78 protein-coding genes and 3 pseudogenes (2 of these 81 cut by a window edge) are annotated in these 115343 nt (G+C 72.1%); 33 read left to right on the top strand and 48 right to left on the bottom strand.

All coding sequences use genetic code 11. The features are described 5' to 3' along the window. Nucleotides 1–687: the 3' portion of a CapA family protein gene (locus tag WMF11_RS25975; RefSeq protein ID WP_437972615.1), read on the top strand. It extends 471 nt beyond the left edge of the window; 687 of the gene's 1158 nt are visible here — the last part of the coding sequence; its start codon lies beyond the left edge, outside the window; it ends in the stop codon at nucleotides 685–687. A 36-nt stretch (nucleotides 688–723) separates the two neighbouring features. On the opposite strand, the gene WMF11_RS25970 is transcribed toward WMF11_RS25975, so the two are convergent. Further along, nucleotides 724–2079, bottom strand: a complete 1356-nt coding sequence (locus WMF11_RS25970; protein WP_437972614.1) for a phosphoribosyltransferase family protein — start codon at nucleotides 2077–2079, stop codon at nucleotides 724–726. Between the two features lie 60 nt (nucleotides 2080–2139). Next, nucleotides 2140–2595, bottom strand: coding sequence for a CBS domain-containing protein (locus WMF11_RS25965; protein ID WP_437972613.1), 456 nt, complete (start codon nucleotides 2593–2595; stop codon nucleotides 2140–2142). 255 nt (nucleotides 2596–2850) lie between these two features. On the opposite strand from WMF11_RS25965, the gene WMF11_RS25960 reads away from it, so the two are divergent. The 3 genes from WMF11_RS25960 to WMF11_RS25950 all read left to right on the top strand — a co-directional run bounded on the left by WMF11_RS25960 (nucleotide 2851) and on the right by WMF11_RS25950 (nucleotide 7235). Further along, nucleotides 2851–3810 carry a ribose-phosphate diphosphokinase gene (locus WMF11_RS25960; protein ID WP_437972612.1) on the top strand — a complete coding sequence of 320 codons (960 nt, stop codon included), beginning with the start codon at nucleotides 2851–2853 and terminating at the stop codon, nucleotides 3808–3810. Between the two features lie 136 nt (nucleotides 3811–3946). Next, nucleotides 3947–4945, top strand: coding sequence for a pyruvate dehydrogenase (acetyl-transferring) E1 component subunit alpha (gene pdhA, locus WMF11_RS25955; protein WP_437972611.1), 999 nt, complete (start codon nucleotides 3947–3949; stop codon nucleotides 4943–4945). A 46-nt stretch (nucleotides 4946–4991) separates the two neighbouring features. After that, on the top strand, nucleotides 4992–7235 hold the full coding sequence (locus tag WMF11_RS25950) for an HAD-IC family P-type ATPase (protein ID WP_437972610.1): 2244 nt from the start codon (nucleotides 4992–4994) through the stop codon (nucleotides 7233–7235). Nucleotides 7236–7349: 114 nt separating this feature from the next. On the opposite strand, the gene WMF11_RS25945 is transcribed toward WMF11_RS25950, so the two are convergent. After that, nucleotides 7350–8573 (bottom strand): type II toxin-antitoxin system HipA family toxin, encoded by a 1224-nt coding sequence (locus WMF11_RS25945; protein WP_437972609.1) that lies wholly within the window; start codon nucleotides 8571–8573, stop codon nucleotides 7350–7352. Continuing rightward, nucleotides 8573–10174, bottom strand: a complete 1602-nt coding sequence (locus WMF11_RS25940; protein ID WP_437901968.1) for a DUF262 domain-containing protein — start codon at nucleotides 10172–10174, stop codon at nucleotides 8573–8575. The genes WMF11_RS25945 and WMF11_RS25940 overlap by 1 nt, the downstream gene beginning before the upstream one ends. A gap of 389 nt (nucleotides 10175–10563) precedes the next feature. On the opposite strand from WMF11_RS25940, the gene WMF11_RS25935 reads away from it, so the two are divergent. Genes WMF11_RS25935 through WMF11_RS25925 form a run of 3 tightly spaced genes read left to right on the top strand, consistent with a single transcriptional unit; the run spans nucleotide 10564 to nucleotide 13000 of the window. Next, nucleotides 10564–11550 carry an alpha-ketoacid dehydrogenase subunit beta gene (locus WMF11_RS25935; RefSeq protein WP_437972608.1) on the top strand — a complete coding sequence of 329 codons (987 nt, stop codon included), beginning with the start codon at nucleotides 10564–10566 and terminating at the stop codon, nucleotides 11548–11550. Further along, complete coding sequence (locus tag WMF11_RS25930; RefSeq protein WP_437901966.1) at nucleotides 11543–12739, top strand: dihydrolipoamide acetyltransferase family protein; 1197 nt, start codon at nucleotides 11543–11545, stop codon at nucleotides 12737–12739. Before WMF11_RS25935 ends, WMF11_RS25930 begins: the two co-directional genes overlap by 8 nt. A gap of 3 nt (nucleotides 12740–12742) precedes the next feature. Then, nucleotides 12743–13000 (top strand): acyl carrier protein, encoded by a 258-nt coding sequence (locus tag WMF11_RS25925; protein ID WP_437972607.1) that lies wholly within the window; start codon nucleotides 12743–12745, stop codon nucleotides 12998–13000. A 2-nt stretch (nucleotides 13001–13002) separates the two neighbouring features. Here the strand turns inward: WMF11_RS25925 and WMF11_RS25920 are convergent, their stop codons facing one another. From WMF11_RS25920 to atpB, 9 genes and pseudogenes are all read right to left on the bottom strand, one after another. Continuing rightward, nucleotides 13003–13335: an AtpZ/AtpI family protein gene (locus WMF11_RS25920; protein ID WP_437979348.1), complete on the bottom strand. Its 333-nt coding sequence runs from the start codon at nucleotides 13333–13335 to the stop codon at nucleotides 13003–13005. Continuing rightward, complete coding sequence (locus WMF11_RS25915) at nucleotides 13332–13721, bottom strand: F0F1 ATP synthase subunit epsilon (protein WP_437911024.1); 390 nt, start codon at nucleotides 13719–13721, stop codon at nucleotides 13332–13334. The genes WMF11_RS25920 and WMF11_RS25915 overlap by 4 nt, the downstream gene beginning before the upstream one ends. Beyond that, nucleotides 13654–15178 (bottom strand): annotated as a pseudogene (gene atpD, locus WMF11_RS25910) (F0F1 ATP synthase subunit beta); the annotation flags it as partial. The gene WMF11_RS25915 and the pseudogene atpD, both read right to left, overlap by 68 nt. Before the next feature lie 2 nt (nucleotides 15179–15180). After that, nucleotides 15181–16056: a F0F1 ATP synthase subunit gamma gene (locus tag WMF11_RS25905; RefSeq protein ID WP_437972606.1), complete on the bottom strand. Its 876-nt coding sequence runs from the start codon at nucleotides 16054–16056 to the stop codon at nucleotides 15181–15183. Next, nucleotides 16043–17119, bottom strand: a complete 1077-nt coding sequence (locus tag WMF11_RS25900; protein ID WP_437972605.1) for a F0F1 ATP synthase subunit alpha — start codon at nucleotides 17117–17119, stop codon at nucleotides 16043–16045. Before WMF11_RS25900 ends, WMF11_RS25905 begins: the two co-directional genes overlap by 14 nt. Before the next feature lie 271 nt (nucleotides 17120–17390). Then, nucleotides 17391–17612: pseudogene (locus WMF11_RS25895) on the bottom strand (F0F1 ATP synthase subunit alpha); the annotation flags it as partial. Further along, nucleotides 17599–18351, bottom strand: coding sequence for a F0F1 ATP synthase subunit B (gene atpF, locus WMF11_RS25890; RefSeq protein WP_437901962.1), 753 nt, complete (start codon nucleotides 18349–18351; stop codon nucleotides 17599–17601). The gene atpF and the pseudogene WMF11_RS25895, both read right to left, overlap by 14 nt. Nucleotides 18352–18354: 3 nt before the next feature. Then, complete coding sequence (locus WMF11_RS25885) at nucleotides 18355–18597, bottom strand: F0F1 ATP synthase subunit C (RefSeq protein WP_437594783.1); 243 nt, start codon at nucleotides 18595–18597, stop codon at nucleotides 18355–18357. Then, a complete protein-coding gene (gene atpB, locus WMF11_RS25880) occupies nucleotides 18594–19139 on the bottom strand; it encodes a F0F1 ATP synthase subunit A (protein WP_437972604.1) in 546 nt (181 codons plus the stop codon). The genes WMF11_RS25885 and atpB overlap by 4 nt, the downstream gene beginning before the upstream one ends. A 352-nt stretch (nucleotides 19140–19491) precedes the next feature. Here atpB and acsA point away from each other — a divergent pair, with 352 nt between their 5' ends. Together acsA and WMF11_RS25870 are read left to right on the top strand one after the other, a co-directional pair. Next, nucleotides 19492–21279, top strand: coding sequence for an acetate--CoA ligase (acsA, locus tag WMF11_RS25875; RefSeq protein ID WP_437979347.1), 1788 nt, complete (start codon nucleotides 19492–19494; stop codon nucleotides 21277–21279). A gap of 239 nt (nucleotides 21280–21518) precedes the next feature. After that, nucleotides 21519–22427, top strand: a complete 909-nt coding sequence (locus WMF11_RS25870; protein ID WP_437901959.1) for a PLP-dependent cysteine synthase family protein — start codon at nucleotides 21519–21521, stop codon at nucleotides 22425–22427. A gap of 188 nt (nucleotides 22428–22615) precedes the next feature. Here WMF11_RS25870 and WMF11_RS25865 read toward each other — a convergent pair. From WMF11_RS25865 to WMF11_RS25845, 5 genes and pseudogenes are all read right to left on the bottom strand, one after another. After that, a pseudogene (locus tag WMF11_RS25865) lies at nucleotides 22616–23746 on the bottom strand (ferredoxin reductase family protein); the annotation flags it as partial. A gap of 146 nt (nucleotides 23747–23892) precedes the next feature. After that, on the bottom strand, nucleotides 23893–24210 hold the full coding sequence (locus WMF11_RS25860; RefSeq protein ID WP_437901958.1) for a hypothetical protein: 318 nt from the start codon (nucleotides 24208–24210) through the stop codon (nucleotides 23893–23895). 221 nt (nucleotides 24211–24431) lie between these two features. Beyond that, nucleotides 24432–25775, bottom strand: coding sequence for a multicopper oxidase domain-containing protein (locus WMF11_RS25855; protein ID WP_437972603.1), 1344 nt, complete (start codon nucleotides 25773–25775; stop codon nucleotides 24432–24434). 298 nt (nucleotides 25776–26073) lie between these two features. After that, nucleotides 26074–26229 carry a hypothetical protein gene (locus WMF11_RS25850; RefSeq protein WP_437972602.1) on the bottom strand — a complete coding sequence of 52 codons (156 nt, stop codon included), beginning with the start codon at nucleotides 26227–26229 and terminating at the stop codon, nucleotides 26074–26076. Nucleotides 26230–26421: 192 nt separating this feature from the next. Further along, complete coding sequence (locus WMF11_RS25845; protein WP_437901956.1) at nucleotides 26422–26901, bottom strand: DsrE family protein; 480 nt, start codon at nucleotides 26899–26901, stop codon at nucleotides 26422–26424. Nucleotides 26902–27204: 303 nt separating this feature from the next. Between WMF11_RS25845 and WMF11_RS25840 the strand changes: the two genes are divergently transcribed. Continuing rightward, nucleotides 27205–27885: a phosphoribosyltransferase gene (locus WMF11_RS25840; RefSeq protein WP_437972601.1), complete on the top strand. Its 681-nt coding sequence runs from the start codon at nucleotides 27205–27207 to the stop codon at nucleotides 27883–27885. Here WMF11_RS25840 and WMF11_RS25835 read toward each other — a convergent pair. Then, nucleotides 27786–30200 (bottom strand): heavy metal translocating P-type ATPase, encoded by a 2415-nt coding sequence (locus tag WMF11_RS25835; protein WP_437972600.1) that lies wholly within the window; start codon nucleotides 30198–30200, stop codon nucleotides 27786–27788. The two genes, WMF11_RS25840 and WMF11_RS25835, sit on opposite strands and share 100 nt — an antisense overlap. A 176-nt stretch (nucleotides 30201–30376) precedes the next feature. On the opposite strand from WMF11_RS25835, the gene WMF11_RS25830 reads away from it, so the two are divergent. From WMF11_RS25830 to WMF11_RS25815, 4 genes are all read left to right on the top strand, one after another. Further along, nucleotides 30377–31591, top strand: a complete 1215-nt coding sequence (locus WMF11_RS25830; protein ID WP_437972599.1) for an NrdH-redoxin — start codon at nucleotides 30377–30379, stop codon at nucleotides 31589–31591. Between the two features lie 178 nt (nucleotides 31592–31769). Further along, nucleotides 31770–33119, top strand: a complete 1350-nt coding sequence (locus WMF11_RS25825; RefSeq protein ID WP_437901952.1) for a hypothetical protein — start codon at nucleotides 31770–31772, stop codon at nucleotides 33117–33119. Next, on the top strand, nucleotides 33106–34806 hold the full coding sequence (locus tag WMF11_RS25820; protein ID WP_437972598.1) for a tetratricopeptide repeat protein: 1701 nt from the start codon (nucleotides 33106–33108) through the stop codon (nucleotides 34804–34806). Before WMF11_RS25825 ends, WMF11_RS25820 begins: the two co-directional genes overlap by 14 nt. A 472-nt stretch (nucleotides 34807–35278) precedes the next feature. Beyond that, nucleotides 35279–35869 (top strand): Uma2 family endonuclease, encoded by a 591-nt coding sequence (locus WMF11_RS25815; protein ID WP_437972597.1) that lies wholly within the window; start codon nucleotides 35279–35281, stop codon nucleotides 35867–35869. Between the two features lie 73 nt (nucleotides 35870–35942). Here WMF11_RS25815 and WMF11_RS25810 read toward each other — a convergent pair whose 3' ends face one another. Beyond that, the gene (locus WMF11_RS25810) at nucleotides 35943–37049 is read right to left on the bottom strand and encodes a serine/threonine-protein kinase (protein ID WP_437972596.1); all 1107 of its coding nucleotides are present in this window, start codon (nucleotides 37047–37049) and stop codon (nucleotides 35943–35945) included. Nucleotides 37050–37543: 494 nt separating this feature from the next. Here WMF11_RS25810 and WMF11_RS25805 point away from each other — a divergent pair, with 494 nt between their 5' ends. Beyond that, on the top strand, nucleotides 37544–41134 hold the full coding sequence (locus WMF11_RS25805) for an SNF2-related protein (protein ID WP_437972595.1): 3591 nt from the start codon (nucleotides 37544–37546) through the stop codon (nucleotides 41132–41134). Nucleotides 41135–41359: 225 nt separating this feature from the next. Here WMF11_RS25805 and WMF11_RS25800 read toward each other — a convergent pair whose 3' ends face one another. Both WMF11_RS25800 and WMF11_RS25795 read right to left on the bottom strand, forming a co-directional pair. After that, a complete protein-coding gene (locus tag WMF11_RS25800; RefSeq protein WP_437972594.1) occupies nucleotides 41360–41953 on the bottom strand; it encodes a Uma2 family endonuclease in 594 nt (197 codons plus the stop codon). Nucleotides 41954–42044: 91 nt separating this feature from the next. Continuing rightward, a complete protein-coding gene (locus WMF11_RS25795; protein WP_437910938.1) occupies nucleotides 42045–43475 on the bottom strand; it encodes an MATE family efflux transporter in 1431 nt (476 codons plus the stop codon). A 179-nt stretch (nucleotides 43476–43654) separates the two neighbouring features. On the opposite strand from WMF11_RS25795, the gene WMF11_RS25790 reads away from it, so the two are divergent. The 4 genes from WMF11_RS25790 to WMF11_RS25775 all read left to right on the top strand — a co-directional run bounded on the left by WMF11_RS25790 (nucleotide 43655) and on the right by WMF11_RS25775 (nucleotide 60859). Further along, nucleotides 43655–44548, top strand: coding sequence for a hypothetical protein (locus tag WMF11_RS25790; protein ID WP_437972593.1), 894 nt, complete (start codon nucleotides 43655–43657; stop codon nucleotides 44546–44548). A 1072-nt stretch (nucleotides 44549–45620) separates the two neighbouring features. After that, nucleotides 45621–50609, top strand: coding sequence for an nSTAND1 domain-containing NTPase (locus WMF11_RS25785; RefSeq protein ID WP_437972592.1), 4989 nt, complete (start codon nucleotides 45621–45623; stop codon nucleotides 50607–50609). Between the two features lie 25 nt (nucleotides 50610–50634). Then, nucleotides 50635–55758, top strand: coding sequence for an nSTAND1 domain-containing NTPase (locus WMF11_RS25780; protein WP_437979273.1), 5124 nt, complete (start codon nucleotides 50635–50637; stop codon nucleotides 55756–55758). A 508-nt stretch (nucleotides 55759–56266) separates the two neighbouring features. Continuing rightward, nucleotides 56267–60859, top strand: coding sequence for an nSTAND1 domain-containing NTPase (locus tag WMF11_RS25775; RefSeq protein ID WP_437979346.1), 4593 nt, complete (start codon nucleotides 56267–56269; stop codon nucleotides 60857–60859). A gap of 25 nt (nucleotides 60860–60884) precedes the next feature. Here the strand turns inward: WMF11_RS25775 and WMF11_RS25770 are convergent, their stop codons facing one another. Beyond that, a complete protein-coding gene (locus WMF11_RS25770; RefSeq protein WP_437910934.1) occupies nucleotides 60885–62144 on the bottom strand; it encodes an MFS transporter in 1260 nt (419 codons plus the stop codon). 242 nt (nucleotides 62145–62386) lie between these two features. Between WMF11_RS25770 and WMF11_RS25765 the strand changes: the two genes are divergently transcribed. Together WMF11_RS25765 and WMF11_RS25760 are read left to right on the top strand one after the other, a co-directional pair. After that, nucleotides 62387–64789: a hypothetical protein gene (locus WMF11_RS25765; RefSeq protein ID WP_437979272.1), complete on the top strand. Its 2403-nt coding sequence runs from the start codon at nucleotides 62387–62389 to the stop codon at nucleotides 64787–64789. Nucleotides 64790–64836: 47 nt separating this feature from the next. Then, complete coding sequence (locus tag WMF11_RS25760) at nucleotides 64837–67056, top strand: hybrid sensor histidine kinase/response regulator (RefSeq protein ID WP_437979345.1); 2220 nt, start codon at nucleotides 64837–64839, stop codon at nucleotides 67054–67056. A gap of 37 nt (nucleotides 67057–67093) precedes the next feature. On the opposite strand, the gene WMF11_RS25755 is transcribed toward WMF11_RS25760, so the two are convergent. The 3 genes from WMF11_RS25755 to hisS are packed head-to-tail and all read right to left on the bottom strand — an operon-like array spanning nucleotide 67094 to nucleotide 70769. Then, nucleotides 67094–67705: a COMM domain-containing protein gene (locus tag WMF11_RS25755; RefSeq protein ID WP_437540583.1), complete on the bottom strand. Its 612-nt coding sequence runs from the start codon at nucleotides 67703–67705 to the stop codon at nucleotides 67094–67096. Then, nucleotides 67702–69486, bottom strand: coding sequence for a hypothetical protein (locus tag WMF11_RS25750; RefSeq protein WP_437979271.1), 1785 nt, complete (start codon nucleotides 69484–69486; stop codon nucleotides 67702–67704). Before WMF11_RS25750 ends, WMF11_RS25755 begins: the two co-directional genes overlap by 4 nt. Beyond that, a complete protein-coding gene (hisS, locus tag WMF11_RS25745) occupies nucleotides 69483–70769 on the bottom strand; it encodes a histidine--tRNA ligase (RefSeq protein ID WP_437979270.1) in 1287 nt (428 codons plus the stop codon). Before hisS ends, WMF11_RS25750 begins: the two co-directional genes overlap by 4 nt. A gap of 114 nt (nucleotides 70770–70883) precedes the next feature. Here hisS and ruvX point away from each other — a divergent pair, with 114 nt between their 5' ends. Further along, complete coding sequence (gene ruvX / locus WMF11_RS25740) at nucleotides 70884–71306, top strand: Holliday junction resolvase RuvX (RefSeq protein WP_437540578.1); 423 nt, start codon at nucleotides 70884–70886, stop codon at nucleotides 71304–71306. Nucleotides 71307–71313: 7 nt separating this feature from the next. Here ruvX and WMF11_RS25735 read toward each other — a convergent pair whose 3' ends face one another. After that, nucleotides 71314–72882, bottom strand: coding sequence for a serine/threonine-protein kinase (locus tag WMF11_RS25735; RefSeq protein WP_437540576.1), 1569 nt, complete (start codon nucleotides 72880–72882; stop codon nucleotides 71314–71316). Between the two features lie 358 nt (nucleotides 72883–73240). Here WMF11_RS25735 and rpsO point away from each other — a divergent pair, with 358 nt between their 5' ends. The 5 genes from rpsO (at nucleotide 73241) to WMF11_RS25710 (ending at nucleotide 81095) form a co-directional block, all read left to right on the top strand. After that, complete coding sequence (gene rpsO / locus WMF11_RS25730) at nucleotides 73241–73507, top strand: 30S ribosomal protein S15 (RefSeq protein WP_272093461.1); 267 nt, start codon at nucleotides 73241–73243, stop codon at nucleotides 73505–73507. A gap of 554 nt (nucleotides 73508–74061) precedes the next feature. Then, complete coding sequence (pnp, locus tag WMF11_RS25725; protein ID WP_437555287.1) at nucleotides 74062–76335, top strand: polyribonucleotide nucleotidyltransferase; 2274 nt, start codon at nucleotides 74062–74064, stop codon at nucleotides 76333–76335. A gap of 290 nt (nucleotides 76336–76625) precedes the next feature. Next, entirely contained in the window at nucleotides 76626–78053 is a 1428-nt protein-coding gene (pyk, locus tag WMF11_RS25720) for a pyruvate kinase (RefSeq protein WP_437910927.1), read from the top strand. After that, nucleotides 78050–79969: a serine/threonine-protein kinase gene (locus tag WMF11_RS25715; RefSeq protein ID WP_437910926.1), complete on the top strand. Its 1920-nt coding sequence runs from the start codon at nucleotides 78050–78052 to the stop codon at nucleotides 79967–79969. Before pyk ends, WMF11_RS25715 begins: the two co-directional genes overlap by 4 nt. 85 nt (nucleotides 79970–80054) lie before the next feature. Next, nucleotides 80055–81095 (top strand): hypothetical protein, encoded by a 1041-nt coding sequence (locus WMF11_RS25710; RefSeq protein ID WP_437910925.1) that lies wholly within the window; start codon nucleotides 80055–80057, stop codon nucleotides 81093–81095. An 18-nt stretch (nucleotides 81096–81113) separates the two neighbouring features. Here WMF11_RS25710 and WMF11_RS25705 read toward each other — a convergent pair whose 3' ends face one another. Then, the gene (locus WMF11_RS25705) at nucleotides 81114–81872 is read right to left on the bottom strand and encodes a class I SAM-dependent methyltransferase (RefSeq protein ID WP_437910924.1); all 759 of its coding nucleotides are present in this window, start codon (nucleotides 81870–81872) and stop codon (nucleotides 81114–81116) included. A gap of 96 nt (nucleotides 81873–81968) precedes the next feature. On the opposite strand from WMF11_RS25705, the gene WMF11_RS25700 reads away from it, so the two are divergent. Beyond that, nucleotides 81969–82466 (top strand): hypothetical protein, encoded by a 498-nt coding sequence (locus WMF11_RS25700; protein ID WP_437979269.1) that lies wholly within the window; start codon nucleotides 81969–81971, stop codon nucleotides 82464–82466. A gap of 63 nt (nucleotides 82467–82529) precedes the next feature. Here WMF11_RS25700 and WMF11_RS25695 read toward each other — a convergent pair whose 3' ends face one another. Both WMF11_RS25695 and WMF11_RS25690 read right to left on the bottom strand, forming a co-directional pair. Then, entirely contained in the window at nucleotides 82530–87617 is a 5088-nt protein-coding gene (locus WMF11_RS25695) for a translocation/assembly module TamB domain-containing protein (protein WP_437979268.1), read from the bottom strand. Nucleotides 87618–87827: 210 nt separating this feature from the next. Beyond that, nucleotides 87828–89534 carry a protein kinase domain-containing protein gene (locus WMF11_RS25690; RefSeq protein WP_437910921.1) on the bottom strand — a complete coding sequence of 569 codons (1707 nt, stop codon included), beginning with the start codon at nucleotides 89532–89534 and terminating at the stop codon, nucleotides 87828–87830. Between the two features lie 350 nt (nucleotides 89535–89884). Here WMF11_RS25690 and WMF11_RS25685 point away from each other — a divergent pair, with 350 nt between their 5' ends. Next, entirely contained in the window at nucleotides 89885–91399 is a 1515-nt protein-coding gene (locus tag WMF11_RS25685) for a phytoene desaturase family protein (RefSeq protein ID WP_437979267.1), read from the top strand. Between the two features lie 202 nt (nucleotides 91400–91601). Here the strand turns inward: WMF11_RS25685 and WMF11_RS25680 are convergent, their stop codons facing one another. Next, nucleotides 91602–92855, bottom strand: a complete 1254-nt coding sequence (locus WMF11_RS25680) for a hypothetical protein (protein ID WP_437979266.1) — start codon at nucleotides 92853–92855, stop codon at nucleotides 91602–91604. A gap of 471 nt (nucleotides 92856–93326) precedes the next feature. Beyond that, entirely contained in the window at nucleotides 93327–93920 is a 594-nt protein-coding gene (locus WMF11_RS25675) for a hypothetical protein (protein ID WP_437555268.1), read from the bottom strand. A 536-nt stretch (nucleotides 93921–94456) separates the two neighbouring features. On the opposite strand from WMF11_RS25675, the gene WMF11_RS25670 reads away from it, so the two are divergent. The 3 genes from WMF11_RS25670 to WMF11_RS25660 all read left to right on the top strand — a co-directional run bounded on the left by WMF11_RS25670 (nucleotide 94457) and on the right by WMF11_RS25660 (nucleotide 96793). After that, entirely contained in the window at nucleotides 94457–94969 is a 513-nt protein-coding gene (locus WMF11_RS25670; protein WP_437979265.1) for a GNAT family N-acetyltransferase, read from the top strand. A 150-nt stretch (nucleotides 94970–95119) separates the two neighbouring features. Further along, complete coding sequence (locus WMF11_RS25665; RefSeq protein ID WP_437979264.1) at nucleotides 95120–95728, top strand: TetR family transcriptional regulator; 609 nt, start codon at nucleotides 95120–95122, stop codon at nucleotides 95726–95728. 57 nt (nucleotides 95729–95785) lie between these two features. Continuing rightward, nucleotides 95786–96793 (top strand): Rieske 2Fe-2S domain-containing protein, encoded by a 1008-nt coding sequence (locus WMF11_RS25660; RefSeq protein WP_437979263.1) that lies wholly within the window; start codon nucleotides 95786–95788, stop codon nucleotides 96791–96793. A 114-nt stretch (nucleotides 96794–96907) separates the two neighbouring features. Here the strand turns inward: WMF11_RS25660 and WMF11_RS25655 are convergent, their stop codons facing one another. From WMF11_RS25655 to WMF11_RS25585, 15 genes are all read right to left on the bottom strand, one after another. Then, on the bottom strand, nucleotides 96908–97714 hold the full coding sequence (locus tag WMF11_RS25655) for a ferritin-like domain-containing protein (RefSeq protein WP_437979262.1): 807 nt from the start codon (nucleotides 97712–97714) through the stop codon (nucleotides 96908–96910). Nucleotides 97715–97784: 70 nt separating this feature from the next. After that, a complete protein-coding gene (locus tag WMF11_RS25650) occupies nucleotides 97785–98828 on the bottom strand; it encodes a hypothetical protein (protein ID WP_437979261.1) in 1044 nt (347 codons plus the stop codon). Between the two features lie 213 nt (nucleotides 98829–99041). Continuing rightward, nucleotides 99042–99749, bottom strand: coding sequence for a hypothetical protein (locus WMF11_RS25645; RefSeq protein WP_437979260.1), 708 nt, complete (start codon nucleotides 99747–99749; stop codon nucleotides 99042–99044). Between the two features lie 235 nt (nucleotides 99750–99984). Continuing rightward, nucleotides 99985–100323 carry a cytochrome C oxidase subunit IV family protein gene (locus tag WMF11_RS25640; protein ID WP_437910914.1) on the bottom strand — a complete coding sequence of 113 codons (339 nt, stop codon included), beginning with the start codon at nucleotides 100321–100323 and terminating at the stop codon, nucleotides 99985–99987. A 15-nt stretch (nucleotides 100324–100338) separates the two neighbouring features. Beyond that, nucleotides 100339–101004, bottom strand: coding sequence for a cytochrome c oxidase subunit 3 (locus WMF11_RS25635; protein WP_437979259.1), 666 nt, complete (start codon nucleotides 101002–101004; stop codon nucleotides 100339–100341). Then, nucleotides 100979–102637 (bottom strand): cytochrome c oxidase subunit I, encoded by a 1659-nt coding sequence (locus tag WMF11_RS25630; protein ID WP_437910913.1) that lies wholly within the window; start codon nucleotides 102635–102637, stop codon nucleotides 100979–100981. Before WMF11_RS25630 ends, WMF11_RS25635 begins: the two co-directional genes overlap by 26 nt. Then, nucleotides 102634–103725, bottom strand: coding sequence for a cytochrome c oxidase subunit II (coxB, locus tag WMF11_RS25625; RefSeq protein ID WP_437979258.1), 1092 nt, complete (start codon nucleotides 103723–103725; stop codon nucleotides 102634–102636). Before coxB ends, WMF11_RS25630 begins: the two co-directional genes overlap by 4 nt. Further along, nucleotides 103722–104558, bottom strand: coding sequence for an SCO family protein (locus WMF11_RS25620; RefSeq protein ID WP_437979257.1), 837 nt, complete (start codon nucleotides 104556–104558; stop codon nucleotides 103722–103724). Before WMF11_RS25620 ends, coxB begins: the two co-directional genes overlap by 4 nt. Continuing rightward, nucleotides 104558–104950: a hypothetical protein gene (locus WMF11_RS25615; protein WP_437979256.1), complete on the bottom strand. Its 393-nt coding sequence runs from the start codon at nucleotides 104948–104950 to the stop codon at nucleotides 104558–104560. The genes WMF11_RS25620 and WMF11_RS25615 overlap by 1 nt, the downstream gene beginning before the upstream one ends. After that, nucleotides 104947–106134 carry a hypothetical protein gene (locus WMF11_RS25610; protein ID WP_437979255.1) on the bottom strand — a complete coding sequence of 396 codons (1188 nt, stop codon included), beginning with the start codon at nucleotides 106132–106134 and terminating at the stop codon, nucleotides 104947–104949. The genes WMF11_RS25615 and WMF11_RS25610 overlap by 4 nt, the downstream gene beginning before the upstream one ends. Beyond that, nucleotides 106131–106763: a c-type cytochrome gene (locus tag WMF11_RS25605; RefSeq protein WP_437979254.1), complete on the bottom strand. Its 633-nt coding sequence runs from the start codon at nucleotides 106761–106763 to the stop codon at nucleotides 106131–106133. Before WMF11_RS25605 ends, WMF11_RS25610 begins: the two co-directional genes overlap by 4 nt. After that, nucleotides 106760–107293, bottom strand: a complete 534-nt coding sequence (locus tag WMF11_RS25600; RefSeq protein WP_437910907.1) for a DUF3341 domain-containing protein — start codon at nucleotides 107291–107293, stop codon at nucleotides 106760–106762. The genes WMF11_RS25605 and WMF11_RS25600 overlap by 4 nt, the downstream gene beginning before the upstream one ends. A 1-nt stretch (nucleotide 107294) precedes the next feature. After that, nucleotides 107295–108641, bottom strand: a complete 1347-nt coding sequence (gene nrfD / locus WMF11_RS25595; protein WP_437979253.1) for an NrfD/PsrC family molybdoenzyme membrane anchor subunit — start codon at nucleotides 108639–108641, stop codon at nucleotides 107295–107297. Further along, on the bottom strand, nucleotides 108638–111667 hold the full coding sequence (locus WMF11_RS25590) for a TAT-variant-translocated molybdopterin oxidoreductase (protein ID WP_437979252.1): 3030 nt from the start codon (nucleotides 111665–111667) through the stop codon (nucleotides 108638–108640). The genes nrfD and WMF11_RS25590 overlap by 4 nt, the downstream gene beginning before the upstream one ends. A gap of 155 nt (nucleotides 111668–111822) precedes the next feature. After that, on the bottom strand, nucleotides 111823–112473 hold the full coding sequence (locus tag WMF11_RS25585; protein WP_437910904.1) for a cytochrome c3 family protein: 651 nt from the start codon (nucleotides 112471–112473) through the stop codon (nucleotides 111823–111825). Nucleotides 112474–112726: 253 nt separating this feature from the next. On the opposite strand from WMF11_RS25585, the gene WMF11_RS25580 reads away from it, so the two are divergent. After that, nucleotides 112727–114202, top strand: coding sequence for a PQQ-dependent sugar dehydrogenase (locus WMF11_RS25580; protein ID WP_437979251.1), 1476 nt, complete (start codon nucleotides 112727–112729; stop codon nucleotides 114200–114202). A gap of 95 nt (nucleotides 114203–114297) precedes the next feature. Here WMF11_RS25580 and WMF11_RS25575 read toward each other — a convergent pair whose 3' ends face one another. Beyond that, nucleotides 114298–115343, bottom strand: partial view of a hypothetical protein gene (locus WMF11_RS25575; protein ID WP_437910902.1) — the 3' portion only. 64 nt of this gene lie beyond the right edge of the window; 1046 of the gene's 1110 nt are visible here — the last part of the coding sequence; its start codon lies beyond the right edge, outside the window; the stop codon is at nucleotides 114298–114300.

The following is a 115343-nucleotide window of genomic DNA, read 5'->3' as shown; positions in this document are numbered from 1 at the left end:
GTGACGACGGCCGGCGCGGGCCGCGACCTCGATGAGGCGGCGGCGCCAGCGCTCATCGAGATCGAGGGCGAGGGCGAGGGGAGGGTCCTCATCTTCTCGCTGGGCTCGGAGACCAGCGGCATCCCGCGGCGCTGGGGCGCCTCGGTGGACCGCCCGGGCATTCACCTGGTCGATGAGTCGTCTCCCGTGGAGGTCGGTCGCGTGCTGGCCGCGGTGCGGGCGGCCAGGCGGGAGGGCGACATCGTCGTGGCCTCGATCCACTGGGGCCCCAACTGGGGGTACGAGGTCCCGGAGGAGCAGGTCACGCTCGCCCACGCCCTCGTCGACGTCGCCGGCGTCGACGTGGTTCACGGGCACTCCTCGCATCATCCGAAGGCGATCGAGGTCCACGCGGGGCGGCTGATCCTCTACGGCTGCGGCGACTTCGTGAACGACTATGAGGGCATCAGCGGACACGAGGCCTATCGAGGCGATCTGGCCATGATGTACTTTGCCACGCTGCGCGCGGGGACCGGCGAGCTCGTCGGTCTGGAGCTGGTACCGCTGCGGATGCTGAAATTTCGCCTCCACCGCGCCGCGCAAGAGGACGCGCTCTGGCTGAGGGACGTGCTGAGCCGAGAGGGCGCGCGGTTCGGGACGAGCGTCGAGCTCGGGGAGGAAGGCAGCCTGCTGCTGCGCTGGAGCTGATTCCGCGAGCACCGCGCCGCTGCTGCCCTCGTGCGGTTACGCGGTCGCCTCGAGCGCCCGGGGCGCCAGGTAGCGAACGAACCACGCGCTCGCCGCGCGCGCGACCTCTTCCAGCGTCCCTGGCTCCTCGAACAGGTGCGTCGCTCCCTCCACGATCGCGAGCTGTCGCGGTCCGCGCAGGAGCTCGAGCGCCTGCCGGTTCAACGCGAGCACCTCGGTGTCCGCGCTCCCGACGATGAGCAGCGTGGGCGCGCGGACCTGCTCGAGGTACGCGCCGGCGAGATCGGGGCGCCCGCCCCGCGACACCACGGCGTCCGCGAGATCCGGCCGCCTCGCCGCGGCGACCAGCGCGGCCGCGGCGCCGGTGCTCGCGCCGAAGTAGCCGATCCGGAGCGCGCTCGTCTCGGGTTGCTCGCGCGTGGCCAGGGCCGCGCTCATGACCCGCCCCGCGAGGAGCTCGATGTCGAACCGGAGGTGGCCAGTCCGCTCATCCACCGCCTCTTCCTCGCCGGTGAGGAGGTCGAAGAGCAATGTGGCCAGCCCGGCGCTCTGGAGCACCTCGGCGACGTACCGGTTGCGCGGGCTATGCCGGCTGCTGCCGCTCCCGTGCGCGAACAGGACGATGCTTGTCGCCCCGGCCGGGATCGTCAGGCTCCCTTGAAGGCGCGCGCCGCCGTCGAGCGCGAGCTCGACGGAGAGCTCTTCTGCCGGCTCCGGCGGGCCCGCCGGCCCCTCCTCGCCTTCCGCGCCCGCGCCGCCGCCGCGCGCCCGCTCGAGCAGCTCCACGACATCCTCGTCCGTGGTCTGGCGGAAGTCCTGGTAATATGCGCCTATCGCGAACAGGTGCGGATCCGCGTCGAGGCAGACCACCTCATCGACCTCGGGGCGCAGCGATTCGAGCGTCGTCGCCGACGCGACCGGGACCGCGAGGACGAGGCGCCTCGGTCCGCGCCGCCGGACGGCCCGGAGCGCGGCGCGCACGGTCCCGCCGGTCGCGATGCCGTCGTCGACGACGACGACGGTGCGGCCCTCGACGTCGACCGGCGGCCGGCCGCGCCGGAAGCGCCGCACGCGCGACTCGACCTCGGCGGCCTTGCGGTCCACGATCTCCGCGACCTCCTCCTGGGGGACGCCGAGCTCCGCGAGCACCTCCTCATTGAGGTACACCTCTCCGCCCTCCGAGATGGCGCCCATGCCCAGCTCTTCGTACCCCGGAGCGCCGAGCTTGCGCACCACCCAGACGTCGAGCGGCGCCTTGAGCGCCCGGGCGACCTCGTAGGCGACCGGGACGCCGCCGCGCGGGAGCCCGAGCACGACGGGCGTATCGTCGCGATAGCGACCCAGCGCGAAGGCCAGGCGGCGCCCTGCATCGACGCGATCTCGAAACAGCATGAAGCCCCTCCTCCGGTCGCGTGCTGACCGCGACGTCCTCGCCCCTGCCACGCCCGGCCCTCAGATCCTCCTCTGCGCTTCCCGCCGCTGCTGCCTCGTCACCAGCGCGCTCAGCTCGGAGAGCTCGTCCGACAGGAACTCGAGGAGATCGTCGAAGGCGATGATTCCCTGGAGCACCCCCTCGTCGTTCACCACCGGCACGCGGCGGATGCCTTCGGCGCGCATCCTGCCGAGGACGTCCAGGAGGTCCTCCTGCTCTCGCGCTGTGACCAGCGGCTCGGTCGCGACGTCCGCCACCTGGAGAGACTCCAGGTAGGGACTCGCGTTTGCCACCACGCCGACCACGATGTCGCGATCGGTGATGATGCCGGCAGGCACGGTCCTCCCGGCGGGCTCGTCGACGATGACCAGGCTGCCGACGTGATGCGCCCGCATGCGGCGGGCGGCCTCGATCACGGTCTCGGTCTTGCCGATGGTGACGACGCGCCGATTGCAGAGCTCCCCAGCAGTGGTCACGGCATTCCTCCCAGCGAACGCTCCATGGAGCCGGCGTCGGCTCCGGGAAGCCCATGCCCGAAGGGTCATGGAGGCCGGTGCGCTCCCATGACACGTGGCGAGCAAACAGATCAGGCGGAGAGGCGTGATGACGCGGAGGCGGGCGGACGTCACTGGAGAGATCAGGCCCTGGGGTTGCATCTGGAGAGCGGTCACAGCTCGAATGAGCAGCGCCATGAGCCCTCACGACACGGAAGGCGGCGCAGCGGAGCAGCCATGGAGATCTGCCTCTTTGCGGGCAACGCGAACCTCCCTCTCGCACAGGCCGTGGCGGCGCGCCTCGGTATCGGCCTGGGCCACGCCCTGGTGCGCCGCTTCGCGGACGGCGAGCTTCACGTGCAGCTACGGGAGAGCGTGCGAGGGCGGGACGTGGTTCTCCTCCAGCCGACGAGCCCACCGGTCGACGAGCACATCGCCGAGCTCCTGTTCCTCGCGGACGCGTGTCGTCGCGCAGGGGCTCCGCGCGTGACGGCCGTCGTGCCGTATTTCGGCTATGCCCGCCACGACCGCCGCGCCTCGGGCAGGGAGCCGGTAGGGGCCCGGCTCGTCGCCGATCTCTTCAGGACGGCGGGCCTCTCGCGCGTGGTGGCCGTCGACCTCCACAACGCCGCGCTCGAGGGGTTCTTCTCCATCCCGCTCGAGCACCTGAGCGCCGCGCCGCTGCTCTCGGACGCAGCGAGACCCTTCATCTCCGAGCGCAGCGTCATCGTGGCGCCGGACCTGGGCGCCGCGAAGCTCGCGGATCGCCATGCCCGGCTCCTCCGCTTGCCGGTCGCCGTCGTGCACAAGACCCGCCTCAGCGGCGAGGACGTCAGCGTCCACGCCATCACGGGCGAGGTCCGGGGACGGTCGCCCCTCCTCGTCGACGACATGATCAGCACCGGCGGGACGATCGAGGCCGCCGTGAACGCCTTGCTCGCGGCGGGCTGCGCGCCGGACATCACCGTCATCGCGACGCACGGCCTCTTCGTCGGCCCGGCGACGGCCCGGCTCTCCGCGCTCCCGGTGCGCCGTTTCCTCGTGACCGACAGCGTCGCAGCCGCCACGGGCGCGGCGATCCCCGTCGAGCTCGTCCGTCTGGACGGGCTCCTGGCCGAGGCGATCCGGCTCCTCCATGACGGCGGTTCGCTGCAGGCGCTGCTCGCGCGCGGCGAGGCCGCGGGCCCTCCGCGCTGAGCCGGCACCCGAGCAGGAGGACCCATGAGCGGCGCCGACGACGGGAAGCGCCCGCGCCGGTACGATCGTTGCCCGAGCCGAGCCCTGTCGCGGAGGTGTGCTGGATGGAGGCGCCCGTGCCGAGCAGGAGGCTGCGATGTTCGAAGGAGCCCGCGTGAGCCCGGTCGGGATCCCTGCTGCCGAGGCGCTCGCCGTGCTGCGGGCGATGCTGCTCATCCGCCGCTTCGAGGAGCGGTGCGCCGAGCTGTACACGCTTCAAAAGATCCGCGGCTTCCTCCACCTGGTCATCGGTGAGGAGGCGGTCGTTGTCGGGGCGATGCGGGCGCTCGAGGACGACGACGCCGTGGTCGCCGCCTACCGCGATCACGGCCATGCGCTGCAGCGCGGGGTCTCGCCCGCCGCGGCGATGGCCGAGATGTACGGGAAGGCGACGGGCTGCGCCCTCGGGCGCGGCGGGTCGATGCACCTGTTCTGCGCGGAGCGACGCTTCTACGGCGGCTACGCCATCGTGGGGGGCGGCCTGCCCATCGCGGTGGGGCTCGCGCTCGCCGACAAGCTCGCCGGCCGGCGGCGGGTCACGGCGGCGTTCTTCGGCGACGGCGCGACCGACGAGGGGGAGTTCCACGAGTCGCTGAACCTCGCCGCGCTCTGGAGCTTGCCGGTGCTCTTCCTCTGCGAGAACAACCAGTACGCCATGGGGACGGCGCTCGCGCGCCACGCCGCCAACCCGCGGCTCATCGACGTCCCCGCGGCTCACCACGTGCCGGCCGAGCAGGTCGACGGCATGGATGTGCTCGCCGTGGAGCAGGCCACGCGGCGCGCGGCCGCGGCCGTGAGGGACGCGGCCGGCCCCCGCTTCCTCGAGCTGCTGACGTACCGGTTCCGCGCGCACTCGATGTACGACGCCGAGAGATACCGGGACAAGAGCGAGGTGGCCGCCTGGCGGGAGCGCGACCCCATCGACCTGTTCGTCGCGCGGCTGCGCGCCGAGGGGCTGCTCGACGACGGCGCGCTCGCCCGGATCCTGGGCGAGGTCGCGGCCGAGGTCGAGGCGGCCGTGATGGCCGCGGAGGAGGCGCCGATCGAGCCGGTGGAGGACCTGACCCGCTTCGTCTACGCCCGGGAGGCGGCGTGACCGCGCCCGCGAAGTGCGGCGAGGAGAAGGCGGAGCTCGTGGGCGCATGGACGCGAACGCGCAGCGGCTCTCGGGCCTGCCCGTCGCGGCGCTGCTCGAGCGGCTCGGGACCTCACCGCGCGGGCTGACGAGCGAGGAGGCGCGGCAGCGGCTCGGGCGGTTCGGCCCCAACGAGCCCGCGGCCACCACGAGGCGAGAGGCGGCCGTCGTCCAGGTGTTGCGCCGCTTCGCGAACCCGCTCGTGAGCATCCTCCTGCTCGCCAGCGTGGTGTCGGCGCTCCTCGGCGACCTGACGAACGCGGCGGTCGTCGTGGTCATCGTGGCGCTGAGCGTCGCGGTCGAGTCGGTGCAGACGCGGCGATCCCACCGCGCGGCCGAGCGGCTCCGCGCCCAGGTCGCGCCCACCGCGACGACGCTGCGAGACCGGGTGTTCCGCGAGCTCCCGCGGCGCGAGGTCGTGCCGGGCGACGTCCTGCGGCTCGCCGCGGGCGATCTGGTCCCCGCCGATGCGCGCCTGCTCACGGCCAAGGATCTGCACGTTCACCAGGCCGCGCTCACCGGCGAGCCGCTGCCCGCCGAGAAGAGCCCCGACCCTGGGCCCTCGACCGCGAAGAGCCCGGACGAGATGACCCAGGCGGTGTTCCTCGGGTCGTCGGTGGTGAGCGGCACCGCGACCGCGGTCGTGTTCGCGACGGGCGCCGACACCGCCTTCGGCGGCATCGCCCGCGCCCTCGCGACCCGCCCTCCGCAGACCGAGTTCGAGCGGGGGATGGCGCGTTTCGGGGCGTTCATCCTCAGGCTCGTGCTCTTCCTCGTGCTCCTCGTCATCGCGTTCACCGCCGCGCTCCGGCGCGATCCGCTCGAGTCGCTCCTCTTCGCGGTGGCCCTGGCCGTGCTGCGCCACGAGCACCCCGACATCGACGGCTTCCACAAGCTCGACGAGCTGCCGTTCGACTTCGAGCGGCGCCGCGTGAGCGTGGTCGCCGAGCGCCAGGGCGAGCGGCTGCTCGTGACCAAGGGCGCGCCCGAGAGCGTCCTCGCGATCGCGACCTCGTACGAGGCCAGCGGCGAGGTGCGGCCGCTCGACGACGCCGCCCGCGCGCGGTGCGAGGCGGCGTTCCATGCGCTCGGCCAGCAGGGCTACCGGGTGCTCGCGGTCGCCTACCGCGGCGTGCCGGCCAGGCCGGCGTACCGGCGCGACGACGAGGTCGATCTCACGCTCGCGGGGCTGCTCGCGTTCGTCGATCCGCCGCTCCCCGACGCCGCCGGGATCGTGGGCGCGCTCCGTGAGGAAGGGGTCGACGTGAAGATCCTGACGGGCGACAGCGAGCTCGTCGCCGGGCACGTCTGCCGGCAGGTCGGCCTCGATCCCGGCGAGATCGTCCTCGGCGGCGCGATCGATCGCCTCGACGACCCGGCGCTCTCCCACCTCGCCGAGCGCACCCGCGTGTTCGCGCGCGTCTCGCCGGCGCAGAAGAACCGCGTCCTCCGCGCGCTCAAGGCCCGCGGTCACGTGGTCGGCTACGTCGGCGACGGCATCAACGACGCGCCGTCGCTGCACACCGCCGACGTCGGGATCTCCGTCGCCGGCGCCGTCGACGTGGCCAGGGACGCCGCGGAGATCGTGCTGCTCGACCGCAGGCTCGACGTGCTGCGCTCGGGCATCCTCGAGAGGCGGAAGGCCTTTGGCAACGTGATGAAGTACCTGCTCATGGGGACGAGCTCGAACTTCGGCAACATGTTCAGCATGGCCGGGGCCTCGGTGCTCCTCCCGTTCTTGCCGATGCTGCCCGCGCAGATCCTCCTGAACAACTTCCTCTACGATCTCGCGCAGATCACGATCCCGACGGACAACGTCGACGCGAGCTTCGTCCGGAAGCCGCGGCGGTGGGACATCGCCTTGATCCGCCGCTTCATGATGGTGATCGGGCCGATCAGCTCCCTGTACGACTTCCTCACCTTCTACGTGTTGCTCCGCGTGTTCCGCGCGCCGGCCCCGCTCTTCCGCACCGGCTGGTTCGTCGAGTCGCTGGCCACGCAGACGCTCGTGATCTTCGTGATCCGCACGATGGGCAGCTCCTTCAAGAGCTCTCCGAGCCGCGCGCTCGCGGCGACCACGCTCGGCGTCGTGGCCGTGGCCCTCGCGCTGCCGTACAGCCCCTTCGCCGGGCTGCTCGGCTTCGTGCCGCTGCCGCCCGGCTTCTTCCTGTTCCTCGCGGGCGCGACGCTGACCTACCTCGCCATCGTCGAGGCGATCAAACGCGCGCTGATGCGGCGCATCTTCGCGTGACACGGGGCCGCCGCTCGGCCGCCCGTGCCCGGACGCCGGGCCGTACCGACTTCACGAGATTCCGATCCGCCTCACTCGCATGCGGCCGGCGTCCCCCTCGCCTGGGCAGGTCGATCAGCTGGTGCGCACGAGGGGTAGCGCGTCGACGTACGCCTCCAGGCTCTTGCGATAGGGGTCCTCGAGCTCGTCCCGATGCGTTCGCAGGTCGTCTACGCAGCGCGCGAGAAATTCCCGGGCAGTCGCCACCACCTGGAGGTCAAGGCCGAAACGCGCGAGGAATTTCTCGACCCGCGTGAAATGCTCCCAGCCAATCCGGAGCGGATCGCGCTCTTTCACGAGCGGCAGCGCGAGCTGATCGGTGGGGAGATACTGGCGCACGAATACCAGATCATAGGCGGGGGCGAGCCGCGCGCCGCGTCGGTCGGGATAGACGAGCGACCAGTTCTTGAGGTGCATGTCGGTGTTGCCCGACACGATGGTGAATACCACGCGTCGCACGAACTCGAGCAGATCGTCGTGTCCGCAGAGATCACCGATGAAGCGGGCCAGCGCCTCGTAGCTCGCTCCCCCGTACTTCTGCTCGGGGAGGATGCCGCGCACCTGGGCGAAGTCCTCCTGGTGGATCCGGGTGTCGTCGCCGGCGCGGTCGTAGCGTTCGATCGCGAAAACGTACCTGTCGAGGGCAGCAAACCTGGGGTCCAGTCCCTGGATGGATGCGACCTCGATGAGCTCGTTGCGCGGGACGGCGAGCCCGCACCGGGCAGCCCATTGCATCGTCCAGTGCTCGTTCTCAGGAAGCCCAGGGTAGGTGGGCGATCCGAACTTGAGGATCCAGCGGCCCCCTCGGCCGCGAAAGGGCAGCGTGAAGCGATTGCTTGGATCGCGGACCGCCGAGAATTTGAGCTGCACCCCCGCCAGCGAGAAGCGCAATCCTCCCGGTCCGATGGAAGAAGGGGCGACGGGCGGCTCGTCAAAGGTCCGGTCGCCTTCGGTCGCCTTGGCCGACTCGGCTCCGGCGGGCCGGACGACGACGGCTCCCGGGAGGTCCTCGCCCACGACAGCCAGGGTGGAGGCCTCGTCGTCCGCAAGGTGCTGCGACGCCACGATGGCCTGCAGGGCCCCCTCCGGCAGCAGGTTTGCGAAGAACGTGGGGAGCCTGCCGAGGCGCGCGGCCTGGCGGAAGACGCGGTGGTCGCGGCGGTCCTCGAATTGCTGTCCAAGAACAGGGCGGTTTGCGTCCTCCATGTAGGCTTCCTCGAGGACGAGCGAGATGATCCGGGTCGATGGTTCGCGAACCAGCGTACCCACGCGTTGGCCATGGAGCAGGACGTCGAGCATCAGGCGTCCCCGTCCGAGAAATACGCGTCGAGCGGCGGGCGATCGCGGTCGGCCGCTCCGATCCCCGCTTGTCCTCTGAGGAACGCGCGCAGGTGCAGGAGCAAGCTGCCGGCGCGACGCCGCTGAAATTCTGCGACGTCCCCGGCGAGGAGTGCCCGGAACCCAGCAGGGTCGATCGCGTGCGTCGACAGGAGCTCGTCGCACGGATCGATTTCATGCAGGGCCTTTTGATCCATGGGGGCGTGCAACAGGAAGAGGGCGCTCGTCTTCTCCTGGCCGGGCACGGGCTCGGCGATCTGCCACGGGAACTCTGGATTGCTGATCAGCGATGGGATCGAGATCTCGGCACCTCGGTCGTCGCCGCTCAGCACCCGCGGCCCGAGCGCGAACATCGCGAGCAACTCAATGTCGACCCGAGCGGTCCCGCGCCGGAACGGCGCCAGCGACTCGGGGAGACTGTCCTCCGTCACCGCCGGAAGCAGCTTGAGGAGGGCTTGCACCGAGGCGTGCTCGTCCGCGACGATGGCTCTCCATCTGGGCCGGTCGGCCTTGTTGTCGGTGCGATGGTGCCCGGTGAGGGTGCCGCGCCAGAACCAGCGCCGGAGGAGATCACGATTGCGAGCATGAAGGGTCGGGTGTTCCGCAAAGAGCCGCGCCAAGAGCGGCAGGGGCCCTCCGTAGGGTAGGAGGTCTACGTGGGGCACGCCCGCATCGTTCGCGAGGAACTCGATCGCAGCGGCGAGGCTCTTCAAGACCCGGTCGAACAGCGCCGGAACCTGCGCCTCGGGAACGTCCCTCTCGAGAGAGCCCCCCGGTTCGCCGCCGGCGACGGCCAGGGCCGCGCGCTCCACCTGGCGTGCGTCGATGGGCCCGAACCCCATCTGTGCGAGGTCGTCGCGCACGCGGTCGATGGGGCCCCTCGCGCCGAGCACGCTCGCGTGCAGGGCCTGGAAGACCTCGTAGCTCTCGAGGGCCCTGCCGCGCCGATTGATGCGGGCGAAGATCTGCTTGAGCAACGCGTCGTTGCGCCCATCGTACGGAACGAGGTACGCAGGGACCGTGTATTCGCGGATTCGCCGCGATATCTCGTCGGCGCGGTCCGAGATCCGATCCGACATCGCCCGTTCGCGTAGCCATTTGTTGAGGGTCGACGAGCTCGATAGCGTGTGCACGGGCACCCAGTGCGGCGGAGGAGCGCGGCGCCGGGTGCCGATCTCGAAGCGCTCCGTCTCGAGATCGAAATAGATGGCACGGTAGGCACCTGAGTGATCCTCGAGGAGCGCCGTCGCCAGGGTGCTCAGGCGCTGTTGCCCGTCGACGACCCAAAGCGCGTCCGGGGTAGGGGGTACATCGATCGAATATCCGCCGAGGGTGACCCGGTCGGCCGGTGCTTCGCCGCGAGCGAGCAGGAGCGTGCCAATCGGATAGCCCGCCTGAAGGCTGTCGAAGAGCAGCCGGCGATCTTCGTCGCTCCACCGAAATCCACGCTGGAACCGCGGAATCCTCATGCGTCCGGTGCGGATCGCGTCGAGAAGCTTGGCCACGCTGAACGTCTTCGTTTCGAGCTCGATCGCGCCCGTGGCGTGGGAGGCTTGAGTCATCGGGGCGAGCATACCAGCCGCCTCGTGCGGGTGCAGGTGGGACGCGCGTACACTCCAGCAATCGATACTGGTAGCGGCTGTACCAGCTCGTGGGAAGCGCACACGGCGCGGCACGCCCATGCGCAGGTGCCCAACTCGACGGCGGCCGACGTCAGGCCGCCCCCCCATCAGGAGATCACGGCGCACCTCGCCGCTGAGCTCGCAGCGCCGAGCGGGCCAGCCCCGAGCGCCTCGGCGCCGGTACGCTCGTTGCTCGGCCGCGTCTCTCGGAGCCTGAATGTGATGAGGGGAGGCACCCGGCCAGACAAGGAACGCGCGCAGCACGGCAGGGCCCGCCCCGCCGGTCGAGGCCCTGACCCGCTTGCTCTGCGCCCGGGAGGACCCGTGACGTGAAGCGGACGGCGACCTACCGCGAGGCGGTCCGCTCCGGGCTGCGCGAGGCGCTCCGGCGCGAGCCGCGGGCCTTCCTGATGGGCGAGGACGTGGGCCGCTACGGCGGCGCCTACGCGTGCAGCGCCGGCCTGCTCGAGGAGTTCGGCCCGGAGCGGGTCCGCGACACGCCGCTCGCCGAGTCGACCTTCGTCGGCGCCGGCATCGGCGCCGCCCTCGGCGGGGCGCGCCCGATCGTCGAGGTGATGACGGTCAACTTCAGCCTGCTCGCGCTCGACCAGATCGTGAACAACGCGGCGACGCTCCGGCACATGTCCGGCGGCCAGTTCACGATCCCGCTCGTCGTGCGCATGGCCACGGGGGGCGGCCGCCAGCTCGCCGCGCAGCACTCGCACAGCCTCGAGAACTGGTACGCGCACGTGCCCGGGCTCAAGGCCCTCGCGCCCGCGACGGTGCAGGACGCGCGCGACATGCTGCTCGCCGGGCTCGACGATCCGGACCCGGTGGTCGTCTTCGAGCACCAGTACCTCTACCCCATGGAGGGCGAGCTCGACGACGAGGCGCCCCCGGCGGCTCCCTTCCGCGCGGAGGTGCGGCGCGCGGGCCGCGACGTGAGCCTGATCGCGCACGGCGGCTCGGTCCCGAAGGCGCTCGCCGCGGCCGAGCAGCTCGCGGGCCGCGGCGTCGAGGCCGAGGTGCTGGACCTCCGGTGCCTGCGGCCGCTCGACGAGGAGGCGATCCTCGCGACCGTGCGGCGGACGCACCGCGCCGTGCTCGTCGACGAGGGGTGGCGGAGCGGGAGCCTCGCCGCCGAGGTGAGCGCGCGGATCATGGAGGGCGCGTTCTACGAGCTCGACGCGCCCGTCGCGCGGGTGTGCAGCGCCGAGGTGCCGATCCCCTACGCGCGCCACCTCGAGGAGGCGGCGCTGCCGCAGGTCCCGCGCATCGTCTCCGCCGTGGAGAGGACGGTGCGGCGCGATGTCTGAGTTCCTGATGCCCTCGCTCGGCGCGGACATGGAGGCCGGGACGCTGGTGAAGTGGCGCCGCGCGGTGGGGGACCGCGTCGCGCGCGACGACGTGATCGCCGAGGTCGAGACGGAGAAAGGGCTCGTCGAGGTCGAGGTGTTCACGAGCGGCGTCATCGACCGGCTCCTCGTGGAGCCCGGGCAGAAGGTGCCCGTCGGCACGCCGATGGCCGTGATCCTCGAGGGGCGTGAGGCTGCGGCCGGCGCGCCCCCACCCGCCGCGCCTGCCGCGCCTGCCGCGCCCGCGCCGCCGTTTCCTCCCCCGGCGGTCGCCGGGGCGCCGCGCGAGGCCGCGTCGCCGCCCGCGGCCCTCGCGCAGGGGCCGCGCGTGTCTCCCCGCGCGAGGCGGCGGGCGCAGGAGCTCGGGGTCGACCTTGCGCGGGTCCAGGGGACGGGACCGGACGGCGCCGTCGAGGCCGTGGATGTCGAGCGGGCGGCGGCGGCCGGCACGAAGGAGGCGGCGGCCGATGCCATGACCAAGGAGGCGTCGGCCCGCATGCGCCGGGCGATCGCGGCGGCGATGGCCCGATCGAAGCGCGAGGCGCCGCACTTCTACCTCGGTACGACCATCGACCTCCGCACGGCGATGTCCTGGGTCGAGCGGGAGAACGCGGAGCGCAACGTGGCCGGGAGGCTCCTGCCGGGCGCGCTCCTCCTCAAGGCGGCGGCGCTCGCCCTGCGTGACGTCCCCGAGCTGAACGCCCGCTGGGAGGGGGATGAGGCGCCGCCCGCCCCGAGGATCCACCTCGGCGTGGCGGTGTCGCTCCGGGGCGGCGGGCTCGTGGCGCCGGCGCTGCACGACGCGGACCGGCTGCCGCTCGACGAGCTGATGGCCGCCTTGAAGGACCTGGTCCAGCGCGCCCGGGCCGGGACGCTCCGCAGCTCCGAGATGAGCGACCCCACGATCACCGTCACGAGCCTCGGGGAGCGCGGCGTGGAGACGGTGTTTCCCGTCATCTTTCCGCCGCAGGTGGCCATCGTCGGGCTCGGGAAGATCGCCGAGCGGCCGTGGGTCGTCGACGGCCGCGTGGTGCCGCGGCCGCTCGTGAACGCGACGCTCGCCGCGGACCACCGGGTGACGGACGGCCACCGCGCGGCCGCCTACCTCGCCTCGCTGGGCGCGCTCCTGCAACGACCGGAGGGACTTTGACCGATGAACAAGGACGAGATCGAGGCCGTCGTGCGCCGGGAGCTCCAGCGCATCGCGCCGGAGGCGGACGTCGGGGCGCTCGGCCCGGACCGTGACGTCCGCGAGGAGCTCGACATCGATTCGATGGATTTCCTTCGCCTCGTGACGGCCCTCGACGCGGCGCTCGGCGTGAGCGTGCCCGAGTCGGATTACCGGCGGATCGCGACGGTCCGCGGGTGCACCGACTACCTGGCGAAGACGCTCGCGCAGCGCGCGGCGTAGCGTCAGCCGTGCCCGCGGTCACCGCGCCGGAGCTGGCGCGCGACGTACCGCCACGCGCTCGTGCAGCCGAGCGCGAGCCCGAGCAGACCGAGGCCGGCCCGGAGCGTGACGCCTGTCCGCAAGCGCGCGTCGAGCCAGCTCCCCACGAAGAGCCCGAGCAGGGCCGGCAGCACGACGAGCCACCCGAGGCCGACCAGGGACAGCGCGAGCCCCAGCGGCCGCCCCCGCTCCCATGCCCAGCGCCTGCGCCGCTCGCCGAACCGGACGACGCCCTCGTGCAAGGGATCGGGCTCCCTCGGCGCGCGCCCCGGTCCCTCGCTTCCCGGGGAGGTCACCGCGGCTCCAGCCGAGGGACCCCATGGCGCGGCCCCGTGAGCCGCAGGTGGTCGGCCACCCGGCACAGCAGCGCTCCCTCCAGCCGGCGCAGGCCGCGGGCGGCCTCCTCCTCGGCGGCGGCCGTGCGGCGATAGCGGACGAGCACGTCGCGCTCGAGCTGGTCCAGGTCGTCGCTCGCGACGGCCTCGCGGGTGAGGACCTCGACCGCCCGCCGCTCGCGGACGGTCAGCACACCGCCGCGCACCGCCACGAAGCGCTCGCGCCCCGCCTCGTCCCGGTACACGAGCACCGAGACGACGAGCACCGTGAGCAGGTCCGCGTGCCCCGGGAGGATCCCGAAGGAGCCCGTCGGGTCCTCGGCGCGGACGTGGCGGACCGGATCCACCTCCGCGATCAGCGCCGCCGGCGTCACGATCGTGAGCCTCATGATCCCTTCACCCGCGCGCGCGCCTCGTCGAGCGTGCCCACCATGTACAGCGCGGCCTCCGGCCAGTCGTCGCACTCTCCGGCGAGGATCGCGTCGCACCCCCGGATGCACTCGGCGACCTCGACCCTCGCGCCCGCGCGCCCCGTGAACGGCTGGGTCACGACGAACGGCTGCGTGAGGAACCGCTGGAGCCGCCGCGCCCGCGCGACCGTGCGCCGGTCCTCCGGCGAGAGCTCCTCGATCCCGAGCATCGCGATGATGTCGGCGAGCTCCCGGTACTCCGCCAGCGTACGGCGGACCTGCGCGCTGGTCCGGTAATGGCCTGCGCCGACGACGAGCGGGTCCATCAAGATGGAGCTCGAGGTCAGGGGGTCGATCGCCGGATAGATCCCCTCGCTCGACAGCTTGCGCGAGAGCACGATCGCCGCGTCGAGGTGCGTGAGGATCTGCGCGACCGCCGGATCGGTCATGTCGTCGGCGGGGACGTACACGGCCTGGATCGACGTCATCGATGCGCGCGCGGTGGAGGCGATCCGCTCCTCGATCTCGGCGATCTCCGTGGCGAGCGTGGGCTGGTAGCCCACCCGGGAGGGCAGGCGCCCGAGGAGGCCGGAGACCTCGCTGCCGGCCTGGACGAAGCGGAAGATGTTGTCGAAGAGCAGCAGCACGTCCTGCCCGCGCTCGTCGCGGAAGAACTCGGCGTGCGCGAGCGCCGTCATCCCGACGCGGAAGCGCGCGCCCGGCGGCTCGTTCATCTGGCCGAAGACCAGCACCGTCCGGTCGAGCACCCCCGAGGAGCGCATCTCGAGCCAGAGCTCGTTCCCCTCGCGCGATCGCTCGCCGATCCCCGCGAACACAGCGACGCCGCGCTGCTTCGAGATCGTGCTCCGGATGAGCTCCATCAAGAGCACCGTCTTGCCGACCCCGGCCCCGCCGAAGAGCCCTGCCTTGCCCCCGCGCGCGAGCGGCGCGAGCAGGTCGATCACCTTGATGCCCGTGGGATACGCCTCGCGCGCCCGCACCTCGGCCTCGAGCGGCGGCGCCGGTCGGGAGATCGGGCGGCGCGGGGCGTCCGGCGGGAAAGCGCCGCGCCGATCGAGCGGGTCACCGAGGACGTCGACAAGCCGGCCAAGCGCGGCCTCTCCCACGGGCACCGTGATCGGCGTCCCGGCGGCCGCGACGCGCGCCCCGCGCTGCAGGCCCCCGGTGAACCCGAGGGCCACCGTCCGCACGTGCTCGGGATCGAGCTGCTGCTGCACCTCGAGCACGAGGCGGCGGCCGTCGACATCGAGCGTCAGCGCCTCGCCCGTGCGTGGGAGCGCACCGGCGGGGAACGCGACGTCGACCACCGATCCCCGCACCCTGCGCACGGCGCCCTCGGCCCGCCCCGCGCCGGCTCCGTCGCCGCCCGCCATCGTCACCCCTCCGCCTCGCGCAGCGGCTCCGCGCCGGCGGCGATCTCGAGGAGCTCGCTCGTGATCGCCTCCTGCCGCGCGGTGCGCTCCGCGCGCGAGAGCTCGTCGAGCTCCTCCCGCAGGCTGCGCTGCGACGCCTCCATGGCCGCGAGGCGCGCCGCGCGCTCACACGCGAACGCCTCGCCGAGCGCCCAGACCACCTGGGCCAGGCAGTGCTCCTCGATGATCCGCGCGACGAGCGCGGCCGCCGGCAACGTGCGCAGCGGGGGCTCGCCCCGCGCCGCCCCCGCCCCGGACCCGCGCTCCGGCGGGAACAGCCGGAGCGCCTCGGGCCCCCACCCGAGCGCGCCGGCGCGCCGCGCGAACACCAGATCGACGCAGGCGATCGCGCCGCCGGCGATCGCGCCGAACACGTCCCGCGTGAGCCGATCCGCGGCCGGGCCGACGCCGGAGATCGTCGACGGCAGCGGGCCCGAGGCCAGCGCGGCGACGCCGCGGTCGCGGCAGAGCCGGAGCCCCCGCGTGCCCAGCGCAGCGAGCTCCGCCGGCCCCGGATCGTCGCCGGCGACGCGGAGCGCCGCGTCGAGCAGCCGCTCGTTGAGCGCGCCGACGAACCCATGCTCCGAGAAGAGGACCACGACGCGCCGGGCGCCGGCGGCGCCGGCGGGCTTCTCGAAGGGCGCGCGCCCCTCCTCCGCGTCGAGCAGCTCGAGCGCCTGGCCGAGCGCCTCCCGCGTCGCCGCGGCGTAGCGCTCGAACCCCATGAAGGCGTCGTTGGCCTGCCGCCGGTGCGACGCCGCGACCGAGCGCATCGCGTCGACCACCTTCGCCGCCTGCGAGAGCGTGCGGATCCGCGCGGCGAGCTCAGCCGCGTCCATCGCCTCGCCCCTCGTCGCCGCGAGCTCCGACCTCGGCCGCCATCGCGGCCAGCTCGGCGAGGAGCGCGCGGCGCTCCTCCGGCGTGGGCTCTATGCCCGCCTCGATCCGCGCGAGCGTCGCGGGACACCGCGCCGGGAGCCCGCGGCCGAGCGCCTCGCGGAACGCGTCGATCGCCGCCGCCGGGAGCGGGTCGAGCAAGCCCTCCTGGAGCGCCGTCAGCAAGGCGATCTGCCGCCCCGCCGACAGCGGCCGGTGAAGCGGCTGCGCCATCGCCGCGCGCGCCCTTCGACCGCGCTCGAGCGCTCGCTTCGTGGCCTCCTCCGCGCCCCCGCCGACGCGCGCGAACAGCTCGAGCTCCAGGAACTGCGCGTACTCGAGCCGGAGGCTCTCCGCGACGGCGCGCATCGCGGGCGTCTGCGTCTTGCCGCCCACGCGGGACACGCTCTTGCCGACGTCGATCGCGGGCTTCCATCCCTCGTTGTAGAGGCGCGGGTCGAGGAAGATCTGCCCGTCGGTGATCGAGATGAGGTTGGTCGGGATGTAGGCGCTCAGGTTGCTGGCCTGCGTCTCGGCGATGGGCAGCATGGTCAGGGAGCCGCCGCCGAGCGCCCCGGTCAGCTTCGCGGCCCGCTCCAGCAGCCGCGAGTGCAGGTAGAACACGTCGCCCGGGAACGCCTCGCGCCCCGGGGGCTGGCGCAGCAAGAGCGAGATCTGTCGGTGCACGAGGGCGTGGCTCGTGAGGTCGTCGAGGACGAGCAGCGCGTGCCCGCCGCGCTCGACGAAGTGCTCCGCCATCGCGCAGGCCGCGTAGGGGGTGAGCCACTGGAGCCCGGCCGTGGCGTCCGGCGCGGCGACGACGCACGTGGTCCGGTTCTTCGGGCCGTAGCGGCGAACGGCGTCGATCACCGCGCCGACCGAGGACGAGGTCTGGCCGATCGCCGCATAGATGCAGACGACATCGGTCTCCCGCTGGCTCAGGATCACGTCGACCGCGATCGCGGTCTTTCCGGTGCCGCGGTCGCCGATGATGAGCTCGCGCTGGCCGCGCCCGAGCGGGAGCATCGCGTCGATGAGGAGGATCCCCGTGAAGAGCGGCTCGGCGATGGGGGCGCGATCGACGATGGACGGCGCCCGGCGCTCGATCGGCGCGCGCGCGCGCGCGCGCGCGGGAGAGCGCCGCCCCGCCGAGGGGCCCGCCCCCGTCGATCGGCGCCCCGAGCGGGTCGACGACGCGCCCGAGCAGCGCCTCGCCGACGGGCACGTCGATCACCCTGCCCGTCCCCTGGACGGCGGAGCCCGCGGCGATGCCCCTGTCCGGACCGAGCAGCACGCAGCCGATCGCGCCGGGATCGAGCGCCACCGCGAGGCCGCGCGTGCCGTCCTCGAAGACGAGGACCTCGTCGAGCTTCGCGCTCGGCAGGCCGCTGACGGTCGCGATGCCGTCCGCCACGCGGAGCACGCGCCCGACCTCCCGCGCCTCCGGCCCGAGAGGAAGGCCGCGCGCGCGGTCCCTCGCGCGCCCCACCCAGCCGCCGAGGTCCTCAGCAAGCCCCATCCCGCACCTCGAGGGCGGCCGCGATCCGCTGGAGCCACGCCCGGTAGCTGAGCTGCCACACCCCGTGGGGGAAGCGCAGCGCAAGGCCCGCGACCATCGACGGATCGACCTGGAACACCAGGGCCACGGGGCGCGCGGCGACCCCCGAGAGCCACGCGCGGAGCCGCTGCTCCGCGTCCTTCCCGAGCGGGCTCGCCGAGACCACCTCCACGCGCGCCTCGTCGAGCTGGTCGAGCTGCCGGGCGACGAGCCGCCGCTGCTCCGGCTCGTCCAGGGTCTGCATGGCCCGGGCGACCAGCAGGGCGTCCTGCCCCGCCGACGCCTCGCGGAGCAGCCTCTCCGCGATCGCGATCGCGAGCTCGGTCGCCTGCGCCTCGAGCTCGCGGAGCGCGCGCGCCCGCTCCTCCGCGATCTCGGCCCGCGCCTGCTCGAGCAGGCAGCGCGCCTTCTGCTCCGCCTCCTCGCGGGCCCGCTGCGCCTCCCCGTCGGCGCGGCGCAGCGACGCCTCGAGCGCGCGGCGCCCCTCCTCTTCGAGCGCCGCGCGCCTGACCTGCGCCTCCTGCTCGGCCCGCTGCGCCCGCGCGCGCTCCTCGCGCGCGTCGCCGAGCAGGGCCGCGGCGTCCCGCTGCCGCGCCTCGACGATCCTGGCGACCGGCTTCCACAGGAAGCGCTGGAGGAGCCAGGCGAGCACGAGGAAATTGACCGTCTGCAGCGCGATGTTCCAGCCGGAGACGTGCATGGCTCAGCGCACGAACGGGTTGGCGAAGAGCAGGACGAGCGCGACCACGAGGCAGTAGATCGCCGTGGCCTCGATCATCGCGAGGCCGACGAACAGGGTCCGCGCGATCGTCGTGCTGGCCTCCGGCTGGCGGGCGATCGCCTCCATGGCCGCGACGATCGCGCGGCCCTCGGCGAACGCCGGCCCGACGGCCCCGGCGCTGACCGCGAGCACGGCGCCGAGGATGCTCAGGCTCTCCGCGCTCACGCGGCCCTCCCGTCGACCTGCTCCTCGATCGCCGCGCCGACGTAGACGGCCGCGAGCACGGTGAAGATGTACGACTGCACGATCCCCACGAACAGCGCGAACGCCATGACGGGGATGGGGACGAGGAGGCCGGCCACCGAGACGACCACGGCGAGCACGAGCCCGTGGCTCATGATGTTCCCGAGCAGGCGCATCATCAGGGAGAAGGTCCGGGTCGCCTGCGAGAGGAGGTGGATCGGCGCGAGCAGCGGGCTCGGCTCGAGGAAATGCTTGAGATAGCCGAGCGGGCCGTGCGCGCGTACGCCGTAGCCCGCGACGGAGAAGAAGACGATGAGCGCGAGCGCGAGCGGCGTCTCGATGCGCTCGGTCGGCGCATGGACCATGGGGAGCACGCCGGCGCAGTTGGCGGTGACGAGGAAGAGGAAGAGCGTGCCGAGGAGCGGCAGGTAGGGCGCGGGATCGCGCCGGAGGATGGCGCGGATCTGATCGCCCATCGCGACGACGACGACCTCCGCGGCGGCCTGGAGCCTGCCTGGCCTCACGGACAGCCGCCGTCCGATCAGGGCGCTCTCCTTGCGCTCCGGGCCGCCCGCTCCGCGCGCCGGCGGCGTGCCGGACCAAGCCGGATCAATAAGAGAGCGGCGCCCGATCGAAAGGCGTGATCCCACGGCCCCGGAGCGGAGGTGACGGCGACCCCGAGCTCTGGGGCGCTCGCGGCGAAGGCCAGCCTGGCGCTGCGGAAGCGCCGCAGCGCGCGTGTGCGTGCGTTGCGCGAGCAGCGTGCGGAGCGGCCGTGGCCGCCTGGGCGGCGTGGGCTCTTTGTCGCCACTTCGGCGCCGAGGGCAAGAGCCCGCGCCCGGTACGGCGGTTGCGTGCCGGTCAGGGGAGGCGATGATGGAGGCGCCGAGGCAGATCAAGAAGCTTCGCGGCGCGGGAGAGCCGCCGCCGAACCTCGCCGACTACACGGAGGCGTGCCGCCGCTTCTCGTGGGCGGAGGCGCGGGCCGAGCTGACCGGGTTGCCCGGCGGACAGGGGCTCAACATGGCCTACGAAGCCGTGGACCGTCATGCCGCGGGCGCCGGCAGGGATCGCGTCGCGATCCGCTGGCTCGGCAAGGACGGAGAGCGGGTGGACATCCGCTACGGGGAGCTCGCCGAGCTCACGGCCCGCTTCGCCGGCGCGCTCGCCGGCCTGGGGGTCCGGCCGGGAGATCGCGTCTATACGCTGCTCGGCAGGACGCCGGAGCTCTACGTCGCCGCGCTCGGCGCGCTCAGGCACCGGGCGATCTTCTGTCCCCTGTTCTCGGCCTTCGGCCCCGAGCCGCTGCGCGCGCGGATGAGCATCGGCGAGGCGCGCGTGCTGGTGACCACGTCGCGGCTCTACGCGCGCAGGGTCGCGCCGATCCGCGGCGAGCTGCCGTGGCTCGAGCACGTGATCCTCGTGGACGGCGAGGCGCCGGGGACGCTCTCCTACCGTAGATTGCTCGACGGGGCGCCCGCCGCGGCGCAGGTCCCGCCGACCGACCCGGAAGCGCCGGCCCTGCTGCACTTCACGAGCGGGACGACGGGCACGCCGAAGGGCGCCCTCCACGTCCACGCAGCCGTGCTGATGCACCATGTGACCGGGAGGCTCGCCCTCGACCTCCATCCGGACGACATCTTCTGGTGCACGGCGGACCCGGGATGGGTGACAGGCACCTCCTACGGCATCCTCGCGCCGCTGACGAACGGCGTGACCCTGGTCGTCGATGAGGCCGATTTCGACGCCGAGCGCTGGTACGAGATCCTCGAGCGAGAGCGCATCACGGTCTGGTACACCGCGCCGACGGCGATCAGGATGCTCATGAAAGCCGGCGTGGAGCCGCTCCGCGCCCGCGACCTCCGCGCGCTGCGCTTCATGGCCAGCGTGGGTGAGCCCCTGAATCCGGACGCGGTGTCATGGAGCAACGAGGTGTTCGGGCGCCCCTTCCATGACGGCTGGTGGCAGACCGAGACGGGGGGGATCATGATCGCCAACCTCGCCTCCGTGGATGTCCGCCCGGGATCCATGGGGCGCCCGCTGCCTGGCGTGGAGGCGGCGATCGTCCGCCGCACACCCGAGGGGGGTGTCGAGGTGATCGAGCAGCCTGACGTGGAGGGGGAGATCGCGCTGCGCCCCGGCTGGCCATCGATGTTTCGCGCCTACTGGAACAACCCCGAGCGTTATGCGAAGTGCTTCGCGGGTGGCTGGTACCTGAGCGGAGATCTCGCCCGGCGAGACAAGGATGGATACTATTGGTTCGTCGGGCGCGACGATGACGTCATCAAGAGCGCCGGGCACCTCATCGGACCCTTCGAGGTGGAGAGCACGCTGCTCATGCACCCCGCCGTGGCCGAGGCCGCCGTGATCGGGCGGCCGGATCCGATCGCCGGCGAGGTCGTCAAGGCGTTCGTCGCGCTGAAGCCCGGGCACGCTCCGTCCCCGGACATCGAGCGGGAGCTCATCGGCTTCGCGCGCAAGCACCTCGGGCCGGCGGTCGCGCCGCGCGAGATCGCCTTCGCCGGCTCGGTGCCGCGGACGCGCAGCGGCAAGATCATGCGGCGGCTGCTCCGGGCGCGCGAGCTCGGTCTGCCCGAGGGCGACCTGTCCACGCTCGAGGCGGCCACGGGGACGAACGGCACGGCCGGGGAGGAGGCGCCATGAGCGCCCCGCGGACAGGAAGGCGCCCGGGCGGCTGAGGGCCTCGCCGCGCGGGCCGGCGAGAAGGCATGACGCGGCGCGATGCGCCGTGGCTTTCGATCTCACGCCTCGCGAGCGATTCCGGCGGTGACGCAGCCGAGCGGCCCGGCTCGTGCACACCGAGCCAGCAGAGCAGCGCGGCGGGGAGCGCGGCGGGAGGCCGTCGCGCCGGTGCACGCGCTGGACGACGCGGGGCCGTGGACATGAAGACGATACTCGATGCGATCGGCGAAACTCCCCTGCTGACGTTCGACGGCGTTCACGTAAAATGCGAGTACCTCAACCCCTCTGGCTCCGTCAAAGACAGGCTCGCCAGGTACATCATCGAGAAGGCGGAGAAGGCAGGGCTCCTTCAGAAGGGCGGCACGATCGTCGAGGCATCGTCCGGAAACACGGGCGCTGCCGTCTCCATGGTCGGCGCCGTGAAAGGCTACAAGGTGACGATCTTCATCGCCGAGGGCCTCTCCGAGGAGCGCTACAAGATGATGAAGGCGTTCGGCGCCGACGTGCGGACAGTCCCGCGGGATCGGACGGATATCGCGGTGCAAAGGGCGAGCGCCATGGGAAAGGAGAAGGGCCATTTCCATGTAAATCAGTTCGCCAACCCCTGGAACGCCGAAGACCACGACAAGCACCTCGGCGGGGAGATCCTTCGCGCCTTCGGTCGCCGGCGGATCGACGCGGTCGTCGCGGCGATCGGCTCCGGCGGGACCCTGATCGGCCTCGCGAGGGCCTTCAGGCGGGTCAACCCCGAGGTCAAGGTCTTCGGCGTCGAGCCCGCCCGGTGCGCCCTCGTCTACGGGCGCCTGCGCGGCCGGCCCGAGGTCTGCCGGCCCCATCGGATCGAGGGCATCGCCGACGGGTTCGTGCCTCCGCTCATCGAGGACAACATCGAGCTCATCGACGACGTCATCCGGGTCGAGGACGGAGAGGCGATCGCGGAGGCGAGGCGGATCGCGAGCGTTCACGGCTGCTTCGTCGGGGTCTCCTCGGGCGCGAACCTCCTGGCCGCCAGGCGGGTCAAGGAGAAGAGCCCTGAGCTGAAGAACGTGGTCACCCTGTTCCCGGACGAAGGGGAGAAATACCTGAGCGAGTCCTGGTTCTCGCGCTGAGCGCGGACAGCGGCGACGAGGAGCACGGCCACGAGAAGCATCAGCGCGATGCCCGCCGAGAGGACGCGGACGTGCTCCTCCCGCATCGATCGCCGCCCGGGCGGCCTCGATCCGACGAGCACGAAGTGCTCTGCGTGCACGCGCCCGCCGGGCACGGCGCGGTCGCGGAGCGCCCGCTCCACGACATTCATCATCGGCTCGGGGCCGCACACGAAGATCTCCGCGCCCTCGTACCGGTCGGTCAGGTGGCGATCGAGGAGCTCGCGTCCGATGAGCCCGCCCTGCCCGGTCCATCCGGGGGGCGGTCTCTCGATGACGTGCACAACGCGGAGGTCCATGGCGCGGGCGAGCTCGTCGAGCTCCTGCGCGAACACGATCGTGTCGACGGTGCTGCTCGCGTACACGAGCAGCACTGGACGGCGATCACCCCGGTCGTGCAGCGTGCGGATCATGCTCATCATCGGCGTGATGCCGATCCCGCCGGCGACGCAGACGAGCGGGCGCGGAGCCCGGAGATCGAGCGCGAACGCGCCGTAGGGCCCGGCGAGGTACGCCCGCGTCCCCACGGGGGTCTGCCCGATCGTGCGCGTGAAATCGCCGAGCTCCTTGATCGTGAGCTCCACGCGCCGCGGCGAGGCCGCGCTCGACGCGATGGTGAAGGGGTGCTGCCGGGGCGAGAACGGCGACCGGCCCAGCGTGAGCCAGACCGATTGGCCGGGCTGGAACCGGAGCCCGTCATGCCCGGCCGCCTCGAGGACCAGGGTCCAGACGCGATCCTGCTCGCGGCGCACCTCGGCGACGCGCCACGGTCGCCGGAGCGCCAGCAGCGGACGCAGCAGGTGGGACGCGACCAGCGCCGCCGCCGGGACAGCGACGAGCGCGGTGATGGCGGCCTGCTTCACCGGCGTCGCGCTCGCGCGTCCGAGCGTGAGCACGTGCCAGAGCGCGATCCCCACGACGGTCACCGCCAGCAGCCCATGCCCGACGCGCCACGCTTCGTAGGGGATGCGCAGCCGGGTCAGCTGGCGCGGGACGAGCACGAGCAGCAGGAGACCCATCAGCGCGAAGGCCAGGGCCAGCGCGCGCGGCGCGCTCGCGGAGAGGTCGAGGAGGTGCGCGACGTACCAGGGCTCGGCGACGGCGAGGAGCACGACGTGCGCGGCGACGAAGGCCGCGGTCCACAGCCCGGCCTGCCGGTGGAAGAGGAGCACCGCGTCCAGGCCGAGCGCGTTGACGATGCGCCGCGCCCGCGCCCCCAGCGCGAGCTGCAGCGAGAGGAGCGCCAGCGCGACGTAGCCGAGCCCTGCCGCGATCTCCACCGCGAGTCCTCGTCCTTTCGGGACGGCGCCGACGAGCAGCAGCAAGAGGACGCTCGCGGCGAGCGCCAGGTAGGCGGCGATCCAGAGCAGCCGAGCGACGCGCGCGCGTGCTGCCCGCGGTGCCTCCCATGCTTCCACGGTCGAGGCTACTCCGGCGCGCCCGCCTCGATCCACGCGCGCACCAGCCCGGCAGCGTCTCCCCACGCGGCCGGATGGCGTTCCGGCAGGGTGTAGTAAAGGCTCTCGTCGGGCTTGCCGGGCGTGACCAACGATCTCGCGGTGCGGTATGCCGCCATGGATCCGCCCGGCGCCGTGGCGTGGCAGCCGTCACATCGCTCGGCGGCCAGCCGAGCGATCCGATCGGTGAACCGCGCCGGCTCCGGCGAGGCGGTCGAGCGGGTCTCGCCGCACGCCGCGAGACCCACGCAGGCCGCGCAGGCGAGCAAGCCTGGCTTCCAGGGCATGGAGGTTCCAGGCGCGATCGAGCGCCTGGCCTGTCGCGCAGCGGCGGACGGCTCGGCGGCGATCGGGCTCTGGCGGGTGCTCGTCACAGGACCTCCGGGGATACACGGCAGACGTGCGTTCACGCCCCGTCATGCAGCCCGCGGGCCATGGCATGAAGCGGTCGCACACGCTCTGCGATCCCGCGGCCGCGCGCGGAAGGCCTCGCCCCTCGTCGCGCCCCTCAGGTCGGTTGTCCCCGCTGGACGCGGCCGATGCGGTACGGCCGCATCATCTCGTTGTCTTCGTGCTCGAGGATGTGGCAGTGCCACACGTACTGGCCGGCGGTGGCGAACTGCGCCCGGATGCGCGTCACCTCGCCTGGATAGGCGATCACCGTGTCCTTGTAGCCCGTCTCCCACGGCTCCGGGGGACGTGGAGCACCGACGAGCTGCGGCAACTTCCCTTCCGGCGAGGCGTCGATGTCCAGGGCCTGCCGATTGACCACCTCGAACACGGTCTCGTGGATGTGGATGGGATGGGCGTCGGCCGTCAAGTTGTGGAGCTCCCAGACCTCCGTGTCGTCCACCCGCGGATTCTCGGTGACATCGGCCTCCCACGGCAGCAGCTCGACCTCACCGTCCTCCTTGCGCCTCCCGAGCATCGCCGCCACCGGCGCGTCCGGGAAGTCCTCCGACATGACCTCGCTCAGGACGAGCGATCGCGTCACGTCCTCGGGCGGCAGGGGCGGAGCGGGCGGCAACAGCAGGCAGCGCGGCGGTGTGCTGTGATCGCATCCCGGCGTGTGCATCACGTCGAAAGCCATGATCTGCCCGGTGGAGGCCCAGTCCGCCGGGGCGAAATCGACGACTGGCGCGCCGCCGCCGAACGGCTCGTCCGGGCCGACGTTGGCGAGGATGTGGCGGCCCTTCGGGACACGGCCGAAGTCGACGATGAGATCCGCGCGCTCGGCCGGCGCCATGAGCAGCCGGTTGCCGTTGGTCGCCGTGAGGTTCACCGGCGAATCCAGAAAGCCGCCCTCGTTTCCGATCATCCAGACTTCCACGCCCCGGATCCGATTGAAATCCAGGATCAAGAAACGCGACTGGCAGCCGTTGAGGAAGCGGAAGCGGTAGCGGCGCTGTTTGACCGCCAGGAACGGCCAGGTATTGCCGTTCACCATGATCATGTTGCCGAAGAACTCGGGATTCCAGATCGGTCGTTCGTGATCAGCCTCGATCGTGAGCGACGGCGCGTTGAAGATCCGGGGCTCCCCCTGGGCGACCTTCGGCCCGTATCCCCACACGGTCGTCGCCGGATGGGGAGGAGGCAGGATCTGCTGCGAGAACTGCCGCACGGCGATCTCGTAGTAGTCGATGAACCGGCCGCCGTGGAGCGTGATCTTGCCGGCTCGCGGCATCGCGGGCGGGACGAGCATCGGCGTCACGTACTTGTCCACGACCAGCGGGTCGAGCGTGCCGCCGGGGATCGCCGCGCACGCCGTGCGAACGGAGCCGCCGACCCTGTCGAGGAGGAGGAGGGTCGTGCCCCCCGCCCCGATCTTGAAGAACTGACGTCGTGTGAACATCCCCCCACCCCCCGTGTCGAACACTGGCGCGCAAGCATAGAGGCTGTTCGCTTCGACGCAACCACGATGTCCTACCACGCGACTCTTGTCATCGAGGCCGCAAGGCCGCGCCCGATACCGATGTTTGCAATCACACGCGCGTCAGCACACGACGTTGACGGTGATAGGCTGCGTCATGCCCTCGATCGGCTCCCCTCACCGTTCCGGGCAGGGACGTATCGGCTCGACAGCGCGCAACCCGTCGCGGCCGCACCGAACCCGTGACCCGGATCCGACACGAGGTGCACTGACACGGGCTTTACGTCCGGGCGCGCCAGGGCCTCGCGCGCCCCGGCAATACCGCTGCAGCGTCCGCCACGTGGTTGCCGTCGACATACGCCTTACCGTCGTTCGAGAGGTCGACGGTGAGCATCGCCTCGGCCGACAGCCCGGACGCCTGCGACGGCGCGGCCACCGGCGTCATCCTGCCGGGGCGGGGGCTCCACGCGCTCCACGCCCAGAGGACGAACGGGGTCGGGGTTGACCTGCGTGCCTCAGTCGATCGCCGCGACGACGCGGTGCACGCGGAGGCTCGGAGAAGTAGCTGAGCGAGCGATGGTTCTCGCGCTGAGCGCCCGGCGACCGCCGCCCCGGCGTCGCGCCTGGGTCAATACGAGAGGGAAATGACGTCCCCGCGCAGCTGATCGAGCACGGCCTGCAGGGCCGCGGGTTTGGCGCCCTCGACGAGCTCCTCGGCCTTCACCCCTGCAACCTGCATGCAATGCGGGCAGACGAACACCTTGGCTCCCTTGGCCATCGCGGCGGCCAGGAGCTCCTTCACGGGGCGCTCGCCCGCGAGCGCGACGCTGTCCGAGAGATTTCGAGACACGAGCGCGGGTGCGTGCACGTTGAAGTACAGGATCGTGGACCACCCGGCATCCAGCGAGTTGCTCGCGGCCATGAGGGCCATGGTCGCCGCGTGCACATCCTCCTGGCCGCTGGTCACGTTGAACAACAAGGTCCGCTGGCGGGCGTCCTCCGCGGTGGCGGGCTGCTTCGGTGGCGAGGCGCAGCCGGCCCCGGCCGAGACGGCGGAGGCGATCGCCAGCCCCAGCATCCATGCGCGATACACAGCTCGATTCGACATTGCGGCTCCCTCTCGATCGGCGCCGCCAGCTCGGGTGGACTTTTCACTGAGTCTCGCGTCGCGGCCAGCTCGCGCTCGATCGCACGCCTGCCACCTCGTGGTACAGTCTGGCGGCTCAGCAGGATGGATAAGCAGCCCGCGTGCCGCGGCGCTCGTCGCGTCCAGACATCGCGCGCGGACGCGGCCAGAGACGCGGCCAGACCAGAGCGGCCCGGTGGCCTTAGGCGCGATGCGTGGCGAGACAATTGCACCCTGCACCGAGCGCCGCCGGGGATCCCGGCGACGCCGGATGGAGAGGGGAACATGCCGTTTCGAGATCGGGCCGACGCCGGCCGGCAGCTCGCGTCGCGGCTGACCGCCTATGCGGGGCGGGAGGACGTGACCCTCCTGGCGCTGCCGCGGGGCGGGGTGCCGGTGGGCTTCGAGATAGCGAAGCTGCTGCGGGTGCCGCTGGACGTGCTGATCGCGCGCCGGATCGTGGCGCCGGACAATGATCACATGACGATCGGCGCCGTCGCGAGCGGCGGCGTTCGGGTCGTCGATGAAGCGCTCTGCCGTGCGCTGGGGGTCTCGGACAGGACGGTGCAATGGCTCGCCGACGTGGAGACCCGGGAGGTGGAGCGCCTGGAGCGCGTCTATTACGGCTGCCACAGGGCGCCTGACATCCGGGATCGGACGCTCCTCCTCGTCGACGACGGCGTGGCGACCGGAGCGAGCATGCGCGCCGCCGTGACGGCCGTCGAGCAAGGCGGCCCGGCGGGCATCGTCATCGCGGTCCCCGTCGCATCGTATGCCGCGGTCGCGCAGCTCTCGGGGCGGGCACGCGAGTTCGTGTACTGCTATATCCGGGATCCCGTCTATTCGGTCGGGCTCTGGTACGAGGATTACTCGCCGGTGTCCGAGCAGGATGTCTGCCGGCTCCTCGGAGAGACGCTCGATCCGACCGCATCGCGCCACGGCGCCGCCGGCGCCTCTGCGTGGTAGCGCTCGCTCAGCGACGCATAGAGCTCCTCCTCTTGCGCGAAATGGAGCCGAAGCACCGCGTGGAGCCCGTAGAGGATCCGCTGGAAATCCTGCACATCCGCGGCCGTGGGCCCGCGCGGGTCGAGCTCTCCGAGCAGCTGCTCGTACAGCCGGATCAGGCGGAAGATCTCCCGGTGCGTCGCGCTCATGGGCGCCAACGGATCCTCGCCGCCGAGCAGTCGGGAGATGACTGGATAGACCTCGGCGTCGTCGGCGCGCTCGTGCGGGAGGAGCCGCTCGCGGAGGAAGCGGTCGAGCGCGTCGAGCTCTGCGCGCGCCGCCTCTCTCGCCAGGTGGTCGATGCGCTCGGCGACGACCCGAACCCGATCGAGCATCGGGATGAGCTGGTCGTGCTCCAGCTCCAGCCGGCGGCTCATGGCCTCCCCGAGGGCTGGCCTCCTCGCGCCGCGCCCGCCGCTCTGCGCCCGCAGCGCGCTCAGGATCGCGGCGACGTCGATCGCCTCCTGCAGGAGCGCGCCGGCGGCGGCCGGCAGGAAGCCGAACGCCGCCGCGCCCATCGCGAAGAGCGACAGCCCCATGCCGAGGATCGCGCTTTGCGCAGCGATCGCGCGGGCGCGGCGCGCGATGGTCACGGCCTCGGCGAAGCGATCGAGCCTGTCCACCACCAGCACCACGTCGGCCGCCTCGGCGGACGAGGTGGCCCCGCGCGCGCCCATCGCGACGCCGACGTCGGCGGCGGCGAGCGCTGGAGCGTCGTTGATCCCGTCGCCGATCATCACGGTGAGCCCCTCGGCGCGCGCCTCGCGCACGGCGGCGACCTTCTCCTCCGGCGAGCGCTGGGCGAGCACGCGATCCACGCCGAGCGTGGCGCCGACCGTCTCGGCGACGAGGGGGTGGTCGCCCGTCACCATCACGACACGGCGAACGCCGACCCGCCGCAGCGCCCGCAAGGTCCGCGGCGCATCGGGGCGGATCGGGTCGTCGAGCGTCAGCGCGCCGATGACGCGGTCGTCCACGGCCACGAACACGGTCATCGCACCGGCGCGGGACGCGCGGCGCCGGAAGGCGCGGGCGTCCTCCGGGAGCGGCGCGCCCTGCGCCGCCCATTCGGCGCTCCCCACGCGGACGGCGCGCCCGTCCACCCGGCCCGTCATGCCGGCGCCGGCCGCCTCCTGAGCGCCCTCCGGGAAGGACAGCTCGAGGCGACGCTCGCGGGCAGCGTGCACCAGGGCCGCGGAGAGCGGGTGTGACGAGATCTGCTCGAGGGACGCCGCCAGGCGGAGCACCTCCGTGTCGTCCTCGATCGAGCGGAAGCACGTCACTCCGGTCACGCGCGGGCCGCCGAACGTGAGCGTGCCTGTCTTGTCGAGGAGCAGGATCTCGGCCCGGGCGAGGGCCTCGAGCGCGGCGCCGCCCTTCACCACGATGCCGCGCCGGGCCGAGCGCGAGATGCCGCCGACGATCGCGATGGGCACCGCGAGGAGCAGCGGGCAGGGGGTCGCGACGACGAGCACGGCGAGCCCGCGGCCGGCGTCGCCGGAGAGGCCCCACGCCGCGGCGGCCATGGCGAGCGAGAGCGCGGCGAACGCCAGGGCATGGCGATCTGCGAGGCGGGCGAGCGGGGCCTTCGAGGCGGACGCCTGCTGCACGAGGCGGACGATACCGGCGTACGTGCTCTCGTCCGCGCGCGCGACGGCGCGGAGCTCGAAGGCCGCGCCGGCGTTCGTGGTCCCGCTGCCCACGCGGTCGCCAGCCGCCTTGTCGACCGGCCGCGGCTCTCCGGTCAGCGCCGATTCATCGAGGAGCGCCCGCGTGCCCACGACGACCCCGTCGACCGGCACGATCTCGCCCGGCTTGACCAGCAGGCGGTCGCCGGGGGCGACGGCGCCGATCGGGATGGTCGTGACGTCGGCCCCGTCGCGGCGGTGCGCGGCGCGGGGAGCGCGAGCGAGGAGGGCGGAGAGCTCGCGCCGCGCGCGCGCGGCCGCGTACCCCTCCAGGGCGCTGCCGGTCGCCATCATCGCCCCGATCAGCGCGCCGGCCAGGTACTCCCGGAGCAAGAGCGCGCCGCCGATGGCGAGGAGCGCGATGACGTCGACGCCGGCCCGCTTCTTCAGCACGTCGGCCAGGATGCGCGCGCCCACCAGGGCGAGCGCGATGAGCGCGCCGGCCGCCCAGAGCATGTCTCCCAGACGCGCGCGTCCTTCGAGGTGCGCCGCGGCGCCGCCCAGCAAGCCGGAGAGCGTCGACACGACGAGCGCGCCGCTCCTCACGGACGGCCGCTCGGGCCCAGGTGCGTCGCGCTGTGACACCATGGACTATGCCCGCGGCATCGCTGTGATGTGTCTGCCAGACCCAGCAATCACCGTGCCCCGTCAACGCACGCTATGCATCACGAGCCACGTTCGAGGCCGCTCGCTGCGCTCGTGAACTGGGCTCGTGGACTGCTCACGTGATCCGCTGAGCATGCATCGTGCGACGGCCGCTCCGCATGCGACCTGCCGTCGTCGTGCGAGCGCTGGTGACGTGCGTGCTCGCCTTCTCGCTTCTCTGGAGCGACTTCGCGCGAGCTGCGCCGATCGAGCCGCGCGCCGATGTGGAGCTGTTCGCGCGTGAGGGATGCCCTCGATGCGACGAGGCCAAGCGCTTCCTGACCGAGCTCGAGGGCCGTCGGCCCGGCCTGCGTACGATCGTCGCGGATGTCGTCGAGGACCGCGCGGCGCTCGACCGGCTGAGGGCGATCGCCGAGGGGCAGTCGACCGCTGCCGTGAGCGTCCCCGCCTTCTATGTGCGCGGGGTGCTCGTCGTCGGGTACGCCGGGCGCGACGCGACGGGCCGGCGCATCGAGGCGTTGCTCGACAGCGCGCCGCCGCCGCCCACCGCGGCCGGCGAGCCTGCCGCGTCGTGTCCGCTCGCGCCCGAGCAGCCGCCGTGCCCGGCCAACGGCGCCGCGCCGCGCGCGGGCGTCGTCGACGTGCCCGTCCTCGGGCGACTGGACGTCCGCGATCTTGGCCTGCCGGCGTTCACCGTCCTCCTGGGGCTCGTGGACGGCTTCAACCCGTGCGCCATGTGGGTGCTCCTCTTTCTCCTCTCCTTCCTCGCCACGCTGCGGAGCCGGGCGAAGATGCTGCTGATTGCCGGCGTGTTCGTGCTCGTGAGCGGTCTCGCCTATTTCGCCTTCATGGCCGCCTGGCTGAACTTCTTCCTCCTGGTCGGCGCCTCGCGTGCCGTGCAGATCGCGCTGGGAGCCATCGCCGTGCTCGCCGGTTCGGTCCACATCAAGGACTTCTTCGCGTGGAAGCGGGGCGTGTCGCTCAGCATCCCTGAGCCGGTGAAGCCGGGGATCTACGCGAGGATGCGGGCCGTCGTCAGGGCGGAGACCCTGCCCTCCGCGCTCGCCGCCGCGGGCGTCCTCGCCGTCATGGTCAACGTTGTCGAGCTGCTCTGCACCGCGGGCCTGCCGGCGCTCTATACCCAGCTCCTCGCCGAGAAGCGCCTCCCCGCGTGGCAGCACTACGCCTATCTCGGGCTCTACAACCTGGCTTACATGGCGGACGACATGATCATGGTCGGTATCGCGGTGGCGACGTTGAGCCGCCGCAAGCTGCAGGAGAAAGAGGGACGATGGCTCAAGCTGCTGAGCGGAGCGATCATGGTGCTGCTCGGTCTGCTCCTGCTGTTCAAGCCCACCTGGCTGGCCTCATGATCGCCGGGGAGGGGTCCTGGCGGCTGGTGGATCCTGGACGAGCCGAGGCGCGTCCACGCCGGAGACGGGTGCGACCCATCTTTGTTGGATCGCGCCGGCCCGGCGGGGGGACGCGGGCGGCGGTGACGCTGCCGTGCGGCCAGGCTTGTGGTAGCGTCCGCCCCGGAGCTCCTCTGCCATGAGCAACGCCCCGATCGCCACCCTCCGCGGCCACGCGGTCTCCAGCCGCGTGCTGACCCCGCCGCCCGCGCAGAATCTGGACGATGCGGTCCGCCTCTGCGACCCCTACTCGCCGCTGGACCCGCGGGAAGATTCCAGCCTGTTCGCCAACCTGACGGCCATCCGCGGCAGCGATCGCCTCGGCCGGATCGTCCGCAACATCCGTCGGTCCGGTGGGATTCCAACCCTCCACTTCGTCAGCGGTCACCTCGGGAGCGGGAAGACCACAGAGCTCCTTCGAATGAAGGTCCAGCTGGAGACGGCCTCTCACGGCGCGCCGCTCGCGACGGTCCTGTTCCTCGATGCTGATGTGATGCTGAACCGGACCGACATCGACCTCGAGGACATCCTCCTCGCGCTGTGGAAGCTCGTTTATGAGCAGCGGAAGGCGGCGGCCGTGAAGGTGCTCATGCCGCTGTGGAAGGACCAGATCAAGGAGGCGCTGAGCAAGACGATCACCAATCTTCCCGGCGACATCTCGGAGGCGCTCACCCGGATCCTCGGCGAGGTCCGCCTGCCCAGCGCGGAGCGTCGGAAGGACATCCGCACCGCCCTGCGGTCCACGACGGCCGTGCTGATCGAGGGGCTGAACAAGGCCTTCGCCGCGACCAGGGAGGCGCCGGACGACGGCGCGGGTCCGCTGGTGGTGCTCATCGACAACATGGAGAAGCTGAGCCAGGCACACCACGAGGGGGTGGAGCGGCTTTACCGGGAGCGGATGGGCGCCCTGAAGAGCCTCGACGCCCACCTCGTCATCACGGTTCCGCTGTATCTCTGTTACGCGCCGGCCGGCGCGGGGCTGAGCGGGCTCTACGGCGGCGAGATCGTCGTCGTGCCGATGATCGAGGTCCGCCGGCGCGCCGCGGAGGGCGGTGGGGACAACCAGGGCGGCGTGTCCGCGCTGGCAGACTTGCTCAGGAAGCGAGTGCGGTTCGATGGTCTGTTCGAGGAAGGCGACAGGGCCGCGGACCGAATCGCGCGCCTCAGCGGCGGCTGCATCCGGCACGCGCTCCACATGGTGCGGGCAGCCAGCAATGAGCACGATGACCCCCCGGTGACCGCGGCCTCGGTCGATCGTGCCGCGGCCATCTTGCAGGCCGATTTCGAGCGGGCGCTGCCTGAGCGATACGTGCCGATCCTGCGCCAGATCGCAGAGACGAATCGATTTCCGGACCAGTGCGAGGAAGGGGTGAAGCGCGACCTGCTGCTCAACCTGTTCGTCCTCGAATATCAGAACGGCGGACCGGACCCGTGGCACGCGGTCCACCCGCTCGTGGAGCGGTGCCGGAAGTACCGTGAGCACGGGTGAACCCGCGGGCGGGGGGTCGTACCTGCCGGGGTCGGCTGCCGAGCCCATCGCCAGCCTGACCGACGAGTCCGAGGAGCGGCTCAGGGCGCTCCGCCGGGGACTGCGGCGCGCGGACCGGTTCGCGTTGTTCGTGGTGCTGGCGTCTGGCGCGGCGCGGGCCGAGGTGTTGCGGCGGATGCGAGGGTGGAGCGGGCAGGAGGGGCTCCCGGCGTTCCAGTTCCTGCCGGAGGGAGCGCAGGGCGTGCGCGCCGTAGAAGAGCTTCTGGAGACCGCGGGTCCTGTCCAGCCTCTCCGGGGTGTCGTCGTGCCTGATACAGCGTCGTTGATCGACGCTGCGGAAGGCCGCGCGATTCAGGCGCTCAACGTCGCGCGCGATACGTTGGCGCGCGTCATCGTGGGACCGCTCGTGCTGGTGCTTTCGCCGGACCGCGCCGCCGATCTGCCTCGGGTTGCGCCTGATCTGTTCGACGTGCGATCAGGGACATGCGAGGTGGCGGCGCTCCCGGGCGCCACGCTGGGCGATGTAGCGAGGATCGCAGCACCGCCCGAAGAAGCGCGACGCCCGGCGGGATCCACCGATGAGCTGGACGAGTTGAGGGCGACAGCAGCCCGGCTTCGCGAGGCGATGGCTTCACCGGAGGCACCGCCGCCGGCCGCGCTGGCCGATGCATGGCTGAATCTCGGGCAGAAGCTGCTGGTTCATCACTATGCCCTCGACGAGGCGCTGGCTAGCTCAAGCGAGGCGAGGCGCCTGGCGGAGGGTATCGGCTATCACCGCGCAGTTGCCGCTGCCTTGGTCCTTGAAGGCATCGTGGCGATGCTCCGTGGCGATCTCGAGCGCTCGAGGAAGGCATACGAGCATGGCCTGGAGATCTCTCGAGCGGCCCAGGATCGCCTTGGCGAGGCCACCTGCCTGAAGAGCCTCGGCGACCTCGACATGCGCGTCGATGACCTCGATCCCGCTCGCGCGTCCTACACGCTCGCTCTGCCCATCTTTCGCGAGATTCGCGATCGCCTCGGGGAGGCCAACTGCCTGAAGAGCCTCGGCGACCTCGACATGCGCGTCGACGACCTGGATGCCGCTCGCGCCTCCTACACCCTGGCTTTGCCCATCTTTCGCGAGATTCGCGATCGCCTCGGAGAGGCCAACTGCCTTCAGAGCCTTGGTCTCCTGGCGCTCGCGGCCGGCGAGCCCAAGGAAGCCTTTCAGCGCTTTCTGGAGGTGCTCGCCCGCCATCGCGAGATCCGGAATCGAGTTGGCGAGCAGGCTGCTCACGGCTACCTCGCACGCGCAGCCGCGGCTGTCGGCGCTCTGGACCAGGCGTTGATCCTCGCAGAGCGCTCTCTGGACATCGGCCGGCGGATACACGCTCGCTTTGGTCAGAGAATCACACTGGAGCTCCAGCTCCGGCTCTTCTCCAGCCTAAAGGACGACCGAGCGCTCCTCGCCACCGCCCTTCTACTCCGCGATCTCTGCACCTCTCTCCGCGAGGTCGAACGCGCCCAGGGCTACGCTGCCCTCCTTGAAGAGGCACAGCGCACGCTGCCCGCCGAGGCGTGGGCCGACCTCCAGCAACACGCCGAAGCCATCCGCCAGGCGGCCGTCGCTGCAGCCTCTCAGCGCCTCCAGGACGCCGGCCGCGACCCCTACGCCCTCCCCAGCCCCCCTGACGCCACGACCCCATGACTGCCTAGAGCGACAAACGGGTTGAAGTCGCACGCAAACAGCGAGAAGTTGGGACGCCAGAAGACGCCAAGAGACGCCAGAAGATTTTTTTTTGGCGTCTTCTGGCGTCTTCTGGCGTCCTGGCGTCTCATTTCTCGCGTTTCCAAGCTGATCGCTGCTCTAGCCGTTCAGTGCGCGTCGCGGCCTGTGTCCGCGAGAACGCTCAGGGCGCCTTCACCTCGAGGTGGATCGCGGAGCTGCCCTTGCTCGTTGCTGCCACGGCAGCGGAGCTGCCTCTGGTCATCGATCGCAGTCGAATTGATAGATGCTCGGCGCGGCCGCCTCGACCTCGCGCGCGACCAACGCTTGTGGACCGTTGGCCCTGGCGGTCGCCGTCGTGCCCCCGCGTCGATGAGCGCCCCGGCCGGCGCGCCGCCGGCCCCCTGCTCGTCGCCGCCTTGCCGCGCCGCGCGTCCCCGGGCAGGCTTCCGCCATGGGCCAGCCCGCCGCCAAGCAGCGCCGCGCGACATACGCCGATCTCGAAGCCGTTCCGTCGACCAAGGTGGCAGAGCTCATCGCGGGCACCTTGCACGTGTTCCCCAGGCCGGCGCCGCCTCATGCACGCGCGTCGTCTCGCCTCGGCATCGAGCTCGGCGGTCCGTTCGATGCGGGGAAGGGGGGGCCGGGCGGCTGGTGGATCCTGGACGAGCCCGAACTGCACTTCCCGGACCCAATGCTGCCCGGCGAGGTGGATGCGGTCGTACCGGACATCGCTGGTTGGCGTCGAGAACGCATGCCCGAGCTGCCGACGACGGCTTTCTTCCCGCTCGCCCCGGATTGGGTCTGTGAGGTGCTGAGCCCTTCGACCGAGGACGTGGACCGCGACGAGAAGATGCCGATCTATGCGCGCGAGGGCGTGCGGCACGTGTGGCTGGTCGACCCGCTCGCGCGGACGTTGGAGGTCTTCTCGCTCTCCTCGGGTCGGGGGTGGGGGCCCGCCGCCGTCCACCGCGACGCCGCTCGCGTCCGCGTCGAGCCCTTCGAGGCGATCGAGCTCGATCTCTCGGTCCTCTGGGCGAAGTAGCCGGCCGCCGTCCAGAGCTCCTGGACGGCCCCGCCCGCGTCCTGATGAGGCGGACGCGGCGCGAAACCCGCGATCAGGGCGCTGTGCCCTGGCGTTCCAGGAGGCGCGCCGTCATCGCCTGCGCGGCGTCGGCGACCCGGGTGGCGGCGCGCGCCGCGTCGCGGACCACCTCGTCCACGCGGCGCGCGCCGTCGCTCCCCGCCGGCCCCCAGAGCAGCGCCGCGGGCAGCGCGATCCCGAGCGCCAGCGCCGCCCCGGCCGCCGCGACGCGCCAGCGCCGCCTCCGCGGCGCTGCCGGCGGCGCCACCGGCACCAGCACCCCGGCCGCGGCCTCGAAGGCGGCGATCATCGCCTGGACGCTGGGAAACCGCTCCGACGGGCTGATGGCGAAGGCGCGCGCGAACCACGCCTCCAGGGCGGGCGGCGCTCCCGGGCACAACGTGGCCAGCGGGGGGCGCCCGCTGACCAGGATGGCCGCGAGCACCGCGGCCAGGTTGCGGCCCGGAAACGGCTGCCGCCCGGTCAGCGCCTCGTGCGCGACGACCGCGAGAGACCACATGTCGAGCTGCGGGCCGCCCAGGCCGTCACACGTGTGCTCCGGGCTCAGGTACGCCGGCGTGCCCAGCACCACGCCGTCCGCGGTGCGGCGGCGGAAATCGGCCGGCCGATCCTGGCCGACCCACTTGGCGATCCCGAAGTCGGTGATCTTGGCGCATAGATGGCCGTCGCTCCCCTCGACAAGAAGGATGTTGGACGGCTTGATGTCCCGGTGCACGACGCCAAGGCCGTGCGCCACCGACAGCGCCTCTCCCAGCTGGCGGAGCAGCGACGCGAGCTCGACGGCAGGGATCGCCCCTCGCTCCTCCAGCAGCTGACGCAGCGACCTGCCGCGCACGTGCTCCATCACAATGTACGGGCCCGCCGCCAGGTCCTCGCCGGCGTCGAGCACGGCGACGACGCCGCGGGTCTTCTGTCCGAGCTGCGCGGCGACCCGCGCCTCCAGGCGGAACCGCTCGATCGCATCGACGTTCCGCCCGCCCCGCGCCACCGTGAGGAACTTCAGCGCGACATCGGCGCGCCGGACGCCGTCGTGCGCGCGCCAGACCTCGCCCATCGCGCCGCGCCCGAGCAGCTGATCGACCTGGTAACGCCCGTCGATGAGGCGGCCTCGCAGCCGCACGGAGCGGCGCGAAGAGGCTGGGCGGGAGTCTGCCGGTCGATCAGCGAGCGCGACCACGCCGCGCGCGCTGTCTCTCCTCTGGGAGTCAGGTTGTGAGTCGAACGAGGAAGGATGGAACACGATCGAGCACCTCCGTGCCGCCTCTGTGTCCCAGACGCGCCGGTGTGCCTCTCGGGCGACGCGCTGGGGCCAGGGACCGGGGCATGCGCAGAGCGTATCGCGAACATACGATCCTGGGAATCCTGGACTGCGCTCCTCCAGCAGAGCGCCAATCACGGATACGCGCTCACAAGGTCGTACGGCCACGCTGGATGTCGGGTCGGGCGCGCAGCGCGGCGCAGAGCCGGTGCGTCGCCTCGCGCAGCTCGCCTTCGTCGAGCGACGCGAACCCGCGCCGCGCGGCGCCGCACCCTACAGCGCGCTCGCTCCCGGGGGCCAGCGCGCCGGAACCCCTTGAACCGGGCCCTCGCACCGACGACGTTACGCCGCCCGTCATGCCCGGCGACACCCAGGCCGTTCCCCCCGCAGCCCCCGCGGCGCCCTTCGAGACCCGCGCGGCCCTCCTCGCCTGGCTCGCGCAGCACGGCGTCGCGCACCTGGCCCGGCTGAGCCTCGAGGCGGTGGCGCCGCGCGTCGACCCCACGCTCTGGCCCGAGCTGCAGCTCCTCGGCGCGCGGCGGCGCCTCATCGACCTCGCGAGCTCCGAGTCGCTCGCTGGCGCGCTCGCGTGGCTCGCGCCCTCGCGCCTCCGCGACGTCCTGCCGCCCCTCGTCGCTCGCTTCCTGGAGGACGAGCGCGACGACGCCGCGCTCGCGCGCTCCGCCGTCGCGTCGCTCCTGCGCGCGCCCGAGGAGCCGCGAGCCCAGTCGGCGCACGAGCGGCTCTGCGAGCTGCGCGCGCGCGTGCCGGAGGCGGCGGCCCCGCGCCCCGAGCGGGCGCTCCGGGCCGCCGCGCTGCGGTTCGACGCCGCGCTCCCCGGCTTTCGCCTCGACGACCCGCGGCCCTTCGAGGCGCACCGCGCGGGCGCCGGCTTCGTCAGGCCGGAGGCGCGGCTGACCCTCGCGCCCGGGGCTCTCCGCGCCGAGTGCGACTGCGGCGCGGCCGGCTGCGTCCACGTGCTCGCGGCCATCGACGCCGCGCTGCTCTGGCTCCGCCAGCCCCCGAGCGAGGCCTTCTTCCAGGCGCTCGACGAGCTCGGCCGCCCCGCCTGGGAGCGCGCCTTGCTGGCGCTCGACAGGGCCCTCGACGAGGGCCCGGGGGCGCGCGGCGGCGTCGAGCTCTCCTTCCGGCTGGACGTCGTCGAGGCGGCCGGCGTCGTTGTCGCGCCCTGGATCCACCGGCTGGGCAAGAAGGCGCAGCGCGGCGCCGGGGCGCGGCTCGGCAAGAAGCGCCTCCTGCTGGAGCACGGCGGAAAGCTCTCCCCCGAGGACGCCCGCATCGCGTCCCTCCTGCCCGAGGGCAACGCCTTCGCCTCGCGGGCGCTGCTCGAAGCGCTCATCGGCCACCCGCGCCTCTTCCTCGACGAGGCGCCCGACGTCGCCGTGCGGATCGAGCGCGCGCCGGTGGGCGTCGTGGCCGAGGAGCGCCACGGCGCCGTGCGGGTGAGCGCCGGCGTCGAGGGTACGGCGCTGCCCCCCGCGCTGCTCGATCGCGCGCGTCGGGCCCGGCCCGAGGAGGTGCTGTTCCTCTGGGACTGGGACAAGGGCGCGCGGCGGCTCACGCTGCTCGACGTCAAGGCCGAGATCCGGGCGCTGCTCGACGTGCTCGCGCGCGAGGGCGACGTCTTCCCGCCCGAGAGCCACGGCGCGCTGCTCGCCGCGCTCTCGCGGTGGGCGCTGCGCGTGCCCGTGGCCATGCCGCGCAGCGTGATGGGCGAGTCGGTCCCGCCGGAGCTGCTCCCGGTGCTGCGGCTCACGGCCCAGCCCCGCGGCGCCGTGGAGGTCGAGCTGCGCGTGCGGCCGCTCGCCGACGCCCCGCCGCTCGTGCCGGGCGCGGGCGCGCGCGACGTCCACGTGCGGCGCGGCGACCGGGCCCTGCACGCGGTGCGCGACCTGCGCCGGGAACAGGACTTCGCCGCCGCGCTCGCCGCCGAGCTCCCGCTCGCCGGGGCCGAGCCGTTCGAGGATCGCCCGTTCCACTACCGCTTCGCCGGCGCGCAGGGCGCGCTCGATCTGCTCGCGGCCTGCGCGCGGCGCGAGCCGCCCCCGGAGCTCGAGTGGGTCAGCGAGCCCCTGCGCGTCGTGGGCGACGGGGGCCCCCGCGCGCTCAAGGTCGTCCTCGAGAAGCGGCGCGAGTGGTTCGGCGCCCTCGGCGGACTGAGCGTCGCGGGAGAGCGCGTGGAGCTGGCCCGGCTGCTCGACTCGGCGCGCCGCCACGAGCGCTACGTGCAGGTCGAGGCCACCACCTACGTGGAGCTGGGCGAGGCCCTGCGCGCCCACCTCGAGCGCCTGGCCGATCATGTCCACGACTCCCCGCACGGCCTCTCGGTGGGCCCCTCGGCCGCCGCGGTGCTGTGGGAGCTCGAGCGGGCCGGCGCCGCGATCGAGGCGGACGGCGCGTTCCGGGGGCTCGTCGAGCGGGTCGTGGCCGCCGGCGAGCTCTGCCCCGCCGTGCCGGCGTCGCTCGCGGGCGAGCTCCGCCCTTACCAGCTCGACGGGTACCGCTGGCTCGTGCGCCTCGCGGCCTGGGGCGGGGGGGGTGTGCTCGCCGACGACATGGGCCTCGGCAAGACGGTGCAGGCGCTCGCCGTCCTGATCGAGCGCGGCGAGCGCGGGCCGGCGCTCGTCGTCGCGCCCACCTCGGTGGCCTTCAACTGGCAGGACGAGGCGCGTCGCTTCGCGCCCTCCCTCCGCCTCACGCTCTACGCGGACGAGGCCGATCGCGACGGCGCGCTCGCGCGGCTCGGCCCGGGCGACGTGCTGGTGCTCAGCTACGGCCTGCTCGTGCGCGACGCCGCGCGCCTCGCGGCGCGGCGCTTCGCCACCGTCGTCTTCGACGAGGCGCAGAGCCTGAAGAACGCGACCACCCAGCGCTTCCGCGCCGCGAGGGCGCTCCAGGCGGACTTCAGGTTCGCGCTCTCGGGCACGCCGATCGAGAACCACCTCGGCGAGCTCTGGAGCCTCTTCGCGCTCGTCTTCCCCGGCCTCCTGGGCGGCTGGGACGCGTTCCGCGACCGCTACGCCATGCCGATCGAGCGGCACATCGATCCTGCCGCGGGGCCCGCGCTCGCGCGCGTGCTCGCCCCGTTCCTCCTCCGGCGGACCAAGGCGCAGGTGGAGGCCGAGCTGCCGGCGCGCACCGAGGTGCGCGTGCCGGTCGTGCTCTCGGGCGCCGAGTGGCAGCTCTACGAAGACGCGCGCCTCGCGGCGCTGTCCGACCTCGAGACGCCCCGGGCGGTCCGGCGCGAGCAGGAGCGGCGCGTCGAGGTGCTGGCGGCGCTCACGCGCCTCAGGCTGCTCGCGTCGCACCCGCGCCTCTACGACGCGCGCTCGACGCTCGACTCGTCCAAGCTCGCGCGCTTCCTCGGGCTCGTCGAGGAGCTGTGCGCGGAGGGGCAGCGCGCGCTCGTGTTCAGCCAGTTCACGTCGCACCTCGCGCTGGTGCGCGAGGCGCTCGAGGCGCGCGGCGTCGCGTACGTCTACCTCGACGGCGCGACGCCTCGGAAGGCCCGGGCCGAGCGGGTGCGCGAGTTCCAGGAGGGGTCGGCGCCGCTCTTTCTGATCTCGCTGAAGGCGGGGGGGTTCGGCATCAACCTCACGGCGGCCACCAACGTGATCCACCTCGACCCCTGGTGGAACCCCGCGGTCGAGGATCAGGCCTCGGACCGGGCGCACCGCCTGGGCCAGCGGCGACCGGTGACCATCTATCGCCTGGTGGCGCTCGGCACGATCGAGGAGAAGATGCTGTCGCTGCACGCGGAGAAGCGCTCGCTCGTGGCGCAGGTGCTCGGCGGCAAGGACACCGCCGGCAAGCTCTCGACGCAGGAGCTCGTCGACTTGCTCTCGGCGCAGCTCCGGGGGCCGGACGGCGGCGAGGGCGGTGACGGCGAGCTCTCGGACTCCCGCCCTCCGAGTTGCGCTCTTTGACTCGGGATCTCTGACTCGGGATCTCTGTCTCGTGCCGTCCGACTTCCGCGCTCCGTGGACCGAAGGTGGGCGCTGCGTCCGCCCAGCTGAAGCATTCCCCTCGGAATTTCCGAGAAAATTGAACAGGGAGGCGGGGAGACGGGGAGGGAAATCTTCAAAATACTCCCCGTCTCCCCGCCTCCCTGTTCAATTTCCCCGCTGAAAAGGGCTGCAAAATGAGAGAGTTTATCCGGTCGCCCAGAGCACGGCGAGATCGAGCTCGATGGCCTGGAAGGGCGTGGCGCGGACGCTCGCGGTGTCGCGGTGGATGGCGATCGGCGCCCAGCTGCGGTCCGCGGCGAGCGTGAAGATCTCCAGGGTCCGCTGGAGGGGCGCGATCAGCCAGACGTGCCGCACGCCCTCGCGCGCATAGATGGGCATCTTCTCCTTGCGATCGTGCTGCTCGGTCGAGGGGCTCAGGACCTCGCAGATCCAGTCCGGAGCGAGCGAGAAGTAGGGCGTGTCGGGGAGCTCGGCCATGCGCTCCCGACGCCACCCGGCGAGGTCCGGCACGACGACATCCACGTCGCCTGGCGAGGCCGGATCGGGGAAGTGGATCTCGGGCTCGTCCAGGATCCACCAGCCACCCGGGCCGTTCTTGCCGTGATCGAAGGGACCGCCGAGCTCGATGCCCAGGCTCGAGGCGGCGCGCGCGTGCCGCGGCGCTGGCCGGGGGAAGAGGTGAAGCTCGCCGCCGATGAGCTCTGCCACCTTGTTCGGCGGCGCCGCCTCGAGGTCGGCGTACGTCGCGCGTCGACGTTTCTCGGCGGGATGGCCCATGGGTCCAGCGTGCCCTGAGGGGGGCGGCGAAGCAAGGTGCAAGCCCCAGGCCTCCGCGCAGGGCGGCCGGTCTGCAGGCGCTTCGCCGCCCTCACGCCTCTCCGACCTCGCTCGCAAACGCCTGCGCGGGGTCGGCCTGCCTCGCCGCGTCGCCCGGAGGCGCCTTGTGGACGAGGGGCCGCTTCCATCGCCCCGAGGCGTAGTAGGCCGTGCCGGCGATCATCGACACGACGAAGCTCGCCGCGATGGCGTACCAGACGCCCTTCACGCTGCGCATCTCGCGCGAGAGCCAGTACGCGAGCGGGGCGCGGACGACCCAGAGGCTGAGCAGCGTCGTCGCGGTCGTGATCATGGTCGCGCCGGCGCCGTTGATGATGCCGTTGCTCACGAAGGTGAGGCCGAAGAACACGTAGCACGCGCCGACCGTGTGCAGGTACGACACGCCGAGCTCGATGACGGCCGGATCGGTGATGAACACCCTGAGGAGCGCCTCGGGGAACGCGACCGCCACCGCCGAGATGAGGAGCGTCATGCCGCCGCTGAACACGCACCCCCACGCGAAGATCTCGCGCACGCGGCCGTGGTGCCCCGCCCCCAGGTTCTGCCCGGCGAGCGTCGATATCGCCATCCCCATGTTGATCGCCGGCAGGAAGGCGATCTGGTCGATGCGCGAGGCCGCGCCGAACGCGGCGGTCGCGATCTCCCCGAACCCGTTCACGATCCCCGTCACGACGACCATGCCCAGCGCCACCACCGACTGCTGGACGGCCGCCGGCACGCCGATTCGGAGCGTCTTTCGCATCGTCGGCCCGAGCTGGCCGAAGCGCGGCCAGCGCGGCGCGATCGGCGACCTGCGGGCGTGGAGGTACAGGTTGAGCGCCACGAGCGCGATGGCCTGAGAGACGAGCGTGGCCCACGCCGTCCCGTTCAGGCCGAGCTCCGGCAGCCCCAGCCGCCCGAAGATGAGGAGCGGGTCGAGGACGGTCGTCAGCACGACGGAGCCGAGCAGGAAATAGAGCGGCGTCCTGGAGTCACCGGTGCCTTGCAGCATGCTCCGGAGCGCGAGCATGCCGAAGCTGAACGGCAGCGAGAGCAGGTAGATGCGGAGATAGCTGACCGACGGCGCGAAGACGTCGGCCGGCGTGTCCATCGCGCGGAGGATCTGGGGCGTAAAGAGCTCCCCGAGGGCGGTCAGCAGGAGGCCCAGGCCGTAGATCAGCACGGTGGAGCCGTCGACCACGCGCCGCAGCTCATCGAACCGCCTGGCGCCGAAGCTCTGCGAGACGAGGATGTTCGTCGCGAGGGTCATCCCCATCCCGACGCCGAAGATGGTGAAGACGATCGGGAAGCTCACGGTGACGGCCGCCAGCGCCGCCGTGCCCAGGTACTGACCGACCCAGATGGCGTTGATGAAGCTGTAGGTCGTCTGAAGGAAGCCCCCGATCAGCATCGGGAGCGAGAACGTCACGATATGTCTCGGGATGCTGCCTGTCGTCAGATCGGTTCCAAACTTCGATTGCATCAGGTTCCTCGCCTGGGAGCGGGTGGAGAGCGGCCTCGTGGTGGGCTGTTCAATCGCGGCGTAACGTAGGGAACGCGTGGCGACCGTCCACCACCCACCCCGCTGGCGCGCAGCTTGCAATCGGCCGACGCCGCTGAACGCTCCAGGCCTGTCGACGAGCGCCAGCGAGGAGAAACGACATGCCGAAAGCGAAGTCCGCGAGCGCACCCCGGACCCCGGGAGCGCGGCCCGGGCCGTCCGAGCCTTCCGAGGCGTCCCTGCCGCTGGCGCTCACCGCCGCCGAGCAGGATCTCCTGGGTCGCGCTCTCCGGTTCCTCGTCAACGTCCAGGCCGCGCCGTTCATCGCGCGGGCGCGTCGCGAGGGCTACGCGGCGAACGAGCACCGCGAGGGGTGGCGGCTATTCAAGCTCGCCGCGGGCGAGCAGCGCCCGCTCGAGCACCTCTTCGCGGAGGCCGCGAGCGGCGGAGGCGTCGAGGGCGCCGAGCGGATGCAGCTGCTCCGGGAGGTCGAGGTCTTCGAGAACACGTGGTTCCCGCGAACGCGCGCGATCATCCGCCGCGTGGTGCAGCGCGAGCGGCGCGACGGCTTCGAGACCGCGTTCTTCAAGCACCTGGAGCCGCAGCCGCTCGGGTCGACGGTGGTCATGTCGGTCGGGACGTACCTCCGCCGCCTCGAGGGGCTCGCCAGGAACAGCGATGGCGACGCGAAGAAGGTCCACAAGACGCTCGCGGCGCGCGGGCTGACCGAGGCGAAGGTGCAGCAGGTGCGCGATCTGCTGGCGAAGCTCGAGGCCGGCGCCGGGGCTCAGGCGCAGCCGCCCCGGGTGCCGGCGGCCGAGCTGACGAGGGCCTGGCGCGAGCAACGGGAGGGGATCGAGGGCCTGCGGGACTGGTTCAACGACTGGGCGACGACGCTGCGGCAGGTCTTCCCGGTGAATGCGCAGATCCAGCTCGGCCTCACGGCCGTGAGGCGCACGGCGGCCGCCGGAGTGGTGATCGAGGAGGACGTGTCGCTCGACGAGGACGAGGGCGCCGACGGCGAGGTCACCGGCGCGGAGCCGCCGGTCGGCTGACGCTCTTCGGCCGCCGCGGTGCCGGACCAGCACCCGCGGCGCCCGCGCTGCCAGCGCAGATCCCGCGCGCAGGCCGCACAAGTGGCGGGGGATGGGAGCCCGCGCGGCGCCAGGCCGCGGAGGCGGCTACGCAACCGCTTGCTCTCTTCCGCAATGGTTTGCGGCATCCAGCAAAAGGTTGCGCTCCGAGGGCCCCGGCGGAACACGTCCCGCACGGCACGAGCACGGCTGCGTGCAGGCGGCCGCGCTGCAAGGGAGACTCGCCCCGTCGACTGGGCTCGTCGTCCGAGCCACGACTCGGTTCTTCGCCTGAACGACGATTCGGGCTCGTCGCCTGGGCCATCCCTGTGCCCGTCGCCTGAGCCACAGCCCGGCTCGTCGCCTGAGCCACAGCCCGGCTCGTCGCCTGAGCCACAGCCCGGCTCGTCGCCTGAGCCACAGCCCGGCTCCTCGCCTGAGTTTGAGCGATGACTGGGCTCTTCACCTGCGCGATGACTGGACTCGTCGCCTGAGCCACAGCCCGGCTCCTCGCGTGTGCCACGGCTCGGCGCCTGGGAATTGCCGCAATGCCGAGCGCCCTGAAATGACGGAAGAATAGGAGGAGAACGACGGAAGCCCTGGTGTGAAGGAGAGGGGCTGACGCATCCGAGGCGCCGACACCGGACGATGTGGGGGGGTATGCTATAGAACCTCCCAACAGGCAGCGACGGTTGGCTGCTTGAGCATCGGTCCGGGTACGCCGTCGGGTTCTCTCGCCAGAGCGGCGCGACGAGCTCGAGATTCGGGAGCGTTGCGTGTCGACAGGGGGTGGGGACGTTTCGCCCAGGGCCGCCGCGCGGGCGTGGCAGCGATCGGAGGGGCCAGGATGAGCCGCGAGACCCTCGCGCCAGGGACGGTGTTCCAGGGTCGCTATGAGATCCTGTCCTGCTGCCGAGCGAGCGGCCGAACGGTCGTTTACAGGGGCCGGCGCATCAGGGGCGGTGTGCCGATCGTGCTCCAGATTCTCCGTCTGCCTCGCGATGGAGAGGGCAGACACCCTGCGCGGCGCTCCGTCTCGCGGTTCCTGCGGGAGATGCGCTCTGGCACGCGGCTCCACCACGCTCCGATCGTCCGGCCCGTCGACTGGGGGCACGCCGGCGAGGGGCGGCTCTACACCGTCTTCGAGCTCATGCCGGGACACACCCTGCGGGAGGTGATGCCTTCGGAGGACGACCTGCAGCAGCACGCGCTCGGCGCGACCCTTCCGCAGGCGACGCTCGAGCTCAAGGAGACCCCGCGCCGCGACGCCGAGGCCCAGGAGCACAGACAGCCGGACCGGCCGGGATCGGGCGGAATGCGCGGCGAGCGTGGCGAACCGGTCGAGACCACGCTCGCGCTCGCCGGCCTGGCACCCACGGAGGCGTCGGCCGGCGTGACGCCCGAGGAGCGCGCGCGCGAGGCCGCAGCGCCGTCGGTAGACGACGCGCACGACGCGCACGGCGCAACCACGGTGGGGGGAGCGACGCCGACGGGGCGCGGTCCGGGATCCGCGCTGCCCGACGTCGGCGGCACGATCAAGCACTACGAGATCATCCGCAAGCTGGGCCGGGGCGGCATGGGGATCGTGTACCTGGCCCGCGACACGAAGCTCGGGCGCCTCGTGGCGATCAAGCTGCTGCTCGAGTTCAGCGGACAGGGAAACGAGCGCTTCCTGGACGAGGCGCGGGCCACGGCGCGCTGCCGTCACGAGAACATCGTGGTGATCCACGAGGTCGACGAGATCCGCGGACACCCGTACCTGGTGCTGGAGTACATCAAGGGCCGCACGCTGAGCGAATGGCTGACCCAGCGCGAGCACCCGAGCGCGCCGGGGCCGCTCGCCGCGATAGGGCCGTCGGGCCCGATGTCGCCCGGCCAGGTGGTGGAGGTGATGATCCCGGTCGTCCGCGCGCTGGTCTGCGCGCACGAGCTCGGGATCGTGCACCGCGATCTGAAGCCGGAGAACATCCTCATCGACGACGCAGGGAGCATCAAGGTGCTCGACTTCGGGATCGCGAAGCAGCTCGACGCCAGGGTGATGTCGACGCTCACGGGCACGCAGGCGACGCTCGCGCGAGGCCACGGCGATGGCCACCGGAGCGGGCTCATCGGCACGCCGGCCTACATGTCGCCCGAGCAATTGCTGGGCGGGGACGTCGATCCTCGCAGCGACCTCTGGGCCGTGGGCATCCTCCTGTACACGCTGCTCGTGGGGGCGCACCCGCTCGACCCGTTCTCCGTCGCGCGGCTCGCGGACATCGTGAAGCTCGATCTCCCCATGCCGCGCGTGAGCGCGCGGCGCCCGGACGTGGGCGCGCTCGGCGACCTCGTCGATCGGTGCCTGAAGAAGCGCCAGCACGAGCGCATCGGCTCGGCCAAGGAGCTGCTCGCGGAGCTGGAGGCGCTGCTGCCCGGTCGAAAGGCGCTCGAGCTGGGCGACGACGAGAGCCCGTTCGCCGGGCTGTCCGCGTTCCAGGAGTCGGACGCGGCGCGCTTCTTCGGCCGCGATCGCCAGATCGCCGCCACGACGACGCGGCTGCGCTACCAGCCGCTCCTCACGGTCGTCGGGCCGTCGGGGGCGGGCAAATCGTCGTTCGTGCGCGCGGGGGTGATCCCCGCGTTGAAGCGCGGTAGCGAGCGGTGGGAGACGTTCATCGTGCGGCCGGGGCGCCGGCCGCTGTCGGCGCTCGTCGATGTGCTCGCGCAGGTGGTCGAGTCCGAGGTGGCCAGCACGGGGTCCGGGTCGGCCGAGCTCCCCGACCACGACGGGATCGTCGCCACGCTGCGCGCCCAGCCGGGGCACCTGGGCGCCCGGCTGCGCGCGCGCTGCCGCCGCGAGGGGACGAGGCACCATGTCCTGCTCTTCGTCGATCAGTTCGAGGAGCTGTACACGCTCGGCGCCAGCCGCGAGGAGCGGGCCGCGTTCGTGGCCTGCCTGGAAGGCGTGGCCGACGACGCGTCATCGCCCCTGCGTGTGCTGCTCGCCGTCCGCTCGGACTTCCTCGATCACATGGCCGATGATCACGATTTCGTGATCGACGTGACGCGCGGTCTGTCGCTGCTGCCGCCGATGGGGCGCGACGGCCTGCGCGACGCGCTGACGAGGCCGCTGGAGGCGGCCGACCATCGCTTCGAGACGCCCGAGATGATCGAGGACATGCTGGGCACGCTGGAGAGCACGCGGAGCCCGCTGCCGCTCTTGCAGTTCACGGCCGCGAAGCTGTGGGAGGCGCGGGATCGCGAGCACCGGCTGCTGACGCGAGACAGCTACGAGCGGCTGGGCGGCGTGGCCGGCGCCCTGTCCGCGCACGCGGACGCGGTGCTCTCGGCGCTGCCGGTGCGCGAGCAGCGGCTGGCCCGCGCGGTGCTCGTGCGCCTTGTCACGCCGGAGCGCACGCGCGCGGTGGTCAGCCTGGAGGAGCTCCATGGGGTGGCGCAGAACGGCGGGGCTCCTGCGGGCGAGGCGATCGACCAGGTGGTCCAGCACCTGGCCGCCGCGCGGCTGCTGCTGATCGAGACCGGGGGCGAGCGCGAGGGCACGACGGTGGAGCTGGTGCATGAGTCGCTGATCGAGCGGTGGCCCAAGCTCCGGCAGTGGCTCGCCGAGGGCGAGCAAGACGCGCAGTTCCTGGCCCGGCTGCGCGCCTCGGCGCAGCAGTGGGAGGCGAGCGGCTGGGCCGAGGGGCTGCTCTGGCGCGACCGCGCGGCCCAGGACGCGAGGGCATGGTACGAGCGCCGGCGCGCCGCGCAGGGCGCCGATGGGCGAGCGGGGCTGAGCAAGCGCGAGGAGCGCTATCTCCTGGCCGTCGTGGAGCTCGCCGAGCGCGCGCGGCGCTTGCGACGGCAGTTTGCTGTCGGCCTGATCGCGACGCTCAGCGCGTTCGCGGTGATGGTGTCGTACCTGGCGATCCGCGCGCAGGCGGACGCGCTCCTTGCGCGCAATGCCACCCGCATGGCCGCGGCGCGCGAGCTGCAATCCGATCCCACGACGGTGCTGGCGCTCTTGCGGGAGGTCGAGCCGCCCGAGGTGCCGCGCGGGTGGGCCACCCTCGCGCGCTGGGCGCTGCACAGCTGGGTCGCGCGCGTGGTGCTCACCCATCCCGATTTCGTCATCCGCGCGGCGTTCAGCCCCGACGGCAAGCACATCGCGACGATCTGCGCGGACAGGGCCGTGCGGGTGTGGAACGCCGACGGCACGGGCGAGCCGCTGGTCCTTCGTGGCCACGACGCGCCGATCAACTCGGTGGCGTTCAGCCCCGGCGGCGAGCGCATCGTGACGGCGTCGGACGACAGGACCGCGCGGGTGTGGCGCACGGAGGGTGCGGGCGAGCCGCTCGTCCTCCGCGGTCACGAGGACGGGGTCTATTCGGCGGCGTTCAGCCCCGATGGCGGGCGCATCGTGACGGCGTCGTTCGACCGGACCGCGCGGGTGTGGAAGGCGGATGGCACGGGCGAGCTCCTCGTCCTCCGGGGTCACCCGGAGCCGGTCTATTTCGCGGCGTTCAGCCTCGACGGCGGGCGCATCGTGACGGCGTCGTTCGACCGGACCGCGCGGGTGTGGAAGGCGGACGGCACGGGCGAGCCGGTTGTCCTGCCCGGTCACGAGGATGCCGTCTACTCGGCTGCGTTCAGCCCGGATGGCAAGCGCGTCGTCACGGCGTCGTGGGACAAGACGGCGCGGGTGTGGAACGCCGATGGGTCGGGCGAGCCCCGGATCCTGCGCGGCCACGAGGATGTCGTCTACTCGGCGGCGTTCAGCCCGGATGGCGAGCGCATCGTCACGGCGTCGTGGGACAAGACGGCGCGGGTGTGGAACGCCGACGGGTCGGGGGAGCCTCGGATCCTGCGCGGCCACCAGGATCGGGTCTACTCCGCGGTGTTCAGCGCCGACGGCGGGCGCATCGTCACGGCGTCTTATGACAAGACGGCGCGGGTGTGGAACGCCGAGAGCACGGGTGAGCCCCTCAGCCTCCGTGGTCACGAGGATGCCGTCTACTCGGCGGCGTTCAGCCCCGATGGCAAGCGCATCGTCACCGCGTCGTGGGACAGGACAGCGCGGGTGTGGAACGCCGAGGTCGCGGGGGCGCCCGTGATCTTCCGTGGCCACGAGGGGGAGGTGTTCTCGGCTGCGTTCAGCCCTGACGGCAAGCGCATCGTCACCGCGTCCGACGACAAGACGGCGCGTGTGTGGAACGCCGACGGCTCGGGGGAACCGCTGGTGATCCGTGGTCATGCGGACAGGGTTCGCTCTGCGGCGTTCAGCCCCGACGGCAAGCGCATCGTCACGGCGTCCTTCGACAAGACGGCGCGCGTGTGGAGCGCCGACGGGTCTGGAGAGCTCGTGGCGCTCCGTGGTCACGCGGACAGGGTGCGTTCGGCGGCGTTCAGCCCCGACGGCGAGCGCATCGTCACCGCCTCGTATGACAACACGGCGCGTGTGTGGAACGCCGATGGCACGGGCGAGGCCGTGGTCCTGCGAGGGCACGATCGTTGGGTCGTATCGGCGGCGTTCAGCCCTGACGGCGAGCGCGTCGTCACGGCGTCGTGGGACAAGACGGTGCGGGTGTGGAGCGCCGACGGCACAGGCAAGCCCGTGGTCCTGCGTGGTCATGAGCACCTGGTCAATGCTGCGGTGTTCAGCCCTGATGGCAAGTATGTCGTGACCGCGTCCGACGACAAGACGACGCGGATATGGAATGCCGACGGCACGGGCGAGCCCCTGGTGCTGCGCGGGTCCGACGCGTCCGTCAACGCGGTGGCGTACAGCCCCGATGGCAAGCGCATCGTGACCGGGTCCGACGACAAGGTCGCGCGGGTGTGGACCGACCTCGACCCGCTCCGCGGCGTCGATGACCCGAAGCTGTGGACGGCGACGACCTACTGCATGCCCGTCGAGCGGAGGATCGAGCTCCTTCGTGTGCCCGAGTCGGCCGCCCGGGCGAGCCAGGAGGCCTGCCTGCGGCAGGTCGCCGCGGTCCGCGCGGCGGTGCCGGGGGGGCAGGCGGACTCGGGGGGCCGGCTGCGCGGCACGGCCGGCCGATGACGAGCCTTATCGATGCGGGGTGAGGATGTTTCGCCTGAAGCTGGCGCACGAGGCGGCGGCGAGCCGAGGAGCCGGGATGAACCGGCGGATCCTGGCGCCCGGGATGGTGTTCCAGGGCCGCTACGAGATCTTGTCATGTTTTCGGGCGAGCAGCCGAGCGGCCGTCTACAAGGGGCGGCTGATCGAGAGCGGTCAGCCGATCCTCCTTCAGATCCTGCGCCTGGCGCGGAACGGAGCTGGCGCGCATCTGGTGCGGCGTGGCCTGGCGCGATTCCTGCGGGAGATGCGCTGTTGCACGCGGCTCCATCACCCCCGCATCGGCTGGCCCATCGACTGGGGGCACGCTGGCGAGGGGCGGCTCTATGCGGTCTTCGAGCTCGTGCCCGGACGTGCGGCCGGCGTGGAGGACAGCGGGCGGGAGGGGCTGGAGCCGAGAGGAGAAGGGGCGAGCGGAGATTCCGAGATTCTTGTGCGGCGACGGCCGGACCACCCGATCGCGAGCGGAGCCCCTGGCGAAGAGGCGGTGCGCACGCTCGCGCTCGCCGGGATGGCGCCCACGGAGGCCGCGGCCGACCTGGTGCCCGAGGAGCAGGCGCAGAAGGCAGCGCTCCCGCCGACGCAGGATGGGAAGATGCTGGTGGGAGCGACGCTAGGCGAGCGCGCTCTGGATTCCGTGCTACCGGACGCAGGCGGCACGATCAAGCATTACGAGATCATCCGCAAGCTGGGCCGGGGCGGCATGGGGAGCGTGTACCTGGCGCGGGACACCAAGCTCGGGCGCCTCGTCGCGATCAAGCTCCTGAGCGAGCACAGCGGGCAAGGGAGCGAGCGCCTTCTGGCTGAGGCGCGGGCCACGGCGCGCTGCCGTCACGAGAACATCGTGGTGATTCACGAGGTGGACGAGATCCGCGGACACCCGTACCTGGTGCTCGAGTACATCAAGGGCCGCACGCTGAGCGAATGGCTGACCCAGCGCGAGCACCCGAGCGCGCCAGGGCTGCTCGCTGCGATAGGGCCGTCCGGCCCGATGCCGCCCGGCCAGGTGGTGGAGCTGATGATCCCGGTCGTCCGCGCGCTGGTCTGCGCGCACGAGCTCGGGATCGTGCATCGCGATCTGAAGCCGGACAACATCCTGATCGATGACGCAGGATGTATCAAGGTGCTCGACTTCGGCATTGCCAAGCAGCTCGATGTCCAGAGGATGTCGACGAACACGGGGGCGCGGGCGGCGCTTGCGGGAGGCGGTGACCTGGGCCATCGGAGCGCGATCATCGGCACGCCGGCCTACATGTCGCCCGAGCAACTGCTGGGCGGGAACATCGATCCTCGCAGCGACCTCTGGGCCGTGGGCATCCTCCTGTACACGCTGCTCGTGGGGGCGCACCCGCTCGACCCGTTCTCGGTCGCGCGGCTCGCGGACATCGTGAATTTGGATGTTCCAATGCCTGGCGTCAGCGCTCGGCGCCCGGACGTGGGCGCGCTCGGCGACCTGGTCGTCCGGTGCCTCAAGAAGCGGAAGCAAGAGCGGATCGGCTCTGCCAAGGAGCTGCTCGTCGAGCTGGAGGCGCTGCTGCCCGGCCGAAAGGGGCCCGAGCTCGGCGAAGGAGAGAGCCCGTTCGCTGGGCTATCGGCGTTCCAGGAGTCGGATACCGCGCGCTTCTTCGGTCGCGATCGCGATGTCGCCGCCATGACAGCGCGGCTGCGCTACCAGCCGCTGGTCACTGTCGCCGGTCCCTCCGGGGCGGGCAAATCGTCGCTCGTGCGCGCGGGGGTGATCCCTGCGTTGAAGCGCGGTAGCGAGCGGTGGGAGACGTTCATCGTGCGACCAGGGCGCCGGCCGCTGTCGGCGCTCGTCGATGTGCTCGTGCAGGTGGCCGAGCTCGAGGTCGCCGAGCACGACGGGATCGTCGCCACCTTGCGCGCGCAGCCGGGGCACCTGGGCGTTCGGTTGCGAGCGCGCTGCCGCCGTGAGGGGGCGAGGCATCAACTCCTGCTCTTCGTCGATCAATTCGAAGAGCTCTATACTCTTGGCGTCGCGCCCGAGGAGAGGGCTGCGTTCGTCGCCTGTCTGGAAGGCGTGGCCGACGACGCGTCGTCGCCCCTGCGCGTCCTGCTCGCCATTCGCTCAGATTTTCTCGATCGAATCGCCGATGAACACGATTTCATGGGCGATGTGACACGCGGCCTCAGCCTGTTGCCGCCGATGGGGCGCGAGGGCCTGCGAAAGGCGTTGACGAGGCCGCTGGAGGCGGCTGGTCATCGCTTCGAGACCGCGGAGATGGTCGAGGACATGCTGGGCACGCTCGAGAGCACGCGCAGCCCGTTGCCACTCCTTCAGTTCACGGCCGCGAAGCTGTGGGAGGCGCGGGATCGCGAGCGCCGGCTCTTGACCCGAGACAGCTACGAGAGGCTGGGCGGCGTGGCTGGCGCCCTGTCCGCGCACGCGGACGCGGTGCTCTCGGCGCTGCCGGCACGCGAGCAGCGGCTGGCCCGTGCGGTGCTCGTGCGCCTGGTCACCCCCGAGCGCACGCGCGCGGTGGTGAGCCTGGATGAGCTTTACGGCAGCGCGGCGGGCGGCGAGGAGGGGGCGCTTCTGGCGATCCCCCAGGTGGTCCAGCACCTGGCCGGTGCGCGGCTGCTGCTCATCGAGACCAGCGGCGAGCGCCAGGGCACGACCGTGGAGCTGGTCCATGAGTCCTTGATCGAAACGTGGGCGCGGCTCAGGCAGTGGCTTGCGGAGAGCGAGCAAGACGCGCAGCTCCTGGCCCGGCTAAGGGCCGCGGCCCAGCAGTGGGAGGCGGGCGGGCGCGCCGAGGGGCTGCTCTGGCGCGACCGCGCGGCCCAGGAGGCCCGAGCATGGTACGAGCGTCGCAGCGCTGCGCAGGGCGCCGAGTGGCGCGTAGGGCTAGGCAAGGGGGAGGAGCGCTATCTGCTGGCCGTCGTGACCCTCGCCGAGCGCGCGCAGCGCTTGCGGCGGCGGCTCGCGATGGGCGCGATCGCCGCGCTCGTGGTGATCGCGCTCCTCGTATCTTACCTGGCGCTCCGCGCCGACAAGGAAGCGGAGCATGCGCAGACCGAAGCCCTTCAGGCGCGCAATGCCACCCGAATGGCCGCTGCGCGCGAGCTACAGGCCGATCCCACGACCGTGCTCGCGATCTTGCGCGAGGTCGAGGCGCCTGATGTGCCGCGAGGCTGGGCCGCTCTCGCGGGCTGGGCGCTGCACAGCTGGGTCGCTCGCGCGATGCTCACCCATCCGGACGGCGTCGTGTGTGCGAGCTACAGTCCTGACGGCGAGCGCATCGTCACCGCATCCTGGGATAAGACCGTGCGTGTGTGGAACGCGGATGGTGCGGGCGAGCCCCTGGTCTTTCGAGGTCACGACAGCGTCGTTCGTTCGGCGGTGTTCAGCCCTGACGGCCAGCGCATCGCGACGGCGTCGCACGACAAGACGGCGCGTGTGTGGAACGCGGATGGTACGGGCGAACCCCAGGTCTTCCGGGGTCATGAAGCTCCGGTCCATTCGGTGGCGTTCAGCCCCGACAGCAAGCGCATCGTCACCGCGTCCTGGGATAAAACCGTGCGTGTATGGAACGCGGATGGTACGGGCGCACCCCAGGTCTTCCGGGGTCATGAAGCCCCGGTCCATTCGGCGGCGTTCAGCCCCGACGGCAAGCGCATCGTCACCGCGTCCATGGACGGGACCGCTCGGGTGTGGAATGCGGATGGCACGGGCGAGCCCTTGGTCCTCCGTGGTCATGAGGAGGGGCTCTATTCGGCGGCGTTCAGCCCCGACGGCAAGCGCATCGTCACCGCGTCCCTGGACAGGACCGCGCGCGTGTGGAACGCGGATGGAATCGGCGAGCCCCTTGTCCTCCACGGCAATGAGGAGCAGGTCTCTTGGGCGGCGTTCAGCCCGGATGGCAAGCGCATCGTCACCGCGTCCCTGGACAGGACCGCGCGCGTGTGGAACGCGGATGGAATCGGCGAGCCCTTGGTCCTTCGTGGCCACGACGATGTCGTCTACTCGGCGGTGTTTAGCCCTGACGGCAAGAGCATCGTCACCGCGTCCTTGGACAGGACCGCGCGCGTGTGGAGCGCCGGTGACGTGGGCGATCCCGTCGAGCTTCGCGGTCACAAGGATCCGGTCGTTTCGGCGGAATTCAGCCCTGACGGCAAGCGCATCGTCACCGCGTCGTTGGACAGGACCGTACGCGTGTGGCGCGCGGATGGCGTGGGCGATCCTTTGGCGCTGCGCGGTCACAAGGCCCCGGTCTTTTCGACGGCGTTCAGCCCCGACGGCAAGCACATCGTCACGGCGTCAGGGGACAAGACCGTACGCGTGTGGAGCGCGGATGGCGTGGGTGATCCATTGGTGCTTCGCGGTCACGGGGATCCGGTCTTTTCGGCGGCGTTCAGCCCCGACGGCGAGCGCATCGTCACGGCCTCATGGGACAAGACCGTACGTGTGTGGAGCGCGGATGGCGTGGGCGATCCCTTGGTGCTTCGCGGTCACGAGGATCCGGTCGTTTCGGCGGCGTTCAGCCCTGACGGCGAGCGCATCGTCACGGCCTCATGGGACAAGACCGTACGTGTGTGGAGCGCGGATGGCACAGGCGAGCTCCTGGTCCTGCGCGGTCACGAGGGTCCGGTCTTTTCGGCGGCGTTCAGCCCCGATGGCAAGCGCATCCTGACTGGGGCATGGGACAAGACCGCTCGCGTGTGGAACGCCGACGGTACGGGCGAGCCCCTGGTCCTGCGTGGTCACGAGCACTGGGTCAGTTCGGCGGCGTTCAGCCCCGACGGCACGCGCATCGTCACCGCGTCCCGGGACCACACGGTGCGGATATGGAATGCGGATGGCACGGGCGAGCCCTTGGTCCTTCGCAGCTCCGATTCCCCGGTCAACAGCGTGGCGTTCAGCCCCGATGGCAAGCGCATCGTCACGGCGTCTGACGACAAGATCGCGCGGGTGTGGACCGACCTCGATCCTCTCCACGGCGTCGATGACCCGAAGCTGTGGACTGCGACGACCTACTGCATGCCCGTCGAGCGGAGGATTGAGCTCTTCCGCGTGTCCGAGGCCGCCGCTCGGGCCCACCAGCAGGCCTGTCTGCGCCGGGTCGACGCAGCCCGCGCGGCTGCCCCTTGAACTCGGCCGTTGGACCACGCGGCACGGCCGACCGATGACGGGCGTTGTTCCCTCGCCTTGCACATGCTGCCAGGGCGGGCCGGCGCGCAGCGCGGGATCGCGGTCTGCCCGGCGGCCAGGTTGCTCACCCGAGGTGCGACTGCAATAACAGGGTGCCACGAACAACAAGACCATTGCGCGGAAATCGCTGGAACGTCGAGTGAACTGAGATTGTGGGGAAGGGAGCCGCCCGGGCATCCAGAGCGGCGATGCCGGACGGGGCGGGGGGACGATGCCATCGAGCAAGGATAGGCAGCAAGGCTGCCTGAGCGTCGAGCCGGATGCGCCGTTGAGCTCTCTCGTCTCGCGCAGCGCTCCTGGTGAAGAGGCGGTGCGCACGCTCGTGCTCCCCGAGCTCGCGCGCGCGGAGGACCGCGCGGAGGAGGTGGTCGGCCGAGTGCCCGAGGAGCGAGCGCAACAGACCGCGGTCCGCCCGTCACCGGGGTCGACGACGCTGGCGGGCGCGACGATGGCGTACCGCGCTCAGGGCTCATCGCTCGTGGAGGTCGGCGGGACGATCAAGCACTACGAGATCATCCGCGAGCTCGGGCAAGGCGGCATGAGCATCGTGTACCTGGCCCGGGACACGAAGCTCGGGCGCCTCGTCGCGATCAAGCTGCTGATCGAGTACAGCGGTCAGGGGATCGAGCGCTTCCTGGCCGAGGCGCGTGCCACGGCGAGCTGCCGGCACGAGAACATCGTGGTGATCCACGAGGTGGACGAGCTCCGTGGACACCCGTACCTCGTGCTCGAGTACATCAAGGGTCGGACGCTGAGCCAGTGGCGAGCCGAGCGCGAGCGCTCCGGCGCGCCGGGCCCGATGGCGGTCGAGCTGGTTGTCGAGCTGATGATCCCGGTGGTCCGCGCGCTGGTCTGCGCGCATGAGCTCGGGATCGTCCACCGCGATCTCAAGCCGGAGAACATCCTCATCGACGACGCAGGGTGCATCAAGGTGGTCGACTTCGGGATCGCCAAGCAACTCGATGCCAAGCTGCTATCGACGCTCACGGAGGCGCGGGGGGAGCTCCCGGGAGATGATGAACAGAGCTTTCGGAGCGCGCTCGTCGGAACGCCGTCCTACATGTCGCCCGAGCAATTGCTGGGTGAGGACGTGGACGCGCGCAGCGACCTCTGGGCCGTGGGCATCCTCCTGTACACGCTGCTCGCGGGGGCGCACCCGCTCGACCCATCGCCGATCGAGCGGCTCGCGGACATCGTGAACTTCGATGTTCCCATGCCGCGCGTCAGCGCGCGGCGCCCTGATGCGGGCGCGCTGGGCGCCCTCGTCGACCGGTGCCTGAAGAAGCGGAAGGACGAGCGCATCGGCTCGGCCAGGGAGCTGCTCGCCGAGCTCGAGGCGCTGCTGCCCGGTCGCAAGGCGCCCGGGCTCGGCGAGGACGACTGCCCGTTCGCGGGGCTCTCCGCGTTCCAGGAGTCGGACGCCGCGCGCTTCTTCGGCCGCGATCGGGACGTGACCGCCATGACGGCGCGGCTGCGCTACCAGCCGCTCGTCACGGTCGCCGGGCCCTCCGGGGCGGGCAAGTCGTCGTTCGTGCGCGCGGGGGTGATCCCGGCCTTGAAGCGCTCCAGCGACCGCTGGGAGACGTTCACCCTGCGCCCAGGGCGCCACCCGATGTCGGCGCTCGTCGATGTGCTCGCGCAGGTGGCCGAGTCCGAGCGCGCGGGCGCGCCGGCGGGCCCGGTCGAGCTCACCGGGAACGGCGGGATCATCGCCACCTTGAGCGCGCAGCCGGGCTACCTGGGCGCCCGGCTGCGAGCGCGCTGCCGCCGTCAGGGGACAAGGCACCACATCTTGCTCTTCGTCGATCAGTTCGAGGAGCTGTACACGCTCGGCGCGAGCCGCGAGGAACGTGCGGCGTTCGTGGCCTGTCTGGAGGGCGCGGCCGACGACGCCTCGTCGCCCCTGCGGGTCCTGCTCGCGATTCGCTCGGACTTCCTCGATCGCGTCGCCGATGACTACGAGTTCATGACCCACGTGACACGCGGTCTCTCCTTGCTGCCGCCCATGGGGCGGGAGGGCTTGCATGACGCCTTGACAAGGCCGCTGGACGCCGCCGGTCTTCGCTTCGAGACCGCCGAGATGGTCGAGCACATGCTGGACACGCTGGAGAGCACGCGCAGCCCCTTGCCGCTGCTGCAATTCACGGCCGCGAAGCTGTGGGAGGCGCGGGACCGCGCGCGCCGGCTGCTGACGCGGGACAGCTATGAGCAGCTCGGCGGCGTCGCCGGGGCGCTCTCGGCGCATGCGGACGCGGTGCTCTCGGCGCTGCCGGTGCGCGAGCAGCGGCTGGCTCGGGCGGTGCTCGTGCGCCTTGTCACGCCCGAGCGCACGCGCGCGGTGGTCAGCCTGGACGAGCTGTGTGAGCTCGCACAGGACAGCGAAGGCCACGCCGGTGAGGCGATCGCGCAGGTGGTCCAGCACCTGGCCGGTGCGCGGCTGCTGCTCACCGAGGCCGGTGGAGAGCGCGAGGGCACGACCGTGGAGCTGGTCCACGAGTCGTTGATCGAGCGGTGGGCAAAGCTCGGGCAGTGGCTGGCCGAGAGCGAGCAAGACGCGCAGTTCCTTGCCCGGCTGCGCGCCGCGGCCCAGCAGTGGGAAGCGAGCGGCCACGCCGAGGGGCTGCTCTGGCGCGATCGCGCGGCGCACGAGGCCCGAGCGTGGCGTGAGCGCCGCCGCGCCGAGCAGGGCGCCGAGTGGCGCGTCGGGCTCGGCCAGCGCGAGGAGCGCTATCTCCTTGCCGTCGTGGCCCTCATGGATCGCGCGCGGCGGCTGCGGCGGCAGATCGCCATGGGCGTGATCGCGACGCTCACCGCGATCGCGCTCATGGTGTCCTATCTCGCGATCAGCGCCGATCGGCAAGCCAGGCGCGCCGAGCAGCAAGCCGCGCGCGCCGATCAGGAAACGGCCCGTGCGCAGGCCGAAGCCCTGCAAGCGCGCAACGCCACCCGCATGGCCGCGGCGCGCGAGCTGCAGGCCGACCCCACGACAGTGCTCGCGATATTGCGGGAGGTCGAGCCGTCCGATGTCCCGCGAGGGTGGGACTTTCTCGCGCGCTGGGCGCTGCACAGCTGGCTCGCTCGTGCGGTGTTCACCCATCCGGATGGGCTCAATTCTGCGGCGTTCAGCCCCGACGGCAAGCGCATCGTCACGGCGTCGTGGGACAAGACGGCGCGGGTGTGGAACGCCGATGGCGCGGGCGAGCCCGTGGTCCTGCGGGGGCACAGCAAGGCGATCTGGTCTGCGGCGTTCAGCCCTGACGGCAAGCGCATCGTCACGGCGTCGTGGGACAAGACGGCGCGGGTGTGGAACGCCGACGGCACGGGCGAGCCGCTGGTCCTTCGTGGCCACGAGGAGCGTGTCGCGGGCGCGGCGTTCAGCCCCGATGGCAGGCGCATCGTCACGGTGTCCCAGGACAAGACGGTGCGGATATGGAACGCCGACGGCACCGGAAGTCCCCTGATCCTTCGGGGCCATGAGAATCTGGTTCGTTCCGTGGCATTCAGCCCCGATGGCAAGCGCATCGTCACGGCGTCGTGGGACAAGACGGCGCGTGTGTGGAGCGCCGATGGCACGGGCGAGCCGCTGGTCCTTCGTGGTCACGAGGACGTGCTCAACGCTGCGGAGTTCAGCCCTGACGGCAGGCGCATCGCCACCGCGTCGTCGGACAAGACGGTGCGGATGTGGAACGCCGACGGCACCGGCGAGCCCTCGGTCCTCCGGGGGCACGAGCAGGAGGTATCCCATGTGGCCTTCAGCCCCGACGGCAAGCGCATCGTCACCGTGTCCCGCTGGGACAAGAGAGTGCGCGTGTGGAACGCCGATGGCACGGGCGAACCCATGATCCTTCGCGGTCACGAGGATGGGGTGTATTCGGCGGCTTTCAACCCCGACGGCAGGCTCATCGTCACCGCCTCCAATGACAGGACGGTGCGCGTGTGGAATGTCTCCGGTACGACGGAGCCGTTCGTCTTTCGGGGACATGAGAATGCGGTCTATTCGGCGGCGTTCAGCCCTGATGGCAAGCGCATCGTCACCACGTCGTATGACAAGACAGCGCGGGTGTGGAACGCCGACGGGTCGGGTCAGCCTTTGATTCTCCGCGGTGAGGCTCCGGTCTATTCGGCGGCGTTCAGCCCTGATGGCAAGCGCATCGTCACCGGGTCGTATGACAAGGCAGCGCGGGTGTGGAACGCCGACGGCTCCGGTGAGCCCATCGTGCTTCGTGGTCATGAGGACCGGGTCTGCGCTGTGGCGTTCAGCCCCGACGGCGAGCACATCGTCACCGGGTCGTATGACAAGACAGCGCGGGTGTGGAACGCCGACGGCTCCGGGGAATCGACGGTGCTGCGTGGTCACGAGGATTGGGTCCAATCTGCGGCGTTCAGCCCTGACGGAAGGCGCATCGTCACGGCGTCCCGCGACGAGACGGTGCGGGTATGGAATGCCGATGGCACGGGCGAGGCGCTGGTCCTTCGTGGTCACGAGGCTCAGGTCAACAAGGCGTCGTTCAGCCCCGACGGTGAGCGCATCGTCTCGGCGTCATGGGACAAAACAGCGCGGGTGTGGAACGCCGGCGGCGGGGGCAAGCCCCTGGTCCTCCGGGGACATGAGCACTGGGTGCTGTCTGCGGCGTTCAGCCCCGAGGGCAAGCGCATCGTCACCTCGTCCGAAGACGGGACGATACGGGTATGGAATGCCGATGGCACGGGCGAGGCGCTGGTCCTCCGCGATTCGGAGTCTCCGGTCAACAGCGTAGCGTTCAGCCCCGACGGCAAGCGCATCGTGAGCGGGTCGGACGACAAGGTCGTGCGCCTGTGGACCGATCTCGAACCGCTGCACGGCGTCGATGACCCGAAGCTGTGGACCGCGACCACCTACTGCATGCCGATCGAGCGGCGAATTGAGCTCCTCCGCGTTCCCGAGGCCATGGCCAGGGCTCATCAGGAAGACTGCCTGCGCCGCGTCGAGGCGGCCCGCGTGGCCGGCCCTGGGTCCCAGCCAGGCTCGGCTGCCCGACCGAGCGACACCGCCGGTCGATGACGAGCACCCTCCCTCGAGCGCGCCCTCACCCCGCCCGCAGCCTCCACACCGCGGGCCGCAGCAGCAGGAGCGGCGCTGCAAACCCCGCGATGACGAACGCCCAGACCGTCGCCTCCACGCCGAGCCGCCCCGCGAGCCAGCCGGCCGCCAGGGTGCCCGCCGGCAGGAGCGCCCCGGTGAGCACATGGAGCGTGGCGTCGACCCGGCCGAGCACGTGCAATGGCAGGATGGATTGCCGGGCGCTCACCGCGTGGATCATGAACGCCATGAGGAACGCGTCCCCGATGAGCTGGTGTACCACGAGGGCAGGCACCGCGAGCCGCCCGAGCTGCGCCGCCAGCGGGATGAGCGCGCAGCTGGCTTGACTCATGAACAGGCTGAGGATCATCGCCGGCCCGGCGCCCAGGCGTCGGCCCAGCCAGCCCGCGAGGAAGCTGCCGCCCAGCGCGCCGATGCCGCCCACGCTGATGATCAGCCCGACCGTGGTCGTGTCCAGCCGCAGGTGCTCCAGGAGATAGAGCATGTACAGCGCGGAGAAGACCCCGCCGAGCAGGAGGGCGTGGGCGGCCATCGCCAGGAACGTCGCCCCGACCACGGGGTGGCCCAGGCCGTGGCGCAGCCCGACCCGGAGATCCTCGACCAGCGAGGCGCCCCCATCGCCTCCGCCGCCCGCGGGGACGGCCGGCGCCTCCGCCGCCCGGATGCGCCCGAGGAGCGCCGCCGACACGAGATACGACAGCGCGTCCACCACCATCGTCACGGGCGCCGTCAGCGCCTGGATCAGGATGCCCGCGGCGCCGGGGCCGGCGATCTCCGCGGCGGCCTCGGTCCCCTCCAGCCTGGCGTTTGCCTTGACCAGGTGGTCCTGCCCCACGAGCGCCGGCAAGTAGGCGTTGTCGGCGATCTGGAACAGCGACGTGGCCATGCCCACCAGCGCGGCCACCACGGAGAGCTGGAGCAGGGTGAGCGTGCCGGTCCAGGCCGCGATCGGGACCGAGAGGATCAGCGCCGCGCGCGCGAGATCCGCGCCGACGAGGAGCGGCCGCTTGCGCGAGCGATCGACGAGCCCGCCCGCGAAGAGCCCCACGAGGACGGCCGGCGCGGTGGACACGGCGGAGAGGACGGCCACGCCCGACGCGTCGGCCCCGAGGCTCACGATGGCGATCACGGGCAGCGCCGTGCGGCTGACGCGACTGCCGACCGCGCTCACCGCCTGCGCCGCCCAGAGGCGCAGGAAATCGGGATGATGGGAGAGGCCGGCGGGAGCAGGGGACGGAGGGGACATCGTCTGGGGCGGGAGCAGAGCAGAAAAGAGGAGGGAAGGAGAAGCGCGCACTATCGAACACGGCGGATCGGAGGCCGCGCGATCACCGCGCACGGCTTCGTCGGGTTCTCGAAAGACACCGCCGTCCTCCCCGGACCGTCCATCGAGAACGCAGCTCGCTGGATTGCGCCGGGGCGCCCGCATCCCGCTCGCCTCTCCGGGCAGGCGCGGCTACGAAGGCAGCCCTGGAGTCCCACGCGACCATGCCCACGCTGCTGCGTTCACCGGCCACCAGGCTCGGCGCCGCGCTCGTCGCGATCGCGATGGCGCTCGTCGGCTTCCTGCCCCTCTTCGACGGCCCCGGCTACGAGAGCGCGCTCGCCGCCGGCCTGATCGTCCCGGGCGCCGCGGCGATCGTGACCGCCCTCGACGTCGCCGCGCATCGGCCGCCGCCTGTCGAGGCGTTCCGCCGCGGCGTCGCGAGCGGCGCCCTGCTCGCGGTCGTCGCGTACGCCACCACGCTGGCGCACGGCCTGCGCGCGGGCTTCTGCGATGTGCTCGGCGGCTCGGCGCACTTCGCCCTCGGACCCGGGCTCGGCGCGGCGCTCGGCGGCGCCTGGGGCGCCGTCGCGGGCGAGCTCGCCGCCGGCATCCGCCGCGACGACGCCGCGCCTCCCCGCCCGGCGTGGCGGCGCCGGCTCATCGCCGTCCTCGCGGCGCTCGCCGCCCCCCTCGGCGCGATCGGCGTGAGCGCCGTCCGCTTCTACACGAGCCCGATCGTCTTCGCCTACGACCCCTTCGCCGGCTTCTTCAGCGGCACCCTCTACGACACGGTCGTCGACGCGTCCGGGCTGCTGACGTACCGCGCGGGGACGCTGGCCACCCTGTTCGCCGCGTCGGCGCTCGCGCAGCACCTCGTGCACGACGCGGGCGGGCGCGTGTCGTTCCAGCCGCAGGGCCGGCCCGGGCTGCTCCTGCTCGGCGTCGCGAGCGCCGCGCTGAGCGCCACGACCGTCCTGGAGGGCGCGCGCCTCGGCCACTTCCAGACCTCCGAGAGCATCGCGGCCGAGCTCGGCGCGCTCTCGAAGGGCCAGCGCTGCGAGGTCGTCCACCCGCGCGGCGTGCGCGAGGCCGACGTCCAGCGCTTCGTGCGCGAGTGCGACGCCCACATCGAGGCCGGCGAGCGCTGGCTCGGGGCGCCCGCGGTGGTCGACGGCCAGCCGCTCCGGGTCCGCGCCTACCTGTTCGAGAGCGCGGCGCAGAAGGGCGCGCTCATGGGCGCGTCGCGCACGTACGTCGCGAAGCCGTGGCGCCGCGAGGTGTACCTGCAGGCCGCCGGCTACCCGCACCCGACGCTCGGGCACGAGATCATGCACGTGCTCGCCGGCGCCTTCGCCCGCGGCCCGTTCAAGGTCGCCGGGCGGCTCGGCGGGTGGCTCCCCGACCCGGGGCTCATCGAGGGGATCGCCGTCGCCGGCTCGCCAAGGGAGGGCGAGGACCTGAGCCCGCGCGCGTGGGCCAAGGCGATGAAAGATCTCGGGATCCTGCCGCCGCTCGCGCGCCTGTTCGCGCTCGGCTTCCTCGCCGAGAACTCGTCGACCGCCTACACCGTGAGCGGCGCGTTCGTCGGCCACGTGCGCGCGACGTACGGCGCAGACGCGGTGCGCGCCTGGTACGGCGGCAAGGCGCTGCCGGAGATCACCGGCGCCTCGTGGGAGGTGATGGAGCGCGCGTGGCACGCCGATCTCGACGCGCTCACGCTCCCCGACGCGGCGAAGGCGCAGGCGAAGGCCCGCTTCGATCGGCCGGCGCTCTTCGAGCGGCGCTGCCCGCACGTGGTCGACGCGTGCACCCACGAGGCGGAGGAGCTGCGCGCGCGCGGCGACCACGAGGGCGCGATCGCCGCGTACCGGCGCGTGCTGTCGCTCGACCGGAGCCCCGCGCCGCGCATCGCCATCGCCGAGACGCGGCTCGCCAGCGACGCGCCCGGCGAGCGGAGCGAGGGGATCCGCGAGCTCGAGCGCATCGCCGGGGACGGGTCGATCCCGCGCCACCTGCGCGACCGCGCGGCGGAGCGGCTCGGCGACGTCGCGCTCGCGGCGGGTGACCGGGAGCGCGCGGCGTCGTGGTACGGCGAGGTCGCCGGCCGGCTCGTCGACGAGGACCGGCTCCGGACCCTCGACGTGAAGATCGCCGCCGCGAACGACGAACGCGCCCGCGCGGCCATCGTCGAGCTGCTGATCGGCACGCGCGGCGGCGCGCCCGACAGGATCCGCGCGGCGGAGCTCCTCGGCGCGTGGACCGCGCAATCCCCGGGCGACGGCCTGCCGAGCTACCTGCTGGGCCGCCATTACCTGAGCGACGGCCGCTTCGATGAGGCCGCCGATCGCCTGGATCGGGCGCTCGCGGCCCACCTGCCCGTCCAGCGGGTCTGGATCGAGGCCGAGCGGCTGCGGCTCGTTGTCGCGTGCGGCGTCGAGGACGTCGAGACCGCCCGCAGGATGTTCGCCCAGTACGCAGCGCACGACGGGGCCGCCGGCACGGGGCCGGCCGTGAGCGAGGAGCGCCGGGACGCCGCCCTCCGCCTGCTCGAGCGCTGCGCCGGCGCGGCGGCCCTGCCTGCGTCCCCGGCGACCGCGGGCGACCCGCCGGCCGGAGAAAAGTGAAGAATGCCTCTCGTCCCTGCGCGCTGACGTGGTGAGATGTCGTGGAAATGCACGCAGAGCCTGCGAGCGAGAGGGTTGGCCGCCTCGTCGCGTTGAACGCCGTCCTCACCGTCGTGGCCCGCCACTCGAACCTGCTCCTGCCGAGGCCGTTCGAGGAGCTCGCCGGGGCCGTCGGCCGGTTCGCCGCGTTCCAGCTCTTCGCGGTGGTGTTCCCGGAGCCGGAGGGCGGGCTCCGCGCGTACTCGGTCTTCCGCAGCGACGCGCTCGCCGCCGCGCCGTTCGGCGCGCGCCTGCCGGCGCCCGCGGCGCTCTTCCGGCGGGTGTTCGCCGAGGGCGAGCCGTTCTCCTGCGACGACGCCCGCGCGGGGAACGCCCTCGCCCAGATGGGCGCCAGCGAGGGGTGCCTCTCGTACGTCGCGCTCCCGGTGCGGGCCACGCCTCCTGGCGCCGAGCCCGGCCACCCCGCCGCGCGCTCCGCGCCGGCCGGCGCCGGGGCCGGCGGCTTCGGCTGCCCGATCATCGCGGCGCTCGTCGTCGGCTACGGGGAAGCCGGCGCGGCGGCATCGGCGCCGATCCCGCTCCTCGAGGAGATCGCCGACGCGCTCGGCGCCGGCCTGGATCGCTCGCTGCGCGTCGTCGCCGGGGAGCGCGAGGCCGCCGAGCGGCTGCTCAGGATCCGCGAGCTCGAGGAGCAGCACCGGAACCTCCTCGACAACGCGCCGCTCATCATCTTCCGGCTCGATCCCGAGTCCGGCGAGCTCTCGTTCCTGAACCGGCACGCCGAGCGGCTCCTGGGCGTGCCGGTGGCCGAGGCGCTCAGGACGCCGGGCTTCCTCGGGGAGGCCCACGCCGATCCGGAGGGCGTGATGTGCTTCGAGGACGCGGTCGCGCGGGCCAAGCTCGGGGCCCCGTCGGCCTCCTACGAGGCGCGCCTGCGGCGGCGGGGCGGCGACGCGATCACCGCGCGCGGCACGGTGTACCCGCTCGTCTCGGATCGCGGCCGCGTGGTGGCGATCGAGGGCGTCCTCGCGGACGTGAGCACCGAGCACGCGGCGCGCACGCGGCTCATCCAGGTCGATCGCCTCTCGACGCTCGGCACGCTCGCGGCCGGCGTGGCGCACGAGATCAACAACCCCGCGGCGTTCATCCTGCTCGGCCTGGACATGCTCGACCGCCTCCTGCGCGGCCCGAACGTGCGCATGGAGGGCAGCGCCGCCTCCAGCGCGTCGGAGCTCGTGAAGGAGCTGCGCGACTCGATCAAGCGCATCGTCGACATCGTCCGCGATCTCAAGCTGTTCGCGAGCCCGCCGCAGCCCGAGGGCTCGCGCCGCACGCTGACGGACGCGAACCGCACGGTCGATTCCGCGCTGAGCCTCACGCGCGGCCAGATCATCGAGCGGGCGCAGATCGTGAAGAACCTGTCCGAAGTGCCGCCGATCCTCATGGATGACGGCCGGCTCGGCCAGGTCATCGTGAACCTCCTCGTCAACGCCGCCCAGGCGATCCCGAAGCCGGGCTCGAAGCACGAGGCCCGCGATCAGACGGTGACGGTCGAGACGCGGAGCGACGGGGAGACGGTCGAGATCGTGGTGAGCGACACCGGCGCCGGCATCGCGGAGGAGAACCTGCCGCGCATCTGGGCGCCCTTCTTCACGACGAAAGGCCCGGAGGTCGGCACGGGGCTCGGGCTGTCGATCAGCCGCGAGATCATCGAGCGCGCGGGCGGGCAGATCACGGCGGAGAGCCCCGTCCCGGGGAGCGTCCCGCCGGGCGGCGCGCGCTTCATCATCTCGCTGCCCGCGGCGGGGCGGACGGACGAGGCGACGCCGAGCGTCTCCCCTGTGCCGCGGCTCGTCTCGAAGCGGGTGCGCGTGCTCGTGGTGGAGGACGAGGCGTCGCTCGCCCGCGCGCTGTCCGAGCAGCTGGGCCGCGTGCACGAGGTGGCGCTCGCGCCGAGCGCCGACGCCGCGATGGGGATGCTCGCGGGCGGGCAGCGCTTCGACGTGGTGCTCTGCGATCTGCGCATGCCCGGCATGTCGGGCGACGTCTTCTACACGCGGATCCGCGAGAGCGATCCCGTGCTGGCCCAGGGGTTCATCTTCATGACCGGCGTGGGCTTCGGCGCCGATGTCGAGCGGTTCCTCGCCTCGTCGGGCCGCCCGCTCCTGGAGAAGCCGTTCTCCGCCGAGGACGCGCTCTCCGCGATCGCCGAGGTCGTCTCCGCGAACTCCGCGCCCCGCCCGGAGCCGCGCGACAGCAGCAGGTAAGAGGCGCCCGCGCTGTCGCCGTCCACGCGGCGCGCGATCAGCCGAGGAGCTGCGCGCAGATCTGCTGGAGCTCCCGCAGCACGTCCGGGGTGGCTTGCAAGGTGATCCGGGAGCGGTGCTCGCCCTCCTGGTAGCTCAGCGTGAGCACGACGACGGGCGCCGCGATCTTCGCGCCGCGGCTCGCGGCCGCGATCGTGTCGACGCGCCAGTCGACGCCGGTGAGCAGCTTGCCGTGGTCGAGCAGCGCGCCGCGCACGATCTCCCGCCGCACGACCGCTCGGGCCTGGTCGTAGCCGGCGAGCAGGATCGCCTGGAGCTCCTCGGCGCCCTCGCCCGGCGCGAGCGCCGCGAGGTCGGCCGCGAGCGCGGCGCGGTCGAGGTCACGCTTGCTCGCCTCGCGGACGAGGAATCGGCACGCCTTGAGCACGCGCGCGAGCGCCTCGGAGCCGACCTCGTGGCGGCGGCAGAACGCGTCGAGGAGCCGCTCCACGGCGGCGGGCACCGGCTCGCCGAGGCTCGGCCCGAGCGCCTCCCAGAGGCGCTGCCGCGCGCCCTCGGGCAGCTCCAGGAGCCGGCGCAGGTCGGCGGCGAGCTCCGGGGGCGGCGGCGCACCGCCGAGGCAGCGGAGCTCGGCACCGCGCGGGCTCACTTGCTCAGCTGGATCGGGACGTAGAGCGCCCGCATCGTCGCCGCCGTGCCCGCGCGCGTGTACCCGGCGAGGCCGAACAGGACGTTCCACCAGTGACCTTCCGGGGTCTCGCCGTACGAGAACAGGGGGACGAGGTGGAACTCCCACTCCTTGCCGTTCCGCACCCGGTGCTCCCGGTACACGGTGTTGAGCGCGACCTGCGTCACCGAGTTTGGATCCGCGAACCGGAAGAAGAACGGAAGGGCCACCGTGGTGCGCGACGTCGGCGACGCGAAGTCCCAGAGGAACGGCGCGACGACGAGGTGCGTCGCGTCGCGGTTCCTCCCCGAGTAGAAGAACGGATAGATGTCCGTCTCCCAGCCTGTGAGATCCCGCGTGTGCCGCACGAGCGGCGTGAGCCACGTGGTGTCGCTCAACCCGTGGCGCTTGAAGCGGCCATAGAACGGGAAGAGCACGAGATCATCGCTGCGCGGCGAGGTGTTCCGGTAATAGAACGGGAGCAGGAACGTCCGCTCGAGATCGATGGACGGATCACGGTATTGCCAGAAGAGCGGCGTGATCATGTCGAGCTCCGTCCGCCCTCGGTAGCGAGCGTAGCCCCAGGTCGCGAAGGTGCTCTCGCCCTCCTCGCCGCGCGCCTTCAGGAAGAGCGGCGTGATGAGCAGGCTCTTGTTGCCCTCGTACCCGTAGTGGAAGAACGGGAACAGCGTCGTGCGATCGTGGTTCTTGCCCCAGCTGTGCCAGTAGAAGGGCATGATGTTGAACACGTCGCCCTTGCGGGAGTGCTGCCACATCAGCGGGCCCCACACGTTCGTGGAGCGGTCTCCGACGTCGCTGTAGTGGTAGTAGTGCAGGAGCGGCGGGATGACCTCGTACTCGCTGCTCTCGTCGTGGCCGTAGAAGTAGAGGGGGGCCAGGCCGAGATCGATCTTGTCGGCAGAGCGCGTGTCGCACGCGGGGCCGCCCTTCCAGCTGCAGAAGAGGGGGCCGATCAGGTTGAAGCCGCTCCGCGCCGTGTGATGCGTGAAGGTCAGCAGGGGAGGGATGTGGAAGTAGCCGCTCCCGTCGTCGCGCTTGCCCTCGAAGAAGAGCGGCGCGAGCCAGTTGTCGTGCCGGCCCGGCTCTGCCTTCCGCCCCGGGCTCGCGGGGCGACCCTCGGACTCGCGGTGCATGAACGGGCCGACGATCGTCGTGTACGTGTTCTCGTCGCGGAGCTTCCAGAAGAAGGGGAAGAGCACGTCGGCGTCGACGTCCTTGCTCCGGCGGTTGTAGTAGAGCGGCGTCACCATCGTGGCGCGGTCGCCGGGCATCCGGCGCTCCGCCCACAGGGGGAAGACCGTCCTGAACTGGTAGCTGCCGCTCCGCTCGCTGTAATAGGGGCCGTACCAGTCGCGCTGGATCTCCTCGGCGCGCCCGCGCTCCCACTCGCCGACGTCGTTCGTGCCGATCTGCTTCTTGACCGCGGGCGGCACCGCCAGCGGGTCCTCCGGCAGGGTCGGCTCCTGGGTCTGGATCGGGCTCTCCTCGGACGTCGGCGCCGCGTGCGTCTCCGGCGTGCCGGGCGGCGGCTTCGGCGGCGCGCTCGCGGGCGGCGGCTGCGTCATGCCGGGCTGGCCGAAGCCGAGCTGCGCCGCCGCCACGGACGGCGCGGCGAGCGCGGCCAGCGCCGCGGCGAGCGACAGCGCCGATCCCGCGCGCCGAGCCCGGCCCCGCCCCTCGCCCGCCGGCGCGCCGCGCGCGCCTCGCGAGCAGCCCTGCGCTCCCATCGCCTCGGAGGTCAACGCGCTCCCCGCTGGCCGCCGGGCGACGCCTCGAGGGCCCGATCCGCGAGCACGCGCGCCGCACCCTCCAGCGGGATCTCCTCCTGCACGTGCGCCACGAGATCCTTGATCTGGAGCACGCCGCGCTCGATCTCCGCGTCCCCCAGGATCACGCAGAGCCGCGCGCCGAGGGAGTCGGCGCGCCGGAGCATCGCCTTGAGCCGCCCGCCGCGCCCGTCGAGCTCGACCGGGACGCCGAGCGCGCGCAGCTGCTTCGCCAGCACGAGCGCCTGATCCGCGCCGCTCTGGCCGAGCGGGGCGAGGAAGCAGCCAGGCCTCCGGCGGGGCGAGGCGCCGGGCATCATCGTGAGCAGCCGCTCCATCCCCATCGCGAAGCCGATCGCGGGCACGCTCGGCCCGCCGAGCCCCGCGACCATGGCGTCGTAGCGGCCGCCGCCCGCGAGCGTGCTCTGGGCGCCGAGATCGCCCGCGGTCGCCTTCACCTCGAAGAGCGTGCGCGTGTAGTAGTCGAGCCCCCGCACGAGCGACCGATCGACGACGTAGTTCACGCCGAGCACGTCGAGGCAGCGGCGCACGCCTTCCCAGTGCGCCCGGTCCGCGTCGTCGAGCAGGTCGAGGATCGACGGCGCGTCGCGCGACACCTCGTGATCGCGCTGGTCCTTCGAGTCGAGGATGCGCAGGGGGTTCTTCTCCAGGCGGCGCTGCGAGTCCTCGCTGAGCTCGGCCTTGCGCGGCGTGTAGTGGGCGAGCAGCGCCTCGCGGTAGCGCTCGCGCGTGCCCGCGCTGCCGAGCGAGTTCACGTGCACCACGAACTCGCCGACCCCGATGTGCTGCAGGAAGCCGGCGACGAGGTCGATCGTCTCGGCGTCGCAGAGCGGACCGGGATCGCCGAAGAGCTCGCAGCCGGCCTGGTAGAACTGGCGGTAGCGCCCCTTCGCCGGCCGCTCGCCGCGGAACATCGGGCCGAGGTAGTACCAGCGGGTGACCGGCTCCTTCGCGTGGACCGCGTGCTCGACGTAGGCGCGCGCGGCGCCCGCGGTGCCCTCGGGGCGGACGGTGAGGTGATCGCCGTGGCGTTCGAAGGAGTACATCTCCTTCTCGACCACGTCCGTCGTCTCCCCCATCTGGTGCCGGAAGAGCTCCGTCGGCTCGAGCAGCGGCGTGCGCACCTCGGCATAGCCGTGGAGCTCCGCGTGGAGGCGGAAGGCCCCCTCGAGCTTGTGCCAGCGCTCCACCTCTTCGGGGAGGATGTCGTTCATCCCCCGTACCGCGCGCAGTTCCATCGCGCGGCGCTTATGGTCGGTGCTGGCGAGCGGGTCAAGCCGGTCGGATGCTTCCCGGTTACGCTCGGGTCTCGCCGGCGCGTCGCCCGAGGACTATGGGGTCTTTCCAGAGGCATGGCGAAGGCGAAGGCACGCGCTGCGGCGATCGATCTTGGGAAGGCCCGCGTGGGCGTGGCGGTGACCGACGAGCTCGGGCTCTACGCGCACCCGCGGCCGCTGCTCGACGGGCGAAACCGGAAGGCGCTCCTGGAGGCCCTTGCGGCGCTCGCTCGGGACGAAGGCATCACCCGGTTCGTCGTGGGGCTGCCGCTCGAGATGAACGGGGACGAGGGGCCCGCCGCGCGGCGGGCGGTGGCCTTCGCGCAGGCGCTGGCGGACGCGGCCGGCGTCGAGGTGGAGCTCGTCGACGAGCGGCTGACGACGGTCGAGGCGGCACGGCGGCTGCGCGACGGGGGCGTCTCGGGGCGGAAGAGCAAGGAGCGCGTCGACGGGGCGGCGGCCGCGCTGCTGCTCCAGGCGTGGCTGGACCGGCGCTAGGGCGGAGCTACCGGCTCTCGCTGCGGAGCAAGAGGTACGCGCCGGCGGCGCCGACCGCGCCGACCGCGAACAGCACGACGTCCCACATGGGCCACGCGACGCCGGCCGCGCGCCGGAGGACGACGGCCTCCACCACCCGCACGAGCAGCGACGCGAAGCCGTACGCGCACAGGCCGACCACGATCGGCCGGCGCAGGTTGTCGGCCAGATCGACCGCCTTCATGCTGTTGTTCCAGACGGTCTTGCGCACGTGGCTCGCGCTGATCAGCGCGGGGGTGATCAGCGCGAAGCCGATCCCGGACGCGAGCAGGACGGCCTCGAGGCCCGTCAGGTTGTCGGTCACCTGGCCGCCGCGCGAAAGGCGGATGATCGCGGTGACCAGCGTGACCAGGCTGCCGGCGACCCAGAAGAGGCCGAGCGCGAAGAGCAGCAGGATGAGCGGCCTCGCCATGCTCACCTGCTGCGCCTGGCGGAGCTGCATCGTCGGCGCCACGCGCGGCGCCGACGGCATCGACACGCGCGGCCCGGGCGACCCGGGGGCGTCGAGCTCCTTGGGCTCGGCCTCGCTTGTGTCGTAGAGCGCGAGCTCCGCGTCGAGCTCCTCCATCGTCTGGTACCGATGGCTGGGCTCCTTCGCCATGGCCCGCTGGATGATCATCTCGAGCGGCTCGGGGATGCTCGGCTCGAGCGAGCGCGGGCGGGGCGGGTCCTCGGTGAGGACCGCGGTGAGCGTCGCGGTCGGATCGTTGCGGTCGAACGGGCGGCTGCCGGTGAGGGCGCAGTAGAGGATCGCGCCGACGGCGTAGATGTCCGCCCGGTGATCGACGCGCTCGCCGCGGGCCTGCTCCGGCGCCATGTACGAGGGCGTGCCCATGATCATGCCGGTCTGCGTGAGCGCGGCGCCCGGCGCGTCGTCGACCTTGGAGATGCCGAAGTCGATCACCTTGGCCGTCGGCATCGCGAGGTCGCCGGTGAGGAACACGTTCTCCGGCTTCATGTCGCGGTGCACCACGCCCTTCGCGTGGGCCGCGGCGAGCGCCTTGCAGATCTGCCGGACGATCCGCACGGCGGGGCCGGTCTTCATCTTGCCGGCCTCGTTGAGGTAGTCGGCGAGCTCCTTGCCTTCGAGGAACTCGTTCACGAGGAACGGACGGCCCTCCGCGGTGCGGTGGACGTCGAAGACGGTGACGACGTACGGGCTCTGCACCGCGGCCGCGGCCTCGGCCTCGCGCTGGAAGCGCGAGATCACCTGGGGCTGCCGCGCGAACTCCGGGTGCAGCATCTTGATGGCGAACCGCTTGCTGGAGATCCGCGTGTGGCGCGCCTCGTAGACGCGCCCCATGCCGCCCTCGCCGACGACGCGCACGACCGTGTACGTCTCGTTGAGCGTCTTGCCGACGAGGTCGTCGCGGACCGCGTCGTCCTCCGACTCGTCGAGCGTCGCGGCGTCGCGCGGGCAAACCCTGAACTCGGCCGGGTACCGGACCCCGCAGGTGGGGCAGACCTTGGGGGTCGAGTTGTCGCTCCCGGTGGTCGGGAGCGCCGTGGCGGAAGCGGAAGAGGAGAGGCTCGTCATCGCGTTCGCGATATGAAGGTCCGACTGCGAGCCGCGCGCGTCCGACTGCGGTCGGGAGGCTTCGTCGGGGGGCCGCATGGTGCCGGGCATCGCCGACCGAGGGTAACCAATCGGCCGTTCTGGGGGTGACAAATCGCGCGGCCGTGTCGACCGCGTTGACGGACCGAGGCACCTGCGTATACTCGCGCGCTCCTCAGCTCACTGGCCTGAACTTCGCGGGCTCCCGCCACTACGGGCGTGGGGCTCACATTCAGGCGTCACTTGGCCAGCCGCCGGTCCCGTTCTTCCGTTTTCTTCGGAGAGGACGAGCCGGCCCGGACGCTCGGTAGCGCACCGGCAGGGCCATGGAGAGCCAGCCATGCTGCACTCGGTTCAGAAGACGGACATCATCCAGAAGTACGCGATCCACGACGGCGACACCGGGTCGCCGGAGGTCCAGATCGCCCTCCTCAGCGAGCGGATCAACCAGCTGCAGGAGCACTTCCGCACGCACCAGAAGGACCACCACTCCCGCCGCGGCCTGCTGAAGCTGGTGAGCCAGCGCCGCCGGCAGCTCGACTACCTGAAGCGCGTCGACATCGAGCGCTACCGCGGCCTCATCAGCCGCCTCAACCTCCGCAAGTAGCGCGATCCTCGGGCCGATCAGGCCTGAGGTCCCGGCGCGAGGCGTGCGCCGCACGCCCGCGCCGCGCGAGAGCAGGCGACCTCGCCTGCCGTCGGCCCGCTGGGCCTGTCTGTCCCACCTGCTGCTTCACCCCACCACCGGCGGTTTCCCCCAGCGGCTCGTCCGCGTGGGATCGGTCCTGCTCGCGGCCCGCACGCGCTCGGTCCGCCTCATCCGCGGCTCCGCGCGCGCCTTTCTGCACAAGCACCCCTGCGCGCGCGGCCGTTCCGCTCCCTTCCGTTCGGGAGGTTTGCGGGACGCACCCCTGAACGCCTGCGTTTTGCGCTGGCGAGAGTGGAGCGGACGCTCTAAGGAGGTCACTCATTGACCACGGACCGGCGGGGCGATCGGGCCTCGCCGTTCCCGAGCGCGGGCTCCGCGCGTCTTCGTCTTCGCTTCGTGCGCAGCAGGTCGGCTCCTGCGCAGGAACCGAGGAAGAAGAGCAGCCCCTCGCGCTCGGCGTAGCGCCGCACGCAGCGGCCCTCGCGATCGCGCGAGAGAGAGCTGAAATCCCAATGTTCGTTCGTGAATCCGTCATGGTGGGCGGCCGTGCCCTCACCCTCGAGACCGGCCGCCTGGCCAAGCAGGCTCACGGGGCCGTGCTCGTCACCTACGGCGATACGATGGTGCTCGTGACCGCCGTCTCGCAGGACGAGCGGCCGGGCCTCGACTTCTTCCCCCTCACCTGTGAGTTCGTCGAGAAGACGTACGCCGCCGGCAAGATCCCCGGCGGCTTCTTCAAACGCGAGGCGCGCCAGCGCGAGGAGGAGATCCTCTCGAGCCGCCTCATGGATCGCCCGCTCCGCCCCCTCTTCCCGGAGGGCTTCAAGCGGGACACGCAGATCATCGCGACCGTCCTCTCCAGCGACAAGCAGAACAAGGCGGACGTCCTCGCCCTGACGGGGGCGAGCGCCGCGCTGCACATCTCGGACATCCCCTGGCACGGGCCGGTCGTGGGCGTGCGCGTCGGCCGGCTCGACGGCGAGTTCGTGGCGTACCCCACGGTCGCCGACATCGAGCGCTGCGACATCGACCTCGTCGTCGCCTGCTCGCGCGACGCGATCGTGATGGTCGAGGGCGGCGCCGCGGAGGCGACCGAGGCGGAGATCATCGACGCGCTGATGTTCGCGCACGAGACCGCGCAGCCGGTCATCGATCTGATCGAGAAGATGCGCGCCGCGGTGGGCAAGCCGAAGCGCGAGTTCGTCGCGCCGGCGCTGCCGGACGAGATCAAGCGGCGCGTCGCCCAGATCGTCGACGAGGACCTGAAGGCCGCGACGAAGGTGACCGACAAGAAGGCGCGCTACGACGGCTACAGCTCGCTCAAGAAGAAGCTGACCGAGACGCTGAGCGCCGAGCTCGGCGCCGAGAAGCTCCTGCCCCTCCAGGGGCTCGTGAAGGCGGAGTTCGAGGAGCGCAAGGCGCACGTCGTCCGCACCTACGTGACCGAGGAGGGCAGGCGCATCGACGGCCGCGACGGCAGGAGCATCCGGCCGATCATGTGCGAGGTCGGCCTGCTCCCGCGCGTGCACGGCAGCGCCCTGTTCCAGCGCGGCGAGACGCAGGCGATCGTCACGACGACGCTCGGCACCTCGACCGACGAGCAGAAGATCGACGGCCTGATGGGGGAGACGTGGAAGCGCTTCTACCTCCACTACAACTTCCCCCCCTTCTCGACGGGCGAGACGAAGCCGCTCCGCGGCCCCGGCCGGCGCGAGATCGGCCACGGCGCGCTCGCCGAGCGCGCGCTCTCCCGGATGATCCCGGCGCCGGATCAGTTCCCGTACACGATCCGCATCGTGTCGGAGACGCTCGAGTCGAACGGCTCGTCGTCGATGGCGGCCGTCTGCGGCGGGTGCCTCTCGCTCATGGACGCGGGCGTGCCGATCAAGTCGCCCGTCGCGGGCATCGCGATGGGCCTCATCATGGAGGGCCAGCGCTACGCGGTGCTCTCGGACATCCTCGGCGACGAGGATCACCTCGGTGACATGGACTTCAAGGTCTGCGGCACCGCGCGCGGCGTGACCGCGATCCAGATGGACATCAAGATCGCGGGCCTGAGCCGGCAGATCCTGGCGCAGGCGCTGGATCAGGCGCGCGAGGGGCGGCTCCACATCCTGGGCAAGATGCTCGAGACGCTGCCGACCACGCGGCCCGAGCTCAGCCAGTACGCGCCGCGGATCACCACGGTGCGCGTGAAGCCCGACCAGATCCGGCTGATCATCGGCCCCGGCGGCAAGACCATCAAGGGCATCGTCGACCAGACCGGGGTCGCGATCGACGTCGAGGACGACGGCACGGTGAACGTCGCGTCGGCCGACTCCGACGCGGTGAAGAGGGCGCTCGACATCATCAAGGGCCTGACGGCCGAGCCCGAGGTCGGCGCGACCTACAAGGGGACGGTCAAGCGCATCACCGACTTCGGCGCCTTCGTCGAGATCCTCCCGAACACCGACGGCCTGCTGCACATCTCGGAGATGGCCCACACGCGCGTCGAGCGCGTCGAGGACGTCCTCAAGGAGGGAGATTCGCTCGACGTGAAGGTGCTGAGCGTCGATCGCGAGGGGAAGATCCGGCTGAGCCGGCGCGAGCTGCTCCCGCTCCCGGAAGGCGAGGAGGGCGATCGGGCGCGCGAGCGCATGGCGCAGGCGCGCGACGCCGGCCCGCCGCCGCGGCGCGATGGGCCGGGCGGGCGAGGCGGCGATCGCGGCGGCGATCGCGGATCGCGGCCCGGCATGGAGCGCGATCGTGGCGGGCCGCCGCGCGAGCGCCGAGAGCGCCGCTCCTAGTCACAAGACCTCAAGGCGGGACCTCATGCCGCGCTGCGGCGCGCGCCCGAGTCGTCCCGCCGCTCACTCCCCCTCCGAAAGATCTCCGATTCGCAGCGATCCGCGGCCGTGCGCGCGGGTCGATGCTGCGCACGGCCGGACGCCGCGCTCCGCTGCTGCGTTGACGCGCGCGTGCGCCGCGCCGCGCAGCGGCTCATTTCCCAGCTGCTTTGTTGGAATCCGGTGAAGTCCGCATGGCCCGTTCACAATCAGGGTAGTGTCGCGACCCCTGCTCGTGGCATGCTCCGCCCGTGCTCGTACGCAGAGCGAAAATCGTCTGTACCATTGGCCCTTCGTGTGACTCTCAAACGACGCTGGAGCAGCTCATCCGCGCCGGTATGGATGTCGCTCGACTCAACTTCTCTCACGGCTCGCATGAGGATCATGGCAAAGCAATCGCCACGGTCCGCGCGGCTGCGGAGGCATGCGGGAAGCCTGTGGCTATCCTGCAGGACCTCTGCGGCCCGAAGATCCGAGCCGGTCGCTTCCCCGGCAACACCTTCGAGGTGGCTGACGGGGCTTCGGTCACCCTGATCGAGGCGAACAGGGACAGCCCAGTCGCCACGCCCGGCGAGATCCCGATCCTCTATGAGGGGCTCGCGTCCGATCTGCAGCCGGGCGATGTCGTCCTGATCGACGACGGCCGCGTCGTGGTCACCGTCACCAAGGTCGACGGGGAGCGCGTCCACGCCGGCGTGACGCAGGGCGGACGCCTGCGCGATCGCGTCGGCGTGCACCTGCCCGCGAGGCGCGTGCGCATCTCGGCCCTCACCGAGAAGGACAAGGCCGACCTCAGCTTCGGCCTCGCGCAGGGGGTCGATTACGTCGCCCTCTCGTTCGTGCGCAACGCGGACGAGGTCCGGCACGTGCGCGACATCTGCGAGGCCTGGGGTCGCCCGACGCCGATCGTCTCGAAGATCGAGACGCCAGGCGCCATCGACAACCTCGAGTCGATCATCCTCGCCTCGGACGGGGTCATGGTGGCGCGCGGCGACCTCGGCGTGGAGTTCAACCCGGAGCGGGTGCCGATCATCCAGCGCGAGATCCTCGGCCTCGCGCGCGTGCACCAGAAGCCGGTCATCGTCGCGACCGAGATGCTCCAGTCGATGGTCACCGCGACGCGCCCGACGCGCGCCGAGGCGAGCGACGTGGCGACGGCCGTCTTCGACGGCACCGACGCGGTCATGCTCTCGCAGGAGACCGCGACCGGCGCGCACCCGCCGCTCGTCGTGCGGATGATGGCCCGCATCGTCACCGAGGCCGAGCAGAGCTCGTTCTACCGGTATCTCTCGAGCGAGCAGCCCGGCCAGCGCGCCAACGTCCCGGAGGCGACCGCGCGCGCCGCGTGCGACATCGCGAAGGACATCGGCGCGAAGCTCATCATCGCGTTCACCGAGAGCGGCCTCACCGCGCGGTACGCGTCGAAGGCGCGCCCCGTGGTGCCGATCGTCGCCTTTTCGCCGAACGACACGACGCGCCGGCGGCTCGCGCTGCTCTGGGGCGTGGTGCCGTTCCCCGTCGACGCGCTCCGGAACTCGGACGAGATGATCGAGCGCGCCACCGGGTACCTGCTTGCGAACGGCCTCGTCTCGCCGGGCGACAAGCTCGTCACCATCTTCGGCGCTCCCGTCGGTGTCTCGGGGTCGACCAACACGATTCGGGTGAAGGTCGTTGAATGAGCCTGCCCGCCCGCGATAGGGGCTCGTCGGGCGAGCAGGAATCCCTCTCCAGAAACGCGGGCGCAGAAGTCCTCCCGAAGCTCGAGAAATACGAGCTGATCGAGGAGCTAGGCCACGGCGGGATGGCCACGGTCTACCGCGCCCGCGACCCGCGGCTCCGCCGCGAGGTCGCCGTCAAGATCATCCACAAACACCTCCGGGAGAACGCGGAGGTCGGCACCCGCTTCGTCGCCGAGGCGCGCGCGGCGGCGAAGCTGCGCCACCCCGGCATCGTCGAGGTGTACGACGTCTCCAGCGAGCAGGACCGCGAGCGCTACCTCGTCGTCGAGCTGCTCCGCGGCGCCACGCTGCGCAAGATCCTGGGCGCCCACCGCGAGATGCCGGCCGAGATCGGCGCCGCGGTGGTGCTCGAGCTCTGCGACGCGCTGGAGCACGCGCACGCGTCGGGGATCATCCACCGCGACGTGAAGCCGGAGAACGTGCTCGTCGAGCTGCCCTCCGACCGTGCCGGCGAGAGCCGGGACGGCGCGAGCGTGGTGATCAAGCTCACCGACTTCGGCATCGCCAAGATCCTCGACGCTCAGGGCGTCACGTCGACGGGGCAGGTGCTCGGCTCTCCGGCGCACATGGCGCCGGAGCAGATCGAGGGCGGCGAGGTCGACGCGCGCACCGACGTGTTCGCGCTCGGGGTGCTCTTCTACGAGTGTCTCGTCGGGCACCTGCCCTTCGAAGGCAAGAACCCGGCGCAGGTGCTCCGCAAGGTGCTCGAGGGGATGTACCCGGAGGCCGAGCGCGAGCGAGCCACCGTGGGCGCGCGCTGGAGCCGGATCGTCGCGGGCGCCCTCGCGCACGACATCGCCGCCCGCCCGGCGACCCCTCGCGCGCTCGCGGATCAGATCAGGGCCGAGCTCACGGCGCTCGGGATCGCGGAGCCGCGCGCCGAGCTCGCCGCCTACTTCGCCGACCCGGCAGGCTACGCCGAGCGGCACGTCGCGCGGCTCGTCCCGCGCCTCGTGGCGCGCGCGGAGGCCGGCCGCAAGCGCGGCGACGTGCCCGGCGCGGCCGCCGACTACAACCGGGCGCTGGCCCTCGCGCCGAACGACCTCACCATCCTCAAGCGGCTCACGAAGCTGAACGCGAGCCGCAACCGGCAGAAGCTCGCGCTGCGCGCGCTGCTCGTCGCGCTGGGGTCGGTGGCGCTCGGCCTCGCTGCGTTCACGATCGCCCGCGCGCTCCGCGACCCGCCGCCGGTGGACGGGGACGCGCTCGCGGCGGCCGAGCCGCCGCCGACGCGCCCGACGCCGCCGGCGCCCATCAACGCCCTCGTCCCGTCGCCGAACGTGCGCGCGGTCGCGCCGAGCGCCACGGAGGCCGCGAGCGCGCCGCGGCCCCGCGCGCGGCCGCCGTTGCCGCACATCCCGCCCTCGGCCGCGCCGACGCAGGACGTTCCGGCGGTGCGCGACGTCGTCTTCCAGATCGTCCCGAGCGGCGCCAGGCTGGTGCTCGACGGCGTCGAGATCAGCTGGTTCGGCGCGAACAAGGTCACGCCCCTCAAGATCGGCACACACACCGTTCACATCAGCGTGCCGAACTCGCGGTGCTGCAAGCCGTACGCGGGCGTCATCTCGGTCGTGGCGCCGAAGCCCGGCGTCTCCGCGCCGCAGCGGATCATCCACAAGCTGGAGATCCTGCCCAGCACGGTCGTCCTGAGCGGCGCGCCGCCGAGCGCGCAGGTCGCGTGCCCGCAGATCGGCCTGATCGGCTACGCCGGAGCCCCGCAGGCCGTGACCTTGAACGACGTGTCCTGGAGCGGGAGCTGCCTCTTCACGCCCGCGACGCCGGAGGCCGCGCCGCGCGTCGGCAACGTGACGCTGGTGGCCGGCGAGCCGAACACGGTTTCCTGGCCGTCCGGCTGACGGCATTGCCGTCATTGTGGCGTCCGCTCCGGAATTCTCAGCATCCCCGTCCAAACTCCGCTACATCACGGCGCACCCCTTCCGCATGGCTGCGCGAACTCCAGGCAGGAGATCTCCCGGCGCTCGCTTCCCATCGGTCGGGGGCTGCCGCGCCCTGCGCGCGCCGCGGCGCCTCGCGGCGGCGGCGGCAGCCGCCCTCGGGCTCTGCTTCGCGGCGCCGGCGCGCGCCGACGACGTGCAGCAGTTCGAGCTCGCCAAGACGCGCTTCGACGCCGGGCACTACGAGGAGGCCGTGAGCCGCTTCGCGGCGATGCTCGATCCCGCGAACGCGCCCTGCGAGCGCGGCCCGATCGAGGCGGAGGGCAAGCCGTGCAGGATCTCCGAGCCCGGCCTGGTCGAGCGGGCGCGCGGCCTCGCCGCCGCGGCGCTCCTGGCGCTGCGGCGCACGAGCGAGGCCGAGGCGTACATCGAGAAGATCCTCCTCGACAACCCGGGGTACTCGCCGAACCCGGCGGTGTTCCAGCCCGAGGTCATCGATCGGTTCACCGCGGTCCGGGCGCGCATCCGGGCGCGCATCGAGGAGGTGACGCGGCAGAAGGCCGAGGCGCAGCGCGCGGCGCGGCTGCGGGTCGAGCGGGGCCGCGAGGACGAGCGCCGCTGGGTCGCCGAGATCCATCGCCTCGCCGGGCGCGAGCGGGTCGTGGCGCAGAACTCCCGCTGGACCGCGATGCTGCCCTTCGGGGTGGGGCAGTTCCAGAACGGCGACGATGGGCTCGGGTGGTTCTTCCTGGTGAGCCAGGCCGTCGCCGGCGGGACCTCGATCGTCTCGGCGTTCGCGCTGGCCAGCTACGAGAACGTCGACATATCGCAGAGGCCCTCGGGGCAGAGCGTCGACATCGACGCGCTGAACAGCCGTATCGGGACCGCTGCCGCCGTCAACCGCGTGGCCTTCGGGGCGTTCGCGACGCTCGTCGCGGCCGGGATCGCCCACGCGCAGATCACGTTCGTCCCGGAGCGGGTCTCCTTCCGGACGCGCCCCGTGCCGCCGCCGCCGAGCTTCACCGCCGCGCCGACGATCTCGGTGGTCCCCGGCGGCATGGTCGCGGGGCTCACCGGACGGTTCTGACCGGGGGCGCCGCGCGGCTCACGCCTTCCGCGCGGCGGCGATCCAGAACCCGCCGAGCTGCGCGAGCGGCGTGTCGCACAGCGCCCACTCCGCCCTGTGCAGGAGGCGCCCGAGGCCCGGCACGCGCATCGCGGCCGCGAACGGCGTCACGATGCGCACCCCGCGCGAGGCGACGACGCGCACGCCGTCCGGCATCAGGGCGGCGGCGGCGCTCGGCGCGTCGAAGCGCGTGAAGACGGCGCTCTCCCGGGTCCTGTCGCTGATGGCGCCCGCCGGGCCGAGCCGCTTCACGAGCCCGCGCAGGCTGTAGGGGTTGTAGAACTCGGCGATCACGTGCCCGCCGGGCCGCACCACGCGCGCCATCTCCGACAGCGCGCGACGGACGTCCTCCACGTGGGCGAGCACCTTGAACGAGCACGCGACGTCGAAGCTCTCGTCGGCGAACGGCAGGTCGGTCGCGCTCCCCTCCACGACGTCGAGCCCGCGCTCCCGGGCGCGCTCGAGCATGCCGGGCGAGAGATCGACCCCGCGCGCGGCGCGCGCGAACGCGCCGATCCGCGCGAGCAGGAGCCCGGTCCCGCACCCCACCTCCAGCACGTCGCGGCCCTCGCCGAAGCGGCGCACGAAGTCGACCTCGAGCGCGTCGACGAGGTCGTGGTAGCCCCCGGGATCGCGCCCTCCGCGCCGGGCCTCGTAGCGCGCCGAGAACTCGTCGTAGTACGCCCGCGTCGCGCGCAGGTGCTCGTCCGTGCCGACCTCTACCGTCTGGGCTCCCATGGGCCCGCTATAGTACTCCGCGCCGCGGGCTGCCCGCGCTCCTTGCGCTCCTTGCGATTCACCGCGCCGGGCGGCATCTCTCCTGCGAGGTGACCCATGAAACCCGGCGACCATCCCGATTTCTTCCGCTTCGCGCCGCCCCCAGGGACCTCCCGCGAGAGCTCGATCCGGCTCGATCGCGAGGGCCGTTTCTGGCACGACGGCGCCCGGGTCGACCATCCGGCGATCGAGCGCGGGCTCCGGTCCTGGATCGGGCGGCACCCGGACGACGGCCGGCCGATCCTCACGAACGGCTACGACTGGTGTTACTTCCAGGTCGACGACGCGCCGCTCTTCGTCGACGCGCTCCGGATCGGCGAGGGCGGCGCGGTCTCGCTGCTCCTGTTCGACGGCACGGAGGAGCCGCTCGATCCGGCGACGCTCTCCGTCGGCGAGGACGGCGTCGTGTACGCGCGCGCCCGGAGCGGCGCGCTCGAGGCGCGCTTCTCGCGCCACGCGCAGACGCAGCTCGCCCCGCTGCTCGTCGAGGCCGAGCCGCCCACGCTCCGCGTCGGCGGGCGCGAGGTCACGCTGCCCCCGCGGGCCGCGCGCTAGCCCCGCGCGCCGGAGCTCCCGAGGGGGTCGCTGTCGCGCGGGGCCGATGCGGCCGCGCTCGGCTCAGTACCGGTACTGCCAGAGCAGGTCGAGCATGCCCGAGGTCGCCTGGCGCGCGTCGACGCCCACCGTGCCGCGGAGCGTCCAGTGCTCGCTGAAGCGCCAGTCGATGGTGACCTCGGTCTGCGTGCCGCGCTCGCTCGCCGTCCCGCCAGGGGTCGGCCCGCTCGAGACCGTCGCGGCGCTCTGCTGCGCGCCTTCCTGGAAGGTCGCCTGCGCCGTCAGGTTGTCGCTCAGCCGGTAGACCAGGCTCGTCCGCAGCGCGCCCTCGGACGTCGTCCCGAACCGCGTCGTCAGCCCGCGCAGCGGCGCGATGCCGCTCAGCAGCGCGTTGAACTGCGCCGACGCGATCTCGCTGCCGACCGACGCCGCGACGCCGCCGGCCGCGAGGCCCGCGGGCGTCTGGGAGCCCGCGGCCTGCGCGCCCTCCGAGAAATCGGCGCCGAACAGGAGCCGCGCGAGGATGTCCTGCTGCGAGCTCGGCGGGCTCGAGGTGAAGCGCAGCGACCTGTCGGTGATGGGCCGGAGGTTGCCGTTGAAGGCGACGTGGATGCGCGTGCCGTCGGGGGCGTCCCAGTGCGCCGTGACGTTCAGGTGCGGGTTCGACGCCTCCTCCTCGCGCAGGCGCACGCGCCCGCCCTCGATCTCGAACGCCTTGCCGTAGATCTCGAGCTCGCCCCGCGTGACCACGATGCCGCCCGACACCCGCGTGTCCTCTCCGATCACGACGCGCGGCGGCGCGTCCTCGGCGCTCTGCAGGCGCAGCCTTAGCCCCGCGCCGCTGACGAACGCGTCGCGCACGTCGAACGCCACGGAGTAGCGCAGCGCGTCCGCCGCGCGCCGCTGCTTCGCCGGCCCGAGCGGCTGCGAGACGGAGATGTCGGGGTTGTCGCCGAGCGGCTGGACGTCGCGGCTGCTCGTCGCCGGCAGCGAGACGCGGAGCGTGGGGACCGTCGCGTACAGGGCGAGCTCGCCCGGCTTCTTCTCCGCGATGAACGACAGCGCCCCGGAGGCGGTCCCGAGCGGCACCCCCTCGAGCGTGAGCGGGAGGGCCTGGTCCTCGGCGATGGTCAGCGCCCCGGCGCCGTCGCGCAGCGAAAGCCCGGCGAGGCGGAACAGGGCCCAGCCCTGCGCCATCCCGGTCGTGCCCGCCGCGCGGAAGCCCTCGATCCGGACGACGCCGCCCTCGGCCGTGACGCGGGCGGCCACGTCGCGCAGCTCCTGCCCGAGCTCCGGGATGTGCACGACGCCGTCCCTGACCTCCAGCTGGGCGCGGAGGTTGCCGTCGGCGTCGGACGGGCCGCCGAGCTCGATGCGGAGGTTGCCGTCCAGCGTCCCGTCGACCTTGCTCAGCAGACCGCCGACCAGCGGCTGGAGCGCCGCGAGCCGGAAGCGCTCCGCGGAGATGGCGAGGTCCGTGCGCTCGCCGTCGAGGACCGGGATGAACCCGCCGCGGAAGCGCACGCTCGCGAAGGCGTTCGCGCGGAGCTTGCCGCCGCGCTGGCCCTCGAGGGCGAGCTCGGTGACGCGGAGGTTCCCGCGCCCGGCCTCGCGCATCGGGTCGATCCGCAGCGCGAGCACGCCGCGCTCGAAGGCGAGGTCGCTCCCGAGCGTGACGCCCGGCACCGTAAGGCGCGCCCTGAGCGACGGCGCGATGTTGAGGCCGCGCATCTCGATCTCGCCGCTCACGCGCCCGGCGATGCCGCTGTCGGCGAGCAGGGGGATCTCGCCGAGCGGGACCTCGCGCAGCGTCGCGCGGAAGGAGCCCGTCCACGCCGGGGGCGGAGGCGCGCCTTTGAGCGCGCGCGCCGGGACGTCCGCGAGCAGGCGCTCGAGCGGCGCGAGCACCTGGGCGCTCACGGTCGCGATCTCGGCCGCGCCGCGCGTGACGTGCGCGTCCAGCGTGGCCTTCTCGCTGTCGTACGTGAGCCACGCGTCGAGATCGGTGGGGAACAGGAGATCCGTCGCGCTCGAGGCGCCCGGCGGCGCATAGGTCAAGCCCCACCAGAGGGTGCGCGCCGTCAGGAACGGACGCTCGATCGTGCCGCTTGCGTACGCGTCGATCCGCACCTCGCCGGCGAGCGGCGGGAGCGCCTCGCGCACGAACGAGGGCAGCGTGGTGAGCTGGTCCATCCCGCGCCGCGGGATGGCGGCGTGCGCGGCGATGGGCGAGCGCAGGAGCGACGACCAAAGGGCCGCGGGCGGCCCCGTGAGCGCCTCGAGATCGAGCTCGATCGCGCCGGAGACGTCGGCGAGCAGCCCGCCGTCGTACAGGGTCAGCGCGGCGTCCGCCTTGCCGGTCGCGCCGCTGAACGAGCCCTTGAGCTGCGCGTCGACGAAGCGCGACTCCCAGGCCGGGCGCTCGGCGCCCAGCCGATGAGGACCGGCGAGCGCGAGGCCGTGCGTCCGCACGAGCACGTCGTGCAGCGAAGGCAACGGCTCGCCGGCCGCGCGCGACACCCCGAAGCTGGTCGTGAGCTTGCCGCGCACCTCGCTCACGATGTGCCCGATCGGCATGAGCTGCGCGAGGCAGCCGAGGTCCCAGTCGTTCGCGGCGACCTCGGCCTTCCCGACCAGGGTCGTCCAGGTCTTCGCGCGCAGGAGGGGCCCTTCCAGCGTGCCCTCGGCGCCGGACACACGCACGCTCGCGAGGGTGCCGGCGCACCGCGGCAGGGCGTCGTTCCACGCGCGGTTCGGCGGCTGCCCGCCGTTCCCGTTCGGTTGCGGCGATTTCGCGTCGATGCGCACGGACCCGTCGGCCTTGATCTGGTCGCGCTCGAAGGTCGCCGTGAGCTGCGCCGAGATGCCGGACAGGAACGCGATCTCGCCCCCCGCAAGGCCGAGCCGTACGTGGCCCGAGCGACCGGCCTCGCGGTCCCGATCGAGCGCGACGTCGACCTCCGCGCGCCCGCGCACGCGGATCGGGAGCCCGAGGAGCCGGGCCACGCGGCCGACGTCGATGCCGTCGCCCCGGAGGCGCCCGGTCACGTCATCGCCCCGCACCGCGAGCCGGCCCTTCAGCGAGCCGAGCTCGGCCGAGGAGAGATCGAGCCCCTCGACGGCGAGCCCGCCGGCCGAGGAGGTGATCGCCGTGATCTTCCCCGCGACCGCGGCGCCGTCGCGCTTCAGCTGGAGCTCGAGGTCGCGGAGGGCGAGGGGAGTGGTGGCCAGCCGCGCGGAGGCGCTCAGGGAGTCGTCGCCGTCGGTGAGCGTCGCGCGGAGCTTCGGCGAGGCGAGCGGGCCGGAGATCTGCGCGGTGACCTCGTCGACCGTGTGGCCGCCGGCGAGCGCCTCCTTCCCGGAGAGCGAGGCGTCGATCGAGAGCGCGTCGATCGGCCCGGAGACCCGCCCCGCGACGCGCGCGCTGGCGAGCGCGACGTCCTGGCCGACCCGGAGGCCGGCGAACGCGCCTTCGACGCGCGCGTCGAGCGCTCCCTTGCGCAGGCTCCCCTCGACGCGCACGCGGCCGGCGCCGTCGACGGGCCCGGCGAGGCGCGGCGCCGCGGCGATCGCCGGGATGTCGGCCGTCGCCGCGAAATGGAGGCCCTGCCCGCCCGGCAGGAGGGAGACGGCGGCGTCGATCGGCGCGCCCGGCTCGTGGAGGTGCACGCGCGCGTGGAGCTCGCCGCGGTCGAGCACGAGGTGGACGTCCGCCGCCGGCACGCGCTGCTCGAGCAGCGCGGTGGGCTCGGTCCGCGCCTCGACGGAGAGCCGGAGCAGGTCGCCGAGCTCGACGTGCACCCGGCCGTCCGCGGTGATCAAGGGCGCCGGCTCGGAGCCGCGCTCCAGCGCGGGCTTCGTCGCCTCGGCGCGGAGCCGGGCGGGCGCAACGCGGGGCAGGGCGGGCACGGCGTGGGTCAGGGTGGGTACGGCACGGGGCCGGGCGGGCGCGGCTGGGGTGGGCGCCGCGCCGGCCGGTACGGGCGCCGTGCCCGCCTGCGTCGGCGCTGCCCCGCTCGCCGTATCGGGCGAGAGGCGCACGCCGAAGAGCCGCAGATCGACGTCGCGCGCCTGCACCTCCGCGTCGAGCCGCACGGGCCCCGCCACGTCGAGCCGCCCGGTCAGGGCGAGGCCGCCGCCCGCCGGGCCCGCAGGATCCGCCGTGGCCGAGGCCACCACGTCGAGCTGAGGGAGGTGCCCGTCCACGGCCACGCGCGCGGAGATCGGCTCGGTGAGGGGGTGATCCGGGAGGAGGCTCCGCAGCTGCTCCGGCGTGGCGCGCGGGACGCTCGCCTGCGCCTCGAGGTGCTCCTCGTCGAGCACGGCCCGCGCGGTGATCTCGACGTCGGCGAGCCGACCGGCGAAGCTGCTCCACATCCGGACCTTGTCCCCGGCGCGGAGGTGGTAGTTCGCCGTGCCCGCCGTCCTGGCCGGCAGGAACGCGCGATCCACGAGGCCCGTCTGATCGACGTCGACCGCGACGCCCTCCGGGCCGATGTGCACCGACCCGAAGAGCCGGCTGACATCGGCGTCCAGCGCGCGCGGCGGAGCGAGCTGCCCGTGGACCCACCCGCGCCCGATCTCGACGTGCGAGAGGGCGACGACGACGTCGCGCGGAGGCCCCTCGGGCTTGGACGAGGGCGGGCTTCGCGGCGGCAGCGGCGTGAACGTGTCGCCGAGGGTGACGCCCCCCGCGCCGTTGTCCTGGACCAGCACGTCGGCCTGCTCGACCCGGATGTACGGGACCTCGATGTGGAGCGCGCCCGCGCCGAAGAGCGCGCCGCGGAGCATCGCGAGCACGTCGGCGCGCGCCTCGAGGCCGCTCGCGCGGATCACCTTGTTCCCCCGTGGATCGAGCGCGACCGCCGATCGGATCCGCACGCCGCCCAGGCCGAGCGCGTCGATCTCGTCAGCCACGATCCGCCCCTGGAACAGCGAGCCGAGGAGCCGGTTCGTGGCGTCGCGGGCCACGCGGCGCGCGGCGGGCGTGTCGAGGTGGAGCGCGACGCCCACGGCCGCGGCGCCCGCGAACGTCAGCGTGAGCCCGAGCGCCGCCGCGACGGCGGACGCAGCGCGGCGCGCGCGTCCCGGCGCGCGCGGCGGGCGCGGTGCCGAGGAGCGCCGCGCCTCGGGTGCGGGATCGGGCGTCACGGCGGGTAGCTTAGTACGCACGGGGCGCGGCGACCGTGCTGGCGCGCGGCGCGACGGCAGGCGGCGGAGGAACGCCGCGCCGCCGGGTCGAGCTCCGCGGGGGCGCATCCGAGCCCGATCCACGCGCGCCGAAGGGAAGTCCTCGCCGGAGCGCCTCGACCTGCGACACGCGGCCACGATGTGCGCCCGAGCCGCGCCGGAGCGGAGCGATCAGCCGGCGAGCCGCTCGAGCTCCACGAAGAGCGTGCCGAGCTCCGGCTTCGACCGGAGCGGCGCGCAGAAGCGGCTGGCCAGGTGGAGCAGCTCGGCGTCGAGCTGATCGACCCTCCGCCCGATCTCGGCGATGCGCTCCTGGGACTCCCGTCGCCGCGCCTCGAGCTGCCGGTCGAGCTCTTCGAGGCGCTCGCGCAGCTTCTTGATCTGCGCGTCCACCTCGGCCACCTCGTGCTCGCGGGCGATCGCCTCGCTCTCCGCCTCGTAGTCCGCCTTGCGCGACGCATACCAGCCCTCGACGAGCTCGGCCAGCCTGCGGTAGCTGGCGGCGAGCTCGAGGTAGGGCTCGGCGAACCCGCACCGGCCCTCCCAGCGCACGGCCTCCTTGTGCGCGATCAGCACCTCGGGGACGAACGCCTGCGTCGCCGCGCTGAGCGGCGCCACCCTGGCGCGGAACGACCGGGCCTCCTCGCGCGTGAGCGAGGCGTCGACCGTGAGCGCGTCCATCGCCCGCCCGATCTGCATCCGGCCGTCGCGCCACTCCTCGGCGACGCCCTCGAGGCGCCGCTGCTCGTCGAGGGCCCTCGAGCGGAGGTCGGCGTGCTCCCGCACGACGCCGCGCAGCGCCTCGAGCTGCCGCTGGATCTCCCCCGGCGCCGACGCGCCGAACGCGCGGGCCGTCATCCGCTCGAACAGATCGAGCCGGCTGACCCAGGGATCGCGCCCGGCGCCCCTCGAGCGCACCGCCGAGTCGCGCGGCATCGCCTCCGGCGGCGGGGGGAGCGCGATCCGGCTCGCGGCCGCGATCTCCTCGAGCTCCGCGAGCACGCGGTACGCGTCGACGGGGCGCTCGGACGGCTCCTTCGCCATCAGGGCGCTGACGAGGCGGTCGAGCGCGTCCGGCATCTCCGGAGCGAGCTCCTTGAGGTGCGGCGGCTGCTCGTTCATGTGCTTCAGGATCCAGCTCGCCGGATCCGGGGCGTCGAACGGCAGCCGCTGCGTGATCATCTCGAACATGATGACCCCGAGCGAGTAGAGGTCCGCCGGGGGGCCAGCGTCGATCGTCGTGCTGCGCTCCGGCGCCATGTACTGCGGTGTGCCGAAGATCTCGCCGAGGTTCGTGAGGCGCGCGTCCTGCGCGCAGCGGGCGATGCCGAAGTCGAGGAGCTTCACCCAGTCGCCCTTCATCAGGAACACGTTCTCCGGCTTGAGATCGCGGTGCACGACGTCGAAGTCGTGCGCTCGGCCGAGGGCGCGCGCCATCTGCACCCAGATGGGCAGGGCCCGCGCGAGCGGCACCCGGCTGCGCTCCACCACGTCGGCGAGGCTCGTCCCCTGGAGCAGCTCCATCACGAGGAACGGCAGCCCGTCGTCGGTGTCGCCCTGATCGAAGATCTCGATGATGTTCGGGTGCGCGAGCCGCTGCGCGTGCCGTGCCTCGCGCCGGAAGCGCTCCCGCGTCGTCGTGTCCTGCGCGAACTCGCGGTTCAGGATCTTGATGGCGCACGGGGTGCCGATCAGCTTGTTGTATGCCCTGTAGACCGTGGCCATCCCGCCGATCCCGAGGCCGAGCTCGATGACGTAGCGACCCGCGATCGACGTCCCGATGCGGGGATCCTTCTCGGAGACGAGCGATGAGCCGTCGATGAAGCAGAAGGCGCTGTCGGCCGGGTAACGCTGATGGCACTGCGGGCAGGTCTTCATAGCGGGCACGTCGGCTGCAAGGCTACACTCTACGGGGGGCCGCTCTCGAGGGTCAACGCTCGGCGCGCGCCTCGGCGCTTTGTCGAATCGTGGTGTGCTGCGCTGCCTTGCCCTGCGTGATTCCGCGTAGCCCGATGTCTCCTCGCGCGGCCCCGCGTCCTCCCACGTGGCCCACGCGCCTCCTCGCATCCCGCGGCCACCCCTCACGTGGTCTCGCGTGGTCTCGCGTCTGCTAGCGCCTGCTAGCGCCTGCTAGCGCCTGCTAGCGTGATTCCAGCGCGGTTTCCGCCAGATTGCCGGCGGCGCGGCGCGCGCAGCGCGGGCTCTCCACGATATGTTCTCGTGACGTCATGGACGAGGCTCCCTTGCGCGCGGTGGTGATCGGCTCTGGCGTCGGCGGCGCTGCCGCGGCGCTCCTCCTTGCGCACGCCGGCATCCCGACCCTGCTCGTCGAGAGGGAGCGCCGCCTGGGCGGCTCCTCTGCCGCTTACGAGAGGGACGGCTTCCGTATCGACACAGTCACGCACATGCTCGGCTGTGGCGAGCAAGGCCCGCTCGGCGACGTGCTCCGCCGCGTGGGCCAGGGCGACGCCATCACGTTCCAGCAGAGCGACGAGCCGGCGGCGCTCTGCTTCACGGGCGCCCGCGCCGGGGCCGCGCGCGCTCGCCGCGTCGTCCTGCAGGCAGACCTCCTCCGGCTCGCCGGGACCGCCCTGGATCTCGCGCGCGGCCTCGACCTCACGCCGCTGGAGGCCGCGGGCGCCGCGCGTCTCTTCGCGCACGCGGCGGCGATGCGCGACGTCGATCTGGCCGCGTGCGACGACGTGACGGCCGAGGCGTACGTGGCCCGCTTCATCCCGCGCGCCGCCGCCGCCGCTCGGCTCGGCGGCCTGCTTGGCCTGCCGCTGCTGCTGCCAGGAGCCGAGGCGTCCGCGGGCGAGGCGCTGTTCTCCTTGCGCCGGCTCGCCCGCGCCGGCCGGCAGCGTTATCCCGAGGGGGGCGCGTCGCGGATCCCCGAGGTCTTCTGCCGCCTGGCCCGGGAGCTCGGCGCTGCCGTGTGGACGGGCGCGACCGTGCGCCGCGTGCTGGTGCGCGATCGTCGCGTGCAGGGCGTCGAGCTCGAGGACGGAACGGCGCTCCCTGCGCGCATCGTGGTGAGCGCGGCCGGGCTCCTGCGCACGGTGTCGGGCCTCGTTGGCGAGCCGCACTTCCCCGACGCCTACGTGGCGCGCGTCCGTGCGATCGCGCCCCAGCCGAGGCTCGTCGAGGTCAAGATCGGGCTGCGCAGGCGGCTCGTCCCGGCGGGGGCGCTCGCCGGTCTCGCGGGCGGCGCCGGCGCGCCGCCGTTTCCGTTCTACTGCCTCGCGCCGACGCGCTTCGACCCGTCGCTCGCGCCGCCTGGACATGAGCTCCTCTGCGCGTGCGCCGTACCGGGTGGGAGCGGCGGCGCCTCGCGCGGCGGACCCGGCGCGACGGTCGACGAGCTCTTGCGCGCGCTGTCGGCGGCGGTGCCCGGCGTGCTCTCCCAGGCGATCTTCGTCGACGGATCATCCGCGGACGGAGAGGCGGGCGCTCCCGGCGGCGAGCTCGCGTCGGGGACGGCGCAGACGCCTGGCCAGGTCGGCCGCGCGCGGCCGGCGGTGTACACGCCCGTGCGGGGGCTGTACCTCGCAGGGCGCGCGGCCGGCGGGCGCGGCGCGGGGATGGATCTCGCCGCCTCGAGCGCGATGGAGTGCGTCGACCGGATCCTCGTCGATCTCGGCCGCGATCTCGGCGCGCCCGCCCCGCCCGCGCTGATCGACATCGCCCGCGATCTGCTCGGCCGCGCCGCCGGCTCCACCGTCTCGCGGCTCACGCGCCGCTAGAGCGGCGGTCACCCGCTTCGGATACGGGCCCATCTCGACGTTTTCGGTGCTCAGCGCACCGGAGTGCGCTTGCGCGCCGAAAACGCCGATCTGGGCCCGTCTCCTGTGCGGGTGACCGCCGCTCTGGTGCCGCTCCGCTTTGGATGGGCCGCTCTGCTCTGGATGGTGCAGAGGGGGGGCAGGAACCGCTCTGGCCTGCGCTTCAGCGCGTGGTCGTGGTGCCGCGGTTGCCCCGCGCGAGCGCGTCGAGCGGCAGCTTCTGATCCTCGAACACGGCGTCTAGCTCCTCGCTGCCCCGCTCTCGCACGCCGGAGCGCGGCGACAGCTCGGGGCGCACCGAGGACGCCGGAGCCATCCGCGCCGACAGGGGCCCCATCGTCTTGATCGACGGCGGGGGCTCGGCGCTCGAGGGCGTGCCGGGCGGGACGGAGCGCACGGAGGGGGGCGAGCTCGCCATCGTGCGCAACGACGGCGGGCTCGGCAGGCTGCGCCTGGAGGAGGGCGGCCCTGCTTGCGCGCTCGACGGCGTCGGTGTGGGTCGACGCGCCGCAGGGCCCCCTGGCAGAGGGCGCGACGAGGGGACCGGCGGCACGCTCGGCTGCGCGCGCGTCGACGGAGGTGGACCCGCCAGGAGCTGTGAGCGCATCGACGGAGGCGGGCTCGACAGGGGCTCGGGGCGCGACGACGGAGGCAGGCTCGACAGGCGGCCGCTCCCGGCGGTCTCCGCGTACGCATGCGCAGGGCCCGAGAGCGAGCGGGCGGAGGGCGGCGGTGTCGATGGTGATCCGCCCGGCACGTACGCGCTCGGCTGCGTGCGCGCCAGCGGCGGCGCGGAGGGCATCGAGGGGGGCGAGCGGAACGAAGGCGGCGCGCTCGACGGGGGCACCGGCGTGAGCGCGTGGCTCGCGAGGGGCGCCCGGGCCGACGGCGGGGCGGCGGAGCGCGCCGATGGCGGCGGCAGCGTGCTCTGGCTCGTCGACCTCTCGCGGACCTGCGGCGCGAGGCGGGGATCCGCGCTCGCGCCCGCCCGCTGCGGTGCGCGGGAGTCCGCGCTCGAGGCCGCCTTGTGGCCGAAGGTCTCGCTGCGCTGCGCCCCGATCATCGTGTAGCGCCCGCCGCCCTCGTCGCGCCGACCCGCGTCGCGCTGCGCGTTCGTCTCGCGCGTCTCGCGCAGCGCGCCGTTCAGCATCGCCTCGAGCTCTCGCTCGCTGACCTCCTCATCGAGCCGCAGCAGCGTCGAGTGGACGTCCCGGGCGAGCGCCTCGAAATCGGCGGGATCCCTCGCGTAGATGCTGTTGGACAGGAGGATCGCGAGCGGCCGCCGCTCGGCGGCGATCGTCGTGGCGGTCGCCGCGTCGCAGCGGTGCAGGAGCACCCCGCAGCCCGGCGCCACCGCGAGGCACAGGCTGAAGAGCGCCGGCCACGCGGGATCAAGGACCACAAGAATGCTGGGCACATGAAGCGGGGTTGCGGTGATCTGCGCGCGGCGGTCCATGGCAGCCCGAGGATAAACGAAACTGCCCGAGCGTTCGTAGTTCTCTTTCTCTGAATCGGTCATTTTTACTCTGCTTGTGCGTTCTGCGATGAGGCCAGTGGCGTCGATCTCCTACAGCTCGATTGCGTGTGCGCCAGTCATTGCGGCGTCGCGTCATCACGTCGTCGCGACGTCGCGTCATCGCGTCATGGCGTCACGGCGTCGTCGTCGTGACATCGACCTTTCGGCTCCCGCGTCCACCCGGCGCGCGTCCTGCTCCGGGCTGGGCGCGCGCGCCGCGCGCCCCCCGCCGGGATGAGCGGCGGAGGGCGCGCGGCGCGGCAACGCCGGTGTCGCGGTGGGCGTCGCGGTGGGCGTCGTGGGCTCGGTGGACGCCGGGAGACGACGTGGTGTGACGTCTGCGCGGCGCCGCCTCGCCCCGCGGCGCCGCGATCACAGCCCGGTATAGATGGTGGCGAAGGAGGCCGCCTCGCCGCGGAGAAGCAGGCTGAGCCGCGGGTTCGGCACCTTGAAGGTGTGAATCTTGGCGTTCCGCACGTCGAGCACCGCGAAGGCGCCGCCCGGCGTGCTCTCCGCGAGCCCGTTCATGAGCAGGTTCAGCACGACCGAGACGCGCTTGGACGACAGGGGCTCCCCGCGGAAATACATCTTGATGACATGCGGCGTCCCATCGATGACGAGCCCGAGCTCCGGGTTGACGTTGATCTCCAGATCGCCGAGGCGGTACGTGGACGCCGGCGGCTCGAACCACGTCATCCTCGTCGAGGCGAGGAACTTGCGATATCCGTTCACCACCGACGGGTAAATGCGGCGGCGCCGCTCGTCGTGCTGCGCGGCGAGGAAGCCGTCGAGCACGCTGGTGGGCTTTCCGCTCCTGTGCATGTCGACGATCGCCTCTCGCACCTGCCTGTAAAAGTCCGTGTAGAGCTCGTCCTTCCGCTCCTTGAACTCCCTGACGCCCGTCAGCTTGGGCGTCCCGGCCTTGAGAACGAAGTCGACAAAGTACGTGAGCGAGATCTTTTCCATGAAGTCTCCTCCAAAACGAAGCATTCCGGCGCGCCATTTACACGCTCGTGCGAGAGACACGCCGTCGCGCCGCGTTCTTGATGTCTACCATGGATAGTCATCTTCGACCCGTCGGGAAAGGGATCGATCGGACGGACATTGTCCCAACCCGTCAGGGGCGGACGGCGGTGCCTGTTGCCGTAGAAATCGTTGTGATTACGAATGGTTGCGTGTGTCGTCGGGCGCCGGTTCACCCGGTTCACCCTGCCGCGCGCGGCGTTCCGCTAGGCTGTGCGAATGGCCATGACGAGAAGAGGCGCGCGCGGCGAAGGTAATCGACAGAATCCAGCTGTTGTCCAGGGGATGTCCTGTGGAGAAGGCCTGTGGAGAACCGGAGAGGAAGGGGCGCTATCGAGGCGTCGACCCGGTGGGACATGGTCTGTCATAGCCGCGTCCTCTCTGGCGCTTGACGCGGCTCGCGGGCGGGGGATCGCGCCGGACGCTGCCCCTCGCGCAGGCCGATCGGCGGAGAAGCGTCGGCCCGGCGGGGTGCGTCGATGATGGACGTCAGGCCGGAGCGCGCGGGCGATGAAGCGGGGATCCGCGCCGTTCACCTCGCGGCGTTTCCCTCGGCGCTCGAGGCGGATCTCGTGGACAGGCTGCGGGACGCGGGGCGCGCGGCCGTCTCGCTGGTCGCGGTGACGGACACGGGCATCGTCGGACATGTCCTGTTCAGCCCCGTGACGATCGCCGGCGACGGCGTCCCCGGCAAAGGCGTCGGCCTCGCGCCGCTCGCGGTCTCGCCCGGGCTCGAGGGCCGCGGCATCGGCTCTGCGCTGGCGCGACAGGGGATCGCGGCGTGCACGGACGCCGGATTCGCGTTCGCCGTCGTCCTCGGATCGCCGGAGTACTACGCTCGGTTCGGGTTCGAGAAGGCCAGCCTGTACGGCCTCGGCAACGAGTACGCGGCGGACGAGGCGTTCATGGCGATCGAGCTCGCGCAGGGGGCGCTCGAGCGCGCCCGGGGCGTGGTCATCTACAGCCCCGAGTTCGGCGTCTTCACGACCTGAGCCCGAGCCCGGCGTCTTCACGACCTGGTCTCGCGTCCTCTCCGCCAGATCGCCCCGCCCGTCCCGACGGCGGCCCCACCCCGCGCGCCCGGCGCCGGCCAGGTGACGATCGGGCTTGCTAACATACATTCGAGAATGTATATGGGGTGGGTGCGACGGACGAAGGAGGAAGCAGCGGCGACCCGCGAGCAGATCCTCGACGCGGCGCTGCGCGTCTTCAGCCGCAAGGGATACTCGGCGGCGACGCTGCAGGACGTCGCGGCGGAAGCCGGGCTGACGCGGGGCGCGGTCTACTGGCACTTCAAGGGCAAGGTGGAGCTCTACTCGGCGCTGATCGGCGAGCGCTTCGCCAAGGCGAACGAGGTCTTCGCCGAGGCGCTCTCGCCCCGGTACGCGCCGCTCGAGTCGATCGAGCGCCTGCTCACGCGATCGCTCGAGGTCCTCGAGGAAGATCCAGAGTACCGCGCGGTCCTCTCGATCACGCTGTTCAAGACCGAGCTCACGCCCGAGCTGGAACCGGGATTCCAGCAGAAGATCGCGAACGCGCGCCGCCTCGTCGACATGGTCGCCGACCTCGTGCGAAAGGGCATCGCGGCCGGCCAGATCGACCGCGCCACCGACCCGAGGGCCGCGGCCCTCGCGGCCGTCAGCCTCGTGCACGGAGCGACCGCGCTGCACCTCATGGACCCGACGGCGCTGGAGTCCAGGGCCGTCGTGCGCCGCATGGTCGCGACGTTCCTGCGCGGGCTCCGGCGCTGAGGGCGTTTTTTTAGGTCGATTTACATACATTCATGAATGTTTGTTGGAGGTGAGGTCATGTTCCTCAGGGAGTACTGGTATGTTGCCTGTGCGTCCTCGCAGCTCGGGGATGCCCCCCGCGCGGTCCGGGTCCTCGATCGGGACATCGTTGTATTTCGAGGAGACGGCCGCCGTCCCCGCGCGCTCGCGGATCGCTGCTGTCACCGCGGCGTCAAGCTGTCTCTCGGGCGCGTGACCCGGGGAGAGCTGGCGTGCGGATACCACGGCTGGAGGTTCGGCGGCGGCGGCGAGTGCGTGCACATCCCGTCGCTCGCGGGGGACAGGCGCATCCCCGAGAGGTGCGGTGTCCCCGCGTTCCCGTGCGCGGAGCAGGACGGGTATGTGTGGGTCTGGCTCGGCGAGGGCCACGGCGGAGCGCCGCCGCCCGCGCCGAGCATCGACGGCTTTGCGGCGCACCGCTGGGATCAGGGCTCGGTGGAGCTCGGGTGCTCGTCCATCAAAGGCCTGGAGAACAACCTCGACTGGTGTCACCCAGCGTTTGCGCACCCGTGGACCCACTGGCAGTTCTACACGGCGCTCTTCCGCGGCCTGCGCGAGGAGCTCCTCGAGCTGCGGCCGACGCTCGACGGCATGACGCTGCGCGGGCCGGTCCGCGAGGACGGCGGCGCGCCAGGGCAGCGGTCGGTGCAGACGCTGCTCTCGTTCAAGCTCCCCGACCGCGTCGAGGTGCGCTCGCTGGGAGGGCCCTCGCGCCGGATCGTCCTGCACTTCGTCCCGACCGCGCCCGATCGGTGCCGCCTGGAGTGGATGAGCGCGAGGGCGCTGCCCTTCGGGGCGCGCGTGCGCTTTCGCCAGGAAGAGCCGGCGATCCTCCGGCAGGACCGGCTCCTCCTGGAGAGCGCGGAGCTCGCCTGCGCGGAGCAGGGGGCCCTCCGCGAGCACCACGTCGAGGCGGACGCGCCAGCGCTGCTCCTGCGCCGCATCCTCGAGTCGGCGGCGCGCGGCGAATGGGCGCAGAGGCGGGAGAGCCTGCCGGAACGGCGGGTGATCCGCGTGATGGCGTGACGGCGCGTCCGCGCAGGCTCCAGGCCGGCGGCGCTGTGTGCGAGGGCTGGCGGGGTCCGGCTCAGGGGGCGCGGCCGTATCGCGGCGTCGCGCGGCGGCTGGGAGGCGTCCGGCTCAGGGGGGCGCGGCGGACCTGTCGGGCGCTGTCGCCGCGCGCCACGCGGCGGTCGCATCGAGGCCGTGCTCGCCGAAGCGAGGCGCGTAGTCCCGCTCCACGGCGCGCTCCAGGATCTCGCCGTACCGCGCGGGCGGCATCAGGCCCCAGGCGCGATCGTCGTCGGAGATCGCCGCGCGCCTCGCGCCGCCAGGGGGCATGTAGCTCCTGCGAAGCCGCGTGAACATGGCGTGGAGCTCGCGCTCGACCAGCTGCCGCACGGCCGGCGCGCACGGCTGCTCGAGCAGGTAACGGAGCAGCGTCCAGCCAAAGTCGCGGTGCCGCACCTCGTCGCGCAGGATGCGGTCGAGCGCCCGGCGCGCGACCGGCACGGTGCACCCCTCGCGGAGCACCTTGAAGAGCGGGACCGCGACCGTCTCCCCCAGGCAGAACACCTCCACGCCCGCCCGGGCGACGGCCATCTCGAGCGGCTCGTCCCCGCTGCTCCTGAGCCCGAGCGTCTCGCGGCGGAGCGCCGGCAAGGCGCCGCCGCCCGCGCGGGCGTGGACGCGATGGCTGAGTCGCGCGTGCGCGAGCTCGTCCTTGACGATGCGGAGGCCGTCGTCGATGAGATCCGGCGACGCGCCCATCTGGATCAGCCAGAGCGTGAGGTGCTGCGTGATCGCCGCCGAGCGGTACTCGGCCTCGACGCGCCGCCCCCACTCGGCGCGCACCGCGTCGCTCGCGGGAGGGAGGGGGGCGCGCTGCCCGCGCGGCGCCTCCGCGTCAGCGTCGCTGTCCTGCTCTGCGTCGGGGGCGTCCGTCATGGGATCACGCTAGGCGGGGAGTCCGGGGGCGGCAAGACGGGAGACGGGCGCTCGCCGCCCCCGGAGGAGCTCACGGCGACGTGCTCGGGCGCCCGCCTGGCGGCGCGCACACCTTCACTGTCGAGCCGCAGGCGTCACAGGCCTGCTTGTAACAGGGGTTGATGACGAGCTCCTGGCAGAGCGTCCCGCCCGGACACGCCTCGTCGACCTCGCAACCCTGGCTCGGGAAGCAGCCCGCCTTGGCCAGCACGGGGGTCGTCGAGGCGTCGCCGCAGCCTGGCGTGAGCCAGCGACACGCTGGCCCGAGGTTTTCGCACGCGTCCTCGGTGGCGGCGTTGAGACAGACGTCGGGGGGCGGCGGGTTGCAGAAGATCTCGGCTACCTGCCAGCTCCAGGTGTCCTTTTGCTGAACGCACGCGGCCTCGGTCGGCATCGGGCCGCAGCCGGTCATCATCTCGTAGGGGCAGGGCCCGCTCGCCGCCACGCAGGGATCCCCGTCGGTCGGCATCACCTCGGGACACACCGGCGGCGGCGGGTTGCAGGCCGGCGAGATCGGCTCGGACCACGTGCCGTCGTCACCGCACGTCACCAGCGCAGGGCAGCTGGTGGCGTCATAGTTACAGGTCGTCCCGGGCTCCGCGCAGGCGCTGCCGGCCTTCGGCATCTCCACGGGGCACACCGGCGGCGGCGGGTTGCAGGCCGGCGAGATCGGCTCGGACCACGTGCCGTCGTCACCGCACGTCACCACCGAGGGGCAACCGGTGGTGTCATAGTTGCAGGTCTTCCCGCGCTCCTCGCAGGCGCTGCCGGCCTTCGGGACCTCCGCGGGGCACTCCGGCGGCGGCGGGTTGCAGGCCACCGTGGGGGCCCGATCCCACACCTCGCCCATACACGTCCTGTAGATCGGGATGCCGCACGACTCCTCACCATAGTTGCACGAGAGGCCGTCCTCCTCGCAGCTCGATCCGATCTCCGGCGCCGACTCGGGGCAGCTGCCGCTCGTCACCGTGGGATCGCACCCCGGCAGGGCCACCGCGCCCGCGAGCGAGGCCGCCGCGGCGACGGTCACGATGAACGGCGCCTTCAGCACCTTTCGCTTCTTCTGCATGGACATGGTTCGACCGGTCCTTTCTTTGGCACAGGTTGGCGCAGGGTTACGTCCTCGCGCGCTCCAGGGCTGGGTTGAGCAAGCGAGGTGCCAGGGCGAGCCATGGCGGAGCCGGGAGCGAGATTTGTCAGCAGGAAACGAAAATGACGCCCTGGGTGTGTCTCTCCACAGCGCTCGTGGGGGCCCGCGAGCGCTGTCCCGCTCGGGCCATGAGCCGATTCAGCGGCAGGCGCTGATCTGCACGTCGTCGATGTTCCAGCCCGACATGGGCGCGCCGCCGAAGGCGATGACGGCGCTGTAGCCGAACCGCACGCGCAGGTTCGAGCTCTTGTAGGGCGTCAGATCGTAGGTGACGCGCTTCCATCCGGACTCGGTGACATCGTCGTGCGGAGACTCGTAGACGATCCGCCAGCGCGATCCGTCGAAGACCTCGACGCGGGCCTTGTTGCGGTAGGTCGTGTTCAGCCATCGCCAGAACGACAGCGTGACTTGCCCGCTCACCAGCGCGTCGACGGCGGGGCTGGTCAGGTAGCGCTGCGGGTGCGGCGCGGTGACGCTCGGGCTGCCGCCGAGGACCACGCCCGCCACGCCGTCGTCGCCGGCCCCGGTGTGATCGCTGGCCGGATCGGGGAACCCCGCGCGCTGGTCGCTCGACGCCCTCGCCGGCCCGATCTCCCACCCCGCCGCGAGGCTCCACCGGGTCGCCTTGTCCGCGAAGGCCTCCGTGAAGAGGACCCGCGCGGAGCACGGCGCGCTCGGGTCGACGTTCCCGGGGGCGCCGCGGAACGCCGTCGGAGAGGCCGCCGCCCAGTCCAGCGCCAGAGACCCGTCCCCCTCCGCGAGCCATGGCGCGTCCGCCGGGCCGGGCGTGCACGCGGCCGCGGCGAGGCCGCACAGGACAGCGGTCCGCCCGATCCATCTCTTCATGGTCGCTCCTACGAACGTTCAATGCCGGAGGCGCAGACACCCTTCCGCAGGGCCGTCGCGCGGCATCGAGAGCACGTGTTTGTAGGCCCGAACCGGGGCGGCCGATAGCCCACGCGAGCGGCGGCAGATGCGGTGAGATCGGCGTCGCGCCCTCCGACGACAGCGCGGCTCCCGCGCCTACGGCCCGCGCCGGCGGGCGCGCTCGCGCGATGGACGGATCATCGGGACGCAGCCGTCATCGGGGCGCGGCCGTGGCCCCGGGCAGCGGCGATGGCGGGATCGGCCTGCGCGTGATCGTCTCGCGGCTCGTCACGTCGCTGAGCATCAGCGTGAGCAGCAGGCCGAGCAGGAGCGCCGCCACGATCATCGGGAGCGCGTTCGCGAAGCGCTGCTCGATGAGGTGCATGAAGAAGAGCAGCACGAGCACCGTCTTCACCGTGGCGATGAGCAGCGCCGCGACGACATCGGCCTGGCCGAGGTGGGCCAGCGAGAGGAGGTACGAGGCCAGCGTGAGCCCCATCAGGAGGAGCCAGACGATGACGTAGGTCCGCGAGGAGAGGTGCTTGACGGTCATGGGCGCAACGTCCCGTTAGCGGTGCATCAGGTAGAGCATCGGCCAGAGGAATATCCAGATCACGTCGACGAGGTGCCAGTAGAGCCCGCCGAGCTCGACGTGCGTCTCGTTGCCCGCGCCGTACCGGCGCCGGAAGCACCCCCACGCGAGCCAGCCGAGGACCACGAGCCCCGCGGTCACGTGGATCGCGTGGAGCCCGGTCGTCAGGTAATAGAGCGTGAAGAACATCTTCGCGCCGGCATACGGGAGCTCCTCGAAGCGGTAGCCGGCGCCGGGGAAGATCCCCTCGTGGAAGTGCGCCGCGTACTCGACGCCCTTCAGCACGAGGAAGGCGAGGCCGAGCGCGATCGCGCCGAGCAGGAGGCGGCCGGCCCTCGCCGGCCGGTCGAGGCGCACGGCGTAGACGCTCAGCGCGACGAGCAGGCTGCTCGTCAGGAGGATCCCTGTGTTGGCCGTCCCGATGACGGCGTTGTTGTGCGCGATCCCGGCGGTGAACTCGGCGCCGAAGACCGCGCGGTAGGCGGCGTACAGGCCGAAGAGCCCGCCGAAGAGCAGGACCTCGCTGGCGAGGAAGATCCACATGCCGAAGTGCGCGGCGTGGGTCTGCTTCTCGAGGTCCTCGAACTGCATGGCCAGCCGCGCCGGGGCGAGCGGCTCAGCGGGCGGGTGAGACTCGGGCATGGGCCTCCTCGTCGGTCAGGTGGTAATCGTACGGGCCGCGATCGACGACCGGCGTCACGGGGAAGTTGTGCTCCGGCGGGATGGGCGGCGTCATCCACTCGTAGCTCCGGGACCTCCATGGATTGGCGGTGGCGCGCGCCCCCCAGCGCAGGGCGACAAGGAGGTTCACCAGCGCGAGCAGGAGCGCGCCCGAGAGCAGGAAGGCCCCGCCGGTCGAGAGCACGTTGAGCCACTGGTACTGCTCCGGGTAGCTGTAATAGCGGCGCGGCATCCCGGCGTTGCCCGCCAGGAACTGGGGGAGGAACGTCAGGATGAACCCAAGGAACACCCCGAACGACGTGAGCAGCCCCATCGACTCGGAGTAGGTCCGGCCGAACATCTTGGGGAACCAGTAGTGCGCCGCCGCGAGGAACGCGGTGAGCGTTCCGCCCACCATGATGAAATGGAAGTGGGCGACGACGAAGTACGTGTCGTGCCAGTGGACGTCGAGCGACTGCGTGGCCACGGCGACGCCCGTCATGCCGCCGAAGACGAAGAGGAACAGGAACCAGAAGAAATAGAGCATCGGGGTGTTGAACTGGATGGACCCCTTGTGCAGCGTCGCCACCCAGGTGAACACCTTGATCGCGGAGAAGATCGCGACGAACATCGAGAGCGCGCCGAAGATCCCGGCGTCGAGCTCGCTGATCCCGGCCACGAACATGTGGTGCCCCCACCCCGTGAACCCGATGAACGCGATGCCGAGCGACGAGAGGGCGATCGCCCAGTAGGACGCCGGCTGCCGCTGCGCGAAGGTGCAGACCACCTCGCTGATGACCCCGAGCGCCGGGAGCACCATGATGTAAACCGCCGGGTGGGAGTAGAACCAGAACAGGTGCTGGAACAGCACGGGGTCTCCGCCCAGCGTCGGGTCGAAGATGCCGAAATGGTAGATGTGGTCTATCCCGACGAGCAGGATCGTCAGGCCGAGGACGGGCGTCGCGAGCAGCATGATGATGCTCGTGCTGTAGATGGCCCACACGAAGAGCGGCACGCGTCCCCAGCCGATCCCGCGGGCGCGCATCGTGTGCGTCGTGGCGATGAAGTTCACCGCCGTCATGATCGACGAGGCGCCGAGGATGAAGATGCCGATCACGACCGGCAGGACGCCCGCGGGCGTCGTCGTGCTGTACGGCGGGTAGAACGTCCAGCCGGTGTCGGCGCCCCCGGCGATCGTCGCCCCCAGCGTGATGACGGCGCCGATCGCGTAGACGTAGAGGCTCGCCAGGTTGAGGCGCGGGAAGGCGAGATCCTTGGCGCCGATCATGAGCGGGAGGGCGAAGTTCCCGAAGATGTTCGGGATCGACGGGATCATGAAGAGCCACACCATGACCACGCCGTGGAGCGTGAACATGCGGTTGTAGGTCGCCGCGCTGATCACGGTGGGCCCGGGGGTCAGGAGCTCGGTCCGGAGGACCAGCGCGAAGGCGCCGCCGAGCATGAGCATCGGCACGATCAGCGCGTAGAACATGAGCCCGATGCGCTTGTGATCGGTCGTGAGCAGCCACGAGCGCACGCCCGCGCGGGCGCGCAGATAGTCGGCGTCGTGCGCGCCGTGGATGGGCGCGGTCCCCTCGATCTCGTGGGCTGTCATGGCGTCACCCCCTCCGGCGCCGCGGCGCCCGTGTCGCTGACCCCGCCGTCCCACGGCACGACGGCGCCGCGCGGCACGTCGCGGATCGATTTCATGAGCTCGATGATCGCCGCGACGTCGGGCGGCGTGATCTGTCCCCGGAAAGACGGCATGACCGGCGTGAACCCGCGGTGCACCGCGGCGAGCGGATCCATGATGGACTCCGTGATGTAGGCCTCGTCCGCGACGCGCTCGCCGCCGCCGTCGAGCGGCACGACCGAGCGGTAGAGCCCGGCCCAGGTCGGGCCGACGTGCTGTGTTCCGTCGAGGGTGTGGCAGCGGAGGCAGCCGTGCTTCGCGGCGGCGTGCTCGCCGCGGCTCGGCATCGTCGGCTCCGCCTCGGCGAGCTCGTTCTCCGCCTCGGCGGCGGCCTCCTGCGCGAACGCCGGGGCGCTCGCCACCCCGCCCGCGAGCCAGCGCTCGTAGTCGGCCGGGTCGAGCGCGATCACCTGGCCGCGCATCTCCGAGTGGCTCGTGCCGCAGAACTCCGTGCAGAGGATGGGGTACGCGCCGGGCTCGGTCGCCTCGAACCAGACCGTCGTGTACCGGCCCGGGAGGACGTCCTGCTTGATGCGGAACGCGGGCACGTAGAAGCTGTGGATGACGTCGCGCGACGTCATGATGAGCCGGACCGGCCTCCGCGCGGGGACATAGAGCACCGAGATCTCGCTGTCTCCCCCCGGATAGGCGAACTTCCACATCCACTGCTTGGCCGTGACATAGACGTCGAGCGCGTCCTCCGGCGGCGTGCGCAGGTCGACGAACTGGCGCGTGCCGATGGTCCAGAACGTGAGGAACACGAAGCCCAGGCCGAAGAGCGACACCGTCTCCAGGAAGAGCGCGGGCCGCGCGAAGACCCCGGGGTGCGGCCGAGGCGTGTCCTCCAGCCGGCGGCGATAGCGGATCAGGAAATACCCGCCGATGAGCGTGATGAGGGCGGCGCCGCCCATCGTCACGGAGATGACGAAGTAGTGCAGCCCATCGATCTCGCGGGCGAGCGAGGAGCGCTGCTCGGGCAGGAAGAGCAGCTGGCGCAGGAGCTCGTTCATCGCGCGCGCCCCTCTCCCCTGCGCCGCCGCCCTTGCCAGCCGAAGAAGGCGATCACCGCGGCGGCCCACGCCAGGATGGCGGCCCCGCCGAGCCGCAGGAAGCCGGCCACGTACGGGCCGTAGCGGCGGCTCGCGGGGTCGTAGCGATAACACGTCATGAGGACGCGCTCGAGGGGGGTGCCGATCTGACCGCGGCTCGCCTCGAGGAGCGCGAGGCGGAGATCGAGGGGGGAGAACTCGATGCCATAGAGGACCCGTGAGATGCGGCCGTCCGGCGTGAGGACGAAGATGGCGGCGGGGTGCGCGTATTGCTCCGTCTGCGGGTCGTACCCGAACCGGAAGCCGAGATCGCCCGCGAGCGCGCGGATCTCGGGCAGCGCGCCGGTCAGGAAGGGCCAGGTCTCGCGCGTCGGCGCGCCGGCCATGCCCAGGGCCGACAGCGCGGAGGTCCTCTTCCGCGCCGCGGACGCCGGGGTGTCCCGCGGATCGAAGCTCACCGTGAGCGCGCGGTAGTGCTCTCCCAGCCGGTAATCGAGCTTTGCCATGCCGGTGACCAGGCCGCGCAGCACGAGGCCGCAGAGCGTCGGGCAGCGGTAATAGGCGAGGACGAGGACGACCGGCCGGCGCCCGTCGAAGTGCTCGGAGAGCGGCGCGCGCCGCCCATCCATGTCGGTGAAGGGGAGCGTCGTGTCGATGGCGTTCCCGAGGCGCTCGTCGATGTCGGCCTCCCGCGCGGCGGGCGGGAGCAATGGCCGATCCGCGGCGGCCGTGAGCGGCACGCCCGTGAACACGAGCGCGAGGAGCGCCGTGGTGGACAGGTGTTGCATCCTCATCAGCGGCTCTCCTCCACGACGAGATTCATCGCGTCCTCGATCGGGATCTGCACGAGCCCGCGCTCGCGGTCGGCCCAGCCGAAGCGCCCGAGCTCCTCGCGCTTCCGGTGGTTCAGCGCCGTGCCAATGCCCTCCTCGCCCATGGCCTCGCGCCGGAAGATCCGTTGATCCACCCCGGCCACCTCGCCGCGCGGCAGCGAGATCTCCTGGGAGCGCTCGGCGCTCCTCCCCGAGGGGCGGAGCTCCGCCTCGCGCCCGTGCAGGAGCATCCAGGACCAGAGGCCCAGGACGACGAAGATCACGACGACGGCGAACGCGACGGCGAGGATCGTCTTCCAGGGGACGACATCCTCTTCCTGGCGCACGTCGGGACGGCGGTAGTGGGACGTCATATGCTCTCGTAGCGGAGGGCGGCCGGCAGCGCCGGGTCGTTGACGGGGACGAGCGGCCTGCCGCGCACCCGCAGCGCGGCGAACGCGACGCACGGGCCGATCACGGCGAGGAGCGCCGCCACGTCGAGCCAGTGGAACGGCGCGCGAGCGCCCGGGACCTCGGGCGCGACGAGCCAGTGCATGTCGAGGTAATGCGCGACGAAGATCCAGGCGGCGACGGCCGACAGCCAGGCTGGGCGCCGCTTGATCCCGTAGTTGAGCAGGATCGCGAAGGGGATCACGAACCGCGCGAGCACGAGCACGAGGGACGCGATCGCCCACGGGCCGTGGGCGCGGAGCACGTAGAACTCCGCCTCTTCAGGCTTGTCCGCGATCCAGATCAGCATGAACTGGAAGAACGCGGCGTAGGCCCAGAAGATGGTGAACGCGAGGAGCAGCCGGCCGAGCGCGTAGTAGTGCGACGCGCTCAGCCCGGGCAGGAGCCCGGCGCGCTCGGCGGCGAACGCCAGCACCGTGAGCAGCGCTATCGCGGCGACGAAGCCGCCGGCGAACACATAGACGGGGAACATCGTCGACACCCACGTCGGCGCGAGGGACATGAGCCAGTCGAAGGCCGCGAACGAGAGCGTGAGCCCGACGAGCGGGAGGCCGGCGACGCTGATCACGCGGAGGCGCCGGCTGTCGGCGAGCGCCGGGGTCGCGTCGCCCTGGATCGAGCCGCGCCGGAGCAGGGCGCCGAAGACGATCCACACCGTGAAGTAGATCCCCGTCCTCACGAGGAAGAAGGGGAGGTTCAGGTAAGGCGTCTTGTGGAGCACGATGGCTCGAACGTGCTCGTCGCCGATCGACTCGGGGTGGAGCCACTCCCCGTAGAGCGCGCCGAGGCCGAACAGGAGCGGGACGAACAGCGCGCAGAGCAGCGGTAGCGCCCCGACGATCGCCTCCGCGAGGCGGCGGACGGCCACTGGCCATGTCGCGGCCATGGCGTGGCAGATCATGAGAAAGAGGAGCGCCCCGACCGCCGTGGTCACGGCGAAGGCGTAGGCCGCGAGGTACGCGTAGAAGAGCCGCTCCCGGTCCACGAACGCCCCGATGACGAGGAGGAGGGCGCCGAGGAGCGCGAGGCCGAGGGACCGCGTCACGATCGCGCGGCCGCCTCGGAAGACGGGGAATCGCCGGTTCACGGGAGCTCCTTCCGGGCGCGCTCGCGGAGGGGTGGGGGGAGCGCGTCGAGCGCGGTGGCGCGGCTCTTCCCGAGTGCCTTCACATAGGCCACGATCGCCCAGCGCTCCCTGAGCGGGACGTGCGGCTCGTACGAGCGCATGAGCCCGTAGCCCTCGACGATGACCTGGTAGATGCGCCCGGGCGGGAACGCCTGGACGCGCGGGTCGACGAGCGACGGCGGGCGCCGCAGCGTCATGTTGCGCGCGACCTCCGACTCGCCATCTCCGGCGACCCCGTGGCAGGCGGCGCAGAAGATCTCGTAGCGATCCTTCCCGCGCCGGAGCAGCTCGATCGTCACCGTGACCGGGACGCGCGCCACGTACGCTCCGCCCGCGATCCCGCGGGTGAGCCCGGGATCGCCGAGCACGCGATCGGTCGGTACGGTGCCCTCGGGCGGGCGGCGCATGGCCGAGCCGTCGTCGAAGAGCTCTGTCTCCTGGTAGGCCGTGTAGCGCCGCTGGCGGAGCATGCGCTCGAGATCCAAGAGGTCCGCCTCGCCGGGCTCGGCGTCGGCCGAGGTCACCGGCGTGCAGGAGAGGCACAGCGCCGCGGCCAGGCAGGAGAGCGAGAGGGGCAGTCCGCGCGTCATGATCGCTCCTTCCCGGCCCAGGCCACGGTGAGGGCGCCGAGATCGGTGAGATCGCGCTCGGTGATGGGGCTGATGAGCGCCGGGTCGCGGGCGTCGATGCCGATCCAGAACCGATCGAGGGAGGCGCGCTCGAACCCGGGCACGTCGAACACCGGGTGCGAGAGCTCGGGCAGCCGCGCGAGGACGAGCAGGATGACGAACCCCGAGAGGGCGGCCGAGAGCACCATCATCTCGAAGGTGATCGGGATGAACGCAGGGGCCGCGTGCGCCGGCCGCCCGCCCACGTTGAGCGGGTAGTCGAACGCGTTGCAATACCACTGGACGAGGTAGCCTCCCGCGGTGCCCGCGAGCGCGAAGGGCAGGACGAGCCAGGTGAGCGGCGAGCGGCGGAACCCGAGCGCCTGCTCGAGGCCGTGGATCGGGTACGGCGTGAACGCGTCGAGGCGCCGGTATCCGCGGCTCCTGAGCTCCGCGATCGCCTGGAGCAGCGCCTCGGGCGTCTCGAACTCGGCGAGCAGACCTCTCCTCATCTCAGTGCTTCTCCTTGTGGCGGAGCTCGTGGTTCAGCTCCTTGACCTCGGCCACCGGCACGAACGGGAAGAGGCGGAGGAAGATCAGGAAGAGGAGCAGGAAGAAGCTGATCGTCCCGGCGAACATCGAGATATCGACCCACGTCGGGCGGTAGGCGTGCCAGGCCGACGGGAGGAACTCGCGCTGCAGCGACAGGACGATGATCACGAACCGCTCGGACCACATCCCGACGTTCACGAGGATCGAGATGATCCAGAGAAGGATCATGTTCCTCCGGACCTTCGGGAACCACAGGAGCTGGGGCACGAGCACGTTGCAGATCATCTGCGCCCAGAAGACCGCGGCGTTCGGCCCCGTGGGGCGCGCGACGAAGAACTGGTAGATCTCGACCTCCGACGCGCTGTACCAGGCGGCGAAGAGCTCGATGATGTACGAGTAGATGACGATCCAGGCGGTGACGAGCGTCATCTTGCTCAGGTTGTCGATGTGCCTCTGGGTGACGACGCTCCCGAGGTGGAAGATCCGACGCGCCGGGATGAGCAGCGTCAGCACCATCGCGAAGCCGGAGAAGATGGCCCCGGCGACGAAGAACGGGGGGAAGATCGTCGCGTGCCAGCCCGGGACGAGCGCCATGGCGAAATCGGTGCTCACGATCGAGTGCACCGAGAGCACGAGCGGCGTCGCGAGCCCGGCGAGCAGCCCGTAGAGGAGCCGGTAGTGGCGGTGCGCGGACGCGGAGCCGCGCCAGCCGAGCGACAGGACACCGTAGATGATCCGGCGGCGGCGGTCGGGGGCCCGGTCGCGGAGCGACGCGAAGTCGGGGAGGAGCCCGACGTACCAGAACACGAGAGAGACCGTGAAGTACGTGAAGATGGCCGCCGCGTCCCACGGCAGCGCGCTCTTGAACTGGGGCCAGGTCCCCAGCGTCGAGGGGTAGGGGACGAGCCAGTAGGCGAACCATGGCCGGCCGAGGTGCAGGAGCGGGTAGAGGCCGGCCTGCATGACGGCGAAGAGCGTCATCGCCTCGGCGAACCGGTTGATGCTCGTGCGCCAGCGCTGCTCGAGGAGGAGCAGGATCGCGGAGATGAACGTCCCCGCGTGGCCGATGCCGACCCAGAACACGAAGTTGATGATCCCGAACGCCCAGCCCACCGGGATGTTGTTGCCCCAGACCCCGATGCCGGTGGTGATGGTGTAGAGGACGGAGATCGCGAGCAGGACCGTCCCGGCGCCGGTGAGGGTGAACGCCGCCCACCACAGCCTGGATCGCGGCTTCCAGACGACCGACAGGAGCTCTTCGGAGAGCGCCTCGTCGGTGGGTCGCCCGAGGAGGAGAGGCTCCGTCACGGCTCTTCGATCTCCGGGTTCTTGTTGTTGACGCGCGCGAGGTACATGGTCCTCGGCCGGGTGCCCTGGTCGTGCAGCACCGCGTAGCTCCGCGGCTCGCCCCGCCACGCCACCATCGCCGTCTCTTCGTGCGTGAGAGAGCCGAACTGGATCGCCTGCGTCGGACAGGCCTGCTGGCACGCGGTGACGACCTCTCCCGGGCGGATCGGGCGGTCTTCCACCCGCGCGGCGATCTCCGCGCGGCGGATCCGCTGGACGCAGTACGTGCACTTCTCCATGACGCCGCGCTCCCGCACGGTCACGTCGGGGTTGCGCTGGAGCCTCGAGAGCCCGGTGTTGAACGCGCGGAGCTCGCCGTAGTCGAACCAGTTGAAGCGGCGGACCTTGTACGGGCAGTTGTTCGAGCAGAACCGCGTCCCGACGCAGCGGTTGTAGGTCATCTCGTTGAGCCCGTCGGGGCTGTGCGTCGTCGCGTTCACGGGGCACACGTACTCGCACGGCGCCTTCTCGCAGTGCTGGCACATCATGGGCTGATGGACGACGGCCGTGTCGCGCGGGTCGCTCGATACGTACGAGTCGATGCGGAGCCAGTGCATCTCACGGCTGTTCAGGACCTCCTCCTTGCCCACCACGGGGACGTTGTTCTCGGCCTGGCACGCGACGACGCACGCGCTGCAGCCGGTGCAGATCGTGAGATCGATCGTCATGGCCCATTGCTCCTTCAGCGGCGTCCCAGGCGCGGCCACCGCGGGCATGAGGGACGGCTGCGGCCCCTTCAGCGCTTCCGTGAAGCCGGGGTGCTCGCGGTAGACGGTAAGGGGGACCGAGAGCGCGACAGGGCGCCCCTCCAGGCGAAAGTGCGTCTGCGTCCTGGCGAGCTTGTGCTTCTGGTCGGGCCGCTTCGTCACCGAGACGCCCGCCGCGAAGAACGGCGTGGCCGCGGCGCGGAGCCGGTACGCGTCGGACCCCACCCCGGCGGCGATCGACTCGGCGCCGCTCCGCCCGTAACCGAGCGTGAGCGATACCGTCCTGTCGGCGTGCCCCGGCGCGACGAGGACAGGTATCGATATCTTCCGCCCCCCGAGCTCGAGATCGACGACATCCTCGCTCTCGACGCCGAGCGCCTTCGCCGTCTCCGGGCTGACCAGCGCTGCGTTGTCCCAGGTGAGCTTGGTGACGGGATCCGGCAGCTCGAGCAACCACGGGTTGTTGGCGAACCGGCCGTCATAGACGCTCGCGTCGACCGAGAAGGCGACCTCGATGGCCTCCGCCGGCGGCGGGGCCGCCGCCGCGAGCTGCGCGAGCCCTGCGATCACGCCGTCGAGCCGCAGCGAGGCGTTTTCGCGCGGGGCGGCGGTGCCCTCGACGAGTCCGCGCCGGAGCGCGTCCTCCCAGAACGCGTCGAAATCGGCGCCGCCGCGGCGCGCGGCCCACGCGTCGCGCAGGAGCTCTCGCGCGCTCCTCGGGGGCTCGCCCGCGAACACCGCCAGCACCTCGGAGGCCGTCTTGCCCTGGAAGAGCGGCTCGATGAGCGGCTGGACCAGCGAGGTCGTGCCGTCGTACGCGCGCGCGTCCCCCCAGGCCTCGAGATCGTGCGCGGCGGGCACGAACCAGTCGCAGCCGGCGGCGGTCTCGTCCTCGTAGAGGCCGAGGTAGACGCGGCTCGGGACGGAGCGGAGCAGCGCCGCGAGCTCGAGATCCGCGGGCGCCGTGTACACCACGTTGTTCTCGAGGAGCACGAGCGTATCGACGGCGCCGCGGCGGATCTCCTCGGCGAGCGCCGTGAGGTCCTGCTCGGCGGCGCCGGCCGTGATCAAGGTCCCCGCGGTGGTCCACGCCGCGCGGTCGTTGCGGAGCGCCGCGTTCATGAGGTGGGCGAGCGCGTGCACCCCGGGAGGCTGCCGCTCCCCCGCGACGACGACGCTCGCCAGGCCGCCGCGCGCGAGGTCGCGCGCGAGCGCCCGGGCGAAGCGCCTCTCCGCCTCGCTGACCCGCGCCCGGAGCGGCTCGAGCGCGCCGAGCGCCTGGGGAGGGATGAACCCCGGCCGCGCGCCCTCGGTGAGGAGCAGCTCGGCGGCGATCGCCGCGGCGATCGCCGGCACGTCGCTCGGCCGCTTGCGCAGGCGGTGATCGGCGATGCTCCCCGTCGAGGTCAGCCCGGGCTCGATCACATAGAGACGGTTCATGGTGCCCGTCGGCGAGCCGAGGCGCCTTCGCTCGGCGAACTGGCGCGCATACCGCGCGTGGAAAGGCATCGACGCGAGGAAGTCGGCGTCGAGCGCGAGGATCACGTCCGCCGTCCGGAAGTCGTACTGCGCCTGGAGCGGGGCGCCGAAGGCGAGCTCGGCCCCGCGCGCCGGGTGCGCCGACCTCGCGGGCGCGTGGAACGTGAACCGGGCGGCCGGATAGCGCGCCTGGACGCGGCCGATGAGGTCGAGGACGAGCGGAGAGCCGGTGGGACGAAGGACGAACCGGAGCCCGGCGCCGCCGTCGCTCCGCGCGCCCCCGAACTGCTGGACGAACGCCTGCCACGTCGCCGGGTCGTGGCCGCGCCGCGCCGCGCGCGCGCGGTGCTGATCGTACAGGCCGAGCACCGACGCCTGCTCGTAGGCGCCGGTGGAGCCGAGGCTCGCCGGGTGCTCCGGGTTGCCCTCGATCTTCGTCGGCCTCCCTTCGTGGCTCTCGACGAGGACGCCCGTGGCGAACCCGTCGAGATCGAGGCTGGTGGCGTAATACCGGAGGACGCCCGGCGTCACCTCGGGCGGCGTCGTCACGTAAGGGACGATCTTGTCCGCTGCCCTCGATCTGCACCCGGACACGCCGGCGAGCGCCATGCTCGCGCCGAGGAGCTTGAGCCAGCTCCGCCGGCTCACCGCGACGGGCTCGCCGCCGCCGCCCGGGAGCTCCCGCGCCGCGGCCTCGCGGAGCTCCGGTGACTCGAGGAGCTCCGCCAGGCTGCGCCAGTACGCCTTACCGGTCTTGCCGTCGAGCGCGGGGCTCCACGGGGTCTGTCTCTGATCAGCCATCGTCCCTCTTCAGGTCATCGGTGGATCGGCGCCGCCGCCGTGGCGGCGCTCCGCTGCTCGCCGCCTGTTGGCCTTCTGTCTCGCGTGCTCTCGCAGGCTCCCTTTGTGTCTCGCGTGGATCCCTCGTTGGCCTCTCGCGTTGCGCCTGCGCGCGCTCACCTGTGGCAGGTCGAGCAGTGGACGAGGCTCCGCGCGCCGACCTCCTGCGCGATCTGCCGGCCGATCCGCTCCGCGTCGGGGCCGGGGTCCCAGTCCATGTCCACGATCGCGGAGAGCGGGCGGAGGTGACGCTCCGGCGACCTGTGGCAGTCGAGGCACCAGCCCATCGTCATCGGCGTCGCCTGGCGGACGTCGGGCATCTGGTCCACGCGGCCGTGGCACGTCACGCAGCCGACGCCCTTGTTCACGTGGATCGCGTGGTTGAAAAAGACGAAGTCGGGCACGTCGGTGACGCGGTTCCAGACGATCGGCGTGCCCGAGAAATAGCTGTTCCGGACGAGCTCGAGCTTGGGGCTCTGATTCCAGACCTGGCTGTGACAGCCCATGCACAGCGCCGTCGACGGCATGCCCGCCGTGGCCGTCTGCTCGACCGTGTGATGGCAGAACCGGCAATCGATGGCGTCGTCCTGCACGTGGTGCCTGTGGTCGAACTGCACCGGCTGCTGCACGGGCAGGTGCCGCCCGGTGTTCCAGTCCGAGCGCACGTAGATCATCGGCGCTGACACGGCCGCCGCGCCGCCGAGGAAGACGGCGGCGATGGCGAGTCGGAAAGCGGTGTTGCTCCAGCGCGGAAAAACGGATGCCATGCTCTCGTGTGCTCGGCCTCGCTCGAAGTGCGGCGATGGGGCCAGCTCCATCGATATCGATGCGTGGATCGCGGGGCTCGTTTCGCGATCTCGCCACGCCCCGAACGCCGGCGCAGGCGCGTCAGGGGGGCCCGCAGCGGCGCCGTCCGGCGTGCGCGCGCGGCGTGCGCCCTCGAACGCGCGCGGGGCGTGCGGGCGCCTCCAACACCGGATCTTCGCCGCCCTGAGCTTCGATCTACGATATCGTCAAGCCATGAGGCCGTCGAGCTCAGCCCTGTCGCCCCTTCCGCTCATCGCGCTTTCTCTGGCGGCCGAGCTCGCGTTCATCGCCTGCTCGCGCGAGGCGTCGATCTCTCCGCTGCCGCCCGGCACGACCGGCGGGGCCTCGTCGGCCGCAGCCGGCGGAGCGGGCGCGAGTGGAGATGGCGGCAACGGGGCTGGCGCGAGCGGCGGTGGCGGCAGCGGGGTGGGCGGCAGCGCCGCTGGCGGCGGCGGGGCTGGCGCGAGCGGCGCTGGCGGCAGCGGGGTGGGCGGCAGCGCCGCTGGCGGCGGCGGGGCTGGCGGGAGCGGCGGTGGTGAGCCCGCGGCGGGATTCAGCTGCGCGCCGCCGAGCGAGGACGAGGGCGCGCTGAAGCTCACGACGCTCGTCTCCGGCCTCGATCACCCGCTCCTCGTGAAATCCGCGCCGGGCGACCCCACGCGGCTCTTCATCCTGACGCAGCCTGGCCAGATCCTCGTCCTCGACGATGGAGCGACGGAGCCCAAGGTGTTTCTCGATATCCGGGATCGCGTCCTGTTCAATGACAACAACGAGCGCGGCCTCCTCGGGCTCGCCTTCCACCCCGATTACGAGGACACCGGTCGCTTCTTCGTCCACTACACGGACGAGGCGACGGGCGGCAACGCGCGTGTGGTCGAGTTCGCGCGGGGAGAGCGACCGGACGTGGCCAGTCCAGACCCGGTGGCCATGTACCTCGAGGTCGTGGATCTGCATCGAAACCACAACGGCGGTTCTCTCGAGTTCAGCCCGATCGACGGCTTCCTCTATCTCGGGCTAGGCGATGGCGGGGACAACAACGACGCGGGCCCCAACCATGCGGACATCGGCAACGGCCAGGCGCTCACGACCCTGCTCGGGAAGATCCTTCGCCTCGACGTCTCGACACACCCGTACAGCATCCCGGAAGGGAACATGACGGGCGAAGGCGTCCTGCCCGAGATCTGGGACTATGGCTTGCGGAACCCGTACCGCTTCAGCTTCGACGCGTGCACGGGCGATCTCTACATCGCGGACGTCGGTAACCGCCTCTGGGAAGAGATCAACATCGAGCCGGCCGGGCAGGGACGGAAGAACTACGGCTGGCGCCGGATGGAGGGCGCGCACTGCTTCATCCCCGCGGAGAGCTGCGATCTCGAGGGGACCATCACGCTCCCTGCCGTCGAGTACGGCCACGCCGGGCGGGTCATCGAGGATTGCTCGGTCACCGGCGGCTACGTCTACCGGGGCAGCGAGATCCCGTGGCTCCGGGGGAGCTACTTCTACGGCGATTACTGCAGCGGCAGGGTCTGGACGCTCACCTATGAGGCCGGGGTGGCCTCCGCGCCCGTCGACCGAACGGACGACCTCGGATCGTTCGGCTTCAGCATCGCCAGCTTCGGGCAGGACGGCGCCGGCAGGGTCTACGTCGTCGATCTCGGCGGCACCGTGTACCGGATCGATTCGGAATGAGCGCTCACGGCGCCGCTCGCCGCGCGCCGCGGCGGCGCACCGCCGCGGCGGCGCACCGCCGCGCGCGCCGGGCCGGCGCAGCGCCGCGCCGGCGCTCACATGGACCAGCGGAGCCCGGCGTAGCGCGGGCCGATGACGAGCTCGGGCGGCGGCGCCGGCGTGGAGGCAGCCTGCTTTTCGGGCTGCACCGGCACCTTGCGGCCCCCGATGATGGCGAGCGGGATGCCGACGCCGGCGAGGACGAGCCCGCCGACGACGAGCCCGACCCCGGCGCCTTCCGAGCCGTCCTCCTCGTAGCCCGCGTCGTCGGCGAACGGGTCGCTGGAGTCGTACTCGCAGCCGTCGCCGGAGCACGAGGGGGTGGAGGCGATCACCAGGCCCCCTCCGAGGAGGGCGATGGTGCCGAGGCTCGTCAGGACGATGCCGGTGACCATCATCCCCTTGCTGCGGCGCTTGGTCAGCGGCGCAGCCGGGGGCGCCGGCGCGTGCGCGGCGACCGGCGCGAACGGGGCGCCGCTCGCTCGCGGCGCGGCGGGGCCGCTCGGCGGGGGCGCGGCGGCGCCCGCAGGCGCGGCGGGGCCGCTCGGCGGGAGCGCGGCGTCGCGCGCCGGCGCGCCCGCGGGCAGCGGCGGGATGGCCAGCGTCTCCGAGGCGCCCGCCCGGGTGAGCTCCATGGATCTCGCGAACGGCGCTCGGCCGGCGGCGGAGGCCTCGACCGTGTGCTTCCCGGGATCCACGGGCACCGGCGTGCCCCACTGCGCGCGCCCCACGAGGGCGCCGTCGCGCTTCACCTGGAGGTCGGCCGGGGAGTCGGCCGGCGCCGTGATCGTCAGCCGGATGAGCCGCGGCTCGAGCGCGGCGGCGCGCTGCCGCGCGACCTTCTCGCGCTCCACCTGGCCGGCGGCCCTCGACGCGCCGGCCACCTCGAGGAACATCGACCACGCGCTCGCCGTCCGGCCGAGCTGCTCGTAGCAGGCCGCGAGGTTGAACTGCGTGCCGATCCCCGGGTCGAGCCGCTGGCTCTCCTCGAGCTTGGGGCACGCGTCGGCGTATTTGCCCTGGGCCATCAGCTGCTTGGCCGCGTCGAACAGGGCCTGCGCGGCCGCCGTGTCGGCCCTCGCGTCGCGGCCGCCCGAGAGGA

Origin of the sequence: Sorangium sp. So ce295 (assembly GCF_051527405.1) — a bacterium.
In the GTDB taxonomy this organism is placed as follows: domain Bacteria; phylum Myxococcota_A; class Polyangia; order Polyangiales; family Polyangiaceae; genus Sorangium; species Sorangium cellulosum_B.
The sequence above is the reverse complement of the archived record's forward strand: the minus strand, read 5'-3'. Positions and strand labels throughout refer to the sequence as shown.

Bases quoted from the DNA above. Each gene is read 5' to 3' on its own strand.
- WMF11_RS25840 (WP_437972601.1), top strand. From the start codon at position 27,205: ATGCCGTTTCGAGATCGGGCCGACGCCGGCCGGCAGCTCGCGTCGCGG.
- WMF11_RS25590 (WP_437979252.1), bottom strand. From the start codon at position 111,667: ATGGCTGATCAGAGACAGACCCCGTGGAGCCCCGCGCTCGACGGCAAG.
- WMF11_RS25705 (WP_437910924.1), bottom strand. From the start codon at position 81,872: ATGGGAGCCCAGACGGTAGAGGTCGGCACGGACGAGCACCTGCGCGCG.
- WMF11_RS25660 (WP_437979263.1), top strand. From the start codon at position 95,786: ATGTTCCTCAGGGAGTACTGGTATGTTGCCTGTGCGTCCTCGCAGCTC.
- WMF11_RS25970 (WP_437972614.1), bottom strand. From the start codon at position 2,079: ATGCTGTTTCGAGATCGCGTCGATGCAGGGCGCCGCCTGGCCTTCGCG.
- WMF11_RS25830 (WP_437972599.1), top strand. From the start codon at position 30,377: ATGCGACCTGCCGTCGTCGTGCGAGCGCTGGTGACGTGCGTGCTCGCC.
- WMF11_RS25645 (WP_437979260.1), bottom strand. From the start codon at position 99,749: ATGAAGAGATGGATCGGGCGGACCGCTGTCCTGTGCGGCCTCGCCGCG.
- WMF11_RS25580 (WP_437979251.1), top strand. From the start codon at position 112,727: ATGAGGCCGTCGAGCTCAGCCCTGTCGCCCCTTCCGCTCATCGCGCTT.
- WMF11_RS25780 (WP_437979273.1), top strand. From the start codon at position 50,635: ATGTTTCGCCTGAAGCTGGCGCACGAGGCGGCGGCGAGCCGAGGAGCC.
- WMF11_RS25825 (WP_437901952.1), top strand. From the start codon at position 31,770: ATGAGCAACGCCCCGATCGCCACCCTCCGCGGCCACGCGGTCTCCAGC.
- WMF11_RS25675 (WP_437555268.1), bottom strand. From the start codon at position 93,920: ATGGAAAAGATCTCGCTCACGTACTTTGTCGACTTCGTTCTCAAGGCC.
- WMF11_RS25785 (WP_437972592.1), top strand. From the start codon at position 45,621: ATGCGCTCTGGCACGCGGCTCCACCACGCTCCGATCGTCCGGCCCGTC.
- WMF11_RS25770 (WP_437910934.1), bottom strand. From the start codon at position 62,144: ATGTCCCCTCCGTCCCCTGCTCCCGCCGGCCTCTCCCATCATCCCGAT.
- WMF11_RS25615 (WP_437979256.1), bottom strand. From the start codon at position 104,950: ATGACGTCCCACTACCGCCGTCCCGACGTGCGCCAGGAAGAGGATGTC.
- WMF11_RS25870 (WP_437901959.1), top strand. From the start codon at position 21,519: ATGAAGACGATACTCGATGCGATCGGCGAAACTCCCCTGCTGACGTTC.
- WMF11_RS25795 (WP_437910938.1), bottom strand. From the start codon at position 43,475: ATGCAATCGAAGTTTGGAACCGATCTGACGACAGGCAGCATCCCGAGA.
- WMF11_RS25790 (WP_437972593.1), top strand. From the start codon at position 43,655: ATGCCGAAAGCGAAGTCCGCGAGCGCACCCCGGACCCCGGGAGCGCGG.
- acsA (WP_437979347.1), top strand. From the start codon at position 19,492: ATGGAGGCGCCGAGGCAGATCAAGAAGCTTCGCGGCGCGGGAGAGCCG.
- WMF11_RS25845 (WP_437901956.1), bottom strand. From the start codon at position 26,901: ATGTCGAATCGAGCTGTGTATCGCGCATGGATGCTGGGGCTGGCGATC.
- WMF11_RS25585 (WP_437910904.1), bottom strand. From the start codon at position 112,473: ATGGCATCCGTTTTTCCGCGCTGGAGCAACACCGCTTTCCGACTCGCC.
- WMF11_RS25930 (WP_437901966.1), top strand. From the start codon at position 11,543: ATGTCTGAGTTCCTGATGCCCTCGCTCGGCGCGGACATGGAGGCCGGG.
- WMF11_RS25710 (WP_437910925.1), top strand. From the start codon at position 80,055: ATGGCTGCGCGAACTCCAGGCAGGAGATCTCCCGGCGCTCGCTTCCCA.
- WMF11_RS25655 (WP_437979262.1), bottom strand. From the start codon at position 97,714: ATGACGGACGCCCCCGACGCAGAGCAGGACAGCGACGCTGACGCGGAG.
- WMF11_RS25650 (WP_437979261.1), bottom strand. From the start codon at position 98,828: ATGTCCATGCAGAAGAAGCGAAAGGTGCTGAAGGCGCCGTTCATCGTG.
- WMF11_RS25715 (WP_437910926.1), top strand. From the start codon at position 78,050: ATGAGCCTGCCCGCCCGCGATAGGGGCTCGTCGGGCGAGCAGGAATCC.
- pdhA (WP_437972611.1), top strand. From the start codon at position 3,947: ATGTTCGAAGGAGCCCGCGTGAGCCCGGTCGGGATCCCTGCTGCCGAG.
- WMF11_RS25960 (WP_437972612.1), top strand. From the start codon at position 2,851: ATGGAGATCTGCCTCTTTGCGGGCAACGCGAACCTCCCTCTCGCACAG.
- WMF11_RS25925 (WP_437972607.1), top strand. From the start codon at position 12,743: ATGAACAAGGACGAGATCGAGGCCGTCGTGCGCCGGGAGCTCCAGCGC.
- WMF11_RS25775 (WP_437979346.1), top strand. From the start codon at position 56,267: ATGGCGTACCGCGCTCAGGGCTCATCGCTCGTGGAGGTCGGCGGGACG.
- WMF11_RS25835 (WP_437972600.1), bottom strand. From the start codon at position 30,200: ATGGTGTCACAGCGCGACGCACCTGGGCCCGAGCGGCCGTCCGTGAGG.
- WMF11_RS25765 (WP_437979272.1), top strand. From the start codon at position 62,387: ATGCCCACGCTGCTGCGTTCACCGGCCACCAGGCTCGGCGCCGCGCTC.
- rpsO (WP_272093461.1), top strand. From the start codon at position 73,241: ATGCTGCACTCGGTTCAGAAGACGGACATCATCCAGAAGTACGCGATC.
- WMF11_RS25670 (WP_437979265.1), top strand. From the start codon at position 94,457: ATGATGGACGTCAGGCCGGAGCGCGCGGGCGATGAAGCGGGGATCCGC.
- WMF11_RS25815 (WP_437972597.1), top strand. From the start codon at position 35,279: ATGGGCCAGCCCGCCGCCAAGCAGCGCCGCGCGACATACGCCGATCTC.
- WMF11_RS25905 (WP_437972606.1), bottom strand. From the start codon at position 16,056: ATGGACGCGGCTGAGCTCGCCGCGCGGATCCGCACGCTCTCGCAGGCG.
- WMF11_RS25685 (WP_437979267.1), top strand. From the start codon at position 89,885: ATGGACGAGGCTCCCTTGCGCGCGGTGGTGATCGGCTCTGGCGTCGGC.
- WMF11_RS25805 (WP_437972595.1), top strand. From the start codon at position 37,544: ATGCCCGGCGACACCCAGGCCGTTCCCCCCGCAGCCCCCGCGGCGCCC.
- WMF11_RS25735 (WP_437540576.1), bottom strand. From the start codon at position 72,882: ATGACGAGCCTCTCCTCTTCCGCTTCCGCCACGGCGCTCCCGACCACC.
- ruvX (WP_437540578.1), top strand. From the start codon at position 70,884: ATGGCGAAGGCGAAGGCACGCGCTGCGGCGATCGATCTTGGGAAGGCC.
- WMF11_RS25635 (WP_437979259.1), bottom strand. From the start codon at position 101,004: ATGCCCGAGTCTCACCCGCCCGCTGAGCCGCTCGCCCCGGCGCGGCTG.
- WMF11_RS25800 (WP_437972594.1), bottom strand. From the start codon at position 41,953: ATGGGCCATCCCGCCGAGAAACGTCGACGCGCGACGTACGCCGACCTC.
- WMF11_RS25605 (WP_437979254.1), bottom strand. From the start codon at position 106,763: ATGACGCGCGGACTGCCCCTCTCGCTCTCCTGCCTGGCCGCGGCGCTG.
- pnp (WP_437555287.1), top strand. From the start codon at position 74,062: ATGTTCGTTCGTGAATCCGTCATGGTGGGCGGCCGTGCCCTCACCCTC.
- WMF11_RS25600 (WP_437910907.1), bottom strand. From the start codon at position 107,293: ATGAGGAGAGGTCTGCTCGCCGAGTTCGAGACGCCCGAGGCGCTGCTC.
- WMF11_RS25900 (WP_437972605.1), bottom strand. From the start codon at position 17,119: ATGCTCCCGCTCGGGCGCGGCCAGCGCGAGCTCATCATCGGCGACCGC.
- WMF11_RS25630 (WP_437910913.1), bottom strand. From the start codon at position 102,637: ATGACAGCCCACGAGATCGAGGGGACCGCGCCCATCCACGGCGCGCAC.
- hisS (WP_437979270.1), bottom strand. From the start codon at position 70,769: ATGGAACTGCGCGCGGTACGGGGGATGAACGACATCCTCCCCGAAGAG.
- WMF11_RS25945 (WP_437972609.1), bottom strand. From the start codon at position 8,573: ATGCTCGACGTCCTGCTCCATGGCCAACGCGTGGGTACGCTGGTTCGC.
- WMF11_RS25640 (WP_437910914.1), bottom strand. From the start codon at position 100,323: ATGACCGTCAAGCACCTCTCCTCGCGGACCTACGTCATCGTCTGGCTC.
- atpF (WP_437901962.1), bottom strand. From the start codon at position 18,351: ATGCACGTCTCCGGCTGGAACATCGCGCTGCAGACGGTCAATTTCCTC.
- WMF11_RS25940 (WP_437901968.1), bottom strand. From the start codon at position 10,174: ATGACTCAAGCCTCCCACGCCACGGGCGCGATCGAGCTCGAAACGAAG.
- WMF11_RS25760 (WP_437979345.1), top strand. From the start codon at position 64,837: ATGCACGCAGAGCCTGCGAGCGAGAGGGTTGGCCGCCTCGTCGCGTTG.
- WMF11_RS25700 (WP_437979269.1), top strand. From the start codon at position 81,969: ATGAAACCCGGCGACCATCCCGATTTCTTCCGCTTCGCGCCGCCCCCA.
- WMF11_RS25860 (WP_437901958.1), bottom strand. From the start codon at position 24,210: ATGCCCTGGAAGCCAGGCTTGCTCGCCTGCGCGGCCTGCGTGGGTCTC.
- WMF11_RS25620 (WP_437979257.1), bottom strand. From the start codon at position 104,558: ATGAGGATGCAACACCTGTCCACCACGGCGCTCCTCGCGCTCGTGTTC.
- coxB (WP_437979258.1), bottom strand. From the start codon at position 103,725: ATGAACGAGCTCCTGCGCCAGCTGCTCTTCCTGCCCGAGCAGCGCTCC.
- WMF11_RS25690 (WP_437910921.1), bottom strand. From the start codon at position 89,534: ATGAAGACCTGCCCGCAGTGCCATCAGCGTTACCCGGCCGACAGCGCC.
- WMF11_RS25855 (WP_437972603.1), bottom strand. From the start codon at position 25,775: ATGTTCACACGACGTCAGTTCTTCAAGATCGGGGCGGGGGGCACGACC.
- WMF11_RS25950 (WP_437972610.1), top strand. From the start codon at position 4,992: ATGGACGCGAACGCGCAGCGGCTCTCGGGCCTGCCCGTCGCGGCGCTG.